This window comes from Paenibacillus sp. CFBP 13594, from assembly GCF_014842675.1.
Classification (GTDB): domain Bacteria; phylum Bacillota; class Bacilli; order Paenibacillales; family Paenibacillaceae; genus Paenibacillus; species Paenibacillus amylolyticus_B.
In genome coordinates this window covers 1-115343 of record NZ_JACYVQ010000015.1, presented here as the reverse complement: position 1 = coordinate 115343, position 115343 = coordinate 1, and the positions used below count along the sequence as shown (strand labels likewise).

At 45.6% G+C, this 115343-nt stretch carries 90 protein-coding genes, 1 tRNA gene and 2 pseudogenes (1 of these 93 running past the window's edge); 78 read left to right on the top strand and 15 right to left on the bottom strand.

The features are described 5' to 3' along the window. The 4 genes from IFU39_RS30230 to IFU39_RS30215 all read left to right on the top strand — a co-directional run. Positions 1-46, top strand: partial view of a DUF3343 domain-containing protein gene (locus tag IFU39_RS30230; RefSeq protein WP_017691427.1) — the end only. Its footprint begins 218 nt before the window's first position; only the last 46 of its 264 coding nucleotides appear in the window; the start codon falls outside the window, past its left edge; its stop codon occupies positions 44-46. Positions 47-60: 14 nt separating this feature from the next. Continuing rightward, the gene (locus IFU39_RS30225; RefSeq protein WP_192136358.1) at positions 61-1002 is read left to right on the top strand and encodes a mechanosensitive ion channel family protein; all 942 of its coding nucleotides are present in this window, start codon (positions 61-63) and stop codon (positions 1000-1002) included. Next, on the top strand, positions 992-1201 hold the full coding sequence (locus tag IFU39_RS30220; RefSeq protein WP_105600632.1) for a DUF951 domain-containing protein: 210 nt from the start codon (positions 992-994) through the stop codon (positions 1199-1201). Before IFU39_RS30225 ends, IFU39_RS30220 begins: the two co-directional genes overlap by 11 nt. 103 nt (positions 1202-1304) lie before the next feature. Next, positions 1305-1395 (top strand) — tRNA-Ser (locus IFU39_RS30215). Between the two features lie 438 nt (positions 1396-1833). Here the strand turns inward: IFU39_RS30215 and IFU39_RS30210 are convergent. Further along, positions 1834-2028: a YjzC family protein gene (locus IFU39_RS30210; RefSeq protein WP_036671877.1), complete on the bottom strand. Its 195-nt coding sequence runs from the start codon at positions 2026-2028 to the stop codon at positions 1834-1836. Between the two features lie 202 nt (positions 2029-2230). On the opposite strand from IFU39_RS30210, the gene rpsF reads away from it, so the two are divergent. From rpsF to IFU39_RS30070, 27 genes are all read left to right on the top strand, one after another. Then, complete coding sequence (gene rpsF / locus IFU39_RS30205; protein ID WP_036611944.1) at positions 2231-2524, top strand: 30S ribosomal protein S6; 294 nt, start codon at positions 2231-2233, stop codon at positions 2522-2524. Between the two features lie 48 nt (positions 2525-2572). Further along, the gene (ssb, locus tag IFU39_RS30200) at positions 2573-3058 is read left to right on the top strand and encodes a single-stranded DNA-binding protein (protein ID WP_017691432.1); all 486 of its coding nucleotides are present in this window, start codon (positions 2573-2575) and stop codon (positions 3056-3058) included. 56 nt (positions 3059-3114) lie between these two features. Then, complete coding sequence (rpsR, locus tag IFU39_RS30195) at positions 3115-3387, top strand: 30S ribosomal protein S18 (RefSeq protein WP_017691433.1); 273 nt, start codon at positions 3115-3117, stop codon at positions 3385-3387. Between the two features lie 227 nt (positions 3388-3614). Beyond that, a complete protein-coding gene (locus IFU39_RS30190; RefSeq protein WP_192136357.1) occupies positions 3615-4205 on the top strand; it encodes a M15 family metallopeptidase in 591 nt (196 codons plus the stop codon). 725 nt (positions 4206-4930) lie between these two features. Continuing rightward, positions 4931-5920, top strand: a complete 990-nt coding sequence (locus IFU39_RS30185; protein WP_192136356.1) for an ABC transporter ATP-binding protein — start codon at positions 4931-4933, stop codon at positions 5918-5920. 14 nt (positions 5921-5934) lie between these two features. Next, the gene (locus IFU39_RS30180; RefSeq protein ID WP_047841027.1) at positions 5935-6867 is read left to right on the top strand and encodes an ABC transporter ATP-binding protein; all 933 of its coding nucleotides are present in this window, start codon (positions 5935-5937) and stop codon (positions 6865-6867) included. Between the two features lie 7 nt (positions 6868-6874). Then, positions 6875-7837, top strand: coding sequence for an oligopeptide ABC transporter permease (gene opp4B, locus IFU39_RS30175; protein ID WP_036611942.1), 963 nt, complete (start codon positions 6875-6877; stop codon positions 7835-7837). Between the two features lie 29 nt (positions 7838-7866). Continuing rightward, positions 7867-8772, top strand: coding sequence for an ABC transporter permease (locus IFU39_RS30170; RefSeq protein WP_036611941.1), 906 nt, complete (start codon positions 7867-7869; stop codon positions 8770-8772). Between the two features lie 19 nt (positions 8773-8791). Continuing rightward, the gene (locus IFU39_RS30165) at positions 8792-10618 is read left to right on the top strand and encodes an oligopeptide ABC transporter substrate-binding protein (RefSeq protein WP_047841026.1); all 1827 of its coding nucleotides are present in this window, start codon (positions 8792-8794) and stop codon (positions 10616-10618) included. A 253-nt stretch (positions 10619-10871) separates the two neighbouring features. Then, on the top strand, positions 10872-11777 hold the full coding sequence (locus IFU39_RS30160) for a D-alanyl-D-alanine carboxypeptidase family protein (protein WP_047841025.1): 906 nt from the start codon (positions 10872-10874) through the stop codon (positions 11775-11777). A 254-nt stretch (positions 11778-12031) separates the two neighbouring features. Further along, on the top strand, positions 12032-13621 hold the full coding sequence (locus IFU39_RS30155; protein ID WP_192136355.1) for an MFS transporter: 1590 nt from the start codon (positions 12032-12034) through the stop codon (positions 13619-13621). A 472-nt stretch (positions 13622-14093) separates the two neighbouring features. Further along, positions 14094-15125, top strand: a complete 1032-nt coding sequence (locus IFU39_RS30145; protein ID WP_091012208.1) for an LCP family protein — start codon at positions 14094-14096, stop codon at positions 15123-15125. A 184-nt stretch (positions 15126-15309) separates the two neighbouring features. Further along, complete coding sequence (locus IFU39_RS30140) at positions 15310-15735, top strand: CBS domain-containing protein (RefSeq protein WP_017691444.1); 426 nt, start codon at positions 15310-15312, stop codon at positions 15733-15735. A 265-nt stretch (positions 15736-16000) separates the two neighbouring features. Then, positions 16001-16303 carry a MazG-like family protein gene (locus tag IFU39_RS30135; RefSeq protein ID WP_017691445.1) on the top strand — a complete coding sequence of 101 codons (303 nt, stop codon included), beginning with the start codon at positions 16001-16003 and terminating at the stop codon, positions 16301-16303. Positions 16304-16308: 5 nt separating this feature from the next. Further along, positions 16309-17220: a DUF2232 domain-containing protein gene (locus IFU39_RS30130; RefSeq protein ID WP_091013184.1), complete on the top strand. Its 912-nt coding sequence runs from the start codon at positions 16309-16311 to the stop codon at positions 17218-17220. Between the two features lie 11 nt (positions 17221-17231). Continuing rightward, complete coding sequence (locus tag IFU39_RS30125; protein WP_036611927.1) at positions 17232-19223, top strand: DHH family phosphoesterase; 1992 nt, start codon at positions 17232-17234, stop codon at positions 19221-19223. Further along, a complete protein-coding gene (gene rplI / locus IFU39_RS30120; RefSeq protein ID WP_036611925.1) occupies positions 19220-19663 on the top strand; it encodes a 50S ribosomal protein L9 in 444 nt (147 codons plus the stop codon). Before IFU39_RS30125 ends, rplI begins: the two co-directional genes overlap by 4 nt. A gap of 1 nt (position 19664) precedes the next feature. Next, positions 19665-21026: a replicative DNA helicase gene (gene dnaB / locus IFU39_RS30115; RefSeq protein ID WP_036611922.1), complete on the top strand. Its 1362-nt coding sequence runs from the start codon at positions 19665-19667 to the stop codon at positions 21024-21026. 445 nt (positions 21027-21471) lie between these two features. Beyond that, the gene (locus tag IFU39_RS30110) at positions 21472-22758 is read left to right on the top strand and encodes an adenylosuccinate synthase (RefSeq protein ID WP_091012210.1); all 1287 of its coding nucleotides are present in this window, start codon (positions 21472-21474) and stop codon (positions 22756-22758) included. A gap of 221 nt (positions 22759-22979) precedes the next feature. Next, entirely contained in the window at positions 22980-23747 is a 768-nt protein-coding gene (locus IFU39_RS30105; protein ID WP_192136354.1) for a hypothetical protein, read from the top strand. A gap of 286 nt (positions 23748-24033) precedes the next feature. Further along, positions 24034-24843, top strand: coding sequence for a class I SAM-dependent methyltransferase (locus IFU39_RS30100; RefSeq protein ID WP_244661174.1), 810 nt, complete (start codon positions 24034-24036; stop codon positions 24841-24843). A gap of 485 nt (positions 24844-25328) precedes the next feature. Further along, positions 25329-26861, top strand: a complete 1533-nt coding sequence (locus tag IFU39_RS30095) for a M23 family metallopeptidase (protein ID WP_192136353.1) — start codon at positions 25329-25331, stop codon at positions 26859-26861. A gap of 246 nt (positions 26862-27107) precedes the next feature. Then, positions 27108-27830 (top strand): response regulator YycF, encoded by a 723-nt coding sequence (yycF, locus tag IFU39_RS30090; RefSeq protein ID WP_074092884.1) that lies wholly within the window; start codon positions 27108-27110, stop codon positions 27828-27830. Then, a complete protein-coding gene (walK, locus tag IFU39_RS30085) occupies positions 27830-29680 on the top strand; it encodes a cell wall metabolism sensor histidine kinase WalK (protein WP_076216658.1) in 1851 nt (616 codons plus the stop codon). Before yycF ends, walK begins: the two co-directional genes overlap by 1 nt. Continuing rightward, entirely contained in the window at positions 29664-30944 is a 1281-nt protein-coding gene (locus IFU39_RS30080) for a two-component system activity regulator YycH (RefSeq protein ID WP_192136352.1), read from the top strand. The genes walK and IFU39_RS30080 overlap by 17 nt, the downstream gene beginning before the upstream one ends. Positions 30945-31217: 273 nt before the next feature. After that, entirely contained in the window at positions 31218-31961 is a 744-nt protein-coding gene (gene yycI / locus IFU39_RS30075) for a two-component system regulatory protein YycI (RefSeq protein WP_017691456.1), read from the top strand. A 6-nt stretch (positions 31962-31967) separates the two neighbouring features. Continuing rightward, positions 31968-32774, top strand: coding sequence for an MBL fold metallo-hydrolase (locus tag IFU39_RS30070; protein ID WP_036671861.1), 807 nt, complete (start codon positions 31968-31970; stop codon positions 32772-32774). Here the strand turns inward: IFU39_RS30070 and IFU39_RS30065 are convergent. Further along, the gene (locus IFU39_RS30065) at positions 32743-32955 is read right to left on the bottom strand and encodes a hypothetical protein (protein ID WP_036611899.1); all 213 of its coding nucleotides are present in this window, start codon (positions 32953-32955) and stop codon (positions 32743-32745) included. The two genes, IFU39_RS30070 and IFU39_RS30065, sit on opposite strands and share 32 nt — an antisense overlap. Before the next feature lie 717 nt (positions 32956-33672). Here IFU39_RS30065 and IFU39_RS30060 point away from each other — a divergent pair. The 4 genes from IFU39_RS30060 (at position 33673) to rlmH (ending at position 37427) form a co-directional block, all read left to right on the top strand. Next, positions 33673-34950: a S1C family serine protease gene (locus tag IFU39_RS30060; RefSeq protein WP_192136351.1), complete on the top strand. Its 1278-nt coding sequence runs from the start codon at positions 33673-33675 to the stop codon at positions 34948-34950. A gap of 297 nt (positions 34951-35247) precedes the next feature. Next, entirely contained in the window at positions 35248-35772 is a 525-nt protein-coding gene (locus IFU39_RS33145; RefSeq protein WP_244661173.1) for a hypothetical protein, read from the top strand. Between the two features lie 334 nt (positions 35773-36106). After that, positions 36107-36274: a CxxH/CxxC protein gene (locus IFU39_RS30050; RefSeq protein WP_017691462.1), complete on the top strand. Its 168-nt coding sequence runs from the start codon at positions 36107-36109 to the stop codon at positions 36272-36274. Positions 36275-36947: 673 nt separating this feature from the next. Then, positions 36948-37427 (top strand): 23S rRNA (pseudouridine(1915)-N(3))-methyltransferase RlmH, encoded by a 480-nt coding sequence (gene rlmH / locus IFU39_RS30045; protein WP_091012223.1) that lies wholly within the window; start codon positions 36948-36950, stop codon positions 37425-37427. Between the two features lie 44 nt (positions 37428-37471). Here the strand turns inward: rlmH and IFU39_RS30040 are convergent. Further along, a pseudogene (locus tag IFU39_RS30040) lies at positions 37472-38382 on the bottom strand (helix-turn-helix transcriptional regulator). A gap of 99 nt (positions 38383-38481) precedes the next feature. On the opposite strand from IFU39_RS30040, the gene IFU39_RS30035 reads away from it, so the two are divergent. Continuing rightward, entirely contained in the window at positions 38482-39423 is a 942-nt protein-coding gene (locus IFU39_RS30035) for an alpha/beta fold hydrolase (protein WP_192136350.1), read from the top strand. After that, the gene (locus IFU39_RS30030) at positions 39399-39989 is read left to right on the top strand and encodes a YdeI/OmpD-associated family protein (protein WP_244661172.1); all 591 of its coding nucleotides are present in this window, start codon (positions 39399-39401) and stop codon (positions 39987-39989) included. The genes IFU39_RS30035 and IFU39_RS30030 overlap by 25 nt, the downstream gene beginning before the upstream one ends. 176 nt (positions 39990-40165) lie before the next feature. Here IFU39_RS30030 and IFU39_RS33140 read toward each other — a convergent pair whose 3' ends face one another. Beyond that, positions 40166-40372 (bottom strand): IS110 family transposase, encoded by a 207-nt coding sequence (locus tag IFU39_RS33140; RefSeq protein ID WP_341074295.1) that lies wholly within the window; start codon positions 40370-40372, stop codon positions 40166-40168. 557 nt (positions 40373-40929) lie between these two features. On the opposite strand from IFU39_RS33140, the gene pyrH reads away from it, so the two are divergent. Continuing rightward, a complete protein-coding gene (pyrH, locus tag IFU39_RS30020) occupies positions 40930-41667 on the top strand; it encodes a UMP kinase (protein ID WP_192136349.1) in 738 nt (245 codons plus the stop codon). 273 nt (positions 41668-41940) lie between these two features. Here pyrH and IFU39_RS30015 read toward each other — a convergent pair whose 3' ends face one another. After that, a complete protein-coding gene (locus tag IFU39_RS30015) occupies positions 41941-42963 on the bottom strand; it encodes an MBL fold metallo-hydrolase (RefSeq protein ID WP_192136348.1) in 1023 nt (340 codons plus the stop codon). Between the two features lie 165 nt (positions 42964-43128). Here IFU39_RS30015 and IFU39_RS30010 point away from each other — a divergent pair, with 165 nt between their 5' ends. The 4 genes from IFU39_RS30010 to IFU39_RS29995 all read left to right on the top strand — a co-directional run bounded on the left by IFU39_RS30010 (position 43129) and on the right by IFU39_RS29995 (position 47730). After that, positions 43129-44139 (top strand): fumarylacetoacetate hydrolase family protein, encoded by a 1011-nt coding sequence (locus tag IFU39_RS30010; protein ID WP_192136347.1) that lies wholly within the window; start codon positions 43129-43131, stop codon positions 44137-44139. A gap of 91 nt (positions 44140-44230) precedes the next feature. Then, positions 44231-44812: a TetR/AcrR family transcriptional regulator gene (locus IFU39_RS30005; RefSeq protein ID WP_192136346.1), complete on the top strand. Its 582-nt coding sequence runs from the start codon at positions 44231-44233 to the stop codon at positions 44810-44812. 313 nt (positions 44813-45125) lie between these two features. After that, positions 45126-46211 carry a 5-methyltetrahydropteroyltriglutamate--homocysteine S-methyltransferase gene (locus IFU39_RS30000; RefSeq protein ID WP_192136345.1) on the top strand — a complete coding sequence of 362 codons (1086 nt, stop codon included), beginning with the start codon at positions 45126-45128 and terminating at the stop codon, positions 46209-46211. Between the two features lie 28 nt (positions 46212-46239). Continuing rightward, positions 46240-47730, top strand: a complete 1491-nt coding sequence (locus tag IFU39_RS29995; RefSeq protein WP_192136344.1) for an aldehyde dehydrogenase family protein — start codon at positions 46240-46242, stop codon at positions 47728-47730. A 217-nt stretch (positions 47731-47947) separates the two neighbouring features. Here IFU39_RS29995 and IFU39_RS29990 read toward each other — a convergent pair whose 3' ends face one another. The 4 genes from IFU39_RS29990 to IFU39_RS29975 form a co-directional block, all read right to left on the bottom strand. Next, on the bottom strand, positions 47948-48400 hold the full coding sequence (locus IFU39_RS29990; protein WP_091012234.1) for a HEAT repeat domain-containing protein: 453 nt from the start codon (positions 48398-48400) through the stop codon (positions 47948-47950). 91 nt (positions 48401-48491) lie between these two features. Then, on the bottom strand, positions 48492-49457 hold the full coding sequence (locus IFU39_RS29985) for a YndJ family transporter (protein WP_192136343.1): 966 nt from the start codon (positions 49455-49457) through the stop codon (positions 48492-48494). A 260-nt stretch (positions 49458-49717) separates the two neighbouring features. Further along, positions 49718-51673 (bottom strand): ATP-binding protein, encoded by a 1956-nt coding sequence (locus tag IFU39_RS33485; protein ID WP_341074184.1) that lies wholly within the window; start codon positions 51671-51673, stop codon positions 49718-49720. Beyond that, positions 51666-52379, bottom strand: a complete 714-nt coding sequence (locus IFU39_RS29975; protein ID WP_105600608.1) for a response regulator transcription factor — start codon at positions 52377-52379, stop codon at positions 51666-51668. The genes IFU39_RS33485 and IFU39_RS29975 overlap by 8 nt, the downstream gene beginning before the upstream one ends. 205 nt (positions 52380-52584) lie before the next feature. Between IFU39_RS29975 and IFU39_RS29970 the strand changes: the two genes are divergently transcribed. After that, entirely contained in the window at positions 52585-53949 is a 1365-nt protein-coding gene (locus IFU39_RS29970; RefSeq protein WP_206759605.1) for an ABC transporter substrate-binding protein, read from the top strand. 208 nt (positions 53950-54157) lie between these two features. On the opposite strand, the gene IFU39_RS29965 is transcribed toward IFU39_RS29970, so the two are convergent. Next, a complete protein-coding gene (locus IFU39_RS29965) occupies positions 54158-54784 on the bottom strand; it encodes a hypothetical protein (protein ID WP_192136341.1) in 627 nt (208 codons plus the stop codon). Between the two features lie 499 nt (positions 54785-55283). On the opposite strand from IFU39_RS29965, the gene IFU39_RS29960 reads away from it, so the two are divergent. The 3 genes and pseudogenes from IFU39_RS29960 to IFU39_RS29950 all read left to right on the top strand — a co-directional run. Continuing rightward, positions 55284-57974, top strand: coding sequence for an Ig-like domain-containing protein (locus tag IFU39_RS29960; protein ID WP_192136340.1), 2691 nt, complete (start codon positions 55284-55286; stop codon positions 57972-57974). A gap of 269 nt (positions 57975-58243) precedes the next feature. Continuing rightward, positions 58244-60367 carry a 5'-nucleotidase C-terminal domain-containing protein gene (locus tag IFU39_RS29955; RefSeq protein WP_192136339.1) on the top strand — a complete coding sequence of 708 codons (2124 nt, stop codon included), beginning with the start codon at positions 58244-58246 and terminating at the stop codon, positions 60365-60367. A gap of 315 nt (positions 60368-60682) precedes the next feature. Continuing rightward, positions 60683-65629: pseudogene (locus IFU39_RS29950) on the top strand (DUF7601 domain-containing protein); the annotation flags it as partial. Between the two features lie 602 nt (positions 65630-66231). Here the strand turns inward: IFU39_RS29950 and IFU39_RS33640 are convergent. Continuing rightward, on the bottom strand, positions 66232-66651 hold the full coding sequence (locus tag IFU39_RS33640; RefSeq protein ID WP_445739062.1) for a hypothetical protein: 420 nt from the start codon (positions 66649-66651) through the stop codon (positions 66232-66234). Positions 66652-66857: 206 nt separating this feature from the next. On the opposite strand from IFU39_RS33640, the gene srtB reads away from it, so the two are divergent. The 6 genes from srtB (at position 66858) to IFU39_RS29920 (ending at position 71053) form a co-directional block, all read left to right on the top strand. Beyond that, complete coding sequence (srtB, locus tag IFU39_RS29945; RefSeq protein ID WP_192136337.1) at positions 66858-67634, top strand: class B sortase; 777 nt, start codon at positions 66858-66860, stop codon at positions 67632-67634. Between the two features lie 457 nt (positions 67635-68091). Further along, positions 68092-68637, top strand: coding sequence for a 50S ribosomal protein L25 (locus IFU39_RS29940; RefSeq protein ID WP_091012247.1), 546 nt, complete (start codon positions 68092-68094; stop codon positions 68635-68637). Between the two features lie 335 nt (positions 68638-68972). Continuing rightward, positions 68973-69590 (top strand): hypothetical protein, encoded by a 618-nt coding sequence (locus IFU39_RS29935; protein ID WP_192136336.1) that lies wholly within the window; start codon positions 68973-68975, stop codon positions 69588-69590. A 12-nt stretch (positions 69591-69602) separates the two neighbouring features. Then, positions 69603-69881, top strand: coding sequence for a hypothetical protein (locus IFU39_RS29930; RefSeq protein ID WP_105600598.1), 279 nt, complete (start codon positions 69603-69605; stop codon positions 69879-69881). Between the two features lie 37 nt (positions 69882-69918). Further along, positions 69919-70470, top strand: a complete 552-nt coding sequence (locus tag IFU39_RS29925; protein ID WP_223200025.1) for a DUF4303 domain-containing protein — start codon at positions 69919-69921, stop codon at positions 70468-70470. A 241-nt stretch (positions 70471-70711) separates the two neighbouring features. After that, positions 70712-71053, top strand: coding sequence for a hypothetical protein (locus IFU39_RS29920; RefSeq protein ID WP_047841001.1), 342 nt, complete (start codon positions 70712-70714; stop codon positions 71051-71053). Between the two features lie 84 nt (positions 71054-71137). On the opposite strand, the gene IFU39_RS29915 is transcribed toward IFU39_RS29920, so the two are convergent. After that, a complete protein-coding gene (locus IFU39_RS29915) occupies positions 71138-71860 on the bottom strand; it encodes a YheC/YheD family protein (RefSeq protein WP_105600596.1) in 723 nt (240 codons plus the stop codon). 94 nt (positions 71861-71954) lie between these two features. Here IFU39_RS29915 and IFU39_RS29910 point away from each other — a divergent pair, with 94 nt between their 5' ends. The 9 genes from IFU39_RS29910 (at position 71955) to IFU39_RS29870 (ending at position 86589) form a co-directional block, all read left to right on the top strand. Then, positions 71955-72149, top strand: coding sequence for a hypothetical protein (locus IFU39_RS29910; RefSeq protein ID WP_091012255.1), 195 nt, complete (start codon positions 71955-71957; stop codon positions 72147-72149). 167 nt (positions 72150-72316) lie between these two features. Beyond that, positions 72317-73411, top strand: a complete 1095-nt coding sequence (locus IFU39_RS29905) for a bifunctional glycosyltransferase family 2/GtrA family protein (RefSeq protein WP_091012257.1) — start codon at positions 72317-72319, stop codon at positions 73409-73411. Beyond that, positions 73411-75702: a glycosyltransferase family 2 protein gene (locus IFU39_RS29900; RefSeq protein WP_192136335.1), complete on the top strand. Its 2292-nt coding sequence runs from the start codon at positions 73411-73413 to the stop codon at positions 75700-75702. The genes IFU39_RS29905 and IFU39_RS29900 overlap by 1 nt, the downstream gene beginning before the upstream one ends. A 70-nt stretch (positions 75703-75772) precedes the next feature. Next, positions 75773-77566: a hypothetical protein gene (locus IFU39_RS29895; RefSeq protein WP_206759604.1), complete on the top strand. Its 1794-nt coding sequence runs from the start codon at positions 75773-75775 to the stop codon at positions 77564-77566. Positions 77567-77990: 424 nt separating this feature from the next. Next, the gene (locus tag IFU39_RS29890; RefSeq protein ID WP_192136333.1) at positions 77991-80861 is read left to right on the top strand and encodes an S-layer homology domain-containing protein; all 2871 of its coding nucleotides are present in this window, start codon (positions 77991-77993) and stop codon (positions 80859-80861) included. Positions 80862-80995: 134 nt separating this feature from the next. Continuing rightward, on the top strand, positions 80996-82750 hold the full coding sequence (locus tag IFU39_RS29885) for a sensor histidine kinase (protein WP_192136332.1): 1755 nt from the start codon (positions 80996-80998) through the stop codon (positions 82748-82750). Next, entirely contained in the window at positions 82725-83450 is a 726-nt protein-coding gene (locus IFU39_RS29880; RefSeq protein ID WP_192136331.1) for a response regulator transcription factor, read from the top strand. The genes IFU39_RS29885 and IFU39_RS29880 overlap by 26 nt, the downstream gene beginning before the upstream one ends. A gap of 407 nt (positions 83451-83857) precedes the next feature. Continuing rightward, entirely contained in the window at positions 83858-85801 is a 1944-nt protein-coding gene (locus tag IFU39_RS29875; protein WP_192136330.1) for a hypothetical protein, read from the top strand. Positions 85802-85827: 26 nt separating this feature from the next. Continuing rightward, positions 85828-86589 carry a leucine-rich repeat domain-containing protein gene (locus tag IFU39_RS29870; protein WP_192136329.1) on the top strand — a complete coding sequence of 254 codons (762 nt, stop codon included), beginning with the start codon at positions 85828-85830 and terminating at the stop codon, positions 86587-86589. Positions 86590-86763: 174 nt separating this feature from the next. Here IFU39_RS29870 and IFU39_RS29865 read toward each other — a convergent pair whose 3' ends face one another. Continuing rightward, entirely contained in the window at positions 86764-87855 is a 1092-nt protein-coding gene (locus IFU39_RS29865; RefSeq protein WP_091013196.1) for a GntR family transcriptional regulator, read from the bottom strand. Positions 87856-88294: 439 nt separating this feature from the next. Here IFU39_RS29865 and IFU39_RS29860 point away from each other — a divergent pair, with 439 nt between their 5' ends. The 5 genes from IFU39_RS29860 (at position 88295) to IFU39_RS33480 (ending at position 95625) form a co-directional block, all read left to right on the top strand. Further along, positions 88295-89911 (top strand): xylulokinase, encoded by a 1617-nt coding sequence (locus tag IFU39_RS29860; protein WP_192136328.1) that lies wholly within the window; start codon positions 88295-88297, stop codon positions 89909-89911. A gap of 1 nt (position 89912) precedes the next feature. Beyond that, on the top strand, positions 89913-90608 hold the full coding sequence (locus IFU39_RS29855; RefSeq protein WP_047840995.1) for an L-ribulose-5-phosphate 4-epimerase: 696 nt from the start codon (positions 89913-89915) through the stop codon (positions 90606-90608). 448 nt (positions 90609-91056) lie between these two features. Beyond that, positions 91057-92481: an L-arabinose isomerase gene (gene araA, locus IFU39_RS29850; RefSeq protein ID WP_091012271.1), complete on the top strand. Its 1425-nt coding sequence runs from the start codon at positions 91057-91059 to the stop codon at positions 92479-92481. A gap of 166 nt (positions 92482-92647) precedes the next feature. After that, a complete protein-coding gene (locus IFU39_RS29845; RefSeq protein WP_192136327.1) occupies positions 92648-93529 on the top strand; it encodes an AAC(3) family N-acetyltransferase in 882 nt (293 codons plus the stop codon). A 401-nt stretch (positions 93530-93930) separates the two neighbouring features. Further along, positions 93931-95625 (top strand): diguanylate cyclase, encoded by a 1695-nt coding sequence (locus IFU39_RS33480; RefSeq protein WP_192136326.1) that lies wholly within the window; start codon positions 93931-93933, stop codon positions 95623-95625. Between the two features lie 76 nt (positions 95626-95701). On the opposite strand, the gene IFU39_RS29835 is transcribed toward IFU39_RS33480, so the two are convergent. Continuing rightward, positions 95702-96049, bottom strand: a complete 348-nt coding sequence (locus IFU39_RS29835; RefSeq protein ID WP_105600577.1) for a helix-turn-helix domain-containing protein — start codon at positions 96047-96049, stop codon at positions 95702-95704. 165 nt (positions 96050-96214) lie between these two features. Between IFU39_RS29835 and IFU39_RS29830 the strand changes: the two genes are divergently transcribed. From IFU39_RS29830 to IFU39_RS29785, 10 genes are all read left to right on the top strand, one after another. Continuing rightward, positions 96215-97015, top strand: coding sequence for a DNA-binding protein (locus tag IFU39_RS29830; RefSeq protein WP_192136325.1), 801 nt, complete (start codon positions 96215-96217; stop codon positions 97013-97015). Positions 97016-97134: 119 nt separating this feature from the next. Next, a complete protein-coding gene (locus IFU39_RS29825) occupies positions 97135-97860 on the top strand; it encodes an NPCBM/NEW2 domain-containing protein (RefSeq protein ID WP_192136324.1) in 726 nt (241 codons plus the stop codon). A 31-nt stretch (positions 97861-97891) separates the two neighbouring features. Continuing rightward, a complete protein-coding gene (locus tag IFU39_RS29820; protein WP_192136323.1) occupies positions 97892-98440 on the top strand; it encodes a hypothetical protein in 549 nt (182 codons plus the stop codon). 266 nt (positions 98441-98706) lie between these two features. Next, the gene (locus IFU39_RS29815) at positions 98707-99858 is read left to right on the top strand and encodes a WXG100 family type VII secretion target (protein WP_192136322.1); all 1152 of its coding nucleotides are present in this window, start codon (positions 98707-98709) and stop codon (positions 99856-99858) included. A 499-nt stretch (positions 99859-100357) separates the two neighbouring features. Then, positions 100358-101908: a nickel ABC transporter substrate-binding protein gene (gene nikA, locus IFU39_RS29810; protein ID WP_192136321.1), complete on the top strand. Its 1551-nt coding sequence runs from the start codon at positions 100358-100360 to the stop codon at positions 101906-101908. Further along, the gene (gene nikB / locus IFU39_RS29805; protein WP_192136320.1) at positions 101908-102855 is read left to right on the top strand and encodes a nickel ABC transporter permease; all 948 of its coding nucleotides are present in this window, start codon (positions 101908-101910) and stop codon (positions 102853-102855) included. The genes nikA and nikB overlap by 1 nt, the downstream gene beginning before the upstream one ends. After that, a complete protein-coding gene (gene nikC / locus IFU39_RS29800; protein WP_192136319.1) occupies positions 102852-103706 on the top strand; it encodes a nickel transporter permease in 855 nt (284 codons plus the stop codon). Before nikB ends, nikC begins: the two co-directional genes overlap by 4 nt. Then, complete coding sequence (locus tag IFU39_RS29795) at positions 103703-104503, top strand: ATP-binding cassette domain-containing protein (RefSeq protein WP_192136318.1); 801 nt, start codon at positions 103703-103705, stop codon at positions 104501-104503. Before nikC ends, IFU39_RS29795 begins: the two co-directional genes overlap by 4 nt. Next, positions 104500-105495, top strand: coding sequence for an ABC transporter ATP-binding protein (locus IFU39_RS29790; RefSeq protein WP_192136317.1), 996 nt, complete (start codon positions 104500-104502; stop codon positions 105493-105495). The genes IFU39_RS29795 and IFU39_RS29790 overlap by 4 nt, the downstream gene beginning before the upstream one ends. Positions 105496-105904: 409 nt before the next feature. After that, positions 105905-107410: a malate:quinone oxidoreductase gene (locus tag IFU39_RS29785; RefSeq protein ID WP_192136316.1), complete on the top strand. Its 1506-nt coding sequence runs from the start codon at positions 105905-105907 to the stop codon at positions 107408-107410. A gap of 235 nt (positions 107411-107645) precedes the next feature. Here the strand turns inward: IFU39_RS29785 and IFU39_RS29780 are convergent, their stop codons facing one another. Then, positions 107646-110735, bottom strand: coding sequence for a hybrid sensor histidine kinase/response regulator (locus tag IFU39_RS29780; protein WP_192136315.1), 3090 nt, complete (start codon positions 110733-110735; stop codon positions 107646-107648). A 175-nt stretch (positions 110736-110910) separates the two neighbouring features. Between IFU39_RS29780 and IFU39_RS29775 the strand changes: the two genes are divergently transcribed. After that, positions 110911-112047, top strand: a complete 1137-nt coding sequence (locus IFU39_RS29775; RefSeq protein ID WP_192136314.1) for a response regulator — start codon at positions 110911-110913, stop codon at positions 112045-112047. 178 nt (positions 112048-112225) lie between these two features. Continuing rightward, positions 112226-115343: cadherin-like beta sandwich domain-containing protein (locus IFU39_RS29770; RefSeq protein ID WP_192136313.1), on the top strand; the 3118-nt coding region annotated here is incomplete at its 3' end.

Below are 115343 nucleotides of genomic sequence, written 5' to 3'. Positions count from 1 at the left end.
CCTCTATTTCAAAACAGAAGACAGCTATGATAACATACCGATGTAGAGGAGGCATGATGGATGTTGCCATTTCAGTTTGCTCAAGGGACTACAGTTAGTGGTACCGCAACCGCCGTTGGTGAAGCCCTTCGTTGGACGGATAAAGTATGGAACAAAATTGCAGATCCCGATATGTGGCTTAACATAATGTTCAGCTCAATCCGGATCATCATTATTTTTATCATCACCCGTATTGTCATTAAGGTGGTCTATCGAATCATAGATCGTTCCATGGAACGCAAGCAGGAAGGCAAGATTCGCGTGAATCCGCGCAGGTTCGTAACCGTAGGGGAACTGTTGAAAAATGCGACCTCCATAACATGTAATTTTATTATGATTCTGCTACTGTTATCTGAGATCAATATCCAAGTTGGACCACTACTCGCGAGTGCGGGTGTGCTCGGGCTTGCCATTGGTTTTGGTGCACAGGGTCTGGTCAAGGATGTTATTACCGGTTTCTTCATTATATTGGAGGATCAGTTCGCTGTGGGGGATGTTATTCAGACGGGAACCTACAAGGGAACGGTTGAAGTGATCGGACTTAGAACAACAAAACTGGTCAGCTGGCAAGGTGAGGTACACATTATCCCAAACGGGGCGATTGCAAGTGTAACGAACTACTCCATGTCGAATTCGCTGGCGGTAGTGGATATTCCGATGAAGGCGGACTTAAGTCTCGATGAGTCAGTACATTTGGTGAAAAAGTCTTTGGTTGGGATTGAAGAGCGTGATCTAAATATTGTGAAGGTGCCGGATGTGCTCGGTATACAGTCGATGTCTACATCTGAGTATGTGGTGCGAATTGTGGCTGAATGTATGCCTAACTCTCGTGCTTCGGTGGAACGTCAGATTCAGGGCGATGTGAAAAAAACGCTGGAGTATCATGAGATGAGCAATCAAGCCGTATTGGAACAGGCAGTAGCTTTGGAGAAAGATGAGGGGGATGGCACAGGTGGAGCGTAAAAGTTTCCAGCTTGGGGATATCGTGCAGATGAAGAAGCAGCATCCCTGTGGTAGCAATGAGATGGAGATCATTCGTATGGGTATGGACATTCGGATCAAGTGTGTCGGATGTAAACACAGTGTGTTGATTCCAAGAGCGAAATTTGAGAAAAACATGAAGAAGGTACTGCGTTCAGCCGAAGATTTCACTGAATCCTGAGCTTGCAACAATTCGGTATGCAGTGTGCGTAATAACGTTTACATGCAGGCTCCGTATGAGTGTTGCGTTCTGTAAATGATCATGCTATAATCAATAATGCTGCGGAAAGGTACCCAAGAGGCCCAAGGGGGCTGACTCGAAATCAGTTAGGCGTGTCACAGCGTGCGTGGGTTCGAATCCCACCCTTTCCGCCACTTCAATTGTAACTTACTCAATACACATTGAGTTTAATAAAAAGATCGATAAGAAGACTTTCCATTAGGAAAGTCTTCTTTGTATAACGTTTTATTGAACATGTATTGAACATGTATCCATATCAGATTCATCATTAATGACTCGAACGAAAAATAAAGAGCCCCGAAGGGCTCTTTATCCGGCGGTGCATTTGTTTGTTAGGAAACAATCGGTCGTAACAATCAGACACTTGGTGTACTGCACGAAGCAATACGCGTGCTTCAGACGAAGGGCCTTACTACACATAACCACTTGCTTCTTAAATTACGTGATGAATCTCCAACAGCGAATGATCGGCTTCGTTGTCCAACGGAACCACACCTCTCTCGTGCACCGCCTGATTGTATTATGTGCTTTATTCCGTTTTATATACATGGATCGTAAAAAAAGTATTGCGATTAATGGACGCGGGCTTTGGTCAGCTTCTTCCACTTGCGATTATGATTGCTTGTTTCAGGAAAAGCTTCACCTTTTTGCAGCGTTACCCGCTTCGGGTTTTGAATTTCCGTGACAAAGCTTTTTTCCCCAACTTCCGTGTACTCTCCATCGTTTGGGGCTTTGTCTCCTGGTTCAAACTCGGTTTTTTCACCCATGATAAAACCTCCTCTGCAGATTATGTTACTTTGTTGCTTCTGTAGTGTGCTCCATAGCCGGGCTGATCATGTGCCAATATGTACAGGGAACGTTTGCTTGCACTTTGACTCGGTATTTGTTATATTAATATAGTTCGAGTTTGTGCTCGTTCCTTGCTCTCAACCTAGATTGAGGGCCAGAGTCCATAAGGAGGTGAAAATTATGCGCAAATATGAAGTGATGTACATTATTCGTCCTGACATTGAGCAAGAAGTTGTTCAAGCTACAGTCGATAAATTCCAAGGCATCATCTCCAACGGCGGTGGTGAAGTTACAGCTCACGACGTTATGGGTAAACGCCGTCTTGCGTATGAGATCAAGAAATTCCGTGATGGTTTTTATGTTCTGGTACATTTCACTGCTGAACCAGCAGTTGTAACTGAACTTGAGCGTCTCATGAAGATTTCTGACGAAGTAATTCGTTATCTCATTACCAATGACGTTAAGTCTGCTTAAGACAACTCGTGATTAACGCACCAATACGCTCTGAAGGAGGGGATTACATTGTTGAACCGTGTCATTCTGATCGGACGGTTAACCCGGGATCCTGAGTTGCGTTACACTCCAGCAGGAGTAGCAGTTACGCAATTTACTTTGGCAGTGGACAGACCGTTTACAAGCCAAGGGGGAGAAAAGGAAGCCGATTTCATTCCGGTCGTAACCTGGAGACAGCTTGCCGAGACTTGTGCGAACTACTTGCGCAAAGGACGCTTGGCTGCAGTCGAAGGACGCATTCAAGTACGGAACTACGAGAATAACGAAGGAAAACGTGTATACGTGACCGAAGTTATTGCCGATAATGTCCGTTTCTTGGAGTCAGCTAACCGTGATAACAGCGGTGGCGGCGGTGGGCAACCAATGCGTGAAGAGCCTTCTTATGGAGGCGGCGGACGCGCGAACAATAACAATAATTCGCGTAGCAACAATCAGGATCCTTTTTCCGATGACGGAAAACCGATTGATATATCGGATGATGATTTGCCATTTTAACATGAGCTGATACTCTTAGGAGATATGGGTTACATGATAGGAAAGGACTGAAAAGCATGGGCTTCAAGCAAAGAGAAGGCGGAGACAACGATAAAAGACCGGCACGTCGTGGCGGCCGTAATAAACGTCGTAAAGTGTGCTTCTTCACAGCTAACAAAATTACTCACATCGATTATAAAGATACGGACTTGCTTCGTAAATTTATCAGCGAACGTGGAAAAATTTTGCCACGCCGTGTAACAGGTACTAGCGCTAAATACCAACGCATGCTGACGATTGCAATCAAACGCTCCCGTCAAATCGCATTATTGCCATACACAACTGAGTAGTCTTTACTCAGCTTGCATACGAAGCAGTCGGCTTATAGCCGGCTGCTTTTTTGTATATATCAATAGAAGTATTAGAAATAACGATCCAATCTAACAAACGGAAAAATTCAATACTGTGGTGATAGAAGCATTCAAGGCTCAAATGAATTATAATAGAGTCTAATCTACTGAAAAGGTTCAGGCAGCAGGAATAGCTGTTTGTTTCAGAATAAACACCAGGAGTGGATATGAATACATCAAAACGTAAAGGCAAACAGAGAAAAAAGAGTCTGAAAAACTGGATTATAGCTACTCTTTTACTTTCCATTATATATGTGTGGTTACAGCAAAAAGGCGATATAGATAACATGTGGCCCGGGACAACAATCCAAGAAGCTGTGCCAATCATCGGCTTACATCCTGTGGTAGCAGAGAATGAGAAGTTATTGGTACGTAAGGCAGCCAGACGTGGAATAGAGATTGTGATCACCCACGGCTACCGAAGTTCCGAGGAGCAAGATGCACTATTCAACCAAGGACGCTCAAGCGCAGGCAATATCGTTACTAATGCGCGTGGTGGTGAGTCATATCATAACTACGGATTAGCAATTGATTTTGCATTGAGGACGCCTGAGGGTGATGTGGTGTGGGATATGGAACGGGATGATAACGGCAATGGCAAGGCAGACTGGATGGAAGTTGTGGACCTCGCCAAAGAGTTAGGTTTCACTTGGGGTGGAGATTGGGCAAACTTTCCGGACTATCCTCACTTGCAGATGGATTTTGGTTTGAGTATTAATGAGTTAAAACGTGGTAAAAGACCTCCTGACTCTCAGTAAAAGGTGTTATATATACACTTAAATGAATAATTATTAGATAAGCTCTGCATTATGCAGGGCTTTTTTCTTTCTTTTGTAAAATAAATGATAAAAGATGACAATTTGGTCTTTACATTAGCAAATAAATAAAACTATACTAGATTAACTAGATTTTTTACTTTGATCGCACATATTATTTCAATTGTAAGCATAACGGCTCTGATTAAATAAAATTTAGCTATAGATCGAGATATAATCATCACTCATATATGTAACATTTACCTCACGCAAAATTAAGATTGTCTACTTAATACAAAGCATACACATACACTAGATGTAACTAGTATGTTATGTATATGTTATTTTGACCAATTGCCTATGTATACCTCACAGCCAAAAACAAGATAACGCCTCTCAAATTCCCTGCTATAAGCCTTTATAGTATTACTAATATCCAAATCTGTAGTATAAAAAACATTTATACCAAAAATCTCAAAATAAGCATTGACGTTAGCTAAAATTACACGTATGATTACATTAATTATTTTGATATATAATTCCGCTAGGAATTATCAACATTAATTGACCAATGGTCTAAATATAAGTCTCTTAAACTTGTTTCTCCTAACAATTTGGTATTTTGTATAAGCTATTGTTCGTTATCTTCAAGAACTTGGAAATATACAGTGGATGCATTTCTACACACGAATACAATCTACGGAAATTATGGGGTTAGGGTGATTGATTTGAATACAGAGCTATTGGAAGTCAGAAATCTAACAACATCATTCAGAATTGAAGATGACTATTATGCAGCAGTGGATCACGTTAACCTTACGGTGAAGAAAAATGAAGTATTGGCGATTGTAGGTGAATCCGGGTCAGGTAAAAGTGCTTTTGCATTCTCTCTTATGGGTTTGCATAACAAAGCAAAGATCGAAGGCCAGATTCTCTATAAAGGACAAGATATTGCCAACATCTCCCCAAGCAAGTTAAACAAGCTACGCGGCAAAGAAATGGGCATGATTTTTCAGGACCCATTGTCCGCACTAAATCCTCTAATGATTATTGGTGAACAGATTGAAGAGATTCTCACACTTCATCAGTCCAAGCTGTCTTCCAGAGAGAAGAGAGAAAAGGTCATTCACTTATTGAATCAGGTAGGGATTCCACGTCCCGAACAAATATACAAGCAGTATCCCCACGAACTATCTGGTGGTATGAGACAGAGAATTGTTATTGCCATTGCGATTGCCAACAAACCGGAATTACTCATAGCCGATGAACCAACGACGGCGCTTGACGTTACGATTCAACTACAGATTCTGGAGCTGATCGGTGATCTGAAGAGTGAAATTAACGCAGGCATTATTCTGATTACACATGATCTGGGTGTCGTTGCTGAGATGGCTGATCGCGTAGCAGTTATGTATGCAGGTGAAATTGTTGAAATCGCAGATATCTTCACATTGATGAACGATGCGAAGCATCCATATACCCGCTCATTGTTGAACTCTATTCCCACCCTGTCTGAAGAAAGATCCAAATTACATGTCATCCAAGGCATCGTACCATCACTCAAAAATCTTCCTCGCAAAGGGTGCAGATTCAAAGCCCGAATTCCATGGATTAGTGAATCGGCTCATGAAGAGAACCCACAGATGCATGAAATTGCACCAGGTCACTTTGTACGGTGTACCTGTTACCAGCACTTTCATTTCCCTGACCAAAGCTGAGGAGGAATAACATAATGGCATTACTCGAAGTAGAAGGGCTTAAGATACACTTTCCGATTCGCGGTGGATTGCTTAAACGGGAAATTGGCAGTGTAAAGGCTGTTGATGATGTTAGCTTCTCCATTGAAGAAGGACAGACCTATGGTCTGGTTGGCGAATCAGGTTCAGGAAAAACAACAACAGGCAGAGCCATTATTGGGCTAAACCATGTCACTGACGGAAAGATCCTGTTTAACGGCAAAAATCTGGCTACGGAGCGACGTAAGAACAGGCAGCTCCAGCGGGATGTACAAATGATTTTTCAAGACCCATATTCATCACTGAATCCAAAGAAGCGGGTTATCGATATTATCGCTGAGCCGTTCCGTAACTATGAGCGTCTGACAGCTACCGAGGAAAAAAGACAAGTAAGAGAATTACTTGAAAAGGTTGGCCTGAGTCCGGAATCAATCTACAAATATCCGCATGAATTCTCCGGCGGACAGCGTCAACGGATCGGCATTGCACGGGCTATTGCACTGAAGCCGAAGCTAATTATCGCGGATGAACCTGTATCTGCACTCGATGTGTCGGTACAGGCTCAGGTACTCAACTTCATGCAGGAGATTCAAAAAGAACTAAATCTGACCTATCTGTTCATCAGTCACGATCTCGGCATCATCCGTCATATGTGTGATCAGATTGGAATTATGTATAAAGGTCGATATGTGGAACAGGGCACAACAAATGATATTTTTGAGAATCCGCAACACATCTATACCAAACGTCTCATTGCAGCCATTCCGGATATGGACCCAACCAAACGAGAGGAAATGGTAGCCTTCCGTCAACAGGTCAAATCCGAGTATGAACATTCATACCGAAATTTCTTTGATGAGGAAGGGCTTGCATACTCGCTCAAATCCATTTCCGATACTCACCGAGTAGCTCTACCTCAGAAAGGTTGAAGGCCATATGTGGAAAACGATAGTACGCAGAATTATCATAATGATCCCTCAGATCTTTTTACTTAGTCTTTTGGTCTTTCTGATGGCCAAGGCCATGCCGGGCGATGCACTAACGGGATTGCTTGATCCAAGCGTTGATCCCAAAGCATTGGAAGCCCAGCGAGAGAGATTGGGATTGAATAATCCTTGGTATGTGCAATATTGGGACTGGATCAAAAACGCCATCCAAGGTGATTTTGGGCAATCCTTCCGTTTCAAAATGCCGGTTACCGACTTGATCGGTCAGCGTGTAGCAAATACATTCTGGCTCGCACTGGCGACACTTGTACTGACTTACCTGATCGCTATTCCACTGGGTATCATCAGCGGTCGTTACAACGATACCTGGTCTGATCGGTTGATCACGGGATACACCTATCTGGGGTTTGCCGCACCATTGTTCATCTTCGCACTGGTGATGGTATGGATCTTCGGATTCCACTTCGGCTGGTTCCCGACAGGAGGTAGCGTTGCGCCAGGACTTACACCAGGCACATTCAGCTACGTAATGAGTAAGTTCTATCATCTATTATTGCCGGCACTATCCATGGCACTGATTACAACGGTATCTACGGTTCAATATTTACGTAGTGAAATCATTGATATCAAGCATAAGGAATTCGTTATTACTGCCAGAGCCAAAGGTGCCTCGGAATCTCGGATCTACAACAGGCATATCTTGAGGAATTCACTATTACCTATCGCCGCGTTCTTTGGATATGAGATCACAGGACTTATCGGAGGCACGGTATTTATCGAAAGTATATTCAGTTATCCAGGTATGGGGCAGTTGTTCCTGAGTTCCATCTCATTGCGTGACTTCAGCGTTGTGACTGCACTCGTATTGTTGTATGGCGTAGCTTCCATTCTCGGGGCATTGCTGTCTGACATAATTCTGGGAATTGTAGATCCACGTATACGGATCAAGTAAGAACTTGAAGATTTCGGGGTGAAAACAAGATGAGCAAGGCCAACGAGGTAGTTGTAACTTCACAAAAGGTTGATAAAAGCCCCTCCAGCTTGAGTATTTTATGGAGGGAGCTTGTCAGAGATAAGGTGGCACTAATCTCGCTCATTTTCTTGGGCTTGGTCATGTTGCTGGTATATGGCACGTCTCTCATTCTGAATCAGGATGATATCGTACGCGTGGATCTGTTTGCCTTATATGAACCACCATCCGCGAAATATTGGCTTGGAACGGACTATGGAGGTCGTGATGTATTTGGCCAACTGGTCATCGGTACACGTAACTCCCTGACCATTGGAATTATCGTAACGTTAATGACTGGCTTCATAGGTATCTTAATTGGCCTTTTATCCGGTTATTTCGGTGGAATGATAGACAACCTGTTTATGCGTGTTGTTGATTTCTTCATGATCCTTCCGATGTTGATGATTGTTATCGCGTTTGTTACGGCAGTACCGAAATACAATATCATCTCGTTCTCTCTAATCATGACGGCATTTCTCTGGATGGGTATCGCCAGGTTGATTCGCTCCAAAGCATTACAGGAACGGGAACTGGATTATGTAAAAGCTTCAAAAACATTGGGCTCTTCTCATCTGAAGATTATGCTCTCACAGGTTCTTCCGAATCTGAGCTCCATTATCATCGTAACGATGACATTGAATCTCGCTGCCAACATTGGCCTCGAATCCGGGCTGTCTTTCCTTGGGTTTGGTTTTCCCGAAAGTACGCCTAGTCTTGGAACACTCGTAAGTTATGCACGTAATCCGCAAACCCTGGAATCCAGATGGTGGATATGGCTACCCGCATCGGTACTGATTCTGGTATTGATGTTGAGTATAAATAATGTCGGTCAAGCCCTAAAGCGTGCGACTGATGCAAGACAAAGAAGAGGTTAAAAAAAGGGAGGAAAGGTTCATGAAAAAGGGATTATTTTCACGGGGACTATTTTTCACGATGATGTTGGTCTTTGTATTGGTGCTCGCAGCGTGCTCTGAGAAAGAAGCGGCTACTCCAGCTCCAGCTTCCAACACAGAAGAGGGGAAAACGGAGGAAAAACCTGCTAATGAAGAGGGCGTTTACTCCATTGATGACTTCAACAATGTCAAAACGAATGAGGGTACTGCGATCGAGGGTGGATCGATTACATTCGGACTTGTATCGGATACTGCTTTTGAAGGTACACTGAACTTTAACTTCTATTCCGGTAACCCGGATGCACAGGTTCTTCAATGGTTTGATGAAGGCTTGCTGACTTGGGATAAAGACTATGTGTACACCAATGATGGTGCTGCAACATATGAGACTTCCGAAGATGGCAAAACGTTCACACTAACCATTCGCGACAATGTAAACTGGCATGATGGCAAGCCGGTAACGGCTGAAGATCTGCAGTTTGCTTATGAAGTTATTGGTAACAAAGCGTATGATGGTCCACGTTACGACTCCAACTTCACTAGTGTAGTAGGTATGGACGAGTATCATGCTGGAAAAGCAAAAACAATTTCTGGTATTAAAGTGCTGAGCGACAAACAAATCAGCATTACGTATAAAGAATCTACTCCGTCCCTGCTGACAGGTGGCGTATGGACGTATCCTCTGGCTAAACATATCTTCGGTGATATGGATGTAGCAAAAATGTCTTCTTCCAAAGAAGTACGTGAAAAACCAATTGGTTTTGGTCCATTTAAAGTGGATGTGATCACTCCAGGTGAGTCTGTAACTTTTGTTAAAAACGATGACTACTGGCGTGGAGCTCCAAAACTGGATGGTGTAACTCTGAAAGTTATCAACCCGACAACGGTTGTTCAAGAACTGAAATCTGGCGGGGTAGATCTCGTGGATGCATTCCCGACAGATCAATACAAAGACAATGCTAACCTGTCCAACGTAGAATTCCTGGGCACAATCGATCGTGCTTATACGTACATCGGTTTCAAACTGGGTACGTGGGATGAAGAGAACGGAAAAGTTGTAAGCAATGCCGAAGCAAAAATGGGCGACAAAAACTTGCGTAAAGCCATGTGGATGGCTGTAGATAACGATCAAGTTGGTAAACGTTTCTATAATGGTCTGCGTTGGAATGCAACAACCCTGATTCCACCGTCTCACCCAGAATTCCATGATTCCAACAATCCGGGTGTAGCATATGATCCAGAAGCAGCGAAAGCATTGCTCGACGAAGCTGGTTACAAACTGGATGGTGAATTCCGTACAAATCCGGATGGAACACCACTCGAAATCAACTTTGTATCCATGACTGGTGGCGACACAGCTGAACCTTTGGCTCGTTATTATGTTCAATCATGGGCAGCTATTGGTTTGAAAGTAAACCTGGAAATGGTTGAGTTCAACAGCTTCTATGACCGTGTAGGTAACACAGGTAAAGATGATCCAAACATTGATGTGTATCAAGCAGCATGGGGCGTTGGTATTGACGTAGATCCATCTGGTCTGTATGGCCGCGATGCACTCTACAACTTCTCCAGATTCTCCAGCGAAGAGAATGACAAATTGCTGGCACAAGGTATCTCTGCTGAAGCATTCGATGTAGACAAGCGTAAAGAGATCTACAATCAATGGCAACAATACATGGTAGATGAAGTTCCTGTATTCCCTACACTGTATCGTGCAGTTGTAGCACCCGTTAACAAACGTGTAATGAACTATGCGATTGGTGATGGAACAGGCGTTTACCTGAGCGACCTGCAAGTTAATGCAGACAAAGCAGTTGTAGCTCAGTAAAACATTCTTAAATTAGCAGCTGTAAGGATTGGGGTCCTTTAAGAAGCCGGTTGCTAGATTATTAATGAAGAATTCTCCTGGGAAAATGAATAAAAAGTGTCTTTAAAACATGGATTCTGTACACTCTGGCATGGGTGTGTGGGGTTCATGTTTTTTTTGTAACCAAAAAATAAAAAAAATTTAACTTTTTTTCAAAAAAGTGCAGACAAAATGCCTCTTTACTTCGTCTATATAGGTAAGAGGTGATCATCTTATGAAAAAATGGTGGAAACGGGCAGGTATGCTGCTAGCTCTCTTGCTTATTATATATTTAGGTGTGAAACCGGACATGCTGGTAGGCAAACCGGGAATTAAAGCTGAATCTGCGGTATTAATGGATATGAACTCTGAACAGATCTTAATGGATTTTAACGGCTCCGAAGAGATTGCTCCGGCAGGCGTCAGTAAGTTGATGACAGAACTGTTAGTGATGGAGGCCGTGATCAATGGGGATATAGGGTGGAATGATCTTGTTAATGTGAGTCTGTATGCCAGCTCCGTGGGGGGCAGTCAACTGACCCTGAAACAGGGAGAGCAGTTCACCGTTCAGGAGTTGTTCGAGATCGTAGCTGTCTATTCAGCCAATGATGCAACTGTTGCTCTGGCTGAACACATCAGTGGTACAGAGCAGAAGTTTGTGCAACAGATGAATCAGAAAGCAATTCAGATTGGGCTGTCGGAGGATACACAATTCACGAATTCAACGGGCCTCAGTGAAAAGCTGCTTGGTCCTAACCGTCCGATGGATATACAAGGGCAGACCTTAATGACGGCTATAGATGCATGCAAGCTTGCGCGATATTTGCTGAATAACCATCCCGAGATTTTAAGAATATCCAGTCAAATGCAAGTATCAATGCATCAAAAAGGGATGTACATGAGTAACACGAACTGGATGTTGTCCTCTATTGGTGGGCCGTATGCTTACGATGGGAATGACGGATTAAAGACCGGGTATGATGAAGATTCCGGATATCATTTTGTGGGGACAGCTGAACGTGATGGCAAAAGACTGATATCAGTTGTATTTGGAACAGATACTCGTGAAGGGCGTTTTGTGGAGACTCGGAAGTTGTTCAACTATGGGTTTTCGGGAAACCGAGTCAGACCAGATTATTGAAGCATTACGCAAGCGTTAGTACGTTAGATAAGATATGAGGGCTGTCCGCAGGTTCGACTGAACATGTGGTAGCTCTATTTTATCGAATCGGAGGTAAATTGATCCATATAACCATATTATTAAATTGACATATGGTTTTCTTTTGTTTTAAAATGACCAGTGAGTCATTATTATTCAACTCGGTTTAATATATATGTACCAAACCACCAATTGTACGATACTGAATTTACGATCTGATCGGGAGGTAACATGTGATGCAAAAACAAATTAAATGGCCGCTAGTCTTGTTTGCCATAGGGGTATTTATGGCTGCGCTGGATAACGGGATCATCACCTCTTCACTGACCACCTTAAATGCATCATTTGGTGTGTCGCCAACATGGGGAGCATGGACGATTACGCTTTACACGCTTGGGCTTGCGGTGAGTGTACCTATTGCGGGCAAACTTTCGGACCGTTATGGTCGCAAGAAACTATTTTTGATTGAAGTGGCGTTGTTTGGGATCGGGTCCCTGCTCGTTGCGCTGAGCACATCGTTTACCTTTTTCCTGATTGCTCGTGTCATTCAAGCTTTGGGCGGTGGTGGGATTTTTATCATTGCCAGCTCATACGTATTAAGCAAGTTCCCGGCGGAGCGACAAGGTACAGCCTTGGGTCTGCTGGGAGGGATGAATGGTGTTGCCGCTATTTTGGGACCCAATGTCGGTGCTTTTATACTGGATCTGACTGGCAACTGGCATTGGTTATTCCTGATTAACGTGCCTATCGCCATTCTGCTATTCATAGCAGGTATTCGATTTATTCAGGAAGAGCAGGAACTGAATCGTGCAGCAGTGGACTGGAGCGGCATTGCTGTCCTAACGTTGGGTGTACTCAGTTTAATGTATAGCTTCAGCAATCTGGACGGTGTGAACATGCTTCAAAGCCTGGGATCACCGATGTTCTACGGCTTTTTCTTGGCAGGTGTGATCATTCTGGTGCTCTTTTACTTCATGGAAAAAAGGCTGGAAGGATCTGAACGTGAACCTGTTGTATCGACACAGCTTCTGGGCATTGCGTCCTTTCGCTGGACGTTGCTAATTGCCTTTTTCTCGGGAGCCATTCTGGCCTCAGTGATCTTTATTCCCGGATTTGTTGAGCAATATCTCGGCGTATCCAATACAGCTTCCGGGTACTGGTTTACTCCACTCGCGCTGGCATCCGGCATCGGGGCAGGTGGAGGTGGATACCTCGTTGACCGCAAAGGGCCGATCTGGACGTTATCGGTTGCGGGGCTGTTATCTGCCATTGGATTCCTGTTGTTCCCGCTATGGGTGGAGCATATCTGGCAATTTGTCATCGCGAGTACACTCGTAGGTATCGGTTTCGGCATGATGCTTGGTGCGCCAGTTAACGTACTTGTCACGGAACAGGCGGGGGAGAACAACAAAGGCATCGCGGTAGCGACCAGTTCGTTATTCCGCCAGATGGCGATGGCTATTGCACCTACGATTTTCGCTGGATTCCTGGCACGTTCTTTCATTAATCTGGGGTCCAACATTCAGGCAGGATTCGCTGACAAAGGAATTCAGGTGCCGCCTGAAATGCTGGAGCAATATGCCTCGGGTGGAGCAGCAGGGAGTGATGTATCCAGTCTGACAGAGGGCCTGTCCCAGATTCCTGATGCAGGTATCCGTGATGTGTTGCTCCAGGCAGTGCATCAAACGACAGGGCAGGGTTATAATGGCCTTTTCTGGTCTGCGGTGGTATTCAGTGTGCTTACGCTGGTAGCTGCGCTTATAACGGGACGTCTGCGTCAAAAAGAGAAGAGCCAACACGTGGAAAGTATATCCACGAACGGATAGGATCGCATGTGAAAATGAAGAGAACAGTGCACCTTTTGTAGCTAAAAAGGAGTCGCTGTTCTTTTCAATTTAACCGGATTGTAACTTTTCTTGCTCTCGCAATGATTACAATAGAACGAGCGTAAGCGGTGTCTTGATTCAAGAGAGAGAAAACTTCAGTGAACACCGAGTCACAAGACATCCCAGACGTTTAATTGGTATTATATAAGTTGAACGAATCGTTACACTTCATCACTGCGAGTTCAGAATAACCTTCGGATCGCTGTTATCCCCAGATTTTTTGATTTCTTTATTCCAAAGGTAAAAATCCGGTGATAAAGGCGAAGCGTATGCTTTCGATGCAGCTTTCTTTCAGAAAGCTTTTAGCTACGCTTCTTCAGGTTTTTTCTGACCTCTCCGTTTTTAGTGTAAATATTAGATGAAACTTATATATCAGGCAGTATCATTTTGATAGTGAAGAAGGAATCAATGGATGAAAAGCAGAACTAAAGATAAGAAGAAAAGAAGAAAAGGCCTATATATAACGCTCGTTTCACTTGTTGTTTTGTTAATCGGAGGTTATTTGTTCCGTCAGCAGCTGGCTGTAGCAGCATTTGATCTGTTTCTCGCCGGTTCGGTAGAAGATCAGTTATCCCGTTCTTATGTACCGCAAGAAGGCAACAACACGCCTGATCCAACGGTATACCGTAAGGAACCTTTCTCCGTATTACTGCTCGGTTCGGACAAACGCGCCTATGAGAAAACGCGTGGACGTTCCGATACCGTCATCTATGCTGTAGTACGTCCCAAGGAATCCCGTGTGCTTCTGGTATCCATTCCACGTGATACGTATGTGCAGATTGTAGGACGGGATGCCAACAAGGACGGCGAAGATGATTATGATAAGCTGGCGCATGCCTATGCTTTTGGTGGGGAGAATATGTCCATCAATACCGTGGAGAAATTTCTTGATGCTGATGTGGGTTATTATGCAACGATCAACTTCGACGGAATCAAAAAAGTGGTTGATGCACTTGGTGGTGTAAAACTGCCAATTGATGAGGACATTGTGAACAAGAATCCGGATCATGTGCAATTCACGATTGAAGGTGGTAAGCCGATCTATGACGGGCAGGAAGCACTGTATTATGTAAGATACCGTGAGGATAGCGATTTTAATCGTACCAAGCGGCAGCAGATTTTCCTGAACGCGATGGCGAATGAGATGCTGAATTTGAATCAAATCGCCAAAATTCCGGAATTGATTCAGATCATGGGTGACAGTTTCCAGACGGATATGCGAGCATCTTTCATTATTGATCTGGCCAAACAAGTGCTTACTCAGGAGAAACCGCAGATTTCAAGCTTCACCATCCTGGGTGAGGGAATGAAAAAAGACGGTATCTATTATGGTCAGGCTGACGAGAAAGATGTCCAATATGCCAAAGAGCTGATTAACAACTGGATGGATCAATCGACCCCAGCCGGTGAAGTAATGATCCCTGACCGGCAAAAGATTGAATAACCAATTCCATACCAATGATGTGTTGTAGACCACAATCAGCAGTACGTTTATTCGCGGGCTGCTGTTTTTTTTCTTTGTATTGAGAACTATTATCCTTTTGGAACATCCTGCGTTCTGATCCGTATAATATAAGTTGAGCGAGATAAGTTGAACGAAGAAATTCACAAGGAGGATACACAAGGGTATGAACATCGCATTTTTTTTGCTACCCAAACAAGAGGTTACGTGCGTGACGTCGGATTCTACGCTGCGGCAAACGTTGGAACGGATGGAATATCATCGTTTTACGGCGGTACCCATTTTGAATAAAGAGGGCAAATATATTGGTACGGTTACCGAAGGCGACTTACTGTGGTATATGAAGAATGCCGAGGGAAAAATTTCATTTGAAAACGCTTCAAAGTTCTTGCTCAAGGACGTTCCACTTCGCTTGGATATTAAACCCGTATCCATTAATGCCAACATGGAGGACCTGATTAATCTGGCTAAAGTTCAGAACTTTGTTCCTGTGGTCGATGATATGGATCGGTTCATTGGTATTGTCAGACGGAGTCAGATAATTGAGTACTGCGAGGGCATTGTAGCCAAAGAATCGATCAAGGCTAAGTAAGGCTGTACCGAATTTAAATATTATTGTGTCATGATGGATAATCACAGCCGTCCGGTATCATGTTAAACTTAAGAAGTCCTGAACCAAGGGCGCATTCGAAGTTTTTTACAAATATATAGGTCGATAGGATGTACGGAGGACTCCGCATAAGTACCTGACATCAGTTTCGGAGAACTTCTCCGTTTTTTGGGGTAATTTTGCGGGCCCTCTTTTTATGCTATAATCGAGAATAAAGCTTTTTCGGGGGAGAGTGACTTTCGCCAATATGCCTAAAGAACTGGATGTAGCCAAACGCGCTAAAGTGATTGAATGGCTGAAAACCGAAGTGCTTGATCAGGTATCCCGATTATTCAAGGCGTTATGGGAAGGCAGTACAACTCGAATCGGGGACAGTCTTGCCAGTTTGATTATGAGTAGTTACATATTGGGCCGCAGGCTCGGTATTCCTTTCAAGGATCTGGATGCACTGCTAGTTGAGAAGTTGAAAAAGCATAAACAGGAAGGTCACCAGCTTGAAGACTGGTACCAAGATATTTCCGCGCTAGAAGATCATATGCGTAAGAGGTGAATTTGTTGAAATTTAGCTTTAAATCAGCTGTTTGGAGCGCAGTCTATCTGCTCTTGCTACTTTCGCTGTTAACTCCTTTATCGGTACTTGCCATATTTTTTATGATGATTCCGGGAGTTATTTTGTATGCTTCATTATCTTTAAAATCATTTATATGGCATCTCGTGCCCGTAGCCGTTATTTTAGTCGTATTCCACCCCATCTATCTGTTACTATTGCTCGTCTTTACCCTGCCTGCGATCGTTATGGGTCACGCGTATAAAACACGCAAATCAGCCCTGTTCGCGCTGATGGCGGGAAGTGGCATGATGTTGGCAGAATACTTGTTGTTGCTCTTGGTCGGCAGTGTCATTTTCCAATTCGACCTGTCCAGTTATATTGAAGATGTGGTCAAATTGACCATTGAACCGTTAACCAATACATCGAATCAGATGATTAACGGTTTTGCATGGACACCTGAGATGACCGAGGATGTTGCCAAACAAACACAGCTTATGATTCCGTTTGCTCTCGTTGTCACGTCGATGGTAATGGCCTTTATTACGCACGCCATTGCTCGTCCGATTCTGAACGTGATGGGTGTGGTGGTATCGAAACTTCCACCAGCGAGAGAATGGCGTATGCCGCGTGCGTTGATCTGGTATTATTTCCTCGCATTGTTGATCGAAGTGATCTCCAGACAAAGTGATGGAACATACTGGACCATGATTGCCATGAACCTGTCCCCGTTAATTAATCTGGGCTTCATGATTCAAGCGATCGGTTTCTTCTTCTTTCTCTCACATACAAAGAAATGGAATCCGGTTATACCATATTTCCTGGCGGCTGCGGTCTTCTTCATTGGTCCGCTTCGGATTATCGGAATTATCGATCTGGCGTTCCCGCTTCGTGAGGCAATATCGAAATCAAAACGATAGGGTGATGAGTCATGCCTAAATTTCTGAAGAAACGCTGGCACGGCTACTATACCGTATGGGCGTTCATACTGCTGCTGTTGCTCGTTATGTTCGTTACCATTTATAACTGGACGCTTGGTTTGATTAGTCTGATACTGGCTTCGGCGCTGGGAATCGTCATGATTAAGGCGGAGCTCGCGTTCCGCCGTGAGCTTAACGACTACATTAATGGCCTATCTATTCGGATCAAACGGATGGAGGGGGAAGCGGTCAGCATGCTTCCATTCGGAATTGTGCTGTACAGCGAAGATCGTACGGTAGAGTGGCATAACCGCTTTGTCGCGGAGATGTTCCAGGAGAAGACAATGGTGGGTAATCCGCTACTTAATTTGTTTCCCAAACTTCCTCAGCCTAAAGAGAAGAAGGATGGGACGAAGGAACATTCATCCAAGGAGTTCCATGACGAATTCCAGTTGGATGATCGGCATTATGGAGTTATTCATAACCCGCAGGAGCGGTATGTATATGTATACGAGATTACGGAGTTAGCCATTCTTCGTGATAAATATGAAAATGAACGCCTTGCCTTGGGGATTCTTGTTCTGGATAATCTGGACGAGGCTGCCCAAGGTATGGACGATCAGCAACGTACAGCGCTGATTGCCCGTGTGACTAGCGAAATTACGTCATGGGCCAAGCGGTATGAAGTGTACCTGCGCCGTTTGTCTTCTGATCGTTATCTGTTGATGCTGAATCATAAGTCTTTGCAGGAACTGGAGCAGAGCCGATTTGTCATTTTGGATGAGGTTCGGGAGATGACTGCTGACCTCAAAGTGCCAATGACACTCAGTGTCGGACTGGCGTTTGGATCGGATAGCATCAGCGAGATGGGAGAACTGGCACAGTCCAGTCTGGACATGGCACTTGGACGTGGTGGTGATCAGGCTGCTGTGAAGTCCGGACAACGCCTGTCCTTCTACGGCGGTAAGTCTAACGCAGTGGAGAAACGGACACGGGTAAGAGCCCGCGTTATTGCGCACGCGCTGCGTGATCTGATGCAGGAGAGCGATCGGGTGCTCATCATGGGGCACAAAATTCCGGATATGGACGCGATCGGCGCATCCATCGGAGTGTGGAAAGCGGCCAGTCTGTACAATGTGGAAGCACGGATTGTTCTGGATGGAATTAATCCATCGATTGAACGCATGATGGAGCAAGTAAACAAGGACGAGAAGTTGTCCAAGGCATTTGTATCACCGGAACAGGCAACCCAGATGATGACCGAGCACACGTTGCTGGTGGTGGTGGATACGCATAAGGCCTCCATGACCATGGAACCGAAACTGGTACAGTCTGCTACCCGTGTCGTAGTTGTGGATCACCATCGCAGGGGTGAAGAGTTCATCAATGACGCAGTGTTGATCTATCTGGAACCTTATGCGTCTTCTGCTGCCGAACTGGTAACCGAACTCTTGCAATACATTCATGACAAGGTACAATTCACTCCTCTGGAAGCTACGGCTCTACTTGCCGGGATTACGGTAGATACGAAGCATTTTGCACTGCACACGGGGTCCAGAACGTTTGAAGCGGCAGGCTTCTTGCGCCGTAGCGGTGCAGACACCATTATGATCCAGCGGTTGATGAAAGAGGATCTGTCAGAATATATTGCTAAGGCAGAAATCATAAAGCATGCTAAAATGGTATATGGAAACATTGCGCTGGCGGTCACAGACCCTGGCAGCAAGATTTCACAGATGATGATCGCCCAGGTGGCGGACACATTGCTGAACATGACTGACGTGGTCGCTTCATTTGTAATTAGTGAGCGTCCGGATGGACTGATTGGCATCAGCGCGAGATCGCTGGGGCGCATGAATGTTCAGGTTGTCATGGAACGACTGGGCGGTGGCGGGCATTTGACAAATGCTGCCGTGCAGCTTGAAGGAACGCTTGGAGAGGCAGAAAAACGGCTGACGAACGTACTGGCTGAAATCGAAAAGGAAGAGGGGCTGTTCGAATGAAAGTCATTTTTATAAAAGATATGAAGGGTCAAGGCAAGAAAGGGCAAGTGAAAGAAGTATCTGAGGGTTACGCACAGAACTTCCTATTGCCACGGGGAATCGCACGTCTGGCAACAGACGGCAACATGAAGACACTGGACAACCAGAAGGCGGCTGAAGAAAGACTCAAACAGGAAGAGAAAGCGGAAGCGGAAGCACTTGCGAAAAAGCTGGAAGCAGAAGTGACTGAACTGAAAGCGAAGTCCGGCGAAGGCGGTCGTCTGTTCGGCGCCATTACCAGCAAACAGATCGCAGAAGCTTTGTCTAAAAAAGGTCTGAAAGTAGACAAACGTAAAATTGAGCTGGACGAGCCTATTCGTACACTCGGCGTAACACAAGTAACTGTCAAGGTTCACCCTGAAGTGAAGGCAACCTTGAAGGTACAGGTAACGGAAGAGTAAGATGGGCGGAGAAATGTTATTCGACCGGATTCCCCCGCAGAACCTGGAAGCCGAACAGGCCGTGCTGGGTGCAATCCTGTTGCAGGGCGAGGCCCTGATTACAGCGATGGAACGGGTGCAAACCGAGGATTTCTATGATAAACCCCATCAATTAATCTTTGAAGCGATGATCCAGCTTGGTGAGGGAAATCAACCGATTGACCTCGTGACACTGACTTCGCTTCTGAAGGATAAAGGTGAGTTGGAGGACATCGGGGGCGTTAGTTATCTGGCTAAGCTAGCCCATGGTGTACCTACAGCCGCAAACGTAGACTATTATGCTCAGATTATCGAAGAGAAATCGATGCTGCGTCGCCTGATTCGTACGGCAACACAGATCGTGAGCGAAGGATATACAGGTGGCGAAGATGTTGCAGCGATGCTTGGAGAAGCTGAACGTCGCATTCTGGAGATCTCCAACCGTCGCTCCAGTAGTGGTTTTATAGCCATTCAGGACGTACTGATGGAAGTATTCGATCGTGTGGAAACACTTCATCAGAATAAGGGTACAACGACAGGTATTCCGTCCGGGTTCATCGATTTGGACAAAATGACTGCCGGATTCCAGCGCAGTGACTTAATCATTGTAGCGGCCCGTCCTTCCGTAGGTAAGACGGCCTTTGCCCTGAATATCGCTCAGAACGTGGCCATTCGGGCACAGGAGACGGTAGCCATCTTCAGTCTGGAGATGTCAGCCGCCCAGCTGGTGCAACGTATGATCTGTGCGGAAGCCAATCTGGATGCCAGCGTGATGCGTATGGGTGACTTCAAGGGCGATGAAGATTGGCAGAAGCTGACGATGGGTATTGCAGCTTTGTCAGAAGCCAACATCTTCATAGATGATACGCCAGGGATTACCGTAGCGGATATTCGTGCCAAATGCCGTCGTCTGAAGAAAGAGAAAGGCCTTGGCATGATCCTGATCGACTATCTTCAACTGATTAGTGGACGTGGTAAAGCAGGGGAGAACCGTCAACAAGAGGTATCCGAGATCTCACGTACACTGAAACAGATTGGCCGGGAACTGGAAGTTCCGGTTATTGCCTTGTCCCAGCTGAGCCGGGGTGTAGAGCAACGTCAGGACAAACGTCCGATGATGAGTGACTTGCGGGAATCGGGTTCGATCGAGCAAGATGCCGACATCGTAGCGTTCCTGTACCGGGATGACTACTATAACCAGGAGACCGAGAAGAAAAATATTATTGAGATCATTATCGCTAAACAGCGTAACGGTCCGGTAGGTACGGTAGAACTGGTCTTCCTGAAAAACTTTAATAAATTCGTCAATTACGAGAGGGCACACAATGATGCCTTCGCGATGTAATGGGCAGGTGCTGACGGCTTCGATCAAGAAGCCAAAATCGTCTGTCCCGAAGATCAACCATTAGAGCAACTGAACTCAAACATGTGTTATAAATACCAGATATAGATTGACATTGAAATGGGTATCCTTGAACCGGTGATAGCAGTCAAGCAAGCTTGGACTGAAGTCTCCGGTTTTTTGTGTTGAAATAATGGGTAAATTCCGAACATTACGGTTGTACTATATCTAATTGTTCGCCATTTGATTTGACTTTGAAAAAGGGTACTGGTACACTAATACTGCTGCGTTAAAGCAGCGCAAACCTTCCCTTGAATGTAACGGAAGGACATTTTTACTGTCCGTTAGCACGCTTCTCAGTCGGTTTATTGCGTAACATGCCTGCCGGGATAGAGGACGGACAGACCAATACAAAGGTGCGCAAGGCACCCACGGAGGAATGTTAACTATGTCAACGGTAGTTGTAGTGGGAACGCAATGGGGAGACGAAGGAAAAGGTAAAATCACGGATTATTTGGCGGAGAGCGCTGATGTGGTGGCTCGTTACCAAGGTGGTAACAATGCGGGTCATACAATTCTGATTGATAACAAAAAATATAAACTGACGATGATTCCATCAGGGATTTTCTACACGGATAAAGCGTGTGTTATTGGTAACGGAATGGTTATCAACCCGAAGGCACTCATCGAAGAAATTAACTATATTCATGACAATGATTTCACAACGAAGAACCTGTCCATCAGTGAGCGTGCACATATCATCCTGCCATATCACATGGTATTGGATGCACTGGAAGAAGAGAGCAAAGGTCCGAACAAAATTGGTACGACTGGCAAAGGAATTGGCCCATGTTACATGGATAAATCAGCTCGTATTGGTATTCGGATGGTTGACCTGATGGATGCTGAAGATTTCGAACTGAAACTGCGTCATCTGGTCAAAGAAAAGAACCGTGTCATCGAGCAAGTCTACGGCGGCCAGCCTGTTGATGTTGAGGAGATTCTGCAAGATTACCTCGGATATGCCGAAATTCTTCGTCCTTACGTACGTGATACATCCGTTGTTCTGAACGAATATATTGATGAGGACAAAAAAGTATTGTTTGAAGGCGCACAAGGCGTTATGTTGGACCTTGATCAAGGAACTTATCCATTTGTTACATCATCCAATCCGTCCGCAGGTGGCGTATGTATCGGTTCTGGCGTAGGCCCGGCTCGTATTCAGCAAGTCATTGGGGTAGCGAAAGCTTACACAACCCGTGTAGGAGATGGCCCATTCCCTACGGAATTGCATGATGCAATCGGTGACCAAATCCGTGAGACTGGACATGAGTACGGTACGGTAACTGGACGTCCACGTCGTGTAGGTTGGTTTGATAGTGTTGTTGTTCGCCACGCGCGTCGTGTCAGTGGAATCACAGGTCTGTCCCTGAACTCTCTGGACGTAATGACAGGTCTTGAGACCGTAAAAATCTGCACAGGATACAAATTCCGCGGCGAGGTCATCACACACTATCCGGCAAGCCTTAAAATGCTGGCAGAATGTGAAGCGGTATACGAAGAGATGCCAGGCTGGAGCGAAGATATCACTGGAGCGAAGAAACTCGAAGACCTGCCAGTGAACACACAGAATTATGTAAAACGTGTTTCCGAACTGACAGGCATTCCAATTGCCATCTTCTCCGTTGGTCGTAACCGTGAGCAAACAAATCAAGTTCTTCCAATCTACGAGTAATCGAAGAAATAGAGAGATTGTTTCTTGAATTATAAAATAGAATACTTTGCCGATTCGGGCAGTAGAGCCTCCAGTTGTTGCTTTTATAGCGATGACTGGAGGTTTTTTGTATGTTTTTCGGATATAATCCCGAGATTTCCGTCAATACTGGTTAACAGTAGAGTCACAGACCCGGACATGTGCATGTTAGACGGGTGGGATAATTGGAGGGAGAGAACGGAATGAAGTTGCTTGTGTGGTTTGTCAAAATCGTGCTAACCGTATTGCTGGTCAGTTCACTGACACTGCTCACGACCGGATTAATTGTACAGTCATATGCGAAGTCGCTACTCGCGAGTTTCAATATTCAGTGGGAAGGTCAACCCATGGGGTTAACCGCCATGTTCCAAGGTGCCTTGGGCGGTAAAACCAACGAGGGGAACAAATCAGGAAATGGGACGACAGATCAGCCGACAGGAGCGGACGAAGAGCAGGTTCCGGAAGATGCTGTTTCAGTTATGGGGAATGGGACAGAGAGCGGTCAATCTGGTGTAGATGCGGGCAATAATGCGTCCCAAGGGAGCGGCTCAAACGAGGGCACAGGGGAAGGTTCAGGTACAGATACGACCGCAGGATCAAACTCAGGCACAAGTGCAGGCAATGGGACGGATACGGGCATGGGTAATGACTCAGGAACAGATCAGGGTAGTGGTTCAGCTTCAGGCAATGGAACCGGAGCGGCCAGCGGCGGTGCTTCTTCAGGCAATGATGCCATTGTTGTATCACCGGATGACATTACAGGAGCGAAGGACAAGCTGCCAGCAGAGGAGAAGGAAAAAATCTTCAGCCTGCTCATGAACAAGCTGCCACAGAAAGAAATGCAGCAGATCTCAGGTGCCATGGAAGGTGGCCTAACGGAACAGGAATTACGTGAGATTGAACAGGTGATCTCGAAGTACCTGACCAGTGAAGAGTACGACAACCTGATGGAAGTACTGCAAACGGAATAGGATGATAGGCAGGGAAGACAGGCGTACTTATAGACGTATCGCCTGATTCATAATGTAATGGACTTGTCGAGGATGATTGAATATAATCGATTTAAATAAATACTGGAAAATGCCTGTAGGAGGGAACAGTGTATGAAATATAAAGGTAAAGAACACAACATATAAAAACGTTCAGGCAATATTGCAGAAACCTCCAGTCCAATTCGTGGACCTCCGTTCATATGTGCATTCAAGAGAACCGATGGACTTGTGTTTATGAATACACGAATTGGAGGTTTTATTAAACATGAACTTTTATCATACTAATTCAGAACTGTCAGTAAAAAAGTCCACCGAGGCGACGAGTGATCGATTCGAGCAAGGGTTGCAAGAGGCGAATCAGCCGTTTATTGGTTGGGATTTTAGCTATGTAACAGGGAGTGAGCGACTTCAGAGTGGAATGTTGCCTTGGTCCTTTGGAACGATGGCGCGCCGATTGTTGAATCAGACAGAACGAATGCTCGACATGGGGACTGGTGGAGGAGAAATGCTTTCCAGACTCCTTCCACTTCCTCCATACACATGTGCGACCGAAGGTTATCTCCCGAATATACCGATTGCAGAGGAACGTTTACAGCCGTTAGGTGTGAAGGTACTTCCGGTGACTGATGATTCGCAACTTCCTTTCACAGACGGAGAATTTGATCTGATTCTTAATCGGCATGAGTCGTATGATGAGCAGGAAGTTAGGAGGATTCTATCCGCAGGAGGACTGTTTCTGACTCAACAGGTTGGTTGGTCAGATTGCAGGGAGATCAATGATCGGCTCGGCATTCCTATGCCAGCGGATTACGCTGGATGGGAACTGGATCGTGCTGTTCTTCAGCTGGAGCAGTGTGGATTCCGGATTCTGGAGCAACGTGAAGCAACCCCTGCGCAACGTTTCTATGATATAGGCGCACTGGTATATTATCTAAAGACCATCCCGTGGCAAGTACCTGATTTCAAAGTGGAACGGTTCCGTCAGCCATTAATGGATATTTATACGGAGATGGAGCAAAATGGATTCTGGGAAGTACAGCAGAAGCGATTTGTAATTCTTGCAGTCAAAGAATAGGACATAAAAGTTAATTTCTATTGTGGCATGAGATGAAATCCAGTCTAAGATAAACCACAATCAAGTTGTTTACGTAATCCCTTATCAGAGTTGATCTGGTGAGGGATTTTATTTGTATTTTTATGAAAAATAAAGCATATTTCACTGGGTCTTAGAACCTAGTCTTAAATTGTGAGTAAAAGTACATAGTACAGCGGATGTTGAGGCATAATGGGTGATGGATCAGCCGTACGATCTTATGGATAATACAGGGAAACCAAGCGGGGCGTGGCTTTGCGGTGTGACGTGTAGAGTTGAAATGAGTGTAAAACCTGTGTTAAAGTATACGGGTGTGATAAAAGGTTAAAATTTTGACACTTTTACGAGCGCAGTTAAAGTCCTGATTTTGCGGACACCCAATACAATTATCAACGAGCATGGGACAGACACGATGGGTGATGTCTTGACAGAAATGCGAACTGAGAAGTGCTGAAAAGGAGAGAATCATGAAAGGTTTCAGAGGCATACGCCAACCGGGCAAAGACCGGGTACACGAACAATCCGGGGAACACCGGACGGCCGAAGACAAAAACAACATGAGCATGTCCACTTTCAGTGTGAATAAGAAGCGCGTTCTGGCCTCGCGCAAATGGATCATTACAGCAGCATGTGGTGTATTCATCGCAGCATTGCTCGGGTTCGCAGGCAAACAATATGTTACTGCAAACACCGTGCCGTATTATAAAGTAATGGTTAAAGGTAGCGAGATTGGTACCATTGCAGATGAAGCACAATTACAACAACTATTTACAAACAAAACTGAGGAATATCAAAATAAATATCCGGATGCAGAAATGGTGCTGAACACGGATGGCATCACAACCGAAACGGCAAGAGCGTACAAACCCGAAGTGAACAGTGACGAGACGCTGGACAAACTGGGTGACATGCTGACAGCCTACGCCAAAGGTGTGGAGCTCAAGGTAGACGGTGAAGTCATTGGTATTGTGAAAGATCAGGCAACAGCAGATGCAATCCTGGAACAAGTACAGAGCAAATACATATCGGCATCGGCTGTGCGAAGTTCGCTTAAGACGAAGTCGGTATCGGCTAATTCCTCGAAGAAAAACGAGGGACCAAGTACAACCCTGAAGTCGGTAGTCATCAAGGAAGATGTAGCGACGGATGTGGTGAAGGCTGATCCAAACAAAATATGGGATGTGTCCGAGGCGGTTAAAGCATTAACCGTTGGTAAAGACGCGCCTGTAACTTATGTGGTTCATGAAGGAGATACAATCTCTTCGATTGCTGCCAAGTATGAAATTACACAAAGCGAGATTCGCCAGCATAACCCGGGCATCAAGGAAACATCGCTTCAAATCGGTGACGAACTGACCTTGACCGTTCCGAAACCAGCGGTAACCGTTAAATCAGTTGAGCAGGTTGTTGAACAGATTGAGATTAAACCGCAAGTGGAAGTACGCAAAAGTGCTGAGTTGAAAGCGGGTATCACAAAAGTTGTGCGCCCAGGACAAAGTGGATTGAAAAGCATGCAGTACCGTATAACCAAAGAAAATGGTGAAGTTGTTCAGGAAGAGTGGCTTGGTCAGGAAGTGATTAAAGCAGCTGTAACTGAAGTGGTCCTTAGCGGAACAAAAGTTGTTGGTGAGGGCACAGGTGAATTTGCTTGGCCGGTATCCAATGCAACGATGAGCAGCAGCTTTGGCCAACGTTGGGGTCGCCAACACAAAGGTGTCGATCTGGTAGGTAACCGCGATGTGAAAGCGTCTGATGAGGGTGTAATTACTTTTGCAGGACAGAAAAGTGGTTATGGTAATGTCATCATTATTAACCACCGTAACGGATACGAAACATTGTATGGACATCTGAACAGCATTGGCGTTAAGGTTGGACAAGTGGTTGAAAAAGGCGAGAGTATCGGCGTTATGGGCAACACGGGTCGTTCTACCGGAACACATCTGCATTTTGAGATTATTAAGAATGGAACAGTAGAAAATCCGTTAACGTATCTGAACTAATATAGAGCTTAAGGAGGCAAGGTTGGCTATAATGCTGGCCTTGTTTTTTGCTGCTGTAAAAAATTTTCAGATGAAAGACCTTCCAAGCCCTTGATCGGGATGTGACGGTGCTTCAGGTATGTTAAACTAGAGAGTATATACAACAAACTAGAGAAACAAATCAAGCAGGCTTGGTACAAGCTAAACATAGAAGAGAGATATAAACGCTAACGCGGATTAAGCAGGATATAGGGGTGAACTTAGCCGATGCAGGGGAAGATTTTGGTGGTGGACGATGAACAGCCCATCGCAGACATTCTGAAGTTTAATTTGGAAAAAGAGGGGTACGAGGTCATCTGTGCATTTGATGGCATTCGTGCGGTTGAACTGGCGTTATCCGAGAAACCTGATCTGATGCTGCTGGATCTGATGCTCCCGGGCAAGGATGGTATGGATGTATGTCGTGAGGTGCGCGCTCATCTGGAGATGCCGATTATTATGCTTACCGCCAAGGATGGCGAGATCGACAAGGTACTCGGGTTGGAATTGGGTGCGGATGATTACGTGACCAAGCCGTTCAGTACGCGTGAGTTGCTTGCACGGGTGAAGGCACAGATGCGCAGACGGCAAAAGCTCGCGATTACGGCTGAAGCGCCGGAAGATGAGGAAAAGCAGGTCATGCGGCTATTCGATCTGGCGTTTGATATGGACATGTACACGGCTTACAAAGGCGGGGAACCGCTCGATCTGACCCATCGTGAGTACGAACTTCTCTATTATATGGCGAAGCATTCTGGCAAGGTTATGACACGAGAACATCTGCTGCAAGCGGTGTGGGGATACGAATATTTCGGTGATGTACGCACCGTGGATGTTACGATTCGTCGTCTGCGTGAGAAGATTGAGGAGAATCCAAGCAAACCGGAAACGATTCTGACACGCCGCGGGCTCGGTTATCTCGTGCGCAGTGCCAAAAGCGTGGGGATATAATGGGCCGATTCGCGCGATTCTCGTTCTTCCGAACGATTCAGGCGAAATTGATCATTATCTATGTACTGCTGATTCTGATTGCGATGCAATTAATCGGCGTTTATTTTGTGAGCGCGATGAAGAACTCACTGACGAGCAACTTTACGGAAGACCTGCAGGCGCGTGCGGAAATGCTGTCGGTTCTCGTGGGGGAAACGATGGCGGGCGGAGAAGCAGAGGCTGGCGAGGACAAAACGGAAAATCTGCGTGTGCTGGTGAACAACCTGTTCAACATTAACGGTGCCGAGATTCAGGTGCTGGATGCCAGCGGAAAGGTACTGACGACCTCGCTAAGTTCACATTCAGACTATGTGGGGCGCAAAAACACCCAGACCGTTGTCAGCCGTGCACTGCAAGGCATTCGGGACAATGAGGAATATATCGTGGACGAGGATAATGTTCGCAAAAAAGTCGTCGCCAAGCCGGTGCTGTCCGGCGGCAAGATCATTGGCGCGGTCTACATCGCGGCATCCATGAACGAGCTGTATTCCACGATGGAGGGAATCAACAAAATATTCATCTCCGGCATTCTGATTGCCTTGGTGTTAACGGCGGTGCTTGGCGTGATCCTATCTCATACGATCACGCAGCCGATTAAAGAAGTGACTCGGAGAGCGACAGCGGTCGCAGAAGGTAACTTTGATCAGCAGACACCTGTATTTGGCACGGATGAGATCGGTCAACTCAGTCGGGCTTTTAACTATATGACCAGCCGACTTAGGGATGCACTTTCACTGAATGAAGAGGAGAAGGAGAAGTTGACTTCCATTCTGACCAATATGAGTGATGGTGTGGTGGCTACGGATGAGTACGGTAAAGTCATTCTCGTAAACCGTCGTGCCAGCAGCATTCTGGGTATGCATCCTGCGGATATTGAAGGAAGACACTTCGCCATATTACTCGGCATTGATCCGGAGGATGCGGAAGCCCTCGCGAGTGGTTTCACAGGTTCAACTTTGCTGCAGATTGCACCCGCTGGACAAGAAGAGCCCGTGGTTATTCGGATGACGTTCACACCAGTTCATCGGCGTGAACGGGGGATCACGGGAACGATTGCCGTACTTCAGGATGTTACCGAGCAGGAAGAGCTTGAGGCATCCCGGCGTGAATTCGTGGCCAATGTATCCCATGAACTGCGTACCCCACTGACTACGATCAAGAGTTACGCGGAAGCACTGGATGACGGTGCACTGGAAGATCCGCAGCTTGCCGGTCGTTTCGTTGGTGTTATACAGAACGAGACTGAGCGAATGATACGACTGGTTACGGATCTGCTACATTTATCGCGGCTGGATTCCAAAGAGGCTTTGCTGCGGAAACAACCAACTGACATTCTGGAAATGTTGGAGGAAGTGACGGATCGCTTCTCATTCCAGATGCATCAGAAGGATATTCAGCCTGTACTATCTGTGGAGAATGATATTCCGGCTGTTCCACTGGATCGTGACCAGATTGATCAGGTGCTCGATAATGTCGTGTCCAACGCGCTGAAATATACATTGGAAGGCGGCACTATTACGATTGCGGCTAGACGCAGTGATGAACACACACTTGCCATCTCGGTATCGGATACCGGAATGGGTATCCCACAGCGCGATTTGGATCGCATTTTTGAGCGGTTTTATCGGGTGGACAAGGCTCGTTCCCGCAGTATGGGAGGCACAGGGCTAGGACTGTCCATTGCCCGGGAAATTGTGAAGGCACATGATGGCAGTATCTCTCTGGAGTCTGAGGTAGACGTGGGAACGACAGTAACGTTCACTTTGCCGATGCGTGAGAAAGGGGGTGAGCACCGTGAAGGAACGGATTAAATCCTTGGTGCTTGCTGCCCTTGTTGTAGCCAGTCTGGTTCAGAGTTATTTTCTGATCTACCGTTTGCCCGGAGGCGGTGATTCCATCGTGACGTCAGAGACGAACTATGTGAAGACGGAAAATATGGGTCAGGAACGCAATATTGAAGAATTGATCTTCCCCGATCAGATGATTATTCATCTGGGTCAGGATAAACATACGGTGTTTTACCCTGGCAATACGTTCTATCAGTTGATCTATTCACGGCTACAGGGGCGAGCGTTCGATGATTTTCAGCGCCGCAGTGTGCAATCGGTGAACTGGGATCAGATTCGCAAGGAGAACCCTGGGTTTGAACTATCGTTCAAAGAAGGTATTCCAGTAGCATTGTTACAGCGAGTGATGAGGCTCGGGACGGATTCCTTATTCCAAGGGGAGACCATTAACCGAATCTCGATCTATACGTCCAAAAATGAAACGAAGGCCCATGCGCTGTTCTTCAGCGCCAAGGGAGACGTGGTATACGAAGCAACGCAGGCGGATCTGACAGTACAAGACATACAGCAGCATGTTGACTTCGGTACGAACTGGACGCCATATACCTTGATGGATGGCGGGTATTATATCCCTGCGGAAGCGTTGGAGACGATTGAGGCGGATGTACCAACAGGTCAGTTCACGGTTGAGCAGATGCAGCGCAGTCTGTTCTTCGATCCAAGTATGACCCGGAATATCCGGGAAAAAGATGGATCGGAGATCTACACGGACAGTAAACGTAGTCTGCAGGTAAAACAGGAACAGCGCTGGATCAGTTATACTGATCCGGCAGCACCGCCAGCAGGACAGATTGATCCTGCGAAGGATGCGTTGTCTGCGGTTGATTTTGTGAATCAGCACGGGGGCTGGAAAGGCCGTTCGCGGATGATGCTGGGGACCGTGGAAAACAAGACACGGCTTGAATTCCAGCAGTATTACGGCAGTTATCCGATTATGGATTCCATGCAGTTCCGCTTTGGAACGATCAGCATGGAGATGCAGCAGGAGACGGTATCCAGCTATGAACGATCGCTGGAATACCTGAACGAAGGTGCAGAGACGAAGAAATCGGTCAAGTTGCCTGGCGGAGACAAGCTGAAGGCTCTTATTAAAAAGGTAGCAGGTGAGAATCGTCAGGTTGTGGACGTATACCCGGCTTATCGTCCTTCTTCGATTGAGGACGGATTAAAGCTGATCCCGGTATGGGTGATCCGTTTTGGAAACGGTGAAGAGACTACCGTATCTTGATAGGTTATAGTCTTTAAACCAAAGAGTAGCTGTACTTTATCACTACGCGTGCAGAATAACCTTTCGATCGCTGTTACCCCCAGATTTCTTGAATTCCCTTTTAACACGGGAGAAATCTGGTGGTAAAGGCGAACGCTCCGCTTCTTCAGGTTATTTCTGCCCTCTCCGTTATCGTATAGCTTTAAGTTCAAAGGCTATAAACGGCCAGTTCCGGTGGAAGGTGTAGGCAACTTGAGAAAGTATTGCAAGCAGCTAGTTTAGGGGGTGAATGTTATGGATTGGGGACGGGCGAAAAATGTGTTGATCTATGCCTTTCTGCTGCTCAATCTGGTGCTGGGTTACCAGATCTGGATGGATGCACGAGAGACGGCCGGAGCCAATCTGGACTTCACCTCACTGGCAGATAATACACAGCAGGCGATGGAAGAGAAGGGCATCCAGGTGCTGGCTCCGATTCCGAATGAAACGCCGAAGCTGCCGAAGTTGTCCTATGAGTTCATTGAAGAGGACAAGGCTGGTGTGGATATGGAGCTGGAACAGCCTGTAGATAGCAAATTGATCTTCTCGCAGAGTGAGCTGGAAGATGCTTTACAGCGAGAGATTCCACAGATCGGCACATACCGGCTGGATCAGCTGATGGCCGAGGATGGAGCTTTTGTACTTCACCCACTGGTGGATGGCAAATGGCCGCTCTTCAATGTGAGTCTGGAGCTGTTCTACAGCGACCAGAAAATAACAGGTTACCGTCAAACTCCAGTGCGGATTACAACCGCAGAGGAGAGCGATCAGCAGGTGCTTCCGGCGTCGAAGGCGCTGGGAACGCTGATCGAGAACTTTTTGCCAAATGATGCAATTGTCAAAGATATTCAGCTGGGCTATTACGGCCAGTTGTTCAATTCAGATATACAGGTAGCGATGCCGGCATGGCGGTTCGTGCTGGAAAGTGGCGAAGTGTTGTACGTGCAGGGCATCAGTGGGGATGTATTCAGTCCCAAGACAGACAAACCAGGGGAGTAATGCGTTATGGGGATATATTTTACCGTGTTATCCAGCGGTTCGACAGGTAATGCCACAGTCATACAGCATGGGGGTACCTCTCTCATGATTGATGCGGGTCTTAGTGCGAAGCGATTGGATGCACTGTTTCAGGAAAGGGAGATTTCTGGGGCAGAATTGGACGGGATTCTGGTTACACATGAACATTCCGATCACATTAAAGGACTAGGCGCGATGTCTCGGAAATATAATTTACCAATCTACGCGAATCTGAATACGTGGGCGGCACTGGAGAAGTCGGTTGGGGCGATTCCAGAGGAAAACCGGAGGGTATTTGAGACGGGTGAAAAGCATGATTTTGGGTCACTGCGCGTGGAATCCTTCGGGATATCGCATGATGCAGCTGAGCCGGTAGGGTATACGTTCGATGATGGTACGGAGAAGCTGTCTGTTGCAACAGATCTTGGGTACATGAGCGACAAGGTTCGCGATGCCATCTCTGATTCTGACGTACTGGTGCTGGAAGCGAATCATGATGTCGAATTGCTGCGTATGGGGCGTTATCCGTGGAACACCAAGCGCCGAATTTTGAGCGATATTGGGCATTTGTCGAACGAAGCAGCAGGAGCAGCGCTTAGTGAACTGATGAACGGACGCATCAAGCGCACGTATCTGGCACATCTTAGCCGAGATCATAATATGATGGACTTGGCGAAAATGTCGGTGCGCGACGCGATGGAGAGCCGTGGATGTTTTTACCGGGATCATGAGTTCAAACTCTGTGATACGTATTACGACCGTCCTACGCCATGGGATAGGGTGGGTGAGCCATAAAGCTGTCCAGTTCGGCGGCTTTGCGCTCAACTTCCTCGCGGGTCAGGATGCCTTTATCAATAAGCAGTTCAATGATGGTACTGAGTGCAAGGGTATTGCGATAGTGTTCTTCCTTGAGATCGGCCAGCTTGGCCGCCATATGAACTTCATCCATGGCTGTGAGTGTACGTGTGCGATCCATATATATCCTCCTCTATGAAGCTTCGAATTGTCTTTTACTATTATTGTAGTCAGGCTTGATGGAAAACATTCCTCTTTTTGCCGCTAACATTTGTGTGATGAGACGTGTATGCTGAACCTGTGACGATGCAGGGGTGAAAAAGTTCTTCAAATTTAACCAAAATGGCGCTTAGCGGACCGGATTTTGTGGTGATAGATACTATGGACCTTTATTGTTAAGCGCGTTATAGCGGAAATTTGCTTTAATTTTCGTAAATATGCAACTTTTTGTGATTTGACGTGTTTAGTATATGAGGAGCATTGTGATTTTGGCTGTTTTGCGTGTGAAATGGCATGTCATAGAATGCGAGAGCATGATTGATAGAGTCACTGACAGAATGGCGTGTCCGTTCTGTTGTACATAGACGCTGTATCTTGATTTGATGCCGGGATGCGGCGATATGCAAGACCATTTTATAAAATTGCAAAAAAGCATGGGAAACCGTTGGAGTCTTCACGTAACGAAGACGACAGAAGAAACCTGAAGAAACAAAGTGTTCGCCTTTAGGAACAAATTTTTACCTTGGAAGAGGGGAGCAAAAAAATTTGTGAGTAACTGCGATCGGAAGGTTCGTCTGTTGGCGGAGTGGTGTATGTGAGAACTCCATCGTTGATCCATGCGACAACTTAGGCGGCAGTCAGGGTCTTGATGCGTGACAACGAAGGGGAGAGGATCACGATGGGATTGTTTGGAGACGATTTTTATTCAACCAAAGTATCAAGACGCGCCGAACCTGAACAGAAAGGCAAACTTCAGATCATCCGCCCTGGGGGCAGAGCACGTGGACGTGACCGCTGGAGCAATCCGCGCAGATCGCGTACGGGAATCAGTTCCACAGTGAAGGTAGCTGTGATTAGCTCGGTGATCAGCTCCATCGTGACCGTCATGCTGTTTAGCTTCATCACACAGCCCACATCGTTACCGCTGGCGAATGCTACAGGCAACGGTGGTGGAGGCGGTGCACAGACAGCGCAGGCAGCTGATCCATACGACCGGATTATCCAGGCAGCAGCCCATGTTCGTCCTTCCGTGGTGAGCATTGTGAACCATAAAACGGGTAGCAGTCTATCGATGGAAGATTCGGCGCTGGGCTCAGGGGTCATTTTCAAGAAGGAAGATGGCAAGGCCTACATCATGACCAACCACCACGTCGTGGAGGGTGCGAGTGATCTGGAGATTGTGACCGTAGATGGGGAGACACACAAAGCGAAGCTGGTTGGTAAAGACCGGGTAAGTGACATTGCGGTACTATCCGCAGAAGATAAAGGGCTGGGTGCAGTGGCGGAGATCGGTGATTCCAGCAAACTTCAGCGCGGTCAAACGGTGCTGGCGATCGGGAACCCGCTCGGTCTTGGCGGTACGCTGACATCCGGAATTGTCAGTTACACGGATCGTATTCTGCCTGTATCGATTAATCAGGACGGCGTGTACGACTGGGAGCAAAACGTGATCCAGACGGATGCGGCGATTAATGAAGGCAATAGCGGCGGTGCTTTGGTTGATCTAAACGGCAAAGTCGTAGGAATTAATACCATGAAGATCTCGGATACGGGGGTTGAAGGACTCGGCTTCGCGATTCCGATGAACGAAGTGATGAAAACGGTAGATTCCCTGCTACTGAACGGCAAAGTATCTCGTCCATACCTGGGCGTGTACACGGTTGATCTGAGCAACCCTTATGCACCACTGGATGACGAGCAGCGTAAGGATCTGAAGCTGCCATCTCATGTGGACAGCGGTGTGGTTGTGCTGGAAGCATCCGGTCCGGCATCTGATGCAGGTATGAAGCTGAATGACGTCATTACGGAATTTGACGGGCAAAAAATTAGCTCCACGCTGGATCTGCGGAAATATCTGTACGATGAGAAGAAGATTGGGGATACGATTGAAGTGACCTTCTACCGGGATGGCAAAGCGGAGAAAGTATCGGTGAAGCTGACGGATAAACCGGAATAAGGGAAGTTCAACGAAACCTTTACTGTTGCGTGGATTGAAATAGGGCAATGCTAGAAGAGTGATCAGATCTACTGACCACTCTTTTTTAGTTATTATGGATGAACGTATGCATTCGACAGTAAATGAGTAGATTAACCATTTTTATGTTCTCATGATCAGTTAGACCCGGAGCCAAAGGAGCAGATACATAAGACTAGGGCTGTGGTAAACTGTTGTCAATATGTTGGAGACGGTCGCTGATGCAATAACATCTGTTTGTCGATCTAATTTTATTTCCGAATGGAAGGGGTATTTTTGATGAAACATTTGAAGAAAAAGATGCTTGGGGGAACGAGCTTGGCGCTGTCCCTGTTTATGCTGTCTGCCTGTGGATCTGAGGTAGCTACGACAGGAGCATCTGTAGATACAAGTGCTCTGCAAGAGAAGATTACTGGCTTAGAGAAGAAACTGGTGGAACAGGGGGCCAAGAACAGTGAGCAGGAACAAAAGATCGCAGAGCTTGAGGCCAAGTTAAATGAGCTAAGTACAAATGTGATTGCGGTAGGTCAGGCTGGTGGTCAAACGCCTGTAACATCGGGAAACAACGGATCGGCCGGTAAAGGCGATGGGGTGCTGATTACGTTTGCCCAGTATGAGAAGCTTGAGGTTGGCATGTCGGTGGGAGATGTCATCGAGATCCTCGGCGGCGAAGGTGAAGCGCTGAGTGAAGCGGAGAATATGGTGGTTTACAACTATAAAGGCACAGCTGGCAATGGTGCCAATGCTGTTATTGCTTTTCAAGGCGGGAAGCTGTTGACGAAGGCACAGTCGGGATTGAATTAAAGAGCGTGGAATAGAGACAATTCATGGAATGGAACAGGGGACAAGTAACTCTGTTTTCGTAATTCAGGCACAGGAGCAGGATTCATTCGCTATGTTGAGTGATTGTTGCTGTTACAGGAGCATTCTTTTCGGTACCGTGGAGGTATCAGGAAGAATGCTTTTTGTGTTCTTTTACGGCGTACGGAGGGGTTTGGGAGATGTTGGGTACGATAAATTAGGGCAGGGGGTTTCTTTTCGGTGGCAGGTGTGATAGAACTGAGAAGTGGCTATCCTGTAATGGGATAAGCGGTTGTGAATCGGGAACATAGCTGGTTACAGAAAGGATGCTTAACGGATGTACGTTGTATGCAAAGAACACGTGGACATTGCCATCGACATGTTTGTCGATGAGTATGAGGACGCTCCAGATATCGTTGATCTGAAGGAGACGGAATTTGCCGATTGGGACCCGCCTGCGAAATGCGCAGAGTGCGAACAGCATGCGGAATTTCTCGTCGTTTAGCGTACTGTAGGACTTAGACGGCTGGAGGCGTGCTTAATGTGGCACTTCGGGCTGACTTTCCATCCGGTATGAACATCACAGCAAGAAGCCAAAGAGAGCGTGATGAGCGCTCTTTTTGTGTTTGTGGGGGTATTAGTGTAGTTGGTAGGCTGTGTGGAGCTTGGCAAGGGTAGTAGGGGTTAACGTGGGAGTAGGCGAGAGTAGAAGAAGCTTAAGGTAGGTAGGTGCCGAGTCCCGAGTTGGGATTGAACTAGGTTGTAGTAAATTTGCAAGTTGTAGGTATAAAAATGGAAGCCGCTGGGGCATGGGGAAAGTGACGTAGGGTGACGGCGATGTGGGTAGGGACGTGGGTGTGGCGGGGCGGAGTAACTCTAAAGAACCTGACGGATCTTATTCGGGGCAAATACCGCCTGGTTGAAATCTAACGAATCGTAGACACGTTATATTGCTGAAATGGCCTCGAAAGTGGTGGGGAGAGCTCGGTGGGTGCGGAATAGCGTGTTTCAGATTCGTTAGATTTTAAAGAAGCCGAAATGGGGCTGATTAAGGTGTGGGGTTCGTTAGAATTTGGAGAAATGTGTAGTATAGGTACAATACAGTTGGAACGAACGGTGCGATGAAGCATCTTACTTATAGAATATCTCGTAAGACAATTTAGGAGGAATGGATTGTTATGTTTATTCAGATTATTGGCGTAGGCAAATTGAAGGAAAAATATTTGACGCTGGGCATTCAGGAATATACCAAGCGGCTCGCCCCGTACATCAAGTTTCAGATGATCGAGGTCGCAGACGAAAAGGCGCCCGATACCCTGAGCGAAGCTGAGGTTCGGGCGGTAAAAGAGCGCGAGGGCGAACGTATCCTCGCGCATGTGAAGAGCGAGGCGCATGTTGTTGCGCTCGCATTGGATGGCCAGCTCTGGAGTTCTGAGGAGCTGGCATTGGAGATCGACAAGCTCGGCACGTATGGGACGAGCCATGTCGTGTTTGTCATCGGAGGAAGCCATGGGCTCTCCGATGAGGTGTTGCGCCGCGCGAAGCAGCGCTTGAGCTTCGGGCGCATGACCCTGCCGCATCAGCTTATGCGGCTGGTGCTGGTGGAGCAGATTTATCGCGCGGTGAAGATAAATCGGGGTGAACCGTACCACAAGTAGGGCGAAAAGTTGAGTTGAAGGTTGAAGCTTTAATGCTAAATATATCAGGAATAGTTCTCCATCATTTGATATAAATAATTTCGAAAGTCTTCAACATAGGACTTGGGCTCTACAATTTTTAGATGAGTGCCGAAGCTTGCTAACAATTGAAATCCCATATGATTTTGTGGGACATAAATAGTTGCTAATAAAGATCCACCATTATGGTCTTCAATACTTCTTCGACCATACCTTTCGATGATTTGATCTTTTATGCTAGGCGATATCCATGCCTTAATCGTGACGAATTGCGGTAGATAACTTGCAACGCGACCTTGCTCTGACCAATCGTCTCTAGGATGAAACGTACGTTCATCCATCGTAATATGATCGATCCGCGATAACTTGAATGTTCGATATCCCTGTCGATGTAAACAGAATCCTTTCAAGTACCAACTTGATTCGTTGAAATGCAGCTCATAGGGCTCGACCATTCTATTCGTTACAGCCCCGTCTTTATCTGTATAATCAAACGAAACCAGCCTTTTTTTAGAAATGGATTCTTGACATATCTTTAAGGTTTCAAGAATCTCGGACCGACCTTCCCAAACATAAACGACAGTTGAATGGAACGATTCAGAGACAATGGACTAACCATTGCCTCTATTTTTTTTATCGTTCTTTCCACTTCTTCAGTAAGGAGGAGTTGTTCCAATCCGCCGAGCGCAGCCAATATATTCTGTAAATCGGTGCTGCTTAGAAGGCGTTTATCGACCTTGTATTCGTCCATTATGCCGTAGCCGCCTTTGACGCCATTGACAGAGTAGATTGGGATGTTCGATAAGCTCAATGTTTCCATATCGCGAAGGATCGTTCTTTTGGAGACATTGAATAGTTGTGAGAATTCCGTTGTAGAAACAATCTCTTTCCTCAGCAATATCATGATAATCGAAATGAGTCTCTCCACTTTATTCATAATTGCCCTCTTTTTTTACATGATTTTATAAAGGTGACACTAAGGTGTCACCTTTTATCCATTATACTACATGTATCACAAGAAGGAGGTTTTAATTCAATGTTTAATCCAACCGATTTTCCCAAGCCCAGCCTTATTTCAGTCAACAGTGTGGAACTCGAAGTGTTTGAAGCAGGCCGAGAAAACGCTGGAAAACCTATTGTACTCTGCCACGGCTGGCCAGAGCATGCCTATTCTTGGCGCCATCAGATGGACGCACTTGCCGCAGCAGGCTACCATGTCATCGTTCCCAACCAGAGGGGTTACGGCAACTCATCCCGTCCAACCGAAGTAACAGACTATGACATTGAACACTTGTCGGGTGATCTCATCGCGCTTCTCGATCACTATGGATACGAGGATGCTACCTTTGTCGGTCATGACTGGGGTGCATTCGTCGTTTGGGGACTGACCTTGTTGCATCCAAACCGCGTCAATAAAGTGATAAATCTGAGCTTGCCTTATCAAGAGCGCGGAGAAAAACCCTGGATCGAGTTCATGGAAGAAATACTTGGCGGAGATTTCTATTTCGTCCACTTCAATCGACAGCCAGGCGTCGCGGACGCCGTATTCGAAGACAATACATACAGGTTCCTTCGCAACCTGTACCGGAAGAACGAGCCTCTCAGAGCACCTGAGCCAGGTATGGCGTTGATCAATCTCGCCAGAGCAGAAACACCGCTCGGTGAGCCCATATTGAGCGAAAGCGAGCTGGCCGTTTACGTCTCCGCTTTTGAAACATCAGGGTTCACGGGCAGCATAAATTGGTACAGGAACCTTGACCGCAACTGGCGCTTATTGGCGAAAGTGAACCCAATCATCCAGCAGCCGACCCTCATGATCTACGGCGACCGGGATGTGGTTGCGAAGTCTGAAAACCTGACAAAGTTCGTGCCCAATGTGGAAGTGGTCAATCTGGATTGCGGTCATTGGATCCAGGAAGAAAAGCCGGAAGAAACAAACCAAGCGATTTTAAAATGGCTGGAACAATGGGAGATGTAGTGTTTTTCAACAACCAAGAAGAGTTTAATGATTGGTTAGAAGAACATCATGCTGAAGCTAGTGAAATTTGGGTGGGCTATTTTGGGATAAGTACAGGGCGTGCAAGCCTTACTTGGTCTGCATCAGTAGATGCCGCTCTTTGTTTTGGGTGGATTGACGGTATACGAAAAACCATTGATAAACAAAGCTATAAGATTCGCTTTACTCCGCGCAAAGTAAATAGTGTATGGAGTGCTGTGAACGTAAAGAAGGTAAAAGCACTAATACAGCTTGGAAAGATGAGACCAGAAGGAATCCACGTCTTTAACAACAGAACCGATGCACAAGGCTATTCCTCTGAACAAAGAAACGTGGAACTTGCCAAAGAATATGAAGAACAAATCAAGGCAAATCAAACAGCCTGGCTATTCTTCACTAATTTATCACCATCCTATAAAAGAGATTCTATCTGGTGGGTAATGAGCGCCAAGAAAGAAGAAACACGCTTAAGAAGGCTTGGAATATTGATCGCTTCATCTGAAGAGGGGCTAAAATTTCAACATTGCAAAAAAAATATTACAGAATGAGGAAATATAAATAACAAAAGAATTGTTAAAAGGATTTTTGGTACTGCATAAATCTGGGTCTATTGTTTCCCTGATCTTTAGGAGAGAGGAGCTACTGTATTTCTCAATCAATTAGGGTTTAATTCTCATCAAAAGTCAGAACGTTTTAAATGCGAGGCACAAATCAAATCGCTAAGTTAAGACTTCCTAAGCCGATTTGAGATGAGCGGATTAATAACAATATAAATATAATGATGTTCCTCTAGGAACTGAACTACGGGACTTTGATAATGACCGGTTGCTTCTAGAATAAGCAAAGGACGTTGTTGAGATGCAAATTCAACTTCTGTTAAAGCTTGAAGGAAATTTGCTAAACCATCTCGAGTGTGCTCGAAGTGGAATATCCCTTGGAATGGCTTTCCGCGCTCTAGAAAGGCTTGTCCATGGATTTCTTCTTAGAAATATCTAGACCGATAATTGGATTCATTTCATCTCCCCTTGTAAGTGTAGATTCACCGGCATCCCCTAAGGTTGATCTCTTGTCGCTCCATAGCATCGCTTGTTATACGGGATCTTACGTCCCAACCAGCCTCAATCATGGTCATGACAAGTAGGGGTGAACATTATAGCTCTCGGGATCAAGTCCCACGGGCAGGTACGTTCGACCAGGCTACTTTAATCCTCTATGCAAATGAAAAAGGATCAACCAGAAAGAACTGGTTGATCTCATAATACGAACGGGCAGGAGAGTTGAAGATCAAACGCGGGGAACCATACCACAAACGCGGGCAAGTCCTTTTGTGGAATTCTTTGTGGGGCTTGGGTTTGTATATATGCTGAAAAAGTACCCAGGGCAATTGCTTTTTGAGTGGAGCATCCTCGTCACATCCCACGAAAGGTGCCTGCCCAAACGGAATTCGCTCCCCGCGTTGTTCTCCAGTTTGAGCCTATGGTGTAAAAGTTGATAAGGTACAAAAGAGTTCTTATTAAACTAAGTGGTGGTGCAGTAGCTGGTAATACCGAGTTTGGATTTGAGCCAGAAAGGTTAGACCATATTGCGGATGAAATTATGTCAGTAGTAAATTTAGGCGTTGAAGTATCGTTAGTTATAGGTGGGGGTAACATTTTCAGAGGTAATATGGCGGAAAGCTGGGGGATAGAAAGGGCAGAAGCTGATAACATTGGGACGCTTGCGACTGTAGTAAATAGTTTAATGCTTCGTGGAGTTCTTAAAGCCAAGACCAAAAAGGAAGTACGAGTAATGACGGCAATACCTATTACTTCAGTTGCAGAACCATACATCCGTCTAAGAGCAATCCACCATCTAGAAAAAGGCTATATTGTAATTTTTGCAGGGGGGAACGGTCAACCTTACGTTACAACAGACTATCCTTCAGTACAAAGAGCCATCGAGGTTAATTGTGACGCTTTATTAGTTGCTAAGCAAGGTGTTGATGGTGTCCTCAATGCAGACCCTAAATTTGATAAAGATGCAAGGAAATTTCATTCGCTTCATTACAATGACGTTTTAAAACACAACTTAAAGGTAATGGACCAATCAGCTTTCATTTTAGCAAGAGACTACAATCTGCCAATGCATGTGTTTAACTTCGATAAACCAGGCTCGATGAAAGAAATTTGTGAAGGTAAGAATAACGGTACGATAATTAGTGGCGAATCAGTTTCAGAGTTAGAATGAAATATGTTAGAAATATACTCTATATGTTGTGGTCAAACTGTACTTTGTGCTTAGATACATCACGGTGAACCATACTATAAGTGACAGCGAAAATTTGGGAATAAAAGCATTTGATTGCGTAAACCAAGGAATCAATCAGCCATATCCATTTTATCTTCATAATTGGTTCTAAGCGTCGATTCTATTTCCGTGGAACAATTGAAAAAAACGGCCGCTGTTCGCATCGTTTGCGACAGGGCCGTTTTTTGTTGTTCGTACGCTAGCTTCGAATTGCTATTCTTGCCAAACGCTCATAGGGTCCCATGGCTTGATCTGATTGCCATATTTTCCGGCCAAAAAAGCTTTCATGTCTTCCAGCTTAGCAGGCACCTCGTTCCAAGTTGGAAGGGGTGATAACCCTCGTTTGCTTTTCAATAGGATATCCACTGTAACATACAAGCGTTCTGGCTGAATCCAATGAAGGAAGCGGGAAATATCAATTTGCTTGGTCAGGGACAAGGAATCAATTTCGTCATTGTAATGCTTGTTGAACTCGCTGATAAGGTTCAGGAGGTATTCCCTCTGCTCCTTCACGAAGTCCAGGCCGCAGATGGCGCCATGTCCTGGAACAACGATTTTGGGTTTAATTTCATCAATAATGCGATCAAGCACCTTAACCCAATTGAGGGTTCCCTCTTCGCTGTATGCCGTACAACCGTTAAACACGACATCGCCGGCGAACAGTACTTTTTCTTTTGGCATCCACAGCAGCAAGTCACTGTCGGAGTGGGCCGGAGCTACGTTGTAAATCAAGACTTCCGTATCGTCTAGACGGATGCTGATATCGTCCTTTATCTCAATATTCGGGTGTACCCATTCTACGCCTTCCAGGTTGAATCCTTCAAATTCCGCTGCAAAAAACCGCTCTCCCGAAGTCGATTCCTTAGAATCCTTTCCTCTTCTGATGACGTTGTCCATCCAGGTGATATTTTCGGTGAGACGCTCTCTGGATGCTTCCTTGTGCATAATAATGCAAGCATCTTCAAACACTTTGTTTCCCCAGGCATGGTCGCTGTTATAGTGCGAGTTCACCACATATGCGGGAGAGCCGCCGTTGCTTACTTCCTTAAAAGCCTCCCGCATTTCCCGCGCATGGAACAAATCGAAAAACGTGTCGTACACCAGCCCTTCACCCTTGTTGATGAACCCGGCATTGGCCCAACTGATGCCGCGATACGGCGAAATACCGGCAAAGACGCCATCTGCGACTTCAAAAAATTTAACGCGAGGTTTTTGGATAATACGTCCATACTTCATGAAAATTCTCCTTTAGGTATATGTTTTTGGGATAAGGCATACTGACTATGTCTGTAGTATAGAGAATGGAAAACATAAATGCAAGCGAGTGCTTGCATGCATTTACTCTATGATTTATGATCGTAACAGAACAACATCACACTACATGGATGGAGGCAATGCAACATGAAGCTAGTAACCTTTCAAACCAAGACATCCCAGGTACCTTTGTTTGGGGTCGTAATTAACGAGAACTTTGTCGTTTCTTTTGCTGCAATCATGAAAAAGCAGGGAACATTCTCTGACAGTCTTGAAAGTATGGACAGCTATCTTCATTATTTACCGGCAAGTTATGCTGCCGCTAAGGAATTGATGCAATATGCTGTCGAACAGTCGCATCAATTCAATGAAAATGAAATCTGTCCGATTGCAGCGGTAAAACTGCTGCCGCCGGTTCCGAATCTGGCTGCGCTTATCGATTTCGGGCTGACGCCAAGACATCTAAGAAATGCTGGCGTAAATCTGCTGCAAAGAGAATATACAGGGCCGGAAAGAGAAGAGCTTAAACAAAAAATCGCCGAAAAATTCCAGCAAGATCCGAATAAAGTGAATTTCAGTTATTACAAGTGTAACCATAATGCTTTAATTGGCGATGGCGATACCATTCATTGGCCATCATACTCTTCATACCTGGATATCGAGCCGGAACTGGCCTTTGTTACAGGGAAGGGGAATTGCATCGCAGGTTATGTTATTTTTAACGACAGTACTGTCCGTGATGTGCAGTGGCCGGATTTCCAGGCATTGACCGGACCGACGCGCTGCAAAGATTTTGATCGCAGCAAAGGAATAGGACCATTTCTGGTTACGCCGGATGAAATCGACAACCCGCTGGCACTAGATGTGGATGTACGCATCGGAGAGAGACTGCACTGGAAGGGAAGCACTTCCGAGTATTCTGCACACCCTGGGAAAGTGATGGAGGAGGTTCTCAAAGTTTTCACGCCGCTCCCGGGCACGATTATAGGTATGGGGACGATACCAGATTGCTGCGCAATCGAGACCGAACAATGGTTGTTGCCCTCTGACCGAATCCAGATTACATTCGATAAATTAGGAACGCTGACGCAATTTGTGCCTGAACATGTCAAGATTACGGAACCAAGCCGCTGGGAAAAAAGAAGCGATTTTCCTTAAATCAACGTCTTTGAAAGACTAACCCCGACCCTGCTGCATATGCAAAACTTGTAGTAGAATAGGCTTAACATATGCAAAAAGGAGAAATACAATGAATACTTCAGACAGAATCATTGAAGCCGCGACGCGGCTCATCAAAAAGAAGGGCTATCGGGGAGTAAGCACCAAAGCCATTGCAACGGAAGCTAAAGTCAATGAATCTACGATTTTTCGGCAATTTGGAAGCAAGCAAGGCATATTGGAAGCCATCGTTGAAAGGCATGCAGATATCCCGCAATTTGAGAAGCTGTTAAAAGAGGACGCGACCGATAATCCGGAAGTCGATCTACTGAATGTAAGCCAGCAGTACCGTTTGTTTTTCCATAAAAATGCGGACATCATTTTGATTGGCATCCGTGACAAAGGAATGCTTCCCGAATTGGACAGAGTGCTGGCCGATCCGCCAGTGAAGCTGCACTCCTTGCTGGTTGAATATTTTGAACGCCTGCAGAAGAAAAAAGTTATAGCTAGACAGGATGAACGTCTTACCGCTATGTCTTTTCTCTCGATGTGTTACGGATTTCAGATGAGCGAGCTGATTCACCAGCAATATCAGTTCCAACTCGTCACCGAGGAAGAGTTCTACAAACACAGTGTCTCATTGTTTGTTAAAGGAATTTTGTCTCAGTCATAAGCTTTGTTGATTTATATAAATATGCCTAAGACTGCTTTCCGCCTCCGCCTACTTCCATTAGTTTGTTCCATCCTCGTTGGTTGCGCTCTGTCGTCATGTTAAAGCCTCCTAGTAAGATTCAAGTGAAACGAATGACCACTGCACTTCGCTCCAACCTATAAATCCACTACCATAGAAGGTTGTGGATTTTTGCGTATTAAAGTCTTTTAGCTATTATTAAAAGCTATAACCAGCCATGCATTTTTCATATAACATACTATTTTTCCAATCATGCTATACTCAGTGAACCAAAAAGTTAGAAGGAGAAATAGTTATGATACCATTTCGTAATGATCATGTAGGTAGCTTTCTACGCCCTGCAAACTTAAGTCAGGCACGTGAACAATATAAATCAGGCAACATCACATATGAAGAATTAAGAGCTATAGAAGATAAAGAGATTATTCGAATTATTGAAAAGCAAAAGGAAAATGGCGTATTGGCCGTTACGGATGGTGAATTCCGCAGAAGCTGGTGGCATTTTGATTTTCTGAGTGGCTTGGATGGCGTAGAGTTGTATGAGCAAATAGACGGACCAAAATTCCATAATATGCAAACTCGCAAGGGCGGGATTCGTGTTGTTGGTAAAGTTGATTTCTCGAGTCATCCCTTTGTTAAGGATTTTGAGTTTTTGAAAAAGCATGCAGGTGACGCAGTGGCGAAACAGACCATTCCAAGTCCAAACATGCTTCTATATCGATTGGAAAATGGCGCCAATGTCTATACGGACCGAGAACAATTCCTTCAGGATACAATTGCGGCGTATCAAAAAGCCATTCAAGCCTTCTATGATGCAGGATGTAGATACCTGCAATTAGATGATACCGCTTGGGCAGACCTATTCTCAGAAGCTGGTCACGATAAGCTACGTGCTAAAGGTCTGGAACCGGCAGAAGAGTTGAAAACGATGCAGCGAATGATTAACGAAACTTTGGCTCATAAACCGGCAGATTTAGTTGTGACGATGCATATTTGTCGAGGTAACTATAAATCAAACTATTTCTCAACCGGTGGTTACGAGTACGCTTCTGAAGTTATCTTTGGAGGCTTAAACGTAGATGGATTATTCTTGGAATTTGATGATGAGCGCTCAGGTGGCTTCGAGCCATTACAATATGTGAATCGAACAGATTTGAAAATTGTGCTTGGTTTACTCACATCAAAAACAGGCGAGTTAGAGGATAAAGAACAAATTAAAGCTCGGATTGCAGAGGCGGCAACCTATGTACCACTTGAGCAACTATGTTTGAGCCCGCAATGTGGTTTTTCGTCTACAGAAGAAGGCAATATTTTAACGGAAGAACAACAATGGCGTAAACTTCGTTACGTTAAGGAAATTGCAGAAGAAGTTTGGAATTAATCCATTTAAATAACGGAGGGGATGTAAAATGACAATTCAAGCAGACCAAGAGACAATTATAGTTGAAGCGTTCATTAATGGTCAGAATGTAAAATCCCTTTCGCAGGTAGCAAAAGAGAATCCGGCCAACCCAACTGAGATCGTAGGCTATTTCCCTGTCACTACGAAAGAACAAGCCGTTGAAGCGATTGAAGCGGCGGCAGGGGCTTTTAAAACATGGAAGCAGACCTCGATTGACGAACGCATTATTATGATGCGCAAGGCGATCGAGAAGATTAGAGCAGCTGAGAATGAAATTGTACATTTGCTGTCTAGAGAGCATGGCAAGCCCCTTTATGATGCACACGGCGAAATTTATGTTTCGCTAATGTGGATGGAGTTTGCTTGTAATGAAGTTACATCGGCTCTACAGGAAGAGATCAAAACGCATGAGAATGGTAAAACCATTCTTTCCTATGATCCAATGGGTGTGGTTGCAGCGATTAGTCCATGGAACTACCCCATTGCCTTATCTACGATTAAGATTGCTCCTGCCTTACTTGCGGGCAACACGATTGTACTTAAACCTAGTCCATTTGCGCCACTGGCTGCAGCGAAAGTGGCCGAGATTATTGCGAGTGAGTTCCCGGCTGGTGTAATCAATGTCGTTCATGGTGATGCGGATGTGGGCGTTGAACTGACTACCAATCCTCATGTTACGAAGATCGCCTTCACAGGTGGAACCGCAACCGCTAAGCATATTATCAAAGCAGCTTCGGAAACGATTAAGGATATGACGCTTGAGCTTGGTGGCAATGATGCGGCGATCTTCTTGGAAAGTTTTGATGTTCATGATGAGCGAGCCATGCGACGGATTGTCATTTCTAATTTCTTAACAACAGGACAGATCTGTATGATCGCCAAACGTGTGTATGTACACCGTTCTATTTATGATGAGTTTGTGGAAAAATATATAGAGGCGGCGAATCGCTGGATTCGAATTGGTGATCCATTCGATTCAAATACGACGGTAGGTCCGGTTAATAACCTGAAGCAGAAAAATGTTGTGCTTGGTTTGGTTGAAGATGCGCAAAAGCGCGGGGCTAAGGTCATCCCTCTCGGGCAAATTCTGGATCAGAAGCTGTTTGACCAAGGTTACTACCTACAACCTACGCTTGTTTTGGGTTGCGATGTTCATGATCCGATTGTCGTAGAGGAACAGTTTGGCCCTACGGTTCCGATTCTGCCATTTGACGATGAAGAGCAGGTTATTCATCTACACAATGAAAGCATATATGGATTGACGAGTTCTGTGTGGGGGAAAGAAGAGGATGCTATCTCCGTCGCACGTCAACTCGAAGCTGGAACGACCATGATCAATACCGCTGCTGTGCAGGGGCTCGACGTTCGGTTCCCTTTCGGTGGCTTCAAGCAATCGGGAATTGGCCGTGAATACGGCGCAGAAGGGATCCGCACGTATACAGAAAAACATGTCATCAACGTTCCGAAGACACTGGATCTTCCTTATATACCAGAATAAATGGTATAGAGGTTGTTCAAAAAGGCTCTAACTTTGCGCTTTGTTTACTGATTTTTACGAATCAGTAGACAGGGCGTTTTTTTGTCAGATCAGTTTGTCAGTGGTGACTTTTTTCAGAGAAAAAAACCATATCTGATGGAGATGACACAGAAGAAATAAAGAAGCCACTCCATTTTTGGAGTGGCTTTGTATTCAGCTATTACACGGTGAACCGCGGCTATCTTCTACCTAGTGTCTCCCAAATTCCATGGAGCCAGGAGTCGAACTCAGCATCTTTGTCGCCCTCGTAAGTATCATAGAGATCCAGACGTGTCTTTTGCAGTTTTTCCTTAAATTCCTCAAATGTGTGACCTTCAGGAAGGCTTTTTTTGATCCGCAGCAAAATTTTGTTAGTCCCTTTAAACAGCTCACCTTTGTTTTTGGCAGGCATTTGTACATCTTCATCCAACTGGTTCAGCTTGAGATATGCGGCTTCGCGCACTTGAAACACTTGATCATTTTTCAAAACATGCTGCAGCAACTTAATGGTAGGTTCTGTATTCCAGTTCCCCAATTCGTTCACCGCATTCAGTCTGTCTCTCCAGCTTGACGTCCGATTAGCCGCTCGTTTGAGCTCTTCAAAGTTCTCCGGTAGTTCGTTAACTGCTCCAATATCATGGTTGTTCGTCAAAATTCAATCTCCTTAATCATCGCCATCTCGGCAGAATGATGAATGTTATTTATGTGATCACTATTATAGCACGAACCTGACTAAACTACTCCTATGAAGCCGATTGGTTAGCTTTTTCCTTAATGAAGTCCACCATAAACACCCAACCAATTAGTCCACATAAGACAAAGCCAAACGCATGCAGAGATCCGTAAATGGGAATGAAGTCGAGTATGGTTAAGGAGTACATATTTTTCAGTAACGGATAGAAGATGGAAATGACAACAACCGTGTAAAAGGCTAGGCAAGAAAGGCCTAAGAAGAAGGCCGCCTTAATATCCAAAGTGTTTTTTCTTAAGTAAGCAAGGAGATAAGCGGTGTAAACCACAATATTACAGGCGAACAAAGTAACACCGACGTATTCAATCGGTTTGGAGAAAATCATACCAATAGCAATCAAGATTGGTCCGATGATATCGATGGCAACGACCCAGGGATACCAGCTTTTTTTCGTCATGATGCGTCCCAGTGCACCAATAAAAATGGGAACAATAGCAGATGAGAAATGAAAGTGAACCGAGCTTAACGCGTGCGTTGCAGGATTAGCTTGGAAGAGGTCCAATTGATATTGATATAAGGTAAACCATATGCCCCCGATAAAAAAATAAACGAGCCCCGCGCCAATCGCTACTTCTGCTGCTCTTCCTTTAGAGCTCACAATCGTGGCCAAGCCATAGATGCCAAGCAGTAGGGTGAACAGTAGCCACCCAAGGGATAGAGTTCCTGGGATTGCCGTACTTTCTAACCCCCACATCTTATTACTCATTACCGAAGCTAGAGTAAAAAGCGCAGCGGGAAATTGAAGCCATTTCATAGCAGCATAAATCACTCGTTGATGTGTATTCTTTTCGTCATGGTTCAAAAGCGAAATCACAAGAGGCACAATGACGAAAGCCGCAAACAGTAGAAATTTTTCAACAAGTTCGAATTGAAAGTAATCCAGATAAAATATCAGAATGGTTATGATTCCACCGGGAAATGCGGGTGATTTCATGAGTTGCTTTAAGGAACTATTCATGGGGTTTCCTTTCTAACCTACGTTTATCGTAAGATCTGTCTGCCGTTCAGTACTATGATTTTCCCAAGAAGACGAAAGCTGGATTATTATGAACAGTGCTTTAGTAAAGGAAAAGGAGCTGTGGTATCGAATGAATAAGAATATAATTTCTTCCTGGCTTAATATTGTAGGGTTAAACATACCGATACTGATTTCCTTTACTAGGTCTGTCCGGCGATACTCTTATTGTAATTCAGTGGTACTGAAATGTAATATTAATTTCAAAAATCAGTTGAATCCTGTAAGGGTGCGCTTTGACCATTAGCTTTTCGTTCATAATTTTTCTTCACAGGAATTTCGAAGCTCCAGTCTCCGGAGAGCAGATCCTGCTGACCCGGGCCATCGGATAGGATTAACTGGTTTACGTTGATCCTCAACAGGAACTGGTCTGGAGGTGGCGAGCTCCCAGTAAAGTGAAATCGGATAGTTCCGTTTTTGGCCAAAACTACACCTGAATCCGTGGCGATGCCGGGAACCGCCTTTATCGTTGAAGCATCCAAAGTAAAAGTTGGCTTGACCGATTTTTTTTTCACCCACTGCAACTCCGATATCTGGTTAGAATGCTTCATTGAGTATTGGATACTCAGGCTCTGACCGTCGAAAAGGTAATCATGAATGAGAAGTGTATAGCCTTTGTCTGTCTTGCCTGTTATTAAAGCCATCTCGTTATTTCCGCTTGTTGACGTCAACGTTGAATCTTCATTTTCAGAGAAGACGGAAGGTAACTTCACCACGAGATTAGAGGTAAATGAATTCTTCATACTGAATAGTACCACTGCACAGACGAGCAGCAAGATCATGGGTACAGCAGCTATCCTGGAGAGAGACAGGTGTCGAAGCCAAGGAAATATTCTTTGTTTTGGTAAAAGGTTTTGTTCCGGAAGCACGGTCGGCAACCGATTGATTTCGTTTTGAACTTCTTCCGCAACAGCCACTTGCGTCTGATTAGGTCCGAACCTCGATAACCGTGTTTCAAACCAGGTTGCCTTTTTGCTGCTGTGCGCAGTGATGCCTCCTCCGTGCACCTCGACAATACTTTTTGTTATGGCGAGACCGAGACCTGTACCTCCGGTCTGCTTCGACCTGGAGCTGTCTACGCGGTAGAAACGATCGAAAATAAAGGGTAAATCCCGCTCGGGAATGGGGACTCCATAGTTTTGGATTCGCACAACTAGCATATCTCCATCTTGTGCAATATCAATATCGATATATTTGCCCGTCCGCCCGTACTGGATGGCATTGGCGAGTATATTCTCGTAAGCCCGTACCAACAATGCCCCGTCCGCTTGAATTTTGAAGTCTCCCTCTTGGACGTTCAGCCTAATTTCCATGCCTGCACTCTCGGTAATCGGTACGAATTCTTCGGCAAGCTGGCCAATTAACCCGGTCATATTAAGCTCGCTGAGTTCCAGAGGCATGCCGTTGTTGACCCGTGTATATTCGAATAATTCGTCGATCAATCGCTGAAGCGCCAAAGATTTCTCATATGCAATGTTGACGTAATAACGCATCTCCACCTCATCCTGATAACGATCGTTCTCAATGACTTCGAGAAAACCGAGAATCGAGGTCAGTGGAGTTCGCAGGTCATGAGATACACCGGTGATCAGATCATTTTTGGTCTTTTCCGTCTTGCGTTCCTCTGCAATCGAGTGCTTCAACTGCATACTCATACGGTTGATGCTGAGTGCTACCTCTCCCAGTTGATGATCGGCAATTTCCGGGATTTGATGGTCAAACTGCCCGCTCGCAATCTCCCCCAGACTAGCTGTGATTTCCGCAAGATAATGATCCCATTCGCTGCTCAATTGATTCATACTCTCCGCGATGACGCTTAACTCATCCTTACCCTTAACCCTTACAACTTGCCCGAACCGCCCTGCCGATATTTCCTGCAATCCGGTGTTAATTTCATGTAAATCCCGAATCAAACGGAGGCTGGCAAGGAAGAAAGTAATGGGGAATAGAACGATACCGGTTATGATCATCACGCGAACGGACCCGGCATACTCAATGAGCCAATTAATCGGGACAGCCACATATTCAATTTTTTGCAGCGCTCCCGCCATGACATACGCCAAAAAAATAGCTGCGCCTGTTAAAACCAGGCTTGCAACCATGATCAGCATTAATCTCCACCGAATCGTATACAGCCACTGTGGTTGGATCCTACTCACCCCTTGCTTTTAAATCGCTTTCGATTTTGTATCCAATCCCCCACACGGTTTTAATGATCCGCGGTTCACGTGGATTGGATTCTATCTTCTCACGGAGCTTACGGATATGAACCATGACGCTATTCTTCGACTCCATAAAAGGCTCGTTCCAGACTTCTTCGTAGATGCGATCCATACTCAGCACCATCCCTCTATTGACAGCCAGCATATGAAGGAGCGCGAACTCGCGGGGAGTCAATTTGATTTCCTGCTGATCGACCGTTACCGTGTGGGATGCATTATTAATCACTACGTTTTCGATATGTATTTCGTTCGCATTGCCCAAAACGGAGTTGAACTGGTTCATTCTTCGAAGCTGCGACTTGATCCGTGCGATCAGCTCGAGCGGGTTGAATGGTTTGGTTACATAGTCGTCAGCGCCGATGCTGAGGCCTGATATTTTATCGATATCTTGGCTTTTAGCGGACAGCATAATGATGGGAATTGGATTCGTCTCTCGTATTTTCATACACGCCTGCAAACCATCCATCTTGGGCATCATTAGATCCAGTACAATTAGATCAACTTGCTTGGTCTGCAGAATCTTCAGCGCCTCCATCCCATTCGCTGCTTGCAGAAGCTTGTAACCTTCGTTATTGAAATAAATACTCATTAATTGGATAATTTCCGCTTCATCATCCACCATTAGAATTGTGCTTTCCGCCATAGATCCTCCCTTGATTCCTGTATCTTCCTTAAATTGAAGAGTAGCACGATAATTATAAGCGATATTTCTTATGCATTGAATAACGTCAGGATGATTTAAGGAAATGATAAGAAGTTCGGTAGTGAGATGATAAGCTTTCACTTCTATACTGAGTACAACACAAGCGAATAATCGTTTGAACAATACATGAGTGGAGGTTTTATTTTTGAAGCATAAGGTATTACAGAAGGCCATGCTCGTTAGTCTAAGTGTTATGTTAATCGGTATTTCAACCGTTTTCAGCACAGGCAAGCAAGTTTTTGCAAATTCGGACAACGAGGCAGATTCGACACGTACTTTAAAAGTATTGTACTGGAATGAAGATGATTTCAAAATGACATATGGAGATCTGTTTAGTCAGAAGTACCCGAATGTAAATATTGAAGTAGTTACACCTGGAGGTATGGAAGCGATTAGGGATTACAACGGGGCCATCCAAAAGTATTCACCGGATCTTGTGATGCTACCCCCTTACCAATACCAACAAATGTCTAAAGATAAAAAACTGGTCGATTTAGAACCTTTAATTAAACGAGATACGTATGACACGACAACGTTATACCCCGGCTTGCTTGATGAATTGAAGGAACAGGGCGGTGGCAAACTTTATGGGTTAAGCCCAAAAGCGGATTCGTACGCTCTTCTGTATAATGCTGATTTATTTAAAAAGTACAATGTTAAAACACCAACGGATGGGATGACATGGGAAGAGATATTGAATCTTGCTAAGAAATTCCCAACCAAGGGAGATAAGAACTCCCGAATTTGGGGCCTAAGCTCCTTTGGATCCAGCAATTTGGTAATGGATATCGCCAGAACAGAAGGATTAACGTACTTGGATCCAAACACCCTAAAGGCTACTGCAAATACAACTGCATGGAAAAATGCTTATCGTCTATCGAGTGAGGCAACGAAGTCTGGAGTACTTGACGAGCTGATCAGTCTGTCCGGCAAAAGTTACTTGGAAAGTAATTCGTTCATTATGGGACGATCTGCTATGAAAGTAGCCTCTATTAGTCAGTTGCAGTCCCTGCAAGCAGCAAAAAATAGTGTGAAGAATTACAAACCTTTTACACTTGGTATTGCTGCCGGCCCTGCGGCTAAGGATCGAAAATTAACAGGCAACGTATATATTCATGAGATATTCGCGATTCCAGCAGGCGCATCTCATGTTGATGCCGCTTGGGATTTCATCAAATATTTCAATGGAGAAGAATACGCTAATGAATACTATAAACCCAAGAACTCGAATAATAGTATCGGTGCTCCTCTATCTCGCATGATTAAAGAGTACTCCGGTTACAAGTTGGATGCATTCTACAAATTAAAACCTAATCTGGATTCATCGATAACAAGTTATGTTCTCATGAACAAGTCACCAAATTTTGAATTGAGATTTCGGTCAATTGTATTGAAAGAATTGACACAGGTAGCAAACGGGAAGAAAACATTGGACAAAGCAACTGCTGCTATCCAATCCAACACTCAAGCCGTTGCTGATAAATTGAAAAAGGCTCAGGCGGCAAAGTAATAGAATCTCTAGCCTTTTATAATTCCCCGAAATATAGAGATCGGGATAGTTCATACGACGTTATGTATAGAGGTCAGCCGTTTTTACTGGGTGGCCTCTTTTTGTTAAGTGATGGGTCTATCAACTTCCTCGGAAAACAAAAAAAGAGCCGCTTATCACGCAGCTCTCCATCGTACTTTAGTTCATTCCGTTCCAGTTCTCTTCTCTTTTAGCGCCCGCCCGTATTCGAAGCCCAGACAGGAATCCAACTATTTGGATAATAGTCATTGGTCAGAGTTGTGTTATAGAGAACTAAATTCCCATCACTTTGCATGACTAGTGTGTCACCCGTTGTGTTAGCTGGTAAGCTGCTCCCGTGATGACCTGGAATCCATGAGGTGGTATTGGGAGACCAAGCAGCTACCTGTACAGAAGTATCAATCATCAAAACTTTATCCCATCCCCAGCCGGTGTAATATTCGAATTTTCCTGTAGCCGGGTTGAAACCATAGCGATAGCCATATTGGTACACATCTTGATATTTCATTCCATATTTATACATGACAGGTTTCCCGTATTGTGGTTCAAACTTGAACGAAAGAGCCCCACTGTTACTGGTACCGCTACTCCAAAGAGAAGAACCATTCTGATAGATGACAAAATTCCCGTCATTCTGCCATATGGCTGAAAATCTGCCATCTTGCGAAGTGAGATAGTCTCCCTTAGCCATACTTTGGCCGATCGTGAGCTTATCTCCAAGATAGCCGGCAGAAGCGGTCGCTGGTACGGCAAATGCAAGAATCAACAAGCAAGCCAAAACAACTCGAAAAGATTTGGGGAAAAATAGATTATTCATTGGACACACTCCTATATTCCTTAGAATGGTTGAGGCTTCATACCTAATACCATAAACCCTTACAGATAATGCATATGGCGACGCAGTGTTCGGTTAGGAGTGGTGAAAGAGCAATCAACACATCCCCCAATGATAATTAAAGGGAAATCAGATATACAGTGCTCTCCGGTTCACCTCCTTTAATAGACAAAATTAGTTGCTTCAATGCACTATATGTAAATGGGTATATTACTTTTTATTCCATTATAGCAACTAAAAAGATAAAATACATTATTTTCTACGAAACTCTAACTGTTCGATAGAGGAAGACATCAATGAATAATGCTACTAGTTTCGATCTCGACTTACATTTCGTAATTTCAGCTTAGGAAAGGATTTATTTTTATTTGTGGGTATAGGAATTCGGACGTATGTGTCGAATTGATTAGATTAAATTTGAAGTATTTAAGAGGGAATTGATTTTATTGAATAGTCCAGAGAGCGTTAAGAGGAGGAGCATATGTATTTAAGGAAGAAGATTGGAATTATTGTTCTCGTGGTATCCCTAATGGCAGGATTGTTGTGCCTCAAAGCATCAGATAAGGTGTATGCTGCGGCTCCAACATCAACAATTTCGATGGAATATGCGCTGCTGGGAATTGGCACCACCGCAAAGGTATTCTTTACGTTCTCGGAACCGGTACAAGGGTTGGACAATGGAGACTTAACTGTTCCGGAAAGCGGCACACTGACTGCACCGGTCTCTTCGGATGGAGGTTATACGTGGACCGCAACTCTCACACCTAAACCAGATATTACAGATGCAACCAACGTCATAACCCTGAACAACGAAGGTGTGATGAATCTAGGCGGTATTGTAGGTGTGGGCACGTCCACTTCGAGTAATTATACTATTGATACATTAAGACCGACAGCAACCATTGTCGTAGCCGATACGGTCCTTACCGCTGGGGAGACATCACTGATCACCATCACATTTTCCGAAGCAGTGACCGGCTTTAGCGTTGACGACCTAATAGTTGAGAATGGTACGGTGAGTGGCCTTAGTTCCTCCAATGGAGGTATAACATGGACCGCGACACTAACGCCAGCTTTTGGTATCACCGATGCAACCAATATTATCACGCTTGATAATACAGGCATTCGTGATATTGCGGGCAATACGGGCACGGGGGCAACGCCTTCGAATAATTATGAGATCTATACCGCCCGGCCAACGGCAACGATTGTCGTAGCCGATACAACGTTGAATATTGGCAAGACGTCTGATGTGACCTTCACCTTCTCTGAAGCAGTGACCGGTTTTACACTAGCCGACCTTGTGGTGACGAATGGAACCATTACCAATCTGGCTACGAATGACAATATTACGTATACAGCAAAATTTACCCCTACCGCCGGCATCACTGCGGGAACGAACAAGATTACACTCCATAATACGGGTGTAATGAATCAAAGCGGCATAACAGGTACAGGTACAACGGATTCCAATAACTTCGCCATTGATACGGTCAGACCGACAGCAACGATTAACGTCGCCGATATGATCCTGACTGCCGGCAAGACATCAGAGGTCACCTTTACGTTTTCGGAAGCAATTACAGGCTTTACCAATGAGGACCTGACCGTTGCAAACGGCACGCTGAGTGCTGTGCGTACATCTGATGAGGGGATTACATGGACTGCGACATTGATACCAACTGTAGGTATTGATGATGGAACCAATGTCATCACGCTTGATAATTCGGGTATTAGCGATATGGCAGGCAACGCAGGCACGGGAACGACTGCTTCGAATAATTACGCGGTCTATACCTCCCGACCAACGGCAACGATTGTTGTAGCTGATGGAACGCTTACTCTTGGCAAAACATCCTTGATAACAATCACATTCTCTGAGGCAGTGTCAGGTTTTGATAACGCAGATCTGACGATTGCAAGCGGTACACTGACTACTGTCCGTTCAACCGATGGGGGAGTGACGTGGACAGCAACTTTAACCCCACAAGCGAATGTGAGCAAATCGGTCAATGTCATCACCCTTCAAAATACGGGAGTGTCCAATGGTGCAGGTAACGCAGGAGAGGGAATAACGGAGTCGAATCCGTACTCTGTTTTTACTGTACAGCCGGTACAAACAACAAGTCCGAGCAGTCCTTCTGCACCAAATGCCCCGATAGACAATACAGTCAAATCAACAACGGGTAAAATAACCGTGCCAATTGGTAAGTCAGGGTTGGTCAGCCTGGGCAAAGAGATTGAAATCTCAATTCCAGCAGGGGCATCATCTCGCGAGCTGACATTATCCATTGATAAAGTTTCCAATACGGAACCTTTGCTAACACATAAAGAGATTCTGGCCAGCCCAGTATTTGAGCTTCTAAAGAATTTTACGGAGAACTTTCTCAAGCCGGTAAAAATGACATTTACATTTGATTCAACAGGTCTTGAGCGTCATCATTCGGCAGCTGTTTTTTATTATGATGAAGTGAACAAGGCATGGGAGAAAGTGGATGGCGGTATTATTCAAGGGAATCAAATCGCAGTCGAGGTCAATCACTTCACGAAGTATGCTGTCCTTGTTGTTGATCAAACTAGTGGAAAGCCCATCTTGAATAGTCCAGTTGAACCGACGGCGGAATCTGGCTTTAGCGATATCTCGGGACATTGGGCTGAAGCAAGAATTCAACAAGCTTTAAGCAAGGGTATAATTACCGGTTATCCGGATGGAACGTTCAATCCGGGGAAGAACGTCACACGTGCCGAGTTCTCAGTCATGCTGATGGGTGCGTTGAATTCACAAAAAGCAGAAGTGGAATTGGTATTCTCAGATAAAACCGAGATCGGAACTTGGGCCAAAATGGCAGTCTCGCAAGCCGTGCAAGAAGGCATTATTAGCGGTTATCCAGACGACACGATCCGGCCGAACGCCAATATCACACGTGCCGAGATGGTAGTGATGGTTGCGAAAGCGCTCAAGGTACCTACAACAGGCAATGCTACAATATTTTTTTCAGATGAAAAATCTATTCCTGTATGGGCAAAAACCTCTGTGGCAGCGTTGAAGGAACTTGGCCTTGTCGAAGGAATGGGAAACAACAATTTTATACCTAAATCACCAACCACCAGAGCAGAGGCCGTCGTTCTATTAATGAACATGTTAGAGCATAAAGGAATCGTAGTTAACTGAGCAATATCTCAATCTCTATAGAGTTGAAAGTAAACTTGGATGAAAGATACTCTTGTTGTTGAACGTGTTGAGCTAGTTTATGAGCCGTTATATGAAGGTAATAAGGGCACCCTGCGGGGTGTCTTTATGTTTAGCCAGTAGTAAACATACCTCTTCTCTATCAATCTCCCAAATATTTTTACAACCATTTGATAGTTTCTATGACTTTTCTGAATTGAACTATGGTAAAATATCTCAGGATCGATAATTGGAGAGGGGTTTTTTCATTCATGTTTTGGAAAAAAGTTTTGGGCAAAAGCACACTGCGTGTAGCTACTGCCGCACTATTACTCACGCAACTATTGGGCGCAGCGGGTTCTGTCTCTGCCGCAGGTAACGATGTAGAAGTACACTTGATTGGAATCAATGATTTCCACGGTCAGCTAGATACAACATCAATCGTGGGTGATAAGAAAGCAGGAACGGCTCCAATTCTAGCAACCTATCTCAAAGAAGCTCAAGCCAAATATGAACACTCCCTACTCTTCCATAATGGGGACTCTGTTGGTGCATCTGCTCCAGCCTCATCTTTGGATCGTGACGAGCCTACCATGGAATGGATGAATATGATGGGCTTTGATGTAGGGTCCTTAGGGAATCATGAATTCGACCAAGGTGTCGCTGCTTTAAAGGCACAGATCTTTGGTGGCCTTGATCCAAAAGAAGGTAAGGTAACGCATGCCGGTGCAAAATTTGATTACGTTAATGCAAACGTCATTGAAACCGCTACCGGAAAAACACTGATCAAGCCTTATGTAATCAAAGAAGTAGGCGGAGTCAAAATTGGATTCATCGGACTAGTGACGAAATCCACACCTGCTAAAGTATCTCCATCGGGGACAGCTGGCGTACGTTTCTTAAGTCCAGAAGAAGAAGTTGAAGCCGTTAATAAATATGCAAAAGAATTACAAGATAAAGGTGTAGAAACGATCATCGTGTTGGCACATGATCCAGCAACCACCAAAGAAGGCGTAACGACTGGAGAAGCAGCTGATCTGGCAAAAGCTTTACCAGCAGATTCCCCTGTTGATGTTATCGTTGCAGGTGACAATCATGCTTTGGCTAACGGTGAAGTGAATGGAAAGTTGATCGTTCAAGCTTATTCCTATGGTACGGCGTTTGAAGATATCAAGTTGATGATTGACCCTGCTACCGGGGATGTAACTGAAAAATCAGCGACTGTTACAACGACTCTCCAAGAGGGTGTAAAAGAAGACTCTGAAACATTGGCAATTATCAAGAAATCATTGGACAAGCACCCTGAACTGACGAAGCCAGTGGGTACAACAGATGGTTCTGTTTTGCGTACAGATGCCTACAATAATGAAGCGCCTCTAGGCAACCTGATTGCAGATGCAATGCGTAAAGCAGACTTTGGAGATAAGGCAAGTGCTGCTGACTTTGCATTTATGAATCCAGGTGGTATTCGTGCGGATCTGCCACAAGGCGATGTAACCTTTGCTGATCTTGCCAAAATCCAACCGTTTGGTAATACTCTAGTAAAACTGGAGCTGACTGGCGAACAGGTTAAAACCTTGTTGCAGCAGCAATGGGGTACCAATGCTGACGGTACACCTAATACCAAAACACTCCAAATCTCTGGTTTAAAATACACTGCAGATTTCAATAAGCCGGTCGCAGAACGCGTTACTGGTCTCAGTCTGGAAGATGGAACAACGATTGATCCTGCAAAAACATATACGGCTGTAGTTAACAACTTTATGGCTGCAGGTGGAGATAACTATAAAGTGCTGCTGGATGCTAAATCATCTCTGGCAGGTCCTATCGATCTGGATGTATTCTACCAATACATCGTAGACACGTATAAAGGCGGTAGCATCGTAGCTAAAAATGAAGGACGTATCACAAACCTGGTTGCATCTACCGAGCCGACAGAAACACCTATAACCACAGAAGTTATTTCTCGTGCTGAATTTGTAAGTGCTCTGGTCGACATGTTGAAACTTAACGAAGTAGCTACAGCACCTGCATTCAAGGATGTTGCCGCTAATGCTGCATATGCAGATGCGATTGCTGAAGCTACGCATGCTGGATTCATTCAAGGTTATGGTGGAAACTTCTATCCTGATCGGGATATCACGCGTGAAGAAGCTGCTACCATTCTTGCTAAATTGGTAAAAGATCAAGCGACTGATAAAGATGCTGCTACGATTATTGCTAGTTTTGAAGATGGTAAATCCGTGTCTGCTTATGCAATTAAACCTATGGCAAAACTGATTGACAAAGGTATTTTTGCTGGAACAGATAAAAAATCACTTCAACCTAAACAAGGTCTGATTACTAACGATGCAAAAGCATTGATTGAAAAAGCTGTTGCAGCAAAAGCTTCATAATGTAGAACTTATTCAAACTTTATATTAAAACAGAGAAACACATCCTATCGGGAGAATGAGCATTCCTCTACGGATAAATCCTCTCATCAAGTAGTTCTTTAATTGGTGAAAAGGGTTTATCCAGGAGAATGCCATATTCCAATTTAGGATGTTTTTTTTATGCTTAAAACCCACGATTCTATGGAGAAATCCATGTCAGAATTGGCTCTATGCTCTGGTTACCGCTTAGTGTTCAGAATTTGGTAAGGGCTCTAAAGTAAAATGGTAAGGCAAGCCATATGAACTTGATGAATTTTATCAGTTTCTGTTGTAAGGATGGAATGGCCAAAGGAAAGGGAAAAAGTTTCTGGTTGCTGCAATAATTTTAGAAGTGGAGGAGATTTTCGTTTGAAACAAAAACGCAATATAGGTAAACCGTTATTGTCTTTATTTCTGGCAATGTTGCTCGTCTTGCAGACAGTGATATACTCCACCGCCGCATATGCGGAGAGTGTGCCAACCGATTCCGGAATGGAAGCCGTCATTGAATCTGACTCACCGAGTGCCGACGAACCACTTTCGGTACCTGAGGCAGTGAACGACGAACCGCTTTCGGAACCTGTGGCAGTGCAAGAGGAACCGCTTCCGGTACCTGAGGCAATGTACGATGCGCCGAACAATTTCGTAGCGATGGCGGCAGTCCCAACGGACAAAACAGCGGTATTTATGGAATCTAATTCAACCTTCCCGCTGGAAGTGACACAGGGGAATGCTGTTATTAATCCAAACGGTATTATTCAGGGTAGACAGCCCTTTACGCTCAAATCGGAAGGGCTCAAGGTACCAGTGAATGGTGATGACTCAAATCCAACTAATGCAGATCCTGAGAAATACATCCAAAAGGGTGACTGGATTGAGCTGAAAAGAGAAGATTACTTCAAGGAAGTGATGCTGCCAACAGCTACTAAAACCTTGAATGCACAGACGGAATCAGGTACAAAACAGCTGGGTACTGCCCATTTTACTCCAAATAGCATCAAGATTGTATTTAACGGTGATGATTATTTTTTCAATGGTGTTGGACGAGGCATTGCCTTCAGCTTTGAATCTACTGCCAATGCAGATATAACGGGATTGGCGTATGGGGATAAAAAGCCGATCAACATCTTTGGTGGTGCATATCAGCTAGAGAACCCAGATGTTACAGCAGAGTATAACATTACTTTAAGCTCGCCTGGAATGATCAGATGGGATCAGTATAGCTATCGCGGAATTCAACCAGCACAATTTGTTGAGGGAGCTGTTACCTGGCAGTCAACTGTATCTGCGTTTGATCAGTTTGATAAAACAATCAAATTGCCACTAGACGGAAAGACCTTTTATACGAATCCCTCAACGTATAATACCAGCTCTGGAAATGTCCGCGGCACCTATATGGAGGATTCATTTAAAGTAAATGACCAAAATGTAACTCCAGTCGTTGGTCCAGACGGATCGCTGACTTACATTTTTCCACAGGGAACAGGTCTGGATCCAAAGGTTGAATATAAAACATGGATTTCAAAGGAAGCTTATTATTACGAGTATCGGAATCCGCCAGCCAATCTCGGTCGCAGCCACCGGGATATGAATGGCAAAGTGGAACTGAGAAAAGACAATAATATGTTGGTGCAGTCAGGTTTGGAGATTGCCTTTGCTCCCGATTGGATTCAAGCCAGCGCTTCGTATGATCATGCAAATGAAACCATTACATGGAAGATCGCGGTTAACCAATATAACAAAAAAGGGTTAAAGGACTTTACCATCACAAATGTATTACCGGCTGGGCTGGAATTTGAATCAGCTGCATGGCAGACATGGGTAGATGGCGCTGTATCTGAAGAAACGCCAATTACACCAGATTCCAACGGCGTTTATTCCTTCGGGGATATTAACGGAAAAGTCGAATTGTTGATCAAAAGCAAGGCGATAAGTGGTTCCAGCTTCCAAATTGACCCTCGTGCCAACTGGAATTTGGATACACCAGGGGGGATACAGAACAACGATGTAATGACGGGTAAAAGACCTATTGCCGTGACGGATGAGGCAATCGTCAGCATTGGCGCACACACGTTTACAAAAACAGGCGCAGTATCAACCGAGGATTATAACTTGGGTAGTATCACGTGGACCGTTAATCTAACACCACAGTACGCCTTACCTAACGCGGCAATATACGATGTCCTTGTGCATGGCGGTGACTTAAACGTCTTGGACAACGCTGTAGATGAAACCAGCGAGGTGAGTGCGGAGACAATTGCGAAAATTAAAGCAAATATCACTTCTGCGCAGCTTTGGAAGCAGTACAAAGCGGGAACTCTGAAGTCGAATGCAACCGGTTTGACGATGAAAGCTATTCCATTAACCGTAGACGGTAAAGTAGTGGCCGATTTGATCAAGGTGACCGGATACACCGAAGAAGCTGCATCCTTCAGCTTCCGTGCACTTGAGACCAACCCAAACATTCTCTTCAGACAGGACATTAACGCAGGGAAAATAAGCTCGAATCGGGCTTTGCTCATTGATGGCGAAAGCGTAAAACAAGCAAATAACAGCGCCAACTTGCACCTGCGTATGTTGAACAAGGATATGCTCTTTGCTTCGAGGCCATTAAAAGTAGATGGTACATTTGAAAATGTGACGCCGAATAACGTTAGCAGTTACATTAGAAATGATAATAATGAAGCATGGACGATTTCTGGCTATGACAGAACAACCAAAACGGTCACATTCCGTTTAGGGGTAAATATGCCTGGATATAACACAGAAGAAATGGCTAAGGATGGCGGTAATCGAGTCATTAGTAATGTTAAGCTAGTGGATACACTTCCCGAAGGCTGGGAATTCGTTCCTTTCTCTGAAACTAAGGATTTCGAGCTTTGGAAAGGATTTTCGGACAATGGCGGAGGAACAGAATATGGTGTTAGAAACGATGCTAGAACTCTAATTGAACCAGGTACTAGTTCTCATGTAGTCCATTTCTCACACATTGGAAACGAGGGTACTTTCACCTTCTCCAAGTTGGAAAGTCCTTATATCATTCTGGTGAAGGCAAGACCTTCCAATGATGCTCTGCAGAAGTATTTAGAGGAATACACCATCAACGGTACAGACAAACAGGTGCTGTATAACAAAGCCGACCTTTATATGACATGGGGTGGAGTGGAGAAGGTTGTCACCGAACAGCGCAAAGTTATTGTACCAATTCAGTCCCTTGGAAAGTCGGTAACTAAGCCAGTTCCAGGAGTGCTGGAATGGACGGTGAACTATACCCCGCCATTTAACATGAAGCAGGGTGTTTATTTGCAGGATACCCTGGGTGCAGGCATGAATTTGCGTTATGAAGAAAACGGAAATCTTGTGCTGACATCACCTAGTATGGCAGTCTATCCTGCTAAATTGACCGCAAGCGGCACTCTTGAACGAGAGGGCGCAGCACTGGACCTCAGCGACCCGAATGCTGAAGTTCAAGTAGAAGCTGTACCAGGCGCAGGTGGCACTACGGTTCTAACATTTAAAATGGACGACCCTAATCAACTTTACCAGTTTGTTTACCAAACAGAAGTTGATCCATCTACAGCGAAAGCTGGAGACACAATGGGCAACGAGGTAAAACTGGAGGGCGATGACAATCTGAAATCTGTCAGTGCCAGAAGTGAAAGCACGCTGGACAGTTCGGACGTGGCGGGCAGTTCAAGTTCCAATGCCCTATTGCCTCTGAAAAAGGTAGATCCCAATGGCAATCCGCTAAAAGACGTAGAGTTTACACTCTATAAGAAAGACGGCGGAACTATAATCACCAAAGGAAAAACCGATAGCGGAGGGAAACTTAATCTGCTATTCCCTGATCCAGGGTATTATGAGCTGAAAGAAACTTATATTGACACCAATACTTGGCTGCCAACTACAAGAGTATACCAAGTATATGTAGGGAATACGCCAGGGAAGCCCATCTGGGTAGACGGGGTGAAATTAACCTCTGATAATCCACTGATCGTGCCTACACCGGCCCAAGGCAAGCTGACCATTACCAATAAGGTGGAAGGTAACGGCAGTGATCCGGACAAAGGGTTCGAGTACACCGTGACCATCACAGGCGAAGGTAAGGACAGAGAGTATACCTATAAGAAGTCGGATGATACGTTTGACACGATCAAGAGCGGAGACAAGATTGTCCTCAAGCACGGGGAATCTGTGACGTTCCCAGCCTTGCCTGCGGATCTGGTCTATACCGTAACCGAGGCTGATTATACAACCGTTGACGGTTATACGACGATACCGGGTACGAGAGAGCTGTCTGGCTCAATCGTGAATAAAGGTGATCACAAGGCGGACTTCATCAATGAACGGACCGTTAACAAGCTGACCATCAGCAATACGGTCATGGGCAACGGTGGTGATAAAACGAAGGAGTTCGAGTACACCGTCAACTTTGAGGATACAGGCAAAGAGGCAAGTTACTCTTACTTGAAGACGGACGGCAGCACAGGTACGATCAAGTCCGGCGGTACTTTCCGCCTCAAGGATGGAGAGACACTGGATATTTTGGGCCTGCCTAAGAATCTGAAATACACCGTTACCCAACAAGATTACACAACCGATGAATACATGACTACTCCTGAGGAACGGTATTATACCGGAGTCATGAAAGGCATTGATGATGATACCCCATTCACGAACGTGCGAGTCTTGAAGGGCGGCCTATTAATTAGCAACACAGTTAAAGGCAAAGATGAAGACAAGAAGAAGCTGTTTAAGTACACGGTTGCCTTCACTGGCGAGGGATCGGACGAATCCTACGTCTATGAGAAGTCAGACGGCAGCAAGGGCATGATCAAGAGCGGTGAGAGCTTTGAGCTTACAGATGGCCAGACGCTCATTGTCCAAGGGCTTCCAACCAATCTTCAGTACAAAGTGACCCAAGATGATTATGCGCAAGATGGCTATGTGACTGATCCAGAGAGTCTCATTCACATTGGCACTATTCCAGAGAAAAAGTTGTCTGAAGCACATTTTGACAATACAAGACCGTATCTGGAAGGCGTGTTGCGTAACAATAACACAGGAGAAGTCATTCCGAATGCACCGATTACGGTAACCGATCTGAAGACAGGCGAAGAGATTCAGACGCAGACGAATGAGAAGGGTGAATATTCAATTCCAGCCGTAGCGGATACCGATTATACGATCAGATATACGAAGATGTATCGGGTAGGCGGTAAGGATGTACCTGTTGAGTTTACGCAAAAAGCAAATGTGAACAGCAGTGTAACGGACGAGACTGTTCCAGCGGACATTACGGCCGTGGGGATCATTCTGTTCAAACAACTGGATGGAACAACAGTGCTATTCAACGATTTGTTGACTAGTCAGATGCATATCTATTTGAAAGACAAGGATGGCATTTATGTTAAGGAAAACGGCCAACCTAAAGCATTTCCTATGGCTTCGAATGGAACTTTCTCTGTGGAAGGGCTAAGCGAGCAGAAGTACACAATGGAAGTTCGCTATCAAGCTGAGACAGGCGAGGAATTGCTCCTCAAAGTAGCGCAACTTGACGTTAAAGCTAACGGAGAGCTGAATATTTCAGAGGAGTTAGTCGACCCTTACGGTACGGTCTATGATGAAACGACAGGAGATGCCGTCACTGGCAAGAAAATTGATGGAGCCAAAGTTACACTGTATTATGCGGATACGCAGCGGAATAGAGATAACGGCCGCACTCCGGGCACGAAAGTAACGCTTCCAAAGGTTCCAAATTTCCCGCCGTACGACAACGAGAGCCCGGAGCAGAATAGTGATGCAAATGGCTTCTATGCGTACATGGTGTTTCCTGAAGCGGATTACTATCTGATCGTAACGAAGGACGGATACGAAACGCATACAAGTGGTACGATTTCAGTCGATTTTGACATTGTCAGGTACGATGTGCCAATGAAGCCAATTCGTTCTGGTGGTGGCACTGGCGGCAATGGTAACAACGGAGGCGGCACCGTAACGCCTGGTCCAGGCACCGTAACGCCAGATCCAGGCACCGTAACGCCAGATCCGGGCACCGTAACGCCAGATCCGGGCACCGTAACGCCAGATCCGGGCACCGTAACGCCAGATCCAGGCACCGTAATGCCAGACCCGGGCACCGTAACGCCAGATCCGGGCACGGTAACGCCAGATCCAGGCACCGTAACGCCAGATCCAGGCACGGTAACGCCTGAACCAGGCACGGTAACGCCTGAACCAGGCACGGTAACGCCTGAACCAGGCATCGTAACGCCAGATCCGGACAATGGTAACGATCAGCTTAAGAACGATAGCAACGCGTTGGACGATGCTCCGAAAACTGGAGATAACAGCGTATCGCCATTCTTGTATATGGTTTTGTCGCTAATGTCCTTAATGACGATCGGGTTCTGTCTGCTCGGGCACAAGAAAAAAAAGCACATCCAGTAATGGAAGGGAAGGCGGTAAGAAAATGAGCAAAACTAAAAAAATTCTTATCGCTGTTTCCTTGCTTGTGTTGGTATTTTCACTTGTTAGTCTTGCGAGGACTTTCTTGCGAGACTATGCAGAGAAGCAGAAAATCGAAGAGTTAACAAAGGTTTGGAAAGAAGGATCAGAACAAGGTGGAGGGGATGCAATCCCCTCCCTTTTGTTCAATAAAGGCAATGAGCCGGTTATGCTTCCCGAATTTCGAGATCTTTACGAGAGGAACTCAGACATCGTCGGCTGGCTGAAGATTGATGGTACCCGAATTGAGTACCCAGTCATGCAGAGCCCACAGGATTCGGAGTACTATCTCAATCATGATTTTGATAAAAATGAAAATCAAGGCGGCCTTCCTTTTTTGGACGAGTCTAGTACGACCAACAATTCAGACATTTTGCTGATTCATGGTCATCACATGAAAAGTGGTTGGATGTTTAAAGATTTAATGAAGTACAAGGGTGAAAGCTTTTATCAAGAGCATGCGACGTTCCAGTTCAGCACGCTTTACGAAAAGGAAGAGTATGAGATTGTTGCCGTTATTCTGTCAAAAGTTTATCGCAAATCGGACGACGTGTTTAAATACTACCAGATTGAGAATGTAAATACGCCCGCCGAGTTCGATTCATATGTTCAGAATATCAAACAACTCTCTCTTTATGACACAGGCGTAACAGCACAGTATGGTGACAAGCTTATTGTACTGTCCACATGCGAGTATTCGACCGAAAACGGTAGGCTAGCGGTGGTGGCCCGAAAGCGTTAATTGACGATGCTGAAACACAAAATCAATCTGCTTTATTTCGCGTTCTCTCCTTAGAGGACGCGATTTTTATTGTCCCCGAAATAAGGTGCTCATGGACATGTGGCTTGAGGAATTACGCAGGTCGATAAATTCTGACGAATCCAACGAGTATCGAGGATGTATACATTTGAGATGAGGACATGAAGGCCTGTTCCAGTCGTCAAAATGGGATATGGCGGGTTAAATCGACAAATCGATGTTTCTATGATAGGGTTGAAGCATCCCATAGGCATTCTACTCTTCGGAGTAGAGTGCCTTCATGTATATTATGGGTGCTTACATTAAATGTATTTTAAAATCAATTGGATCGTATATGGAGGTGGTGATGCTATGTTTCTCTCTTTAGCCCCAACAGGGGATGGTTGGATGAGTATGAAAAATGTGAAAATATCATTTAATAAAGAGGAGCGAACATAGCATGACTACTAGTTTTCAAGCGGAGACCCGCATTCCATTAAATTCTTCTCGACTTAAGGATCTACGTAAATCCGGGCGCTTGCCAGGTATTGTGTTTGGCAAAAATACGGAGAATGAGATGATTCATATTCCAACAATAGAATTTCAAAAGTGGTTGAAGCATGGAGCGTCTGGTTTTATTGAATTGCAGTTTGAAGATAAAGGCTCATTGACCGTATTATTGGAAGACCTTCAACGGGATTCGGTTACACGAAATTTGATTCATGTGGATTTTCAACAGGTGCAGACCAATGAGATCATGCGGACAAAAATTCCTGTCAAGTTCAATGGCACACCGATTGGCACAAAGCAAGGCGGAGTCGTGCAAGTTCAATTATCTTCTATTGAAGTGGAGGCATTGCCGAGACACTTGCCAACGTCGATTGAATTTGACATTAGTGCTATGGAAGTTGGAGAAACGCTACATGTAAGTGATGCTACGTTTGCACCAGATGTGACGGTGATCTCTGAGGGGAATGAGTCTCTACTCTCTGTAGTTAAACCTTAACAATTCCAAATTCGCAAAGCTGAATAATTCAAAATTAGCCGTACGGGTGATCATCCGTACGGCTAATTTGTGCTGATTACGAGATGTTGGCGTGCTCCCATCCTCACAAGGCGGGTAGTCTGGAATTTACCTCACGTATGTCTTTTGCTCCCGTACAAGCGTAATGATCATTATATTTGGCTACCTTTTCAAAGTTCATTCGCAAATTCAGGTGTAAAGTAGGTAGACTCAGGAAAGGTAATCACTATAATGGAAATAAGATACATATATAGTTGAACCTGAACCGCTAAGGTCATTGGCATAACATTTCTAAACAGGGCGGTGAGCGAAAAGAAATGGACAAATTAAAGCATAGCGGATTCTATAAACTGAGATTCTTCATCACTCCTGAAGAGTTTAAAAGCCTTTTACAGCTTTTGGAGCATCGGCAAGCGCAATTCTATCGTACCAATGCTGCCCGAACAGAGCATGATTATAATCAGGTGTACGAGGAGTATCAGACGTTCTATCAGTATTTTGTGGCAGGAGAAAAGAGAGATGACATCCAGCCCTTCTTTGTTTACTCTATTTCTATTGCATCAGATCAAGAAAGTTCAGGATTTTTTGTAAGAAATGAAGGGGTTTCTTTTCCATACCACGGACAATGGGCAGAGGATGAACTGCCGTGTATCTTGCTTTCATTTCCGAAAGGTTTTCAAGTTAATTTGGAAGATGAAAAAGGAAAGTACTATGTTTATGAGGATATCCGGGACCATAAGCCGCTGACCTATGCGCTTTTCGATGAAATAAGAGACTCTATCAAAAAAATGACTAAACCCCTTCGCTTCTCAGCCTATGATGCAGATGCGATGAAGGAGCAAAAGCCCTCTGTGCGTATAAGCCATGATGCAATGCACGACTTGAGCCAATCGTGGATATTCAGTAAATATGGACTTGTGATTCATGGCAAATAGGAGGGGGACGAAATGATGTTCGCCCTAAAGCTTATCTGTACCTGGGTACTGCTATTTGCCTCATGTTCAGCAGTATGGTGGAGTTTCAGAACAGAAAAGCTTATAACCATCTCCTGGCTGGCATTTTTGCTACCGGCTGTCTTCCAGCTAGCTACCGCTTTCCGGATCGGTCCAGGCCAAGCAAAGTCACTCATCGTGTTCGGTTGCATTAATCTGGTGTTTGCTGCCATTGTGGGTGCAGGTGTCTGGTATCTAGTCCAAATAGCCAATTCATATCGAAGGGGCAAATGATCAACGAATGGAAAGGAGAACTCTAATTGTGAAGCCAATGCAAGAAATAGAGACACTGGCCATAGAGATCGCCGCTGCCGCCAGAACGTCATTTTGCACCCTTTTTGAAAATGGTGAACGTTACTATTATTGTACGTTGTACACTACTGGCGAGGGACATGCCCCAAGCATCTCCGCTTGGTCGTGGGAAGCTTTGGCGTTGGAATCGGCTAGGCAAGCAGAGGAAAGTGATACGCCGGTATCCACGATTGCGGATCTCATCAAATGGTCGTATGCGGATTCGCCCTATTGTTGTTTTGGGGATGATCACTTTGACGGTGTCAAACAACGATATAACGAGCGTCCTTTCATTGCGGAACTGGAGAATGATGATTGGAATCGTGAATTGGATGTGAGGCTGAACGCCATGGAGCTGGCGATGAAAATGCTCGATGATGAAGGCATATTTGCCTTAAATCAAACGCGAGAGTCCGTATGTGTCCTTGTTGAAGTCATGCCGCCAGATGAGATCAATACTGAAATCGCCTTACGTTTAAATCGGGCGGAATCTCCGGCTATGCAAGCATGGTTGGTGGAGGCGGCAGAATAGAAGTATCTGCATGTGGGGAGTTTTGACCGTCTATGATGTACCATTTCGACTCAATTGGCCAATAAGATGATAGTGGCAGTGTTCTATAATTCGCGAACCACCTTTGTACAGTAAAGGGTGGCTTTTTTCGTGTTTGCGACCACTGTACAAACACACTTTTTCTACCTTGTCCACATTTATACCTTACCAAAACCATTCAATTGCATTTAATAGACTATCAATAAAAAAGGAGGTTTTGAGAATGGGAAATAGAAGACCTGGAGCACCTAGAGGTGGTTATGACCCTGTTCAGATCTATAACTCTACTTCGTTTAATGCAAGTGGGGTAGTGGAGTATGCATCCATCTTTTGTAGCAACGATAGATATAGTGTTCAGCGTGACGAGACTTGGAGATCTTCCGACCGTGGTGTGTGCCTGGTAACTAGAATCACCGCGACGGTTAGAACACCGAGTGGGAATATTGAAGCCGAGCCATATACCTCTTCAGGTACGTCGTACAGCCAGTTCGCCATTATACAGGTAGGGGTAAATCAGTTCCGAGTGACACGTGTTACAAGTGCGATTAGAAAATGCCGGAAATAACCGAAGAGGGTTAGTATTGAGATTAGGTACGAAATATGAAGAGACGACTTGCCCGGGCTAGCAGGCAGGTCGCCTTTTTTCGTTTTAATGTTTCTTGTACCATAATATTCTGCGGTACATCGAGGAGTCTTTCATACGTCGGAAAGGGCGCAAATCCGGTTGATAATTTCCTTCGATGATCCAAATTCGCCGTTTCTTGTCGACGGCTATATCGAACCCGACTTGTCTAAGCATGGGGTAATGCTCTCCCAATCGATTAGCGGCTAATCGTGCAACTTGTTCCGCTCTAACAAGCAAGCGCCGATCCCCAATTCGAGCTAATTTCAGTGCCTTAAGCACTGGAATGGGGCGGTTATTCACATTGGTGACTTGATATCCTTGTGCTGCAACTTTAGCATAGGAACCTGTCACCTTCCAAGTGGACGAGGGGCTTTTTTTGCGCTGAACCATGATCCGAATGTCGAACGGCCTGTGTTTAATTTGAGCAAGCTGCAGACGCTTTTGGACAATATATTCATCAGTTTTGTTTGTTTGTTCGAGCCATTCGAGTAACTGCTCGTTGTCTCTCATGGTGACCGTGTTATTTTCATTTTGAATACGATAAGCATTTGCGCCGTCTCGTCTAATGAACAGGATATCCCTTCCGTAACTCCCATTGCGAGGCTTCAGTACAACGCTGGGATATTGAAGAAGCATCTTCGTTAGCGTTTCCTTCTCAAGCAACTGTGTTTCTGGCAATCGTTCAGCGAGAGAAGGCTCATCGCGCAGAATGCCATACTGCAACCATTTGTCTCTTTCGAATAACATTGGAATCACAGCCTTTTTCAATCGTCTACGGTCATTCTAATTCAAATTCGTGATCCGCATAAGTGGCCATCCGTCTAGATTTGTAAGTCGAAGCATGTCCAATTGGTCGATGGAGACAGAAGATGAACTATTACGAGAAAAGACTGTATTCTGGGGAGGCGTTCATTCACGCTTCGAGTGGCTTCTGGATACGCAGGCGCACTTCTATCACCACCGTGGACAACTGCATGCTATGCTTGTACATGTGCTGAAACGAGAGCCAAATGTGCAATTGTTCGAGTGGTGCTAGACCAACCCTCAACTAGTATTTTCCGCCTATAAACTAGCTTATAAAAGGGTGCAACTTTTTTACCAATATATATACAAGTTATTCGTTTACTGTATGCCTTTTCGATGTTATACTCACAATATTCAAAAAAGAATTTGTGAAAATATGTCGAATTGAGGCTTATCGGGATGATTATAGATAGACAAAACGGCGAAACGATCATCCTCATTCCATCGCTTGAACCGGATGAGAGACTTCCAGCCTATGTACGGCAATTGCGAGAGTATGGATTTACTAATATTGTTATTGTGGACGACGGATCTGGTGAGGCCTACCAGTCGATTTTCGAGGAGCTTCGTGAGAACGGTTGTGCTCTGCTGACACATGCGGAAAATCAGGGCAAAGGTGCTGCACTCAAGACCGGATTTGAGTATATTGGGAAGCAATTCGACGCATCTTCTTTCGTCGTAACCGCAGATTCAGACGGACAACACGCAGCTGAGGATGTATACCGCATAGCCCAAGAAACAAGGCTTCATCCGGATTCGTTGGTGCTCGGGGTAAGGAACTTCAGCGAAGGGAATATCCCCCCAAAGTCCCTGTTAGGCAATCGGATGACCTCCTTTATTTTTGCCATGCTCTATGGTAAAAAACTGTCAGATACCCAGACTGGGCTTCGTGCCTTCGGTCCAGGGTTACTTGCGTTTATGCAGGATGTTCGCGGCACTCGATTTGAATATGAGCTGCAGATGCTTATCTCGTGCATTCAGTCTGGGATACCGATTCATACCATGCCAATCCAAGTCATCTATGAGAATGGCAATGCGGGCACTCATTTTAAAGCGATCCAGGATAGTGCTCGGGTCATGGGGGTGTTGTTCTCCAATTTCCTGCGGTTCATCTCATCATCGGTGGCTAGTTCTGTTGTGGATTTGGGCATTGCCTGGTTTTTAATAGACGCGTTGCGGCCCGTGTTGGGTGAGCAGCACTATTTAAGAATTCTGCTTGCAACCGTGATTGCGAGAGTTATTTCCATTGTAGTCAACTATGTACTGAACAGACATTTTGTATTCCGCAAGGAGGATAGCCAGGGAAGTTTATGGCGCTATCTAACGTTATGTGGAGTAGTGATTTTGCTTTCCAGTACCGGTGTATATATATTCCATACCGTTCTCTTCGTAGATGAGAAATTGGCGAAATTCGTCTGTGATGCCTTGCTGTTCCTGCTCAGTTTCCAATTGCAGCGAAGATGGGTATTTGCAGCAAGGAGGAAGCAGTTGTAGTGCAAAACGAAAAAAGGCAGAATATCTTTTTTGTCATCACGATGATCCTGATGTCGATTTATTTGGTATGGCGTACGTTCTTTACGTTGCCATGGGGTGAAGGCGTTCTGAACGTCATTTTTGGTATGCTGTTGATTGTTGCTGAAACGGTCACCGTACTGACAACCTTTGAATTATTCTTTCAAAAGATGCAAAAAGAACGTACACAGCTCGACTTTCCAATTGTGCCACCGGAATATTATCCGGATGTGGATGTATTTATTGCTACGCATAATGAGCCTGTTGATCTGTTATATAAAACGGTTAATGCCTGTACGTTCATGGATTACCCGGACAAGCAGAAGGTTCATATCTATCTCTGTGACGATGGAGCGAGACCAGAGGTGGAGGAGCTTGCCAGACAGTTTGGCGTGGGATATCTGGGGTTCCCCGGAAACAAGGATGCCAAGTCTGGTAATCTGAACAATGCACTGAGCAAAAGCTCTTCGCCGCTCATTGCAACGTTTGATGCGGATATGATTCCACAGCACACCTTTTTGATGAAAACGGTACCCTATTTCATGCTCTCCACGTTTATTAAGGAGAATGAGGTATGGCGTCCTCTCCGAGAGGACGAGATGGACCCTAAGTTCAAGCTTGGTCTGGTACAGACCCCGCAAAGCTTCTACAATCCGGATCTGTTCCAGTTTAACCTGTATGCAGAGCAAGGTATTCCGAATGAACAGGATTTCTTCTCCAGAGAAGTGAACATCCTGCGTAATGCCTCCAATGCGGTAGCCTATACAGGAAGTAATACGATCATTTCCCGGCAGGGCATGGAAGACATCGGAGGTTTTCCGCTTAATACGATCACCGAGGACTTTGAGACAAGCATCCGCTTGCAGCAGGAAGGTTATATTACCTATGCTACTCAGGAAGTTCAAGCTGCCGGGCAGACGACAACCACAGTCAAGAGTATGATTAAGCAACGGATTCGCTGGGCAAGGGGTATCATTCAGAGCCTGCAGAATACGCGTGCACCTATATCTGGGAAGCTTCCTTTTTGGACGAGAGTAACCTACTTGAGCAGTTTCTTATACTGGTGGTCCTTCTTTAACCGCTTGATATTCATTTTGGCGCCTATTTTGTTTGCGTTATTCGACTTCCAGATTGTAAATACAACCTTCTGGCAAATCTTAATATTCTGGCTTCCGTCCTATTTCTTCTATAGTCTATCCATGCGATATCTGTCCAGCAATATTCGGAATCAGCGATGGAGTCAGGTTATCGATACGATATTTATGCCTTATCTGATCTGGCCGGTTCTCCTGGAGACGGTGGGCATTCGTGAGAAAAAGTTCAAAGTTACCAACAAAAGCAGAGCGAACGGTCGACAATGGATGTCTGCTCTGTTATATGCACTTCCGCATATTTTCCTGCTGTTGCTTTCCATTGCGGCCGTGATTCGGTATGTCAACGGCAAGTACGGGATCGCGCTGTTCTTCAGCAGTATCATTATTTTCTGGCTGGTTCATAACATGATCGCGCTATGTTACGCCCTGTTCTTCATGATTGGCCGTCGTGCGTATCGGGAGACAGAACGGATTCGGGCGCAGGAAGATGTCATGATCCACGATCAAGCCAACAATCTGCGGTATCAGGCCAAGACGGTGGATGTATCGGAACAAGGGATTGCCTTCTATGTCCCTTATCCCATTTATTTGGCTGAGCAGAAGATCATCTCTCTGGTCGTCAAAACTGAGCGATATGAGGCCAACCTCGATGCAGTTATCGTTTATGTGAAACAGGATGGAGAGGGCTGGCGTTACTCGGCAACGGTTCAGCCGGTCGATGAGCATGATAACCGCCAATATATGCAAATCATCTATGACCGTAAACACTCCTTGCCAGAGCAGATGAATCTGTGGGATACGGCTTATGACGATATGTTACGTAATGTGAAAAAACGTATTGTTCAACCCAGATCGGATCAGCGAAAAATGCCGCGGCTTTCCCTTCAGCTTCCAGTTCATTTCACCAATGATGCTAGCTGTACACTGCGAAGCTTCAATTATCGTTTCTTCTCCGCGACGGGATTCCATGGTGATATTGCGGCAGGAGCGGTCGTTACTTTTTATACGAAGAGTAATATTGAAGTCATTCTGCAACATACGGGAAAAACGACAGCCCGTGAGCGCGAAGTGCTTCTCTCGGTGGAGAATATCGATGATATTGTGGAGAAGGGCCTGATCGACCAATTGCTGACTGATTTGATTCAGCCACATTCCGATCGTTCCACCAGAGAGGGTTAGGAGAGATACAATGCTCATTGTGCTTCATTTTGTGATGGGAGTTTTATTGATAATCTCCTTTGTTGGTTATATGCAGTTTGTTCGGAAGACACTTGCACTACGGTGGGAGTTTATCCCTGTATTTGTGTTTTCCTCGATTGCCTGCATCGTATATTTCGCTGGCTTGGCAGGTCAGCTCTTTATAGGAAGTATCATTGTGTTGATACTAGGCTTGGTGTTTGTTAGAGGTACGCTGGTTCGAGCTGTCCTACAAGGGACCAAACCAAATGTATTGTTCTCGTTATTTCAGTTTTCTTTTCTGGGCGGAACGTTCATCTTTTTGCTGATTCTGTTCCAAAATGAACTGACACACTACGATAATTTCTCGCACTGGGCTATCGTTTTGAAGCAGATGTTGAGTACAAATGCCTTTCCGACGCCAGACTCTAGCCTGATTGATTTTAAAAACTATCCGCTTGGGACTTCGTCATTTATTTATTATGTCTGTCGCTTCATGGGGCATTCCCAGTCCGTGATGCTTTTGGCACAAGGTCTGCTGATCTTTTCCTGTTTTTATGCCATGTTCGGCATCGTTTCGGAGAAGAAACGCTTTCTTTTGTACGCTTTTCTCGGACTCGGTTTATCGACGCTTTCCTTTTTCAATCTTACGATTCGGATTACCAATTTACTCGTGGATTTCTTGCTTCCGATCTACGCGCTCGCGATCCTGGCGGTTATTTACCAATATCGTCATGAGATCAAAAAGGCATGTATTGTTGTTCTTCCGCTTGCCGGATTGCTAACCATTATCAAAAGCACAGGGATTATTTTTGCCGCGATCGGCCTAATCTTCCTGGTGTATACATGGTTGAGAAATGGGCAACGCTCGAACTGGAAAGTCGGACTGGCTGTGCTGGGTACCCTTGGTGGTTCATTACTTCCGTATTTCGGCTGGAGCTGGCGAATGGCGACGGTATTCCAAGGGATTGATAACAAGTTCGAGGGCACAGCCTCGGTGATCAAAGCGGGCAAGACGGGGGAACAGAAATGGGAGATTCTGATGCTCTTCCTGAAATCAAGCATGGATATCACGTCCAGGCCAGTGCTCGGCATTGTACTTTTCCAGCTTGTCGCGATTGGCGCTTCGATCTTTGCCGTTGTTGTGCTCAAGAAGAAGTGGAACTTATGGAAAGCATTAATTGCTTTGGACGTTGTAGTGTTACTGTACTATGCAGGCATACTGGCGTTATATCTCTTCTCCATGCCACTGGATGAAGCCATTGTCCTGGCAGGATTTGAGCGTTACGCATCGAGTATCGTGGTCCTGTTCGCCGGTGGGCTGGTATTGTGCGCTGCGATCGATCTGGAGCGTTCATTCCACTATCGGATCGGTGAAGTGCCTGATTATCAATCCTTTAAGACGGTCAAGACGAAGGGTCATTATCAAAAAGGGATTATCGGCTGTATGGCTGTTGCGGCGACCATCCTTTTATCGGAATACAACGGGATCGTCTCGATTGCCAAGACCTACGATACAACGCTCCCTTACAAGATTCATGCGGTTACTGGTGATCGGTGGTACCCAGGCGGGCAGGAGGATGAGAATAGATATCTCTTCTACGCCTCAGACAGGGACCAGCAGGTCACGAACTATTACATGCAATATGTAGGAAAGTATTTCTTGTATGCTCCTCATGTGGACGGAATCGTGTTGTTCTATGAGGATAATATGGACAACCTTCTGAGTGGCTATGATTACCTGGTGGTCGTCGAGACGGATCTCAACGCCAAGTATTTGTTGAAAAAGCACTATGGCATCGACATGCAGGAAGGTATCTACAAAATCACCCATTCCGGGGATCAGATCGTTCTTACGTTGACGTAGGATATAGATGATTTTGTTCTGGTCAAGTCATTCATGATGCTGGATGGAGGAAAGGAGGCAAAATGCTACGCGTAGCTAGCATCTGCCTCTTTCTAAACTAAGCAGCTACTCTGGTAGTTGAGAAATAAACAAGCTAATTCCAGTCACCGGAGTTGGCTTGTTTATTTCTCTTAACTGTTTGCTAATGAAGGCCTTGCCATGTTAGGAGTAATTCGTCCATTCCATCTCGTGGTATTGAGCAAGCAATTCGCACGAATTATCCTGTCCCATTTCCTTGTCCCCTTGTTCTACTCCTTTCGGTCAATAGATAGGATGGGCAATACAATGTATAGTAGGACTTTAATATGAATGACCGATGATGCTTACAAAAGCGTTGAGGTGAGAGACGGATTGTGAAAGCGGGAGAAGGAGTGGGGAATACATAATGAAAAGAAAATGGATGGTTGTTATCGTTGTTTTGCTGGCGATTGGGCCTTGGATGGGATTGAGGCCGGTGCCTGTTCAGGCGGCACATGTTTTCAGCGGAGGGGGAAATGGCAGTCCAACCGATCCGTATATCATTCGTGCAGCAGAGGATTTGGATCATGTTCGAGATGACTTGACGGCAAGTTACAAGCTCCAATCTGACATTGATTTAACCTCCTATGACAATTGGAATCCGATCGGGACTTCACCCGCTAATGCGTTTGAAGGTCAATTGGATGGAGCTGGTTACACGATTAGTGGAATGACAATCGTCTCATCTGCTGATTACATTGGTCTGTTCGGTTATGTGCGCGAGCCTGCAACGATTTACAATGTGCGATTGGAGAATGTGAATATTACATCTTCTAATGCAAACGGCCAAGTCGGTGGACTTGTTGGTATAGCCTCTGCTTCGAGTACATACCTTATGTTAGACCGTATTTCAGTAACCGGTGACATACATAGTAATGGTTTCTCAACTGGCGGCCTAGTCGGACAAACTTCATTAATTGCTCTAGTGAATAGCGATGCGCACGTCCGCATATATTCGGTTGGCAATACTCATGTAGGGGGATTAGTGGGGTATAACGGTAATAGTATTATCGAAAAGAGTTACGCAACAGGTGACGTTTCAAGCGACAGAAATGCTGGCGGGTTAGTTGGTTATTCTAATAGCAATGTTCTCAAAAGTTATGCAACAGGTCATGTGACGGGCGTTGGTAATGCGGCTATCGGCGGGTTAATAGGTGCAGGGAATTCTGGAACTGTTGAGGATAGTTATGCAACGGGGACTGTCACGCGTGACAACGGCTTAGCTGGTGGTTTGGTCGGAGATAACAACATCATCATTGGCAGCGGTATGTCCATCGCCAACTCTTATTGGAACTTGAGCGACAATCCCGGGCTCAATACGACAGGCAACCAATCGGGAATAGACGGAGCAATGAGTCTGGACGCAATGAAAGAGTGGGTCACTTATATAGGGTGGGATTCCGCGATTTGGGGAATTCAAGAAGACATGAGCCACCCCTACTTGAAGTCTTTCTCTCCCGTGTTGAGGGTGGATCCGCTCTCATCAGCGACGTATTCCACGGAACTAGGGGATAACCAGTTCATGATCTCCGGTTATGTCCGGGATGGTAGCATTGGTGAGCCTCTGGAAGTTAGCTATACGATCAAGAATGCTTCGAATGGTACTGTAACTCAAGATGTATATGCAATTAACGCTACAAGTAGCAATCAAACCTTTAACTTTCCGGTCACGATCGACGAGAGCACCTACACGCCGGAAACCTATACGATAAAAATAACAGCAAGCGATTCGGTTCCAGCGCATGAGCAGTTGCAATCCTTAACGTTTGAGGTAGAGGATAAGACACCTCCAGCGGCACCGATCATAACGATTCCGAGCAACGGACACATGACGAATAATGCGACGCCAACGGTTAGCGGCACGTCGGAAGCGGGAGCTACGGTCACGGTTGTACTGGACGGAACTGTTGCGGGAACGGCAACGGCAGGGAGTAACGGAAGCTGGGCGTGGGCGGTAGAATCGCCATTGCCAGAAGGCACGCATATGGTGAAGACGAGGGCAAGCGACGTAGCGGGCAATGTGGGCCCGGATTCCGCGATACATACGTTCACAGTGGATGTGACGCCGCCGATCATTACGTTGATTGGAAGTCCGTCCATGCAAATGAAGATAGGCAGTGCCTACACAGATCCTGGCGCAAAAGCGCAAGATGCGGTTGATGGTGATTTGACCTCGCAGATCAAGGTGACCGGAACGGTAAATGTGAATCGAGCGGGAAGCTATGTACTTACTTACAAATTGCAGGATAGCTCTGGAAATGCAGCCGCGTCCGTGCTTCGAACAGTAGATGTCGTAAGCTCCGGTGGAGGATCAGGAGGAGGATCAGGAGCAGGAGCAGGAGCAGGAGGATCGGGATCATCCAGCGTAGAGCAATCTCCTAACGCAAATCTGGCTCAATTAACTCTTCGTGTTGGAGGTTCCACAGAGGAACTAACGCCTCAATTTGCTCCAGAGATTACGGAGTATACCATGGAGACATCTGGTGAACAACTGGTGCTTCACTGGGTTGCTGCTGATTCGAAGGCAGTCGTTAAGCTGCTGAGTAAGCCTGTAATTGATACGACAAGCATTCCTTTAGTAATGGGAACTCAGACGATTAAGATTACCGTTCAAGCGGAAAATGGAACCCGCAAGGTCTACACCATTACGGTTACACGTCTTGACGATAACGAAAACACATCTGCGAGTCCCGAATGTGCTTTTACAGACATTCAGGCTCACTGGGCAAATACGGATATTTGTGAAGCAGCGAGATTGCAGATCGTTGAAGGGGTGAATACAAATAGCTTTGCTCCTGATAGAACCGTAACACGGGCAGAGTTTGCCGTCATGTTGCTGCGAACACTCCAGATTCCAAGCGTGCAACAATCAGTTGCCAATCCCTTCAGTGATAAGTACAGTACACCCGAATGGGCGCAATTGGCCATTCACACGGGAGCAATCGAGGGAATTCTCAACGGATACCCAGATGGAACATTTCGCCCGCAGCAGGAGATCGATCGGGCAGAAATGGCAGTAATGCTTGCAAAAGCGCTGAAGTGGGAGACAGATATCGAGTCTGATCTAAACTTCTCTGACCGTGCAAGCATTCCAGCTTGGGCACAATCTTATGTGAAAGCTGCACACGAAAATGGACTCCTGCAAGGTCGGGGAGACAACCAATTCGTACCGGATGGAGTGACAACCAGAGCGGAAGCAGCCGTCGTAATGCTCAGACTCTGGAAGTCACTGTACTAATCTCAAGGTGAGATAGAACTTACTGCAATTTGTTGTCTTGTATTAGAGAGACCTATATAATGTGGAGAGAAACTCCTGTTATATAGGTTTTTTTATATATTATTTTTCTAATTCATCCATAAAGGACCTCCCTCATGAATTCCACAATAGAGCTTGTTGTTATGATTGCTTCGGTAATGATGACCTGCATCATTCTTATCTCGGTATACGGGTTCAGAAAAGAGCGTGGTGTAAAGTATCTTCTCGGTGTCATTGTATGCCGAATTACTTACTCCATCGGTGTCATTCTGGAGAGAAGCAGCTATGAATTAGGAGACAAGCTGATTTTTCGCAATGTACATCAAACGGCTCTTAGTTTAATGGTGCCTTTCTTCTTATTGTTCACCCTCGAATTAATCGGCCGAGACAAGTTTCTTAGACCCCGCTGGAAGATTGGGCTTTTCATCATATTCGCACTCTGGTCACTGCTCATGTGGTTCAATTCAGAGTTACATATGATCTATCGATCATTAGAACTTCATGATGGTCATTTGGTCACAGTCAAAACGGGATATTCCATTATGTTCTCTATGATTTGTTATAGTATTGTAGCTATATCTTTTTATTTGTTATTTCATTATATTCGAAATATTCGCGGTGATTTGCGAAAACCGATCATGTGGGTTCTGTTTTTCGCCTCTTTTTCTGTTGTTTTTGAGATTATTAGATTCGTGCACCCTGCATGGTCCTCGTGGCTCCTTTCGTTTACGGTTTACTGCAGTTTTATAGGTATGATCATGCTCGTGATTGTGTTGCGATTCAAGTTTTTCTCTATCGTTCCATTTGCAAGGAACATGGTGCTTGATACACTACAGGAGAGTATTCTAATTGCGAATGCTTCGGGCAAGATCATCGACAACAACAAACAAGCCTCCGAGTGGTTCACGAAGCTGGGTCAACCCTCCATTTCTGGTCAGAATATTACGGATTTGCTTGCAAGATGGCCCAATTGGTACACGTTGTGCGAGTCTATGCAACCGGGCAATGTCGAGATTGAAGTTTGGTTGGATGGCGAAAGAAAAATGTACAGTATAAACGTATATCCGCTGCATACGCAGCGTAAGCAGAGACAAGGGGTTATCTCTCTGATATTCGATATTACGGAGAAACAGCAGCATTTGGATCAAATTGCTCAACTCAGCCAATTGAAAGATCAACTGGTTACAATCGTATCACACGATATTCGTACTCCGCTGGCGGTGCAGTTTCAACTCGTTGAATTGTTGGAAGAAGATAGAGAAAGCTTCAGGCCAGATCATCGGGAAATCATTGAGCAGTTGGGGAACCAGACTCGCACTACACTGGGAATGACGAATAATTTATTAGAATGGTTCCGCAGTCAGAGTGAAGACATGGTGCTTCGTCCACAGTTATTGGAGTTAACTGAAGTTGTGGAGGAATGCTTTCATATGCTGCATATTCAAAGTGAGGTAAAACAGATTAGGGTGAATTACAGTATTGCTCCAGGCACTTGTGCGTATGTAGATCGAGAAGCACTTGGATTAATTATTCGCAATCTGTTATCCAATGCTATTAAATTTACTGGGGTTGGCGGCTCCATCCATGTATCCGCTCATCTATCGGGAGAAAAGGTAACTGTTTCTATCCGCGATAATGGGATCGGTATGGAAGAGGAGTACGTTCGGCAATTATTCGGAGAAATGCGGCTGGGTTCATTGCCGGGCACCTTGGGCGAGAAAGGTACAGGACTTGGACTGATCGTGAGCCGACAATTCGCCCAGCGAAGCGGCGGAGTCTTGTGGGCGGATAGCAAATTAGGCGAAGGAAGTGTGTTTCACTTCACCATGAGAGGCGGAACAGGAGATGAAAGTTCTTATCGTGGACGATGAGTTCGCGATGCTGCTCGCTATGAAGCGAATGCTGTCGAATATGGAAGGCGTTAATCTTGTCGGAAGCTTCCGAGATGCGGCAGAGGCACTGGACTTTGTCCGGGGCAGCAACGTGGATCTAGCTATTTTGGACATCATGATCGCTGGGGACAATGGATTAGAGTTGGCTCGCAACTTGCGCTCAATTCGTGCTGAACTTGATATTGTGTTTACAACCTCCCACGCAGAATTTGCGCTGAATGCCTATGACGTTTATCCATTAGACTATATGGTCAAGCCAATTTCTAGAATTCGGCTGGCTCAGACGATCACAAGAGCAATGAATAAACGCAGTATATCGTCGGAGGAGTCAATTGAGGGATGGGCTGGTAACCATGCAGGCAATGAAGACGAGTCTATATCCAATACATCACATGTGGTGGAAGCACCGGCGCTGGTCGCACTACTGACATCGCGAGAGAGAGAAGTGCTACAGGGCATTGCAGCCGGATCGACTAATGAAGAAATAGCCGAACAGCTACAGATCAGCTTGAGCACCGTCAAGGTTCATGTAAGACATATATTCTCGAAACTTGAGGTACATAATCGTGTTAGTGCGGTTGCCCGGGCTCATGACTTTGCCGTTATAGGTAGCGGGAGTAATCCTATCATACGCAGGGAGAAGTCTCCCAATAAAAAGAGTGATTCCGAATTATCATGAAGTAGCAAACCGCCTAATGAACATTGGGCAGCTTTCTCTTCGTGTTCATGTGTTTCCCCTTCCTGAATCTTAAATTATATTTGGTGGTGCTGAATATCCGGGTTGATCCATCCCATCCATGGGGATGTGAACAAGTAGATATATAAAACCTTTATATAACTGATAATGATTATCAACATCAATGAATATATCTTTTTATTAAAGGCAGTGTCAATGAAAAAATTATAAACGCCTATATTATATTAGGGTTACATTCCTGGATGAAGTAGTCCATTATCCGTTCTTAACGGAACAGTTATAGGATGAGAGCGGGAGGGTTTCTATTAAATTAGGATGAAGATAATATCCATGTGTTTCATTCCAGATCATGGTATATTTCTAGTATTAAATAATGTAAGGAGATAACTATGAGTCGCACACTAGTTTTTTCACTAAAAGTAATACCTCTGCTGTTAACTACGATTCTGCTGTTTTCCCTAATTTCTGTACATCCTGCCCAGGCAGAGGGTGAAGTTGCGAACATTGAGGATACTGTAGTAAAAAGTCAGTTGAACCTTAATTGGTCTTCGTTCGATGAGTTAAATAGTGGATTTTCTTATTCCATTGCCTATGGTGGAGGGATTTATATGATGCCAGCTGCTGGAGGCTATGTGAAAACCTCTAAGGACGGAGTTACATGGAAGACAATCTATACCGGCAATCCAGTAGATTTTAGTTTGATTATTCGTGGAAAGTCAGAATTCATGGGTTTTCGTGAGGAAGCAGATATCGTAACCGTATGGACATCCACTGATGGTCTGTCATGGGAGAAGTTAAATAATTCAATACATATAAGATTTTTAAAAGACGCCGTATGGAACGGGAAACGATATATTGCAGTTGGTGGAACAACATATGAAGGAAAGATTTTCTCTTCAGAGGATGGATTAACGTGGACCGAGCGAAAAACAGGGATCTCCACCAATTTTACAGCAGTAGCATGGGGCAATAATACCTTCGTGGCTCAAGGTTATGAAGGTGGAGTCGTAGCGGTATCCAAAGAAGGAATTACCTGGAAAAAGGTGAAGACCAATCAGCCTAATTATGAGCAAGTTTGGGATATGACCTATGGCGGTGGAGCCTTTGTTGCTGTAGGGGATGCAACGATCATGACCTCGAAGGATGGACAGAAATGGACATACGTATCGTCCAAAGCCTTTTGGTCCAAGGTGTACTGGGCAAAGGACAGGTTTTATATTTTTGGTTTTGAATATGTGAATAAAGCTAATCATGTCCTGAAGGAGGTCAACTGGACATCCAAGGATGGTAAGAGCTGGAGCGATGCTGGGTTTGCAACTAGCCCTAAGCAGAACCCGTTGTTTACCATTCACAACGGCAAACAGTATATAACGATTACGAATGCTGGTATTCAAACATCTGCGGATGGGCGCAAATGGAAGCTGACAAAGCGATATTCTTTTGTGCTTCCAAGTAACGTATATGAAGCAGCAGTGAGCAAGGATAGGCTGGTGCTGGTGGGTGGGTACCGTAGCCAGCTTAACTTCCTTTCCGTCAGCTCGCAGGGTTCTGCAAAGATGAACACGGCTGGCAAATGGCAATCTTCTTATGTGGATCAAGCGTATCCACTTCGGGGAGTTGTATGGTCAGGGAAGGACTTTTTTGCGGTAGGAGATAACGGGAAGATGATGTCCTCTGTTGATGGGGTAAAGTGGACAGTCATTAAATCACCGACAACTCAATCACTTACGAGTGTGTTATATGCCAATAATACGTATTACGTGCCAGGGGAGGCCGGCACGATTCTTTCTTCCAAGGATCGGAAGACGTGGAGAACATTGAACACTAATGTAAAGAGAAAAATCAATGCGATGGCATCAAACGGCACAACACTGGTAGCCGTTGGAGAAAAAGGGCTTTTGCTCGTCTCCGAGGATGGTCTGAAGTGGAACGAAATCCCGGCACGGTTCCCTGGACATAATTTCGATGTGGTATGGGGTGACGGGAAATTTGTCGTGACCACTGCTAGTCACTATGGGAATGCACAGAGTGCGGTTATTTTGACTTCAGAGGACGGTAAGAAATGGGCGAGGACAGAGTTCCGTGACGAATTATATGCTCGTGGAATGAACACTGGATTCTTTGGCATCTCATACGTGGGCAATCTCTTTATTGCTGTCGGCAGTGAAGGTTCCATCTTCCTTTCCGATGACGCTGAGAAATGGACCAAGCAGGATGTCTTGACGGTAGACGATTGGTACGATGCGGTGGAGTTTAAAGGGAAAGTGTACGTCTTTGGAAATACAGGTAAAATCGTTACGGCTGACCTCAACTCCTTGAAACGGAGCCACTAATTAAGATGCTTAAAAGGAGAATCTATATGCGTAATCAATTCATCAAAAGTATGATCGTTTTATGTTTGGTTTTTGTACTATTACCGACCACTATTATCTCGGCTGCATCGCTTATCAAAGACCCGGTCTTGGCCAAAGTTATTCGAGCAGATTTGAAGCTGCCTGCTAAGAAGGAACTAAAGGCTGCCGATTTGAAAAAATTAAAATCCATATATGCTATGGAAACGAAAAGTAAGATTTCCAACTTGCAAGGTCTTGAACATGCCGTTAATATGACGGATTTATTCTTGCCTGGCCAAAATATAAAAAATATTAAACCACTCAACAAGTTAAAGAAATTGACGTTCTTAGCGGTTGAGGGCAATCAGATTACAGATATCTCGCCATTATCAGGTCTGGCTAATCTGCAAAATCTGGTTATGGATGATAACAAAATCAAAAGCTTGGCTCCATTAAAAAATATGCGTAAGCTGACCAGTCTGCTCGCCAGTGGGAATCAGGTGACTGATCTAAGTCCTCTTCAGAAGTTAAAGCTGGAATGGATCATTATGAATGATAATAAAATTCAGGATCTGACACCTTTAAAAAATCATCCGACCTTGGAGTATCTATATGTAGAAGATAACCTCATTGAGGATATTGCAGTGCTCGAAACCATCCCACATCTGACAGAGGTATATCTGGCGAACAATCCTTTGAATGATCGTGCTGAGCAGGTAGTAGAGAACCTGAAGAAGAAAGGCATCGTTGTAAGCTTGGTAAGCGAAGAAGCGGATCAGGCGCAGTAAGTGGTGTCTGTTTCGGCTAAAGCAGATTAAATTATTTATATCGGAAAAGGTTAATCCCTCATTATATGGAACAAGAACAAAGAAGGCCGCAGATGATTCTGACGGCCTTCTTTAAGTGTGTTGGACAGGAACGCTCGGTAACAACTTTCTCGCTTTTCCGTTTCCGCACCAATATTATTCCACTTCGATCTCCTTCACCGTCTCCCCCTCAACCAGCACCGGCTGATAGTAGGTTTTCGTTGGCAGATCCTTTTTGCCTTGCAGATTCTTGATTACCCAATCGGCAGAATCACGGCCCATTTGTTCTTGGGGATGAGTCAGCGTGGTAAGCCGGATGTTGGCGTTCTTGGCGATGTATGAATTGTCCTGTCCAATGATGGATAACTCATCCGGGATCGAGATACCCAGTTGCCTACAGGCGTGCACGACTTCAAGTCCTACTTCATCGTTGTAACAGACGATTGCGGTGAGCGAATCCCTGTTTTCATCCAGATACGTTGCTACATTAGAGGATAACTCCGGTTTCGATGCGGTATCAAAGGAAAGCACTTGATCAGGATGGAACCGTAACTTCGCTTCACCAAGTGCTTTGATGTACCCTTTCATCCTGTACTTACCCTGCAAATCATCCATTTTCGCAATAATGCCGATCTGGGTATGGCCTTTGGCGATCAATTCACGTGTGGCGAGATAACTGGATTGCACGTCATCCAGACAGAAGAAAGGAACCTCCAGCTCTTCATAAAAGGCATTAATCATCGTAAACGGTACATCCTGCTCCTTGAATGACAGGTAGTATGCAATATTGGGATTATACAGATTACTTTTGGTCGGTTCCACAATCAGGCCATCCACACCATAGGAGAGCATCATTTCGAGTGCTTTTTTCTCCTGTGCCACATCATTATTGGTGCTGGCGAGCAGTAACGAGTAGTTGTCCTCATTCAGACGACTCTCAATACCGCGGATAATGGAAGGAAAGATGTAATCCGAGATGTATGTTGTAATCACGCCAATGGTTTTTTTTGACGTATTGCCGCCTGATCGTGATCGATACTGATTGCTAACGTAAGTTCCGGAACCCTTTTCGCTTCGTAAAAATCCTTCGTTCGATAACTCCAAAATAGCCTTCCGCACCGTCTGGCGACTTACATTGTAGCTCTCCTGTAATGCCAACTCGGTTGGAATCTGTTCGCCTATGCTATATGCCCCCGAGAGGATATGACTCTTTATATCATCAATGATGACCTGGTATTTTGGCTTCACGTAGTCCACTTCTTTCATCGTTACTCATCTATATCAACCTTATTGTTCAAATAGTTGTACGTACATATTTTAGCATGATTCAGTTTGAATGCATATAAAACAGCATATTTTTCGAAATGAACCGTACATATCCAGCCTTTTTGCAGAGAGGTGTACCTTACAGCATAGCCACTTTATAGCCGTATAAGACCTTTGAATGGTCAGTTAGAGTACAATATGTGTCCTTTGTAAGTATAACTATTATATATGATTGACAAATGTACGTACAAAAAATATACTAAGGCTGTCAGAAAAGGAAAGCGCATTCTTTGAAAACACAGATTTTTGAACAACCTCTTATACAAAATTCATGAGTAGTTACTGCATAAGTAGAAGCTTCACCTTATATATGCATCCTTAGGGATGAGGAATCACAACCGGAGAGGGGATACACGTGATTATGAGTCAATTGGACTTGAAAGAAGCCATTACCAAGGGCGCTACTTCGCTCGGAATTGAATTTGGATCAACGCGGATTAAGGCGGTGTTGATTGACGAGCGTTTTGAGACCATCGCGTCAGGCAGTTATGAATGGGAGAACCTTCTGAAAGACGGATATTGGACGTACAACCAGGAAGATATCATCACAGGTCTGCAGACGGCTTATCGTGAGATGAAGCAAGATGTGGAACAGAAATACGGAATTACGCTGCGAACGGTCGGTTCGATCGGATTCTCGGCCATGATGCACGGATATGTGGCATTGGATAGCGCGGGCGAACTGCTGGTACCTTTCCGCACCTGGCGTAACGCGACGACGGGAGCAGCTGCAAGGGAGCTGACGGAACTTCTGCAATTCAATATTCCTGAACGCTGGAGCATTGCTCACTTGTACCAAGCCATCTTAAACGAAGAGGTACACGTACCTCAGATCGATCATCTGACAACTTTGGCTGGATACATCCACTGGTTGCTGACGGGCAATAAGGCGATTGGCATCGGCGATGCGTCAGGCATTTTCCCAATTGACGAGTCTACACATAATTACCACCCATCCATGATCCAACAGTTCGATGAACGGATCGCAGGCAAAGGTTATCCGTGGAAGGTTGAGGATCTTCTTCCGAAGGTATATCTCGCTGGTGAGAACGCAGGTGCATTGACAGAAGCGGGAGCCAAGTTGCTCGACCCTTCGCAAGATCTGCAAGCAGGCATTCCGCTCTGCCCGCCAGAGGGCGATGCCGGAACGGGTATGGTAGCAACGAATAGCGTGAGAAAACGTACGGGGAACATCTCGGTCGGCACCTCGGTATTTGCCATGATCGTACTGGAGAAGGAACTATCCAAAGTGTATCCGGAGATCGATATGGTCACCACACCGGATGGTAGCCCAGTAGGGATGGTGCATGCCAACAACTGTTCCAGTGATATCAACGCATGGGTGGGACTGTTCCGTGAATTTTCTCAAGCGATGGGATATGAAGTGGATAACGGCAAGTTGTTCAGCGTGTTGTTTAACAAAGCTTTGGAGGCAGACCCAGATGGTGGTGGCTTGCTCAGCTACGGTTACTACTCCGGCGAGAACATTACAGGCCTTGAAAAAGGCCGACCATTGTTCGTCCGCTCCCCGGAAAGCAACTTCAATCTGGCAAACTTCATGCGGACACATCTGTTCAGTGCCTTCGGTGCACTCAAGCTGGGTATGGACATTTTGACGGAGGAAGAGAATGTAGCCATTGACAGCATTTTGGCTCACGGTGGCCTGTTCAAGACCCCTGTCGTCGGACAACGGATTGTAGCTGCTGCGATGAACGTACCGGTCTCGGTAATGTCTACCGCTGGTGAAGGCGGCGCATGGGGCATGGCACTTCTGGCTTCGTACATGATCAATAAGGATCAAGAGGAGAGCCTGGATGTATTCCTGGAGCAGAAAGTCTTTAACGATGTTGAGGGAGTCGAAGTGGCGCCGGATGCATCGGATGTGAAAGGGTTTGAAGCATTTATCGAACGCTATCGGAGTGGACTTGCGATTGAGCAATCAGCTGTAGATCATCTGGTAGAGAACGGGAGGGAATAACATGTTAGAACAACTGAAAGAAGAGGTATTTCAGGCGAATCTGGAACTGCCCAAGCACGGACTTGTAAAATTCACTTGGGGTAACGTCAGCGCAATTGATCGGGAAAGCGGTCTGTTCGTAATCAAACCAAGTGGCGTCAGCTACGATGTGATGAAAGCAAGCGACATGGTTGTGGTTGATCTGGACGGTAACGTGGTGGAGGGTGAGATGAGACCTTCCTCGGACACCGCAACACATGCCGTACTATATAAGCATTACTCGGAGATTGGCGGCATCGTGCACACACACTCCACATGGGCAACCATCTGGGCGCAAGCCGGACTGGATGTTCCTGTAATGGGAACCACACATGCGGATACGTTCTATGGGGCTGTGCCTTGCGCACGTTTCCTGAACCAGGACGAGGTGGATCGCGGATACGAAGCGGAGACAGGACGTGTCATTATTGAAACGTTCGAACAGCGCGGAATTGATGTGATGGCGGTTCCGGCAGTACTGCTCCATGGTCATGCACCGTTTACGTGGGGGAAAGATGCCAAGTCAGCGGTGGTGAACAGTGTCGTGCTGGAGGAAGTATGCAAAATGAACCTGTACGCGCGGCAGTTGAATAACTTCGCAAAAGAACTGCCACAAGGCATTTTGGATAAACACTATCTGCGTAAACACGGAAAAGACGCGTATTACGGACAAAAGTGATTAGTTTGCGTATCGATCGGATGACACTAATCCAATCGAATAGGTCTTGTGCTACTACTGCCAACGAAGTTGTATAAAACTTTTACACGATAACGGAGAAGACAGAAGAAAGCTGGAGAAGCGGAGCGTTCACCTTTATCCCCGGATTTTCCCTTTAGAAAAGGGAACCAAAAAAAATCTGGGGATAACAGTGATCGGAAGATTATTCTGGCTGCGCAGTGGTCCAGTGTAACCCATTTCTTCAACTATACTTTTTACACGATAACGGAGAGTGCAGAACCAATCTGAAGAAGCGAAGCGCTCGCCTTTATAACCGGATATCATCCTTATTAAAATTGATCAAAGAAATCCGGGGATAACCAGCGATCGGAAGATGGTACTGCAATCGGAGTGGCAAAGTGTAAACCCATATTGTTCAACTATAAAATAATGAAATGAGGATGATTATATGTCAGCAACAGCAGCAAAAGAATTCTGGTTTGTGGTTGGTTCACAGCACTTGTACGGAGAAGAAGCACTGGGCGAAGTAAAGGCCAACGCACAGAAAATCACGGATGCCCTTAATGCAAGTGGCGTACTGCCGTACCCGCTCGTATTGCAGGATCTGGCGGTAACCGCAGATAAAATCACGAGCATTATGAAGGAAGTTAACTACCGCGACGAAGTAGCGGGTGTCATCACATGGATGCATACCTTCTCCCCGGCGAAAATGTGGATTCGTGGTACAAAATTGCTGCAAAAACCTTTGCTGCACTTGGCGACTCAATTCAACGAAAGCATTCCTTGGGCAACCATCGATATGGATTTCATGAACCTGAACCAAGCGGCGCATGGTGACCGCGAATATGGCTTCATTAATGCCCGTCTGAGAAAACAAAATAAAATCGTTGTTGGCTACTGGGAGCGCCCGGAAGTGCAACAGCAGGTTGCAGACTGGATGGACGTAGCGGTTGCCTTTAACGAAGGTTTCAACCTCAAAGTTGCTCGCTTCGGAGATAACATGCGCAACGTTGGCGTGACCGAAGGTGATAAAGTAGAGGCACAAATCCAATTCGGATGGACGGTTGATTACTTCGGCATTGGCGACCTCGTGCAATACGTGAACGCCGTAACGGAGCAGGAAATCGACGATCTGATCGCTCAATATAAAGACCTGTACGAATTCGACTATGGCACGAACAGCAAGGAAGCTTGGGAAGCCAGCGTACGTGTGCAAGCAAGCTATGAGATTGCGATCAAGCGTTTCCTGGACGAAGGTGGTTACAGTGCCTTTACGACAAACTTCGAAGATCTGCATGGCATGAAACAGCTTCCGGGTCTGGCTGTGCAACGCCTGATGGCGCAAGGGTACGGATTTGCCGGTGAGGGTGACTGGAAAACAGCTGCACTGGATCGTTTGCTGAAAATCATGGCCCATAACGAGAACACCGGCTTCATGGAAGATTACACCTACGAGATGGCTGCTGGACAGGAAGCGATCCTGCAATCCCATATGCTTGAAGTAGATCCTACACTGGCTAGTACAAAACCAAGAATCATCGTGTCCCCACTGGGTATTGGCGATCGTGAAGATCCGGCGCGTCTTGTATTCGATGGCAAGGCAGGCGAAGGTGTCGTGGTTTCCATGGCAGACTTCGGTACACATTACAAATTGCTGATCAATGAAGTATCTGCATTCGAGCCTACCGTTCCAGCACCTAATCTGCCGGTAGCGCGTGTATTGTGGAGCGTGAAGCCGAACTTCCAGGACGGGGTAAAAGCATGGATCGAAAATGGTGGCGGTCACCATACGGTTGTATCCTTGAACCTGACGACAGATCAGATCGTGACATATGCGAAGCTGGTGAATCTGGAGTACGTTATTATTAAGTAAAAGTGGATTGGCAGCTGACTGCCTGAACTTATACGATTTTTTCTCTGTGGCCGGGGGTTAACCCTCGGCCCTTTGTTTGTTATGCTGAGAAGCATGATGTGAAGCTGAGCAAGAATTTGCTTTTCCATCGAAAAGAGATAAGAAATGTAGGAGGTAAGGAAAGGATATGTACACAAAAGAAAGCTTGATGCAGCAACTGGAGCAGCTCGGTTTGGATCGCCAAGGTACGTTGCTTATGCACTCTTCAATGAAGAGTTTGGGCGAGGTTGAAGGTGGAGCAAATACGGTGCTGGATGCCTGCAGCGATTATATGAAAGACGGATTGTTGGTGCTTCCCACTCATACGTGGTCTACCATCAATGCGGATAACCCAATGTTCCACGTGGAAAATTCTGTATGCTGCGTAGGGATTCTGCCTGAGCTTTTCCGTAAACGTCCGGGAGTGGTTCGTTCGTGGCATCCTACACACTCGGTAGCGGCACTGGGGAGGGATGCAGAGGCATTTACGAAGGACGATCATCTCTTCGATACACCGTGTGCGAGAGGTTCCGCATGGGGGAAACTGTTGGATCGGAAAGCGACAATCTTGTTAGTGGGCGTTGACTTGAAGCGGAACACATTTATCCATGGCGTCGAAGAGTGGGTGGACATCCCTGGCAGAATGACGGACGAGCATGAGATGTTATATACGGTTTTACCGGATGGAAGTCAGATTTCAGTACCGTCCCGCAGACATTGTGGGTTGCCATGGTCGGAGCATTTCTGGAAAGTAGACGAGGTATTGGTTCGCGAAGGTGCGATGCGTAAAGGACAGCTCGGTGATGCGGTTGTTAGAGTGTGTGATGCGACTAAGACGTCAGAGATAATCACGGAGTTGCTGAAGGATAACCCAGACTTATTCTCAGACAACGAACCCTTTTATTCCCCTAAATATGAATCTGATCTGGTCGGGATGAGTCATGAAGCATATCTCAGAAACGAGACACGTTATAAGCAACAATTGGAGCTGTTGATCGCTGAGAAGCAGGTGGTTGAAGGCGAACGTTGACTTGGTCATGAGCAAATCATAGCCAAAGTACGGGAAGAGTAGATGTTCCTGATCAGAAGGTTAAGTACTACTGCCGGAGAGATAAACTCCGCGAATGATATGGGTTATTTGAATCAAACCAATTGCTGGCTGGCCGCTCCGTTGGATATGGGCGGTTTTTTTTGTGGAACAGTCAGATTCCTTCATAAAAACGCAAAATAGATCAGGATTTCGATCAGAGGTTGGTCGGACTTCCAGTGTATGGGCTACTCACCCTTATGGTGCTGTGATAAGATATGGTTAAATTAACCAATGATTGTCGTAGCGGTATTGTATAGGTGTTTATTGAAGTTTTATATAGGTATCACATAGAATTATGAGCAATCACGTTGTCATTGTAGCATCTAAGAAGGAGAAGATTCGTGAACCCATTAGTATGGTATGATCTCTTTTTATTCGTCCTATTGTTCGGTGTAGGTTTATATGTGTTTGCTACGGTTAGAATTACGAACTTACATAAGGTGTACTTTTTGTTTCACGGGTTGATGATGCTCTGGCCTTTCTGTCAATTCGCCAGTACGCTCACGGATGATTCCGGCCTGCAGTTGTTCTATGTAACGTTATCTTTTGTAGCCGTATCCCTGCTTGGGAGCGGTTGGCTTCTGCTGACGATCTTCATTTCCGGTTATGCAGAGCGTTTGAGTGCAAAAGGCACTTTCCTGCTATTTGTCCCTGCGGTGATTGGGGCTATAGGTGTGGTCTTTAATCCATGGAACGAGTTCGTCATTCCACTGGAGGGCGGTTACATCGAGCGGGCTTACGGCCCTTGGTTCTGGGTTGTAATGGGTATTCTGGTGAGCTATTTCTTGGCATCTCTCGTTATTCTGTTCCAGGCGGTGCATTCATCGCAGACGTCTGCCATGATCAAAAAACAGGTGAGAATCACCCTATGGGGTATCCTAGTCTTGGCTGTGTTTGCAACGATTGATGCGATTCTGAATGTTGTTCTAGCCCGCTGGTTGCCCATCATTCCTGGCATGACTTCGCTGGGGATCTTTATGTCAGACCTGTTCTTTGTCTATGTGATCAAAAGATACAATGTGTTCGATCTGGTCTCCATCGCGCATGAGGACGTGATTAATACGATTCCATATGGCATCCTGGTACTGGATGAGAATGAAGTCATTGTTGAAGCAAACAAAGCCTCGCGATCCTTTATGAAAATGCATGTGGGGGATTCTTTTGATATGGGAGCTTTCCTGGAATCTGTCTATGTTGCGGGTAGCTATCGGGAGTTCCTGAATCATTACAGGCAAAAGGAGAATACCCTGTCTCACATTGAACTGATCGTGGAACGGGACGATACGATTCGGCAATATATCTTGCAATCGTCTCCGATTGTAGATTCGGCTCTTGTGCCGATCGGTCATATCCTTACGTTCCAGGATGTCTCGCAGGAGCGCTTCTATGTGAAAGAGATGAATCGCCAGAACGAGACGCTTCAGGAGCGCAATCAGGCGCTAGACTTGATCCGTCAGGAGTTATCTGAGGCCAATCGCAAACTGGAGGAACTCGCACTGACAGACAGTTTAACCAACTGTTACAACCGCCGTTATCTGACCCAGCACTTGAATCACGAGGTCATTACCAATATTCAATACAAAACACCATTCTCACTCCTCCTGCTTGATATCGACTACTTCAAAGCGATCAATGATCGCTATGGACATGTCATCGGGGATGAAGTGCTCGTCCGCACGGCAGAGGCGGTCAAACAATCGATTCGCAGCACCGACATCCTGACGCGTTATGGCGGGGAAGAGTTCATGATCTACCTTCCACACACGGAGCATGATTTGGCGAACCAAATCGCGGAACGCGTGAGAACCGCTGTGGAGTCCAACCGCATTATGGTGGATCACGAGATTATGCAGGTGTCGATTACGATTAGTATTGGCATTCTTTCCTTTGAGGATTTTGAAGTGGAGCATGTGCCGGAGAATCCGGAGGGGTATTTGACTCAGCTGTTCGCTGCGGTGGATAAGGCCTTGTATCAGGCGAAGCAGAATGGGCGGAACAGAGTGGAGTTTGCGGAGTTTGAGCGGGAAGTTATTTGAAAAGAGAGATAAAAAAAGAGTGGAGGCGTTACTCCACTCTTTTTGGTGTTAGCGAATGATACTGCTGCAGATATAATTAATCGGAATCTTTATGTGATTTTTCGATAGCATTTAAAACTTCTTTGCTAATTTTGGTCAATGATACGATGGTATCTGTACTTTTACCACTTATTAAAGTTATATGTTCATCCAAGGCTCTTTTGTACTCAGAGTCTTCTTTGAATTTAAAGATTTCTTCAGCAGTGACCTGCAATCCATTCATTATTTTCTCAAGAGTTTCCAAAGAAATGTTACGATCACCTCGTTCAACTCCACCAATATAGCTGTAATGAAGACCTGCTGCTTCCGCCAGTTGTTCCTGAGTCCAGCCTTTTGCCTTTCTTAACTCACGTATTCGGTTTCCTACGTCCTCTGGTAAACTCATTTGATCACCTCCACTTAAGGTTAGAAGAGGTTATAGCATCCTTACAGACTAATATGTACAAAGTGTTATCTTGAATAAAAGTACTTATAAGTACAATTTATATTGATCTTCTTTTGGTTTATCTATACAATTATAAAAAAATGGATAATTAAGGAGGACTTCTCTTTGCGCAAATCTATCCTAAAATCACTCAAACCGGACATCATTGTTGAAATGTTGGACATGGCTGTGGCTTTTGAAAATTGGAACAAGGTGATGGAGAGGGCGGACATGTTATATCAATGTGTTCAGTCTATCCATGAAGAGCGGCAGGAGTATCAGTCAAAGGGAGTGCCTGCACCACATATACACATCGAGAGGCCCTTGGTCTACTATTACGGGTTCAGTCACTTAATGCGGGGTATGGCTCACCAAAAGATGGGACAGGTAGATCAGGCGCGGGCATGTATCGATCAATATGCAGAACTAGGCTGGATGGAGGATTTGGATGAGGTAGGCATGCAGGCGGTGCAGGAGTTTAAGCATAAGGCACAGGTGAATCGGTATGCTCTTGAGATTGAAGCCGGGCAGTTGGAGCTGCTGGAGGAGTTTGTGAACTTTTTGCTTGAGCATCCGGAGGAATGGTTGGTGGGTCTAAAAGTGATTACGGAAGCAGCAGTGCGGCATAGATGGCAGATTGATCGGCTTTTACATGTGTTCGAGGATCAGATACTGGACGATGGCACAGAAATGAATTCTTCAAACAATGATGATATGTACCATTACTGTTATCAGCGGGCTTTGTATGAACAGTGGATGGGAAGGCCACAGGTGGCCGTGGAGTGCATTTTGCAGGCGATTCGGTTAGCGGATAAGCTTGGGTTGGATCGGTTTTTTATAAGGTGCATGGCATTGTTGGAATCATTGCGGGAAGAGGCGACAGCGGAGCAGATCGGGCGGTATCGGGTGATGCTGGAGGGGAAGTGATAGAAGAACAAATAAAGCTAGTGTCTCATCTAACAACAATACTATATACAACAGCTTCCTTTTTGGGTATTATTGGAATGCTTATCAAAATTCAATAATACCCAAAAAGGAGAGAAGACATGAAAGACAAAGTGAAAGGTTTAGTTATAGGTGTATTAATAGGTTCATTATTAACAGGAGCAACAGCTTTTGCAGGAACTAATACTAAGATTAGTGTAGTTATGGAGAACGTTAAGATGATGTTCAACGGAGTACATAAGAGCACGGCCCAATCAATCGTTTATAATGGTAATTTGTACGTACCTGCTAAAACAGCGGCCCAAACCATGGGTGAATCTTTTACGTATGACGGAAAGAGTAAAACAGCCTCATTCGGTACTAAATCTGGAACATTTAAGTATTTAGATGAAGTTTCTTATGCTAGGATTGATGGTAGAGTAGATAATGTATATTTTAAGAATTGGAAGCATCCTGATGGGTTGAAATTTACTATAGCTAATCAAAAATATTTACATGGGATTGGTGCTATACTAGATAGTTATTCGTTCTACAACGATGATGAAATAGTATCTGTAGATTATAACTTAAATGGTGGATATAAAAAGCTAACTGGATTTATCGGAATTGATGATTACACACGTAATTCTAAAAATTTAGGATCATTAGTGATAAAAGGCGATGGCGAAGAATTATTTAGAAAAGATGAAATGAAGGGCGGGGACGTACCTGAAAAAATTAACGTTGATGTTACAGGTGTGCTAAAACTCCAAATTGTCTTTGAAGCAGCTTTGAATAAAGGGGAACAAATCGATATTGTTCTTGGCGAAGCTAAGTTGAGTAAATAATAAAGTCAAATAAAATTAACGGGGGTTTAGCATGCGTAAAGTTATGTTACTTGTAATCACAGTCTTTATGTTAACTACATTATTTTCAACAGGTGTTGATGCAGCCACAAAGACTACTAAAAAACCAGTAGTCGGTAAATTAGAGGGGGCAGTTACCTATCAATATAATAAGTTTATTGGAACTAAAGCGGATGTTGGAGCAGTAGTTTACTTAATTCCAAAAAAACAAAAGAAAGCTTCAATTACTACACAACAGATGATTGATATTTCTGACAAAAAGATAAAAGCTAATTCAGTTGGTATATATTACACAAAAGTGAATGGCAAAGGTGATTACAAAATCAGTGGAATACCAGAAGGTGATTATATAATATTAATAATCTCATTGAATACAACTAGAGATTTCCTCACTAAGTATGATGATAAAGCTGCTACAAAGTTACTAAAACCTTATTTTAAAGATTGGAATAACTTATCAACAGGAATGCTCGAGGCATTTAAAAGTGTAGCAGAAGAGATTACAATTACAGGAAATGATACGACCGATTATAGTCATGACTTTGGATATTCATATTTATAGAACGAAACCAGCCTCTGCCCATAAATGCAGAGGCTATTAATATAAAGGTTCAAAAGTTTAGATAGTAAGGCCAGTGGTAATTTAATGGTTACACGTCTTTTAAGTATCTTAGATATGAAGTGGGTATATGCATATAGGACCATAGCACCGATTAGGAGCACAGCTTGTGTTTTTACCATGGTGAAATCAGGATGTTAGCCGGATAGTTTACATATTACACTTCTGCTAACATAGGATAATCCTATTTCAAATGAGCGGAGAAACGTATGAGTACAATCAAAGTTACCCCTGAACAACTACATCACGTATCAAATCAGGTGGATCAAGCCAGACAACAGTTGGAGAGTATACGAAGTGATCTGACGAGACAGATCATGTTCGTTCAGATGATGTGGATGGGTGCGACGCAGGAGCGATTTTACTATGAGTTCGAGCAGTCACGACCTATACTGGATAAAGCGCTAGAGAGTATGGTGAATACATCCAAGGAATTGAAGGATATCGCCACGCGTTTCCAAGATGCAGATGCTCAGAAGGGAAGTCTGGGTGGTGCGTTTGGAGCAGTCGGTGCCGCAGCTATGATGACCAAATCAACAGGTGATTCAAGTTCGGGTGATAAGGGCTATAGGATGGCGTATAACGCGATGCTTGGTAAAATGATGCCTGTGAATGAGAAAGGTGTTACGGATCAGGCTGCCCTTCAGGCTTATGAGAGGGATCAGGGACATCTGGACTTGAATCGTATGCAAGCTGTGAACGTTGAACCGCCTGGGGAAGATATTTTTGCGTTACAGATCAAGGCGTTTGAGATGGGGATTCATCCTACGACAGGAGAGCCTGTATCTGATAAGTATGCTCAGATGATGGTGACCTCTCTGAAGTTTAGTCAGATATTCATGGCCATTCAGATGGTTCGCGGGAGTATGCCGGGACGTTCAGGATTATTTAAAACGTCGTCATCTGGTTTGACATCTAAGATTCAGAATAATATAAAAAAGGCTGAACAAAAGGCAGATATAAGCAGTAAGAGTGGCAATGACTTATATCGTAGAACTTCAAATACGGGAGCCTTTAAGGAATTATCTGAGCCTATGCAATTAAGACATGTTGATAAGGTAGCGGGGGATGCAGGAATAGGACTCAAAGGGGTAAAGATAGAAATAGTCCGGGATGCTGAACTAGTAGGGAAGGATTTATATGGATGGGCTGATCCGAAAGGTAACAGGATAGTTCTCTATCCGGATGCATTTAGCAGTAAAGAGAATCTAGTTAAGACCCTAGGGCATGAGAGGATTCACATATATCAGACTAAGGTCTTTGGTAAGCCTCAAGATCCCGAAACATTGCTTGAGTATGAGAAAGGAGCCTATGGCTCAGAGAGCTCTTGGTGGGAGTATTATCAGCGAAGGGAAAGATAACTATGACGAACTCTAAATTTAAAGATTGGATCAAGGTAAACACAGAGATCATTGAGAGCCACCCAAATATATCTACTATTAAATGTCCTAACTGCCAAGAGACTAAAGTTAATTATCAGTATGTGGGAGATACACGTTCAAGAGTAGGTTTTTTAGATATATGGTGTAATTCTTGTCTTCAAGGAGTCCACATTTCTCGAACGAAAGTACCTGAACGCTTAAGTATGATTTCATTTGAAGAGGTAGATGAATATAAAAGAAGAGTGCCGAAGTATACTGCAGTAGAGCCTTTCTAAACAATATTGAGCTAGAAAGCAAATCGTTAACAAGATAAGCCCTCATATGTAACAAAAAACATGAAGAATCCGCTCTCATCCGAGAGTCGGATTTTTTCTCGTTCCAACACCAACATAACTCTTGTCAAAACGTAATCATTACGATATGATAATACTCATTGTTTAGATCATAATGATTACGATTAAGAGAGAGGGGCATTACCTTGAATAAAAAGACGCCACTGTTAGCGCTGGTCTCCTTGGCCTTGAGCGCTGGACTGTTGAGCGCCTGCGGATCATCTGAGTCCAGTCCCGCTGCGCAGTCATCCACGGATAATAAAAATGTTCACTTCCTATATAACTTCTCGACCAGTTCGCTAGATCCGCATGTGGATTCCAGCTATGTGCCGCTGCGCGCGGGCATTACGGAGACTTTGGTGCGTCTCGATGAAGAGAACCTGACGGTTGCTCCATGGCTCGCCGAGAGCTGGGAGAGCGAGGACGGACAGCACTGGACGATCGATCTGCGAGATGATGTGACCTTCCAGAACGGCAAGCCGATGACGGGTGAATCCGTTAAGGCATCGCTTGAGCGGGCGCTGGAAGAGAATGTAGCGATCCAGAACGCGCTGAAGATCGATACGATTGAAGCCGAGGGCGATAAGCTGGAGATCACCACAACTCAGCCGTTCCCGGAGTTCGCTTCGGAACTGGTGAATCCCAACACGGCGATTATCGACGTGAGTGAGCCGGACGTTGTGAACAAGCCCATTGGCACGGGCCCGTTCAAGCTGACCTCTTTTACCCCAGGCAGCAAGCTGGATCTGGATCGCTATGATGAATATTGGGACGGAGCATCGCCTCTGGATTCCATCACGTTCTCATTCAATGAAGATGCCAACGCTCGCACACTAGCGCTCAAATCTGGGCAGGTAGATATCGTATACCGTCCGGAGGTCGAGAGTCTCGAATCGCTCAAAGCGATAGACGGCATGAAGGTGGAGTCTACATCGACGTTCCGCGTGCATCAGCTGACCATGAACATGCAGCGGGAGAGTATGAAGGACTTCAATGTTCGTCGTGCACTGGACGCGCTGATTGACCGTCAGGGTATCGTGGACACAATCCTGCTTGGTTACGGTGAAGGAGCCATCGGCCCGTTCCTGCCATCGTTGCCATTTGCACCAACCTATACGGATACAACAACGGAATCCGGAGCTGATGTCGCTGTAAAATATCTCAATGAAGCTGGGTACACGCAGCAAAACGGCGTGATGACCAAGGATGGCAAACCATTGCAGCTGACGCTGCTGACATATTCAGCCCGTGCCGATCTGCCGCTGATCGCTCAAGTGTTCCAATCTGATGCGAAGAAGATCGGGATCGACGTCCAGATTCGCCAGATTGACACGCCGGAAGACTATATGGCATCCAACCGCGACTGGGATATTGCGACGTACAGTAATTTGACGGCTCCTCGTGGGGATGCAGGCTATTACCTGAATGCAACGTACCATCCGAAGGGTGCGCTTAACTTCAGTGGATCGGAAGATCCAGAACTGACCAAGATCATCGACGAACTGAATCTCACAGTTGAACCGGAGAAGCGCGCAGTGCTTGCCGAAAAGGCAGCCAACTACGTGCATGACAACGTGCTGAACTCATTTGTGCTGCATCCAGGTACAATCGTTGCCTATAACGGCAAGAAGATCAAAAATTGGGTTACCACTCGCAGTGAATATTACATGATTACCAATAAGCTGGATGTGATGTAATGTTTCGCATTTTGCTTCGGAAGTTCCTTGAGGTATTTATCTTTCTGTTGTTCATTATGTTTGTGAGTTTCCTGTTCATTCGTCTGGCTCCCGGTGACCCGGTACTGACGATCCTGAACGTGGACGAACTGTCTGTTAGTCAGGAGCAGGTCGAAGCTGTACGCGAGGAGATGGGCTTCAACGATTCGCTTCCTGTCCAATTTGGCAAATGGTTGCTCGATTTCGTTCGACTCGACTTCGGTGTATCGTATTCGACAGGTCAGCCCGTCATGCAGACCCTGATGCGTGCACTGCCAGCCACGGCCGAGCTGACGATAGGCGCTCTGCTGGTTATGCTCGTGATAGCGATCCCGCTCGGCTCGCTGTCAGCGCTCCATCGCGGCAGTTGGATTGACCGGGGCAGCCGGATGTTGTCCATTGTGGGTGCGGCGGTGCCAAGCTTCTGGCTGGGTCTGATCCTGATCGACATGTTCGGCGTACGCTTTGGCAATCTGCCGACTATGGGGCGGGATGGATTCACCTCGCTTATTCTGCCATCTCTGACGCTGGGACTTGCCATCTCCAGCGTTTATGTGCGTCTTTTGCGTTCCAGCCTACTAGATTCTCTTAGTCAGGAGTTCGTTCGGTCCGCCCGGGCAAGAGGGTTATCCGAAGGCCGGATCTTCATGCTTCACGCGTTTCGGCACAGTCTGCCTCCTGTGATTACGGTATTTGGCGTCAGTCTTGGCAGCCTGATTGGTGGAGTTGTCGTGATTGAAGTGTTGTTCGCTTATCCGGGGATCGGCAAGCTCGTCGTTGACGCCATCCGCCAGCGTGATTATCCACTGATTCAGGGTTACATCCTGATCATGGCCATCGTAGTATTCCTCGTGAATACGGCGGTTGACCTATCTTATCGTTATTTGAATCCTGAAATGAAACTCAAGGAAAAGGAGGCCCACCGATGAAAACCATACCCCTGCCCATTCCAACTGCAAAATCTAAAAAACATAGCTGGCAGGCGATCGTTGGTCTGCTGTTTGCACTGCTGGTCATCGCGGCCTCCGTATATGCCTTTTTATACTTAAAACATGACCACACCTTAACCGATCTGCGTGGACGATTGCAGGGTGCGAGTGCTCTCCATCCGTTCGGTACCGACCATCTGGGACGCGATGTAATGACACGTCTGCTGCTTGGCGGCGGCCAAACGCTAGGTTATAGCTTACTGGCACTCGGTGCTGCACTGCTGATCGGTATTCCATTTGGTTTGATCGCGGGTTACAAACGTGGCTGGGTTGATAAACTGTTCATGCGGATCGCGGATGCCTTTCTTGCTTTTCCCGATACCATTGTCGCAATTGTACTAAGTGGCCTGCTGGGGGCGGGAATCGGCAATCTGGTGTTGGCGATCGTGATCGTGAAGTGGGTTAGTTATGCGCGTCTCGTTCGAAGTACGGTTTTATCGGAGTCCCAAAAGGATTACATTCGCATCGCCCGGACCAACGGACTATCCGACGGTCGCATCATGAGAAAACATCTGCTTCCACATATCGCAGGCCATGTGCTCGTGCTAGCCAGTCTCGATCTGGGCAAAATCATCCTGCTCATCTCATCATTATCCTACATCGGCCTAGGCGCACAGCCGCCAACACCTGAATGGGGTGCGATGCTGAACGACTCGCGGCCTTACTTCCAGTCTCGGCCGGAGCTGATGATCTACCCGGGTCTCGCTATTGTCTCGGTAGTCCTGCTTGCCAACATGCTGGGCGACTATCTGCGAGACCGCTTTGATGTGAAGAAGGAGGTGCAGCCGTGATTCTCTCCATTGAGGAACTGAGCATCTCCAGCCGGGATCGTACGATTGTAGATCAAGTCTCTCTAGCTGTTCGCGAAGGTGAATTCATGGCACTCGTTGGACAGAGCGGTAGCGGCAAAAGCTTGCTCTCGCAAGCAATCGGGCGTCTGCTGCCGCCCAACTTGCATGCGTCAGGACGAGTGATGTTCGAAGGCAGCAACCTGCTGGAACGGAATCCAAAGGAGATGCGCGCCCTGCGGGGAAGCCGCATCTCATATATTTTCCAAGACTATCAGGGAGCATTTACGCCATTTCGTAGCATTGGTGGACACTTTGATGAATACCAGAAGGTTCATGGGGAGAAGTCTTCTGCCATCCGTAAGAAACGGGCGGAGGAAGCATTGGAATCGGTTGGCCTTGGCGCTGAATTGCTGCGTCGCTATCCGTTCCAGTTGAGCGGTGGACAGCTTCAGCGGGCATCTATTGCCACATCGCTGATGCTCTCCCCTCGTCTGCTGATTGCTGACGAAGCAACAACGGCACTGGACAGTGTGTCTGGGCATCGCGTGTTGGAATTGCTGGCACGCAAACAAGCGGAGACGGGCTGTGCGATTCTGTTTATTACACACGACTGGCGTCATGTACGTCGCTATGCCAGCCGCTTGGCTGTGATGAAGGAAGGGCAGATCGTCGAATCGGGCGGCAAGCATCGTATTCTCGATCATCCCCAGCATGAATACACACGCCAACTGATCGAGGCGGCTCCCGTTCTGAGTCGCTCGCTGAAGTCGGGATTGAAGGAGGTGGGAACGGAATGAAGAACACAGAAGAAGAACGCGATGAACTTGTGAAGTCCGAAGAATCGGTTGATCGAAGCCATGACCTTGCTACAGGCGCAAAACATGCAAATACAGACAATGTGGTCATAGATACTGTGGATACAGATCAGGCAGTCATAACTGCTACAGATACAGATCATCCACATACAGATACCGTTATAGATACCGCCGTTGCAAAGACTGCTTCCTCGCCCAGCATCCTTAGTCATCCCGTGCTTCACGTGGAACATCTCGGTCGAACGTATGCAGGTGCAGACCGACCGGCTGTGAATGATATATCCTTTGCCCTGAACCGCGGTGAGTGTCTAGGCCTGGTTGGCGAGAGCGGCTGTGGCAAGAGTACGCTAGCCCGCTGTCTGCTACGGATCGAAGATGCGGATAAGGGCTCGATTACACTGGGCGGACAGGATATCGCACGGCTGAGCGGCCGACAGTTGCGACCTCATCGCCGGAAGATACAGATTGTTTTCCAGAATCCAATGGCAGCACTGAATCCCAAGCTCAAGATTGCCGACTCGCTAATCGATCCGTACGAACAACTTGGACGGAACGCCGAACTGTCCCACTTTACTTACACATCGAAGGATGCTTACGTCCAAAAGCTGCTTGAAGCGGTCGAGCTTCCAAGCGATTTGGCTGGACGATACCCCCATGAACTAAGTGGTGGACAGCGTCAGCGCGTCACGATCGCACGTGCTATTGGCATTGAGCCGGACGTTGTTGTTCTGGATGAACCGACGGCCAGCCTGGACGTGATCTCGCAAGGTGCAGTTTTGCAATTGCTTACGGATCTCCGCAAATCACTTGGTCTTTCATACGTGTTCATCTCGCATGATCTGGCTGCAGTACATCGCATGAGCCAGCGCATCATCGTTATGCGAGAAGGTCAGATCGTTGACCGCTTTGGCGCAGATGCGTTGTTCGCTGAAGAACGCCATCCGTACACGAAGGAACTGATTTCAATTTTCTGAGTACTCCCCGAAACGCCGTTGGCTGTGATAGTCATTTAAAACAATAAAGAGCCGCTTAGCGAAACATTCGAGAGTGGCTCTTCGTGCATCCATTTTCACGACTAAATAAGGCTATACAACCTTTCATGTGCCAAGTCCCCCTAAAGCCGGGCTCCTTTCTTTGTTTTGAACAAATAAATCTTTCAGGCCTATAACCGGGCTAACGTTCCGATGTAAACTAGCGTATACTGATGGAATAGCAAATATCTTGAAATTGCATATTTAAATTGCTCTATATTATTGATACACTAGATCAAGGTTATAATCATTCAGAGAAGGTGCGACCCCGTTCAAGAATGGGCTTGCTGCAAATGCCAAATCGATAACGCTTACATCCTTTTGGCAAATATAGGATATAAGGACGGTAGACATGAGCCAGGGACAAACGAGTACAGATGTTATCTTGATTGGTGCCGGAATTATGAGTGCAACTTTGGGAACTTTGCTAAAAGAATTGGCACCAGACTGGAATATTAAGGTTTTCGAAAAGCTAGCCACTGCAGGAGAGGAAAGCTCCAATGAATGGAATAATGCCGGAACCGGGCATGCTGCATTGTGCGAACTTAACTATACCGTTGAACGACCAGACGGAACCGTAGATATTAGCAAAGCGATTAAAGTGAATGAACAATTTCAGATCTCAAAGCAATTTTGGTCCTATCTCGTCAATAGCCGTCTGATTCGTAATCCGCGGGACTTCATTATGCCGATTCCTCATTTGAGTTATGTACATGGAGAGAGCAATGTCCAGTTTTTGAAAAGACGTTATGACTCCTTGTCGAATCACCCGTTGTTCGCAGGCATGGAATTCTCGGATAACAAGAAAGAACTGGCGAAATGGATGCCGCTAATGATGAAAGATCGTACAAGTAATGAGCCTGTTGCAGCAACCAAAATTGACTCCGGTACGGACGTTAACTTTGGTGCTTTAACGCGTATGCTAATCAAACATTTGAAGGAACAACACGTGGGCATCCACTACCAACATAGCGTGAAGAATATGAAACGCACCAGCGATGGACAATGGGAACTGTCCGTGAAAAACCTGAAGAGCGGTGCAGTCGAACGCCATAAGGCGAAATTCGTCTTCATTGGTGCGGGCGGCGGAAGTCTGCATTTGCTCCAGAAGACGGGCATTCCGGAAGGTAAACATATCGGCGGATTCCCGGTCAGTGGCATCTTTATGGTGTGCAAAAATCAAAAAGTCGTGGAACAGCATCATGCCAAGGTATATGGTAAGGCTTCGGTAGGGGCTCCGCCTATGTCCGTTCCACATCTGGATACCCGGTTTATCGACAATAAGAAGTCGCTGTTATTCGGACCGTTTGCCGGGTTCTCGCCGAAGTTCTTGAAGACGGGTTCCAATGCTGACTTAATCACGTCGGTTAAGATGCATAATCTGCTTACGATGCTTGCAGCAGGTGTCAAAGAAATTTCTTTGACCAAATATCTGATCCAACAACTGATGTTATCCAAAGAACAACGTATGGCAGAATTGCGTGATTTTGTTCCGGGTGCGAAGAGCGAGGATTGGGATATGGTTCTGGCAGGTCAGCGTGTGCAGGTGATCAAGGATACCGTTCAAGGTGGCAAGGGGACGCTCCAATTCGGTACAGAAGTGGTCACGTCTGCAGATGGAACAATTGCGGCTTTGTTAGGTGCATCACCGGGTGCATCCACCGCGGTTCAGGTCATGCTTGAGATTCTTCAGCGTTGCTTCCCGCAGCATATGCAGGCATGGGAGCCAAAGATCAAGGAAATGATTCCTTCCTACGGCATATCCCTTGTGGAGAATCTGGATCTCCTCAAAGAGGTTCATTCTTCAACAGCCAAGGCGCTGGGATTATCGGATGAAAAACAAGTCCTTCACGGATAACGTTTAGCTTATCGTGTTAGATCATAATGAAGCCATAGAAAAGAGAGCTAAGCACGGGTTTCGTCCCGGCTTAGCTCTCTTTTGGTTTATTTGGTATGTCAGAACCTGAACTTGAGCTTGGAATTGAACTTGAACATGTCCGCTATCATCGCGTTCCCCTTAGAACTTTTACACAAAGAATTCAGATACCGATCGTACAGTATGCCGTTATAGAGTCATAGAACGATCTTATCGCTCAGGCTTTTATGCTGCGGTCCAAAGGGATGACAAAGGAAACTTTCGTACCTTGGCCCGGCGAGCTGACGATGGTCAAACCTTGTCCGTACATCTGGGTCAACCGGCGATGTGTATTGGTTAATCCAATGCCTCCGGTTCCGCCGAGACCTTTCTTGGGCCACGCCAGTGCCCGTTCGATCTGCTCGGGCTGCATCCCCACACCGTCATCCTCGATCTCAATCAAGGTGGACGCTGTTTGGTTGATAATTCGGATATGCACGGTTCCACCCTCAACTTTGCTGAGAATACCATGTCGAACAGCATTCTCAATGAGCGGTTGAATGGTGAGTGGCGGCAGGGATAGATCGAGATCATCGGGAATATCCCAGATGACGTTCAACCGATGCATGAATCGTTCTTTCTCAATGTAGAGATAGGCGCGGGAGAGATCCAACTCATGAGTGACCTCAACCATTTTCTCCGAATTAACAAAATGAAAGCTGGTCTGAAGGTACTCGATAAAAGCATCGCCCAGTTTCTGCATTCGCTCCGTGTCCATCTCACTAAGAACCATGATTGAATTGAGCGTATTAAAAAGAAAATGGGGCTGAATCTGTGCTTGTAAGTAAGCAGCCTCCATGCGCAGTCGCTCATCAATGGATTGTTTCAGTACAATTAGAGACCCGATGCGATGCCTTAATTCAACGGCATCCACGGGCTTGGTGACATAGTCCGTAGCACCGGCCATGAATCCGGCGTATACATCCGCTGGTTCGTTACGGGCCGTCAGCAACAGGATGGGAAGCTCGGATACCGAATAACGCTTGCGTACGTTCTCGGTCAATTCATAACCGGATATATGGGGCATCATGACATCGGCAATCAGTAAGTCCCAAGGCTCCTTATCCAACAATTCAAGTGCCTCAAGCGCCGAGGCTGCAGGTTGAATATGGTAAGGTTCATTCGCAAGCATGGAGATCAGTACTCGCAGGTTAACAGGATCATCATCGACGGCAAGAATTCTTGCGGCAGTCTTATCTTGAGAGACGGTCTGCTGTTGCGGCTCTGCAATCGCAATTTCATCGAAGCTGTGAGCGTCCCAATGCTGCTCAGTCTGGTCCGATAGCGATGCAGTGTCTTCCCGTGGAAGCGAGATCTGGAAGGTCGATCCTTGCCCAGGTACGGATTGCACGGTGAGTTGGCCGCCATGGAGTTCGGTAAGCTGCCTACTGATATTGAGACCGAGGCCGATTCCTCCGCTTAAACGGGCCTCTGGAGTCCCTTGTTCATACGCCTCGAATATTCGCTGTTGTATCTCCTCACTCATACCAACACCTGTATCTGAAACTTGAATCAAGACGTACTCTCCATGTTCCCGAACGGACACGGTAATTGTACCCTCATCGGTAAATTTGAGCGCATTATGCAACAGGTTGTAGAGCACCTGAACAAGTCTTCTCTCATCGGCCTGAATCAACGGCAGTGAGTCTGGAATATCCACCTGCATATGGATGGGCTTGCCCTCTGCCATGAATCGGAACATACCGATCACGCCTGGAATGACAGAGGCAAGAGATAAAGGTTTCTTCTGAAGCGTAATACGTTTTTCCTTCAAACGAATGACATCAAGGAGGTCATCAACCAGTTGGGACATGCGTCGGCCGATGGTAACTAACAGCTTCATGTCTTCTGCCTGTTGCCCACCTGATTTACGACGCTCACGGACCGCGATGCTCTCGGCGATATTGATGATCCCGTGCAGCGGTGTACGCAATTCATGAGCCGTATTCACAAGAAACTGATCCTTCTGGCGATCCTCCTCTTTGAGTTGTTCGTACAACTTCTCGATCTCACTTGAATTGCGGAAGTATTTTCTGAACCAATAGGCGGAGAAGCCAAACATGGCCGCAATCACATCGATCGGATAATACACGTTGGTAATTTCGCTATGTGAGTTCACAATTCCCCATAACACGCTTGATAGGCTGCTCGTAGCCGCAAAGAGCAAAAAGCTTGCATCGCTTCGTTTCTCTGCTGCCATTCGGAAGAACAGGTACACAGACCAGCCGATAGCAAACAGATAGAGGAAATCAGAAAGCCCAATCTCAAGTACATGATAGATTAGGGTCACTGGTGCGACGAGCAAAAATAAACAGTAAACGCCAAGCACGCTGGCATACATACGGAACAGTTTACGCCATTGTAGATTATGGGAGAAGCTCTTAGCCATCTGTAAAAGAAAGAATGCGAACAACGGATAGGACAACGCTTTGGCCTTAACGATCCAAGTGAAGTTGAGTGGAATCCAACTCAATAACAGATTGTCATGGTCGGAGGCGACCGTTAGGGCAGCTACCAGTGTTAGCATCGAGAACGTCAGCAGAGCTCGTTCCTTTCGGATAAACAGAAACATGACAAAAGCGTATAGGCTGTGCAAAATCAGTATGGCGAATGTAATCTTTTGCAAGTCAATGGATAGTCCTCGTTCACTTCCAATGGCTTCTGGAGAACCAAAATAGAGAGAGCGTGTGATCCCTCCGCTATAAGGATCGTCAAAATTGGCTGTCTGCACCAAAAGATTGAGTTCGGTAGAACCATCAAGCACATAGGAAGTTGTAAATGCAGTCCGTTCTGGTCGATAGGCTTCGGCATGAGTGGCAGGTTGGCCGAATTCGGCAACAATGGTCCCGTTCATCTCGATGATCGATGATGTCTGGATTTTCTGAGCCCAGAGAGAGACTTCCTCCACAGATGGATCTAAAAGTATGCGAAGACGGTACGTCCCATATCCGAACGATGATGAGGATTGTGGTAATGCATTACGCCAGTCACCAGGAACTTGAATCCATGAGGATGGGTTATCCGTAATTTTTGCGTCACGAGTAGAGATTAACGCCTGAGGATAAAACTCCCATTCTCCATCCAGGGATATGGGTGAAGTGTTGGCGAGGTCCCAGCCTCGAAGGTCTAACAAGCCTTCAATGGGTTCAGGATGTGCGGGTATAGTGAAAGTCTCGGACCATATCCAGCGAAAGCCAAGCAAAATAGTCAGGAATAGAATCGACAGCAATACATATCGGGGTATCTTTTTATAGGTTATAGGTTTCATGGCAGACTTTAGTTTTCGACAGTTTATTTCAAATTCCTGCATGTCCTCTTCCAAAGATGAACATTTTTTTGAATACCGGAACATAGATTCTATATAAATGATAGCGGTCCCACGTCAGGATTTATGGTAAAATTATAGATTAAAGGGTGATCAGTGAGCCAGAGGAGTTGTGCATATGAGAGTGATTTTGGTAGATGATGAATATCTCGCTCTGAGCAGGTTGAACAAACTGTTGCTAGAGAGAGAGGATTGCGAAGTTATCGGCTCTTTTCTGACGGCACAGGAAGCCATAGATCAGATCAAACTTCATCTGCCGGAAATCGTCTTCATGGACGTTCAAATGCCGGGGATGAACGGGATCGAGGCAACCGAACGTATCCATGAGGTTTCTCCTGGAACAGAAGTTATTTTCACAACCGCATATAACGAACATGCACTGACGGCCTATGGGCTTGAAGTGCTGGACTATATTATGAAGCCTGTAACGCGTGACCGTTTGGAAAAAACGATGAAGATGTATCAACGCCGAACGGTGTCAGCAAGTCTGAATATAGCAGAAGGGCCATCCATGTTGATCCGGTGTCTGGGGATGCTCCAAGTCCAAGTGCACCCAAATGAGACGCCAAAACATATGAAGTTCAGAACAACCAAGATTAGAGAGTTATTTGCCTATTTGCTCCACCATCGGAACAAACCGATTAAGCGGGATAAGCTACTTGAACTGTTGTGGCCAGAGTTGGATGAGCGGAGAGGTATATCCAATCTGCACAGTGGCATCCATCGCTTACGCAGCATGATGAACGAGTTCATGGGTGAGGACAAGATGGTCATTCGTTATCAACAGTTTGGTTATCTATTGGAGACGGGTGAATTCAGGATTGACGTGGAAGAATGGGAGAGCCGTCTTAACCGATTGCCTCTATTATCTTCGTCTACAATAGCTGAACATCGGCAGACCTCAGATCAATATGAAGGCAAATATTATGGAGAGGACGATTATGTCTGGGCTGAGTTGGAGCGCCAGCGATTGCATGCACTCTGGCGTAACCACGCCATGCAACTCGCACAATATTACATCGAGCTGGGACAGAATACGGAAGCACTCACGCTATATCACCGGGTACAGCAATTCGAGCCATCATTGGAGGAAGTCGGATTGGCCTTAATGAAGACCTATGATCGATTAGGTAATAAAGATCCTGTGATCGCTCAATATAATCAGTTGGTCACTACGTTAGAACAAGAGGCAGGTATACGTCCTGGCCTGGAAGTTGAGTTATGGTACCAACAATGGAAAAATTCGAATATTTGATTGAAATACACAGCCTTGCAGCTTCGTTTGCGAGGTTGTTTTTTTTGTCGTATTTGCTAGTGAAAGGTTTGGTAAGAGTTTGGTAAGAGGCCATGTGTAGAATAAGCAAGATGAGGGTAGATATGATGTTTTGAGTCAGTAAGCAGTCCAAAAATAACATATTAAGTAGGAGGAAATTATGTACACAGCAGAAATCCGGAAGAAACCATGGCAAAGAATGTCCATGCTGGTTCTTTCCTTTATTCTGGTGATTGGAACGTTGCCCATGAGTTTTGTTCAAGCGGAGGCGACTAACGAGACTCCTGTTGGTCCAGGTGGAATTGGTGCCTCTGCACTGTGGCTACGATCAGATCTGGGGATGGGAGTTGCCAGTGGCCAAAAGGTGAGTACTTGGGAAGATCAAGGCAGTAAAATAAACAATGCAACCCAAAGTACGGAAGCTAACCAACCGACCTATTGGGATGATAAAAATCATAATATCAATTTCAATCCGGTATTGGAATATAACGGCACGAGTAGTTTTATGAATCTGGATGTAAGTAAGCTTCCTCAAGGGAAGAGCCCCAGATCGATCATTACCGTTAGTAGAACCAATAAAACTGGAGGCCTCAATTATATTATTTCATGGGGAGTACAAACGGGTGGTTATACGGGTATGGGGATGCTTCAAGTTGACGCAAGGGGCGGCTTGACGACATTTAACAGTGACAGTAATCAGACTTTATACACTCCCGACAAGTTTATGGGAACGACGTTCCCGACCGAGCTATTTGTTACTTGGACAGGTGGGGACCCTGGAACGAATAAAGCTAGATTGTACAGTAAAATGAAGCAGGTACAGGAACTGGGTGGTTGGGGAAAAGATAATGCTAAGGCATGGAATACTGGTAACTCGGACGGAGCCGTAGTTGGTAAGCTAATTCCGGCAACTGCGGCCAATAGTGGGCATTGGGAGGGTACGATTGAAGAAATCATCGTATTTGACCATGCTCTGACGGACGCAGAACGCCAAAAAGTCAGCACATATTTGGCGATCAAATACGGCTATACGCTTGATCAGACAGTAGCCAATTCATATATTATTTCAAATAATGATACGATCTGGGACTCAGTTGCCAACGCAGTCTATACCCACCGCGTTACAAGCATCGGTCGAGATGATCAGAGTGGATTGATGCAGAAACAAGCCAAGGCGCAGGAACAGGGATCTACGTTGACGATTGCATTGGGCAACAGTGTTGAGGATACCAATTCTGCAAATAAAAATGAATTCTCAAAGGATTCTTCTTTCTTTACGTTTGGTGACAATGGAGCAAGTACTGAATTCAAAACACCAATTACGAAAGATGAGAAAAAACTGCTTGGGATGGAGCGTATCTACAAGGTACAGAAAACAAACTGGACTGAATCACAGATTACACTTCAGGTAGACGAAACGGGAGGTAACCCGGCGTTGCCTCGGTATGTTGTGATCAGCGATAATACTCAATTTGGTAATCCAAACTCATTACATTTGATTGAGAACGGCCAAGTAACCCTGAGTACCTCTAGTTTTGGTCCGAACTCGTACTTTACCATTGCAACTGCTGCTACTCCTTTGACGGTACCGGACGTCACACTGACCGACGATGAGTTGACATGGGAAGCAGTTGCACATGCAGATAAATATGAAGTAACGATTGAACTGGGAGACGGCACGAAGCGGACGGAGGAAGTAACCGGAACGGCGCTTAACCTGTCGCAATTAGTACCGTCGCTAGAAGTTGGCACCTACAAAGTGACAGTAACAGCGAAGACGAACAATCCAGCCTATTCAGATTCAGAAGAGTCGAATTCGAAAAATTATGTTGTTGCTATTGATAAGGCGAAGTTGAAAGCCAAATTCGATGATATTAAAGATAAGATCGAAACAGGCGAGCTGGACGAAGAGGAGTATACGCCAGCGAGCTGGACAGCACTGGATAATGCGATGAATGAAGCAGAGCGAGTGTTGAATGATCCGACAGCGACCCAAGCGCAGGTAGACAAAGCGCTTCAGGATCTGACAGATGCAAGAACGGGCCTAATCCCTACAACATCTGTACCCGTTGTAGATAAATCAGCTTTGCAAGCGAAAGTATCTGAAATTACAGGTGAAAACCTGGAAGAATCAGCGTATACGCCAGCGAGCTGGACAGCACTGGATAATGCGATGAATGAAGCAGAGCGAGTGTTGAATGATCCGACAGCAACTCAAGCGCAGGTAGACAAGGCACTTCAGGATCTGACAGAAGCAAGAACGGGACTTACCAAAGTAATTGGTACGGATACATCTACCTTGCAAACACTGGTCCCTTCCGTGGGAGGCTTGTCTCCGGCCTTTGATCCGGCTAAAGATATCTACACCATCTCTGTGCCAAATAGCGTATATCAATTCCAGCTCACGCCAACGGCACTTGATCCACTTGCGAAGATTGAAATAGCTGTCGGAGATGGAGAATGGAACGAGGTTTCAAGTGGTACTGTAAGTGAGAATCTACCGCTCCAAGTTGGTGGAAATAAGATCGTTGTTAGAGTAACGGATTCACTTGGCCATGTTACGGAGTATAAAATTAACGTGTCTAGAGCATCCAGTGACAATGGTAACAATGGTGGAGGCAACAATGGTGGCGGGAATACAGGAGGTAACAGTGGAAGTACACCAGCACCTACACCTGTGCCAGTACCAACGCCAACTCCGACACCCGTGAAGGATAATTTGGAAACAACACGGGATGGTAGCCATCAACCATTTGCTACATCCAAATCATCTGACAACAAAGAAACGTTGGTTCAAGTTGATCCAGCCAAGCTGAATGTTGCCATGTCACAAGGCACAGGCCAGCAGTTCGCCATTCATTCACCGAATGATGGGGATATGAAGGTGGACGGTTTAACCCTGGAAGCACTGAAACAATTAGTAGATCAAGGTTCCAAATTGAACATTAGCAATCCGCTGGCAATCTATCCGGTACCTGGCGGTAAAATGGACGTGAATGGTGTGTCCAGACAGCTTGGTAATGCAGCGTTGAATGATATTGATGTCCATGTTGATATCGCACGTTCCTCGGATGCTTTGATTGACAGCGCCGAGACAAGAGCCGCATCCCAAGGATACGAGCTACTTGTCACACCGGTTGATCTGGATCTGACATTTACGAAAGATGGACAGACAGTTAGATCTGGCCAGTTGAACGGCTATGCACCGAAGTATATTGCACTTCCAGAAGGTATCGATCCGAACCGGATTACCACAGGCGTGATCATTAACCCGGACG

Coding starts and splice junctions, on each gene's coding strand:
- IFU39_RS30225 (WP_192136358.1), top strand. CDS start 61: ATGTTGCCATTTCAGTTTGCTCAAGGGACTACAGTTAGTGGTACCGCA.
- IFU39_RS30210 (WP_036671877.1), bottom strand. CDS start 2,028: ATGGGTGAAAAAACCGAGTTTGAACCAGGAGACAAAGCCCCAAACGAT.
- rpsF (WP_036611944.1), top strand. CDS start 2,231: ATGCGCAAATATGAAGTGATGTACATTATTCGTCCTGACATTGAGCAA.
- rpsR (WP_017691433.1), top strand. CDS start 3,115: ATGGGCTTCAAGCAAAGAGAAGGCGGAGACAACGATAAAAGACCGGCA.
- IFU39_RS30190 (WP_192136357.1), top strand. CDS start 3,615: ATGAATACATCAAAACGTAAAGGCAAACAGAGAAAAAAGAGTCTGAAA.
- IFU39_RS30180 (WP_047841027.1), top strand. CDS start 5,935: ATGGCATTACTCGAAGTAGAAGGGCTTAAGATACACTTTCCGATTCGC.
- opp4B (WP_036611942.1), top strand. CDS start 6,875: ATGTGGAAAACGATAGTACGCAGAATTATCATAATGATCCCTCAGATC.
- IFU39_RS30170 (WP_036611941.1), top strand. CDS start 7,867: ATGAGCAAGGCCAACGAGGTAGTTGTAACTTCACAAAAGGTTGATAAA.
- IFU39_RS30165 (WP_047841026.1), top strand. CDS start 8,792: ATGAAAAAGGGATTATTTTCACGGGGACTATTTTTCACGATGATGTTG.
- IFU39_RS30160 (WP_047841025.1), top strand. CDS start 10,872: ATGAAAAAATGGTGGAAACGGGCAGGTATGCTGCTAGCTCTCTTGCTT.
- IFU39_RS30155 (WP_192136355.1), top strand. CDS start 12,032: ATGCAAAAACAAATTAAATGGCCGCTAGTCTTGTTTGCCATAGGGGTA.
- IFU39_RS30145 (WP_091012208.1), top strand. CDS start 14,094: ATGAAAAGCAGAACTAAAGATAAGAAGAAAAGAAGAAAAGGCCTATAT.
- IFU39_RS30140 (WP_017691444.1), top strand. CDS start 15,310: ATGAACATCGCATTTTTTTTGCTACCCAAACAAGAGGTTACGTGCGTG.
- IFU39_RS30135 (WP_017691445.1), top strand. CDS start 16,001: ATGCCTAAAGAACTGGATGTAGCCAAACGCGCTAAAGTGATTGAATGG.
- IFU39_RS30125 (WP_036611927.1), top strand. CDS start 17,232: ATGCCTAAATTTCTGAAGAAACGCTGGCACGGCTACTATACCGTATGG.
- rplI (WP_036611925.1), top strand. CDS start 19,220: ATGAAAGTCATTTTTATAAAAGATATGAAGGGTCAAGGCAAGAAAGGG.
- dnaB (WP_036611922.1), top strand. CDS start 19,665: ATGGGCGGAGAAATGTTATTCGACCGGATTCCCCCGCAGAACCTGGAA.
- IFU39_RS30110 (WP_091012210.1), top strand. CDS start 21,472: ATGTCAACGGTAGTTGTAGTGGGAACGCAATGGGGAGACGAAGGAAAA.
- IFU39_RS30105 (WP_192136354.1), top strand. CDS start 22,980: ATGAAGTTGCTTGTGTGGTTTGTCAAAATCGTGCTAACCGTATTGCTG.
- IFU39_RS30100 (WP_244661174.1), top strand. CDS start 24,034: ATGAACTTTTATCATACTAATTCAGAACTGTCAGTAAAAAAGTCCACC.
- IFU39_RS30095 (WP_192136353.1), top strand. CDS start 25,329: ATGAAAGGTTTCAGAGGCATACGCCAACCGGGCAAAGACCGGGTACAC.
- yycF (WP_074092884.1), top strand. CDS start 27,108: ATGCAGGGGAAGATTTTGGTGGTGGACGATGAACAGCCCATCGCAGAC.
- walK (WP_076216658.1), top strand. CDS start 27,830: ATGGGCCGATTCGCGCGATTCTCGTTCTTCCGAACGATTCAGGCGAAA.
- yycI (WP_017691456.1), top strand. CDS start 31,218: ATGGATTGGGGACGGGCGAAAAATGTGTTGATCTATGCCTTTCTGCTG.
- IFU39_RS30070 (WP_036671861.1), top strand. CDS start 31,968: ATGGGGATATATTTTACCGTGTTATCCAGCGGTTCGACAGGTAATGCC.
- IFU39_RS30065 (WP_036611899.1), bottom strand. CDS start 32,955: ATGGATCGCACACGTACACTCACAGCCATGGATGAAGTTCATATGGCG.
- IFU39_RS30060 (WP_192136351.1), top strand. CDS start 33,673: ATGGGATTGTTTGGAGACGATTTTTATTCAACCAAAGTATCAAGACGC.
- IFU39_RS33145 (WP_244661173.1), top strand. CDS start 35,248: ATGAAACATTTGAAGAAAAAGATGCTTGGGGGAACGAGCTTGGCGCTG.
- IFU39_RS30050 (WP_017691462.1), top strand. CDS start 36,107: ATGTACGTTGTATGCAAAGAACACGTGGACATTGCCATCGACATGTTT.
- rlmH (WP_091012223.1), top strand. CDS start 36,948: ATGTTTATTCAGATTATTGGCGTAGGCAAATTGAAGGAAAAATATTTG.
- IFU39_RS30035 (WP_192136350.1), top strand. CDS start 38,482: ATGTTTAATCCAACCGATTTTCCCAAGCCCAGCCTTATTTCAGTCAAC.
- IFU39_RS30030 (WP_244661172.1), top strand. CDS start 39,399: ATGGCTGGAACAATGGGAGATGTAGTGTTTTTCAACAACCAAGAAGAG.
- IFU39_RS30015 (WP_192136348.1), bottom strand. CDS start 42,963: ATGAAGTATGGACGTATTATCCAAAAACCTCGCGTTAAATTTTTTGAA.
- IFU39_RS30010 (WP_192136347.1), top strand. CDS start 43,129: ATGAAGCTAGTAACCTTTCAAACCAAGACATCCCAGGTACCTTTGTTT.
- IFU39_RS30005 (WP_192136346.1), top strand. CDS start 44,231: ATGAATACTTCAGACAGAATCATTGAAGCCGCGACGCGGCTCATCAAA.
- IFU39_RS30000 (WP_192136345.1), top strand. CDS start 45,126: ATGATACCATTTCGTAATGATCATGTAGGTAGCTTTCTACGCCCTGCA.
- IFU39_RS29995 (WP_192136344.1), top strand. CDS start 46,240: ATGACAATTCAAGCAGACCAAGAGACAATTATAGTTGAAGCGTTCATT.
- IFU39_RS29985 (WP_192136343.1), bottom strand. CDS start 49,457: ATGAATAGTTCCTTAAAGCAACTCATGAAATCACCCGCATTTCCCGGT.
- IFU39_RS29975 (WP_105600608.1), bottom strand. CDS start 52,379: ATGGCGGAAAGCACAATTCTAATGGTGGATGATGAAGCGGAAATTATC.
- IFU39_RS29965 (WP_192136341.1), bottom strand. CDS start 54,784: ATGAATAATCTATTTTTCCCCAAATCTTTTCGAGTTGTTTTGGCTTGC.
- IFU39_RS29960 (WP_192136340.1), top strand. CDS start 55,284: ATGTATTTAAGGAAGAAGATTGGAATTATTGTTCTCGTGGTATCCCTA.
- IFU39_RS29955 (WP_192136339.1), top strand. CDS start 58,244: ATGTTTTGGAAAAAAGTTTTGGGCAAAAGCACACTGCGTGTAGCTACT.
- IFU39_RS33640 (WP_445739062.1), bottom strand. CDS start 66,651: ATGCCTGGTTCAGGCGTTACCGTGCCTGGTTCAGGCGTTACCGTGCCT.
- srtB (WP_192136337.1), top strand. CDS start 66,858: ATGAGCAAAACTAAAAAAATTCTTATCGCTGTTTCCTTGCTTGTGTTG.
- IFU39_RS29940 (WP_091012247.1), top strand. CDS start 68,092: ATGACTACTAGTTTTCAAGCGGAGACCCGCATTCCATTAAATTCTTCT.
- IFU39_RS29935 (WP_192136336.1), top strand. CDS start 68,973: ATGGACAAATTAAAGCATAGCGGATTCTATAAACTGAGATTCTTCATC.
- IFU39_RS29930 (WP_105600598.1), top strand. CDS start 69,603: ATGATGTTCGCCCTAAAGCTTATCTGTACCTGGGTACTGCTATTTGCC.
- IFU39_RS29925 (WP_223200025.1), top strand. CDS start 69,919: ATGCAAGAAATAGAGACACTGGCCATAGAGATCGCCGCTGCCGCCAGA.
- IFU39_RS29920 (WP_047841001.1), top strand. CDS start 70,712: ATGGGAAATAGAAGACCTGGAGCACCTAGAGGTGGTTATGACCCTGTT.
- IFU39_RS29915 (WP_105600596.1), bottom strand. CDS start 71,860: ATGTTATTCGAAAGAGACAAATGGTTGCAGTATGGCATTCTGCGCGAT.
- IFU39_RS29910 (WP_091012255.1), top strand. CDS start 71,955: ATGTCCAATTGGTCGATGGAGACAGAAGATGAACTATTACGAGAAAAG.
- IFU39_RS29905 (WP_091012257.1), top strand. CDS start 72,317: ATGATTATAGATAGACAAAACGGCGAAACGATCATCCTCATTCCATCG.
- IFU39_RS29895 (WP_206759604.1), top strand. CDS start 75,773: ATGCAGTTTGTTCGGAAGACACTTGCACTACGGTGGGAGTTTATCCCT.
- IFU39_RS29890 (WP_192136333.1), top strand. CDS start 77,991: ATGAAAAGAAAATGGATGGTTGTTATCGTTGTTTTGCTGGCGATTGGG.
- IFU39_RS29885 (WP_192136332.1), top strand. CDS start 80,996: ATGAATTCCACAATAGAGCTTGTTGTTATGATTGCTTCGGTAATGATG.
- IFU39_RS29880 (WP_192136331.1), top strand. CDS start 82,725: ATGAAAGTTCTTATCGTGGACGATGAGTTCGCGATGCTGCTCGCTATG.
- IFU39_RS29875 (WP_192136330.1), top strand. CDS start 83,858: ATGAGTCGCACACTAGTTTTTTCACTAAAAGTAATACCTCTGCTGTTA.
- IFU39_RS29870 (WP_192136329.1), top strand. CDS start 85,828: ATGCGTAATCAATTCATCAAAAGTATGATCGTTTTATGTTTGGTTTTT.
- IFU39_RS29860 (WP_192136328.1), top strand. CDS start 88,295: ATGAGTCAATTGGACTTGAAAGAAGCCATTACCAAGGGCGCTACTTCG.
- IFU39_RS29855 (WP_047840995.1), top strand. CDS start 89,913: ATGTTAGAACAACTGAAAGAAGAGGTATTTCAGGCGAATCTGGAACTG.
- araA (WP_091012271.1), top strand. CDS start 91,057: ATGTCAGCAACAGCAGCAAAAGAATTCTGGTTTGTGGTTGGTTCACAG.
- IFU39_RS29845 (WP_192136327.1), top strand. CDS start 92,648: ATGTACACAAAAGAAAGCTTGATGCAGCAACTGGAGCAGCTCGGTTTG.
- IFU39_RS29835 (WP_105600577.1), bottom strand. CDS start 96,049: ATGAGTTTACCAGAGGACGTAGGAAACCGAATACGTGAGTTAAGAAAG.
- IFU39_RS29825 (WP_192136324.1), top strand. CDS start 97,135: ATGAAAGACAAAGTGAAAGGTTTAGTTATAGGTGTATTAATAGGTTCA.
- IFU39_RS29820 (WP_192136323.1), top strand. CDS start 97,892: ATGCGTAAAGTTATGTTACTTGTAATCACAGTCTTTATGTTAACTACA.
- IFU39_RS29815 (WP_192136322.1), top strand. CDS start 98,707: ATGAGTACAATCAAAGTTACCCCTGAACAACTACATCACGTATCAAAT.
- nikB (WP_192136320.1), top strand. CDS start 101,908: ATGTTTCGCATTTTGCTTCGGAAGTTCCTTGAGGTATTTATCTTTCTG.
- nikC (WP_192136319.1), top strand. CDS start 102,852: ATGAAAACCATACCCCTGCCCATTCCAACTGCAAAATCTAAAAAACAT.
- IFU39_RS29790 (WP_192136317.1), top strand. CDS start 104,500: ATGAAGAACACAGAAGAAGAACGCGATGAACTTGTGAAGTCCGAAGAA.
- IFU39_RS29785 (WP_192136316.1), top strand. CDS start 105,905: ATGAGCCAGGGACAAACGAGTACAGATGTTATCTTGATTGGTGCCGGA.
- IFU39_RS29780 (WP_192136315.1), bottom strand. CDS start 110,735: ATGAAACCTATAACCTATAAAAAGATACCCCGATATGTATTGCTGTCG.
- IFU39_RS29775 (WP_192136314.1), top strand. CDS start 110,911: ATGAGAGTGATTTTGGTAGATGATGAATATCTCGCTCTGAGCAGGTTG.